This window comes from Methanosarcina sp. MSH10X1 (assembly GCF_004099695.1).
Lineage (GTDB): Archaea > Halobacteriota > Methanosarcinia > Methanosarcinales > Methanosarcinaceae > Methanosarcina.
Genome location: NZ_SCHL01000001.1, coordinates 288357 through 403699 on the forward strand (window position 1 = coordinate 288357; position 115343 = coordinate 403699).

The following is a 115343-nucleotide window of genomic DNA, read 5'->3' on the forward strand; positions in this document are numbered from 1 at the left end:
TTCACTGATTCAAAAATCCTTGAAACCTTTAAAGAAAGCCAGAACCGTATAGCTTCGATGGCTCTTATTCACGAAGAGTTATATAAAGGGGATAAAATCGATACCCTTGAGTTTGGAGATTACCTTAGGAAATTGACTGCAGATCTTTTCCTCTCGTATAACCTTAGAAACGAGAATATCAACCTCAGCCTGGATTTTGAGCAGGTTTATCTTGGCCTTGATACTGCAATCCCGCTAGGTATAATAGTCAATGAACTGGTGTCGAACTCTTTGAAACATGCTTTCCCTGATGGGAACAAATGGGAGATCAGTATTAGTTTGAAGAAAATAAAAGAACTCACTACAAATAAAGAGGACTCGAGGGAAGACTGTGAATGCAGCCGGGAAAGGGATTTCCAGTACACACTTACAATAGCAGACAACGGAAGGGGTATTCCGGAGGGGATAGATTTCAGAAACACTGATTCTCTTGGCTTGCAGCTTGTAAATATTCTTGTTGAACAGATAGAAGGCTGTATAGAACTTGGAAGAAACCAGGGAACAGAATTTTGTATCTGGTTTAACAACATCTGAAATGAACTCGAGAAATAAGCCAGTAGAATCAACAGGTGTTATATTTACGCCAGGAAGAATCATCACCCGAGAAGAGTAAATCAGCAAGATAAATAAAGGTCTACACTACCATTGCTCCCGTTGAAATTTTTCGTCTGGAAACATTTTTTGATTGAATACAATTTTTAGTATCATTAATTTAAAATAGATTATAATATTACTATGTTTCGTAGTTGGGGGACAAACGGGGTATCATCTCTCAAACGAAGAATCGCCCGGAGGTTGCTGGCCCTTCTTCGAATTAATATGTTTGGGAAAGCATAAATTCGAAGAAACTGTACCGGGGAACACAGTAAACGGATTCAGTGCCTCAGGATTCTTCTTAAACTTTAATTTATCGTATTTCTTCTTAAACTCTAATTTGTCGTATTTCTTCTTAAACTCTAATTTGTCGTATTTCTTCTTAAACTCTAATTTGTCGTATTCTCTAATTTTTCTTAAACGTTTACTGCTTCTAAATTAAACCTGTTTATTGTTTAACTGACTATCAAATTGAAAATATCTTACAGGTTTTTGAACAGGATCCTGATCTGGAATGCAACGTTTAACTTTTTACCTGCAGGTCCGGGAAGTTGTCAGAGCAAATTAACTCTCAAATAATTATTAACATTCCCTTTATATGCTTTCAATTGTATAATTATTAAATGATAAAATTTCCCTTTGCGATTATCGGAGAAGGATATGAAAAATAATATTAGAGCCTCCGGTATTGACATTATTGGAAACATACCCTGGGGAACACATTTCTGTCAGTTTTATCAGACAAAAGAAGATTTGATAGGTATAGTTGTCCCCTATCTCAAAGCCGGACTGGAAAATAATGAATTTTGCATGTGGATAGTCTCGCCGCTCCTTGAGATAGAAGAAGCAAAGGAAGCTCTGAAAAGAGATATTCCTGGGTTTGAGTTTTATCTGGAGAAAGGGCAAATCGAGATAGTTTTGTACGCTGACTGGTATGTAAAAGATTACGTTTCCGAATTGGAGGAATCCTTAGAAAAACGGGTTGAAAAACTCAATCAGAAGGCTGCGAGTAATTACGATGGCTTGAGGTTAAGCGGGGACTCTTTCTGGTCCGAGGCGCACCGGCAGGATATCGTCCAATATGAGGGAGAGGTGGATAGCCTCATTGGTAAACATCATATGATAGCTCTATGTACCTATTCATTTGATAAGTGCAGCACAGCAGGAATTGCTGAGATAGTTACCAACCATCAGTTTATTCTAGCCAGAAGGGAAAGGAAATGGGAGAGAATAGAAAACTTCGGGCGGAAAAGGGCTGAAGACGCAGAAACCAGATTGAGAGAAGCTTTTGAAAGCCTTGAGAGAAAAGTTAAAGAGCGTACAGCCGAGCTTGAGGAAGCTTATAATTCACAAATGGAAAACTCGAGAAGGCTTTCTGAAGCTCAAAAAATGGCTCATATCGGAAGCTGGGACTGGAATCTCATAACCGACCGTATATACTGGTCTGATGAAGTATATCGAATTTTTGGGCTCACTCCTGATAAATATAGCCTGTCTCTTAGCAAGGTTCTGGACAATATACACCCTGACGACCGCAGTTTTGTTGGTAATGCAATTAAAAGAGCCTTAAATGGAGAGCCATATGATATTGAGTACAGAATAATCCCAGCTGATGGAAAAGAGCGTATAGTCCATGCACAGGGCGAGGTTAACTTTGATGAGAAAAATGCCCCTGTCCGAATGAAAGGAACAGTCCAGGATATAACCGAACGTAAGAAAACCGAAGCTAAAATTCAGATGCTTGCAAATGTTGTGGAGTCATCTGATGATGCCATTATAACCGAATCTCTCGATTACATTATTACAAGCTGGAATAAAGGAGCAGAACAGGTTTACGGCTATTCGGCAGAAGAGATTCTCGGAAATGATATCTCCATTCTGGCTCCGCATGATTTGAAAAATGAGACAAGAAAATTGGTTGAACAGGTTAAGCAGGGAGAAAAGATCCAGCAATATGAGACTTTACGATTGGGAAAAGATGGTAGAAGAATCAACGTTTCAATAACTATTTCTCCAGTTCTCGATGTTCATGGAGAGCTTACTGCCATTTCACTTATTTACAGGGACATAACCGAAAAAAAAGAGGCAGGGGAAGCCCTGGCAAAACTGGAGAAAATCCGCATAAAAGAAATTCACCACAGGATAAAAAACAATCTTCAGGTTATTTCCTCTCTTCTAAGCCTCCAGGCGGAAAAGTTCAGCGATGCAAAAACCCTTGAAGCCTTCAGGGAAAGCCAGAACCGCGTAACTTCAATGGCTCTGATTCATGAAGAACTCTACAGAGGGAACAGGGTAGACAAACTTGATTTCTCGGATTACCTTCAAAAATTAGCCGAAGATCTCTTCTCATCATATAATCTAAGGGACAGTGGTATCAGCTTGAAAGTTGACCTTGAGCAAGTTTATCTGGATATGGATACTGCAATTCCTCTTGGAATCATTGTAAATGAGCTGGTCTCAAATTCTTTCAAGCATGCTTTCTCAAATGAAAGGGAAGGGGAGATATGCATAGCCCTGAAAAAAGCGGAGAATTTCACTGTGCATGAGGAAAGTTCCGGGGTAGAGCCGGGATGCAGAGGGGAGAGCGACCTGCAATATATACTCAGAGTGACTGACAACGGAAAAGGTATCCCGGAAGATATAGATTTTCGAACTGCCGACTCCCTCGGGTTCCAGCTCATAAATCTTCTTGTCGAACAGGTAGACGGCTGCATCGAACCAGGAAAAGACCGGGGAACGGAATTTACAATACGGTTTAGCAATACGGGAAAATGAGCCAATCAAACAGGTTAACCGGATACATCCAGACCGAAAACTCAGGTATTATGAGCAAGTAGAATAAGTAAATAAAAAACACTGTAAAAAACCCTGTGCCGGTTTTGAAATTTTTAACCTTAAAATATTATTTGTTTGAAAACAATTTTTGATATAAATAATTTAAAATAATTTAGGTTATTAGTATATTCTGGAGTTGGGAAGTCGGAGTAGAAGGGGTAATTAGACTCTACCACACAGAAAATCGCCTGGAAGCACCATCCTTCTTCGAGCCGGTATGCTTGGGGAAGCATAACTTCGAAGAGACTGTATTGGGGGATACAGTAAACGGATAAGTGCCTCCGGGCCTCTTCCTGTGCGTTTTTTAAATCTCTTTTTATGTTATTGACCTGTAGCCAATAACATAAGGGGGAATTCTTCCGCCCGAATTTAACCTCTGGAAGATGAGACCTTTTTCGTTTCACTCAAAGGATGACCTATGGGCAAAAAATGTTATTTTTTTAAGTAGTCCGTGGACTTAACGAGCTCTTCACATTAAAAAAGAGAATGCTAAAATAAAGGTAAAATTTAAGCTTAGAATTCAAGTTCAAGCGCTACAGGGCAGTGATCCGAGCCTGTGATTTCAGGATAGATAGTAGAAGATTTAACATTGTCCCGCAGATTCTCACTGATGAAGAAATAATCCAGGCGCCAGCCGACATTCCTTTTGCGTGCGCCGGTCCTCATTGACCACCAGGAATAGTTTCCTCCCTCAGGATTGAACATGCGGAAGGTGTCAATATAACCGGCTGCAAGGAAGTTATCCATCCAGGCTCGCTCTTCAGGGAGGAAACCGGAGATCATTTCATTTTGCTTTGGGCGGGCAAGGTCTATTTCTTTATGGGCGGTATTTACGTCCCCGCATATGACAAGCTTTCTACCGTCTGCCAGGAGGGCGTTTGCATGATCTAAAAAGGCATCATAAAAATCCATTTTGTATTCCAGACGCTCCTGGGAGGCTTTGCCGTTAGGGAAATAGATGTTCATTAAAGTGAAATCCTCATAATCAGCCCGCAGGAAGCGTCCTTCCCGGTCAAATTTTTCTATCCCCATGCCGGTTTCGAGATTCAGGGGCTTTTTCTTTGAGAAGATTCCGACTCCGCTGTAGCCGCTCTGTTCTGCTGAAACAAAGTAGTTATAGTAACCTGGCATGTTCTTGGCTTCTCTGGGGAGCTTATCAGGAGAAACTTTAGTTTCCTGAATGCAAACAATATCAAATTTCTGTTCCAGCAAAAGCTCAAGAAAACCTTTCTTTATTGCAGCCCTGAGGCCGTTTACATTCCAGGAGACGAGGTTATAGTGGCCAGACATTTTTTCCTATCCCTAAGCGTGTTTCAGAATTTGAGTTATGTTATAAGAAGATTAAGAGCAGCATGCAGTAAATTAAACCAAAATCCACTGAAATTAAATCGAAGTTAAATTAAGCCGGAATTAAATCGGATCGAACTGAAATCAGATCGAATTAAAATGAAAATAATTCAAAGTCTTAGTAAATAAATGCTCCTTATTTATCCAGCAAATCCTGCCTGTGGTCAAAACGCGAACAAAATGAAAAAATAAAATAATACTTCAGATCATTATTGAGAAAAACTGTTAAGAAAAAAATCTGACCTTCTATCAGCAACAGACCATCGGCAACAGAAAAGGTTTAAGCCAGGACAGCAGGGAAACTTATGAATTTAATAAAAATTGCCTGTATTATGCTTGCAATTGCACTCTTTCTTGGAATCCTTACCAGCGGGGGCGGAGATGAAATGCCAGCAATCTCACCCGAACCCGGAAACGAGATCGTAAGTTCGGATGTCAGCGGGTTAGCCGGCACGGTGAAAGCAGAAGAAAAAAGTGAGATAGCCGCACCTGCTGTCCCGAAAACCGAGCAGGATTCCCCTATTCCGGAAAAGGGAGAAAGTAAGCTTGCAGGCGAAAGAAGGAATATAGAGAGCAAGGTAAGAGCTACAGTTAGACTTGTTGAAGCGCAGGGAAAAGAGTTATTTCCTTCGTTCCGGGAAGAAGGGTCACCCTGGTTCCAGGACGACTTCTGCATTCTTGTCTGGACCCCCGATGGTACCCAGGTAGTCTGCCCTTCGGATCCGAGCCGTGAAGGCAAAAATATCAAAGAACTTGTAGATGCAGACGGCAAGCCAATAGGAGAACTCTTTATAGAAACAGCCCTGAGCGAAAAAGGCGAAGGCTGGATTGAGTATAACTGGCAGGATAGAAACAGTTCCGAGCCTTACCGCAAGTGCACTTTCGTTAAAAAGGCTTCTTCCGGGAAAAGAACTTACATTGTCGGAGCGGACTTCTACCTGGAGGACTATATTGTTTGCAGGAATCTTGAAGCATGCAAGTACACAGACGAGCCCGGAAACTCTCAGATTGCCGAGCTCCTGAATCCTCTAAGTCTTGATAGGAACCTTGAGCTTGACTGCAGCCTTGCACATTCCATTATAGAACCCGGAAGAAATACTGCACCCCATATAATGGGAAATCCCGAAATCCATTATATCCTTGAAGGACAGGGCCTGCTTTATATTGATGGAATCCCGATCGAGATACGCCCTGATCAGCTCATATGTATCCCTGCGGATTCAATCCAGAGCACATACAATACCGGAAATACGACTCTTAAATTCCTGATTATAGACCAGCCTGCGCGGTCAGAGCAGAATATAGATTTTCTCGAATTAAAGAAATTAGACTGAACCAAAAAAGAGTAACAGGATTGAATTAAAAGAGTAAACGAACTGAATTAAAAAGGAACAGCACCGGACTGAAAAAAGAAGCAAGACTGGACAACGAAAAAAACGTAAATTATAGAAGGGATTCGGGATTAATCTCGTACACAAAATGCAGCCCCCAGCTATCAAGGGTGCCTTCGTGCTTTTCTGCAAGGTCTGCAATTTTCAGAGTCCAGGTTCCCTGTATTTCTTTACTTATGGCAGGCCGAAGGTTCTCATCATTCCCGGTACTGAAGATTTTTTTGAGTTCTTTTCTGCCGAATTCCATCCTGTCAAGCAGGGTCAGCTTTTCTCCTGACGGCATAATCAGTTCCGCTTTGAGATCCCCGATGGAAGGGTGGGTAATCTCAAGCGAGACCTCAAGCTCAAGGATTTTTCCCGGTCTCTCGATTCCGATCAGGCTTTTTATTCCTGCGGGGTCGGAATCCGGAATTATAAGCCAGGGGAAAATTTCCCTTTTAAGCTCTTCCTTCTCGGCTTCTATTAACAGAAACTTAATTCCCCAGCTCAGGAAAGAACCTGCATTTCCTTTTGAATAGTCGGCTACGGTAAGGCTCCATTTTCCCCTGGCTCTTTCCCCTATGCATTTCCTGAGGTCAGGAATTGAACCCACATTATAGGTTATGACGAGGCTTTTATCTTTTCTCGCCAGCCGTTCGTGAAGTACTATAACTTTCCCGATGGGAGTCTTTAGAGTAACCCTGATATCCCTTAGATAGGAATGTTCGATATTTACACTGACCCGAATATCTCTGATAAGCCCGTCTTCAGGAAAATAAATTGAACTCTCTATTCCCTGAGGGTTCATGTCCGGGATAGGGATCTCAGGAGAGATTGCCCTTTCAACCGGTATAAGGTCTCCTTCCGGCTTCCCTATACCGACCGCAGCCCAGGCATTCCTGATTGCCGCATATTCAGGTCCCTTCTCCCCATACAGCTGGCGGCAGGCGTTGAGCAGGGCATACCTGGCTTCGCGGAAAGTCCACCTGCTGAGGGTTGCACTGTGCAGGTAAGCCGTGAGGGCAAGGTAATAGATCTTTTCAGCTCTTGTTCTGGAAATTCCTTTGACCGTTATCCCGTAATGCGTTCCGCCTTCTATGGTCAGGTAAGCAGCCCTGTTGGGAATTCCGCTGTTTTGATGGATATACCCGCTCTGGTTCCTGTCAATATCAGGAAGCTCTCCGGGAGCAAGCCGTATAAAATTGTCAATATGGTCAGGCTGCCCGAATCGCGGAGGATCGGAAAGATCCCTCAGGGCATCTCCTTCATGGTAAGGAGTGTAAACGCCTTCCCCAATCTGCCAGCTCGTTATTTTTTCCCCATTTGAGATAAGGACTGCAAATACATCTGCAAAAGACTCATCAAGCGCTCCCGCTTCTTCGCTGTACACAAACCTCGCTGTGTGCGCGGCAATTGCGTGGGTCAGCTCATGGGCTACAATATCGAGCGCAAAAGCCATGGGTTTCCAGCGGAATCCGTCCCCGTCTCCGAAAACAAGCTGCTTGTGAAAGTCACTCCAGAAGGAATTGTTATACCGCTCCTGGTAATGGACCGTGGAAACCAGAGGGGAACCCTTATTGTCGTAGCTGTCCCTTCCAAAGCTGTTTTTGAAATAATTATACACGATTGCCATGTTTTCATGGGCTGCCTTTGCCACCTCATCAGCCGTTGCCTGGTCATTCTCAAGCACCAGCTCTCCTGGCAGGGAAGCGGCTGTTTTTGCACTGTACGTTTTTCTGGAAAGTGCAGCCCTGATCTGCGAAAATCTATCTAATAGTTCCCCGGTATGCGCATCAATGAAATGAAACCTTCCTGCAAGTCCGCTGGCAAAAATTGACTCGAGTTGCCAGGCGAGATGAAGCTTATTTTTGCGGTCTCTAAAAAGCATAAGCCTTGAGCGAGGAGTTGTAATAACCTTATCCGGACCGATATCCAGATGGACAAGTTCGATAGCTTCTTCTCTTGTAATTTTGGGTTCCAGTTCAACAGACACTTCCGCAAGCCTGAAGTCCTTATATGCTGTCACCTGCCCCTCAGGGTTTATGTGAACCTGGGTTGAGCCTTCAAATACAGGAATACTTTTGATATGCTGGAGAAAAATTACATGGTGAAACCCGGAAAAATCCGTCTCGACCGTGAAAAGTTCAAGGTTTTCATCAAGCTCCTGCTGCATGTCCGAAAGTTCCCTGTATTCTTCCAGAAAAGTTCTTGCTATTTGCCCAGGATTTTCAGTTGAAGGCTTCGAAAGCGTACCTTTGATAAAGCTCGGAATTTTCGTTCCGGATTCCCAGAAAGTTTTACACTGAGGATCGATTTCTTTCAGTTTCTCGGCAGCTTTTTTCTGCTTTTGATTCAGTCCCCTCATGTTTTCCCATATCTTAGTTTTCCCTCTCCCTATATCCACTTTTCACCCTGAACTTATTAATGAATCTGTACTGACCCGCCGCAAAAGTTATTCCCTGGGTGATTTATGAGGCAGGCACCTGGACTGAGTTCGGTTAAGAAACATGATTTTGTTAACGACTGCCCAGAAAAAGCAGAAGAAAAATTATTGCGGAAACTGGTAATTCAGGATTAACCAGACCCCTCCGCCAGCTGTGAATTAGGGGCAAGAGCCTTCACGAGAAAGCAATACTACTAATTAAACAACACTTTGTGGCATCCGTGCAGATAAACATTAATCGTATGTGCCCTATCCTATAATTCAAATGTACAGAATAATCCGAATCCCTCCGGAAAAAGGGGAGGAAATCAGGAAAAAAGCAGTCAGGGAGCATTTTCTGGATACTGAAAGAAAAATTCGAAAATTCCGGACTGCAGAAAACGCTTTTCTTGAAATTCCTGTCACCGAGGCTGCTGGGAAAAGCGTTGAAGGTTTTCCGGTTCTTGAACAGGAGAATCCGGAATTTCCTGAAAAGCCAGGTTCCCTGAAAGAATATCTCAAAGACTTTCTTTCCGAAGCCGAACTTGCATGCGTTCCGGCAGGCTGGCAGATTCTGGGGGATATAATAATAGTCAGTATCCCTGAAGCACTGGAGGATAAAAAGATAAGGATAGCTGAGGCTCTGCTCTCTATGTATCCGAAGTGCAGGACCGTTGTAAGAGATCTCGGAATCGAAGGGCAGTTCCGCCAGCCAAAAAGGGAGCTTCTTCTTGGCACCGGAACCGAAACCATCCACAAAGAACACGGCTGCTTCTTTAAGCAGGATGTAACAAAGGTAATGTATTCCAAAGGCAACCTTGAAGAAAGAAAGCGGATGAGCAGGTTAGGGAAAGGGGAAGTTATAGTGGATATGTTTGCGGGAATAGGGTATTTTTCAATCCCCATGGCTGTGCATTCCAGCCCGGAAAAAATAACGGGAATAGAGATCAATCCCGAATCTTTTGCCTACCTGAAGGAAAACATCAGGTTGAATAGGGTAGAGGAGATTTTTATCCCGGTCTGCGGGGACTGCTCAACGGCTGCCCCGGAAGGAACAGCCGACCGTGTGCTTATGGGATATGTAGGAACAACGCATCACTACCTTGAGCCTGCTATAAAAGCCCTGAAAAAAAGCGGCGGGATTCTCCATTATCATGAGACAGTCCCGGATAGTCTTGCCAGGACCAGACCTCAGGAAAGGATCAGAAAAGCCGCATATGCGCTTGGAAAGAAAGTGGAGATTCTGGAGACCCGCAGGATTAAAAAATACTCTCCAGGCGTCCTGCATGTCGTTGTGGATGCCCGGATATTCGAATAAAGAGTTATTCAACAAATTCAGTGCCATCAACCCGCAACTGGCTTTTATCCGGTGAAAAGCGGGGATCTGTCAGTTTTACTTTGCTCGGGGAGCCGGGTATGACGTTTATATCCATGCTGAGAATTTTTCTGTAAATATTCCTTTTTTGCACAATGGGCCACCAGCCATAGAGGAAAACATAAACAGGCTCCCACATGGCAACCCAGCCGATAATTATCAGGCCTTCGGAAAGCATGGTGCTTACAAGCCCCTCCTCAAGTGTTGAAAGAAGCCGGATCATGAGCAGACAGAGAGATAGAAAAATGATCGCAATTGTCATATTTCGCCTTCCCCGCTGGAGAAGCCTTCTCAGTTCTATGTCAGTGAGAACTTTTTTGTAGGAAAAATGATTCCTGATCGCTCCTTTAAGAAAACGTCCCGCCTCCCCATCGACTTCGGAAGGAGGGACATATATTAAGATTTCAAGGGGCTTCTTTAGAGGGAACTCTGCAACCGTATTATAAATATATTCTTCCGCTTGCGGGTCAAGCTCTTTTTCATGAAAAGGTGCAGGATCAAAGGAATTGAAAATTTGCATCAGGCTGTGAAGTTCAAGTTCGACCAGGAGTTTTCCGTCCCGCTCCCTGTAAAGGGCATCGGTGCTTTTCGGGGAAAGATCTATCCCCCAGACCATTTTAATCCACCTTCTGTAAGCGTCTTTATAGGTTTTAAGGAATTTTCAGGTTATCAGAGTTTTGAGAGGTTTTAAAGGCTTGAAAAATTATTGAGTCTTCAAAATTAAATGTCTTATAAACATAGTTAGAACAGTTTTCTGGTTCCATATAAGGCTTTGCTTTTTTCGCTTCCGGCTCCAGGACAAAATAAAAGGTGTTAAGGCTCCTGTTTTGAGGTAAAATGATAGGCTGAAAGTTTCTCCTCCTGGAGCGAGCCTATTCCTACATATACATCCATATCAGCGATTTTCCGGAAAATATTGCGCTTGTGGACAACAGGCCACCAGCCATAGAGAAAAATATATACGGGCTCCCACATGGCGACCCAGCCGATTATGAGGAGACCTTCGGAAAGCAGGGTGTTCAGCAGGCTTTCCTCGAAAGTCGAAAAGATCCGGATTGTGAGAAGGCACAGAAACAGGAAAAAGAGCGCGATTACAAGGTTTCTTCTTCCCCGTTGAAGTAGCCTTCTCAGGTCGATTTCGGCAAGGAGTTTCTTGTAAGAAAAATGGTTTTTGATGGCTTCTTTCAGGTCAGCTTCGATTTCTGCACTTATGTCTGCAGGAGGGAGGTATATCATTATCTCAAGGGATTTTTTCAGGGGAAATTCGTCTACAGCGTTGTAAATGTATTCTTCTGCATCCGGGTCGAGCTCTTTTTCACGGAATGGGGCAGGGTCAAAGGAATCAAAAAGCTGCATCAGGCTATTGAGTTCAAGTTCGATAACAGGCTTTCCTTCATGTTCCCTGTAGAGGGCGGCAGTTCCTTCCTGTGAAAAGCTCTTCCTCCTGTCTCTGTTAATGCTTATTCCCCCGGCAGGTTTAAAATTCAACTGTATCTTCAAGAATTAGCCGTAGATTTTGGTAAACCGTTTTTCCGGTGAACCGTTTATTTCCGTTGAGGCATCCCACTCCTTTGCATGCCCCGAGACCTGTAATAGTTATTAAGCTTTTATAAATATAAATATAAAATCTCAGATAATCCAGAGAAGTTCTTCCGGTTCCCCGGAAGCTAAAATTAAGGAGTGAAAGCTCAAAAAACAGGGATTTTCAATAGTGCGACCAGAATTCTCAGAATCCTTAATACTGTGCTGCAGCCTCCCTGATTGCGCTGCACAGTTCTTCGGGCTTTCTGGAGCTGATAAGCATTCTTTCGCCTGAGATAAGTTTCAGGATTACCACAGGATTGACTTTTTTTGAAGACTGGGGTACATCATATTCTTTTCCTGTGAGAGGGTCATAAGTTTTGATTTTGCATTCCTCCACTATATGGAAGGGAATCTTTTTGAAGGAAAAATTAAGGGGTATCATACGAATGTATATTCCGTCACTTCTGACCTCGGTTATGTGCTTTGTGCAGTAGAATACGAGAGGGAAAAATAATCCGAAAATAATCCAGAGCGCAAACAGGTATACACCGGGAACGTTATGGACTCCAGCAGGTTTTCCGAAGACCAGGCTATGAATTTCGACATACCAGAGCAGGAGCGCAGGATAAAGGACCGAAACCAGGAAAAAGTTATTGCGCAGATCCTGTACCTCCCTGTAAATTACATATGTTTTCGGCTGTTCCATAAAAGTTCCTTCCTTGAAACGTGCCTTACCTCTAAATACCCTAACTGGAAACCCCTTAATTAAACACGGGCATAAAGTCTCAGTACCTTAGCAGAGGCTTGTCGTAGAAAATGTTCCTGACATTTTCTATAAAAACTGAGTAAATAAACCTTCCGAAAAAAATAGAAATTGTATATATCCTTTAATTTAAAAATTTGAGAATAATGAGAATATAATACTATTACTTTTTAATGACATTTTCCGGTATCTGTTCATGATTTCTTTGCAGTTCTATGGAGTTTACCTTTTAATACCACTTCCGATGGCTTCAAAGAGTTTTTCCGGAGCCCCGGACCCAATAATTAGCTTTTTCACCTTCTTCCCGCCAGTAAGAAAGACCGAAATTATTAGATACATGAGAAAAATATTATATTAAGATATGTAAAAAATCACGTAATGTTAGAAGAAAATATGTAAAAAATCACGTAATGTTAGAAGAAAATATGTAAAAAATCACGTAATGTTAAAAAAAATTCCTGAAAAATTAAGTAAAATAAATTTAAAAAAGTTTATTGAGAAAATGGTTCTCAAGCCTTAGAAACCCAATCTCTCCATCTCTTTAAGCACGGCTGAACTGAAATCCGTGAAATTCTGGATTCCGCCTGTCCAGGCTGCGAGCATCATGGCATCGTTGATCTCGGTTCTCGTGGCTCCGAATTTCTTAAGCCTTTCAAGGATTTTTACCGCACTCTGGATATTGTTGTTGGAGCAGGCTATAGCAAAGACAATGAGATGCTTTTGCTTAGTAGAAATCCCACCATCCCTTTCTTCCCAGATTGCTTTGTAAAAGCCTGCTACACCCTCGGCAAAGTTTTCGTTTATCTGTCCGGCGTATACAATAGATCTGGGCAAAAAACCCTTCAATTCCCTGATTTCTTCAGTAGCTTTCTCCATAATCATCATATGTTATAAGGCAGGAACAAATATAATTGTATCTCATCAGAAGACATAAAAGACCAGGGGAAATAAGAAAGAAAAAGGTAAAGAAAAAGATTTTTCCTGCATGCAAATCCGGAAGTTTCTGATAATCGACTTCGGAAGAGTTCAGGTCTCCAGTACCTCAACCGTCAGGTCAGCATTGATGATATGATCAAAATTTATTATTTCGTCCCATTTCTGCTGCATGAATGCAGACTGGAAGCAGACTCCTATGATTTTTCCTTTTTCCGATCCTTCAATGATTTTACCTGCAACTTCTTTTGCTTTTTCAGGACTTATCCCGATCTTTGGCATTGAAAGCCCGCCAAGCAGGACAACAACTTCAGCGTGCGGATCTGTAAGTTCCCCAAGCTGCATGCCTTCATAATCCATGAATATGGACCTGGCTTTCTCAAAATCCTGACTGGAAACAAAAGCAAGCTCCCGGTCCCGGACTACAAAACCGAGAAGTTCGGCAAAAGGCGTGCAGAACCCTGGAGTTCCTACAAATGTGATCTTCCCTGCGCCTTCCACAAGACTCCTGAAACTATTCAGGATGCCTCCTACTCCCTGTGAGGTACTTATAATTGGCACGAAATTCTCTCCTTAAGGCTTTAAATAAAATCTTTTTTTGATTATTTTATTTCAGCTCTATATTTTTACAATAAGATTGGAGGCATTCACTTAAATAAATAGTGTTAACAGCGTTTACTGGAAAGGATTCGGAAAATGAGAATTATTGACAGAAAAGTGAAATAGAAAAATCAGAAAACAAACAGGTTCGGCAATTTAAAGTAAAAAGGAGACAAAGAAGAAAAATAAAAGAGAAGAAGAAGCAGAAGAAGAAACAGAAGAAACCTGAAAGAAAAAAATTGAAAATAGAATTAAAAGCAAGAAGATAAAAGTAAAATCAAGAAGATTAAAAAAGGATTAGAAGGGCATTTGCCCTTTAAACGTGCCTTATCCCGAAAGATTGCAACAGGATTTCCGGGTAGAGCCCGCCGCTGGAAATGGTCTTCGTGCTCTTTAGATCGTTTACCGTGAGCCTGGCAGGGGCGAACATGCCTGCGTCAACTTTAAAGAAGTCAAAGTTTGCTTCTTTGAAGGTCTGGTAGAAAGGTTTTCCGAAGTCCCGGGAGGTTTTGGAAGGCACTTTCTTTACGAACTCCTCAAGGTCGGCCAGCTCTCCGTCGAAGCGGACCGTGTAGTTGGTTTCGCCGCAGTAGATCACACAATCATTGGTCGAGCCCATGCACTGCACATCATTTCCGACTACAGGAGCAATTGGTGCTACACCGTATCCGCTTTTTATGCAGTTGATGTCAAAGCCGATGGATTCAAACTTGTGGATTCCGGTTTCAACGACACGGGCTGAGATCTGGACAGAGCCGGCAATAGAAGCCGTAGGAGCAACAGCAATCATTACATTTTCGGGATCTACACTGCAGTGTTTTGCAATGTATTCCACAACCTTCTCATCAGGAAGCTTATCAGATTCCATGACAAGGACTGCAGCTTCGAAGTCATCTTCATACCCTATTTCTTCATAGAGCTCTTTAGGCTTCAAGCCGAGGGCACGTGCAGGACCCGAACCCATTCCGAAATAACTGCCTACCGAGATCCTCCAGCCTGCATACTGGGAAGCCATACAGGCAATTACAGGATTGTCAGTTGCTACCTGTATAGCAGGCCATTTGAGACCGTTCAGGTCAAAAGTAGTATATTTGAGATCAGCAAGGTCAGCAAGGCAGAGTCTTGCCAGGTACATTCCGGCTTCATATCCACCCTCGGCTTTAACTCCACAGTCGATAACCGTAGCCCCGTTGTCGAGCTTGAACACTTCGGTTTTCAGGTCTTCGCTCCAGTCGAGCATCTCTTCGATGACGTATGATCCCATTTCGTTGACGCTTATCAAAGTATCACCTTTACTACTGGCTCCGGGATAAACAGTAAATCATCCTCACTAAGGACGTTATTTTTGCCTGCCCTTATTACGCAGGAGACTGTTTATCGGTCAGAGAATTGCTTATAAAGAACGTTGCTTGTAAGAATAATCTCAATCGAGAGTTTTATCGATCAAAGGACCGGTAATTAATCGGCTGACGTTTACCGGGATAAAGGTCAAGCCCACAGATAAGAGTTAACAGACAAGGTTATTTATCCGATAAAAGGGTATCCAGCCGATTGAAGGTATTATCGGATAAGTGTACAGTGATTTCTTCCTGTAAACTCTTCTTTCCTGTAATTTGTTACCCGTATGGGAAGAATCCAATATATAGCTACTGCTCTATTATTTTAATTGTGATATTTTATTCTTTCAAGCTTACAATGAAAACCCGGTCATTTTTCCGAACCGGTCCGTCAACAGCCAGACCTACGAGATCTCCTTTTTCAGCCCTCTTAAGGACCTCGCTTTTTTTCTTCAGGGAATGGACTCGCTGTCTCAAGTAAGTAGTATTTCCTTCAATTATTATCTCGTCTCCAGCCGCAATCCCTTCCTCCAGAAGCCTGACGGCTGCAGCTTGCTGTCTCGGATAGTAGTTTTCAATTACTCCGGCAGCCCTGCGCTGTTTTTTCGAAGCATTCATATCTTTTTCAGGAGAAAAGCCCTCAAGTCCTGGAACTCCAAAGTAAAAGCCAGTTGAAAAGCCCCTGTTATAGACCGAGGCAAGTTCGCGTCTCCATGTTTCTATTTTCTCAGGAGTATAGTTTCCTTCTACGCAGGCGTCGATCGCCTCCCTGTAGCATCGGGAAACCGTTTCAAGGTAGCCCGAATCCCTCAGCCGCCCTTCTATTTTAAAGGCAGTAACACCAGCTTCAAGAAGTTCGGGAATGTGCCCTATCATACAGAGATCTTTTGCACTGAGAAGGTATTTTCCAAAGCTTGCTGCGACAAGTCCGCTCTCCCCGTGAAGCTCCCATTCCCAGCGGCAGGGCTGGGAACATTCCCCGCAGTTCCCGGATTTCCCGAGAGCATAAGCCGAGAGATGACATCGGCCTGAGATAGCCATACACATCGCACCGTGGACGAAAGTTTCAATTTCCACTTCAGTCTGCTGGCTTATTTTCCCGATCTCTTCAAGGGAAAGCTCTCTTGAGAGTACAATCCGTTCTGCCCCGAGGCTTCTGTAGAAATTTGCAGTTTCATGGTTGGTAATATTTGCCTGCGTGGAGATATGAATTCGAAGCCCGGCTCTCTGCGCCCTGAGAATTACAGCCGGGTCCCACGCAATGACTGCATCAACTCCTGCATTAGAAGCTGCAGCTATAACAACCGATGCATCTCCGAGCCTTTCCTCGTTTACTGTTGAGTTTACAGCCAGGTAAGCCCTGAGTCCTCTCGCTCTTACCTCAGAGATGAAATCGCTAAGGTTCTCCAGAGTGATTTCCTTTGCCTTAGCCCTGAGGCTCAGCCTGTCGGTTGAAAAGTAAACCGCATCCGCGTGTCCTGAGCAGGCTTCAAGCCCTGAAAGGTTCCTGACCCCTACAATGAGCTCAGGTTTTGGATCTTTACGCATGAAGACAGAAAATAACCATCTCTCATTTAAAAATATCTTATTGCTCCTAAACAGTGTGACAAATAATGCTAAGAATTGTCAACTTTTAGCGATTTGCAGGAAGAAACTTTGGTTGACAGAAAACTTTATATAAACGAAAAGCGTTTTCAAAAATGGGGACTAAGGTAATTTAAAGAATTAACTTTTGTTAATAAACAAAAACAAGAATAAATTACTGTCATTATAAAGCAAGAATAAACTACTGTTATTAGAATCCAGGACGGGGGGATAAAATGGAACACGAACTCGAAGAAGTCGAGAGAGATTACATAGAATTCAGGAAAGAAATGGGAGAAGAATAAATTCTTGGGGAGAATAATAGACTGTAGAAATCTGGTGGAAAGCGACAAAATTAAGAGGAAAAAATATACTTTTTCAAAGATGAAATAAACTCCTATTAGCACCAGAACTACATTTTCTTTATTTTTGATTGAAGGGCGCTGAAATGCTTTAAAGATTTTTTGCCGGATTTCTGTTTATCTTTATCATGCGGCTTTTTATTGATAGTGCAGTTTTACACGGTTTATTTAAGATGTTTGGAGGAGAATCTATCTGCCAGAAATCCCTCCAGATTCTATCATACTCTTACGTAGCAAACCAGTTTACTATAATTCAAATCCTTCAATCGAGTTCTACATTATCCCTGCTGATTTCAGCCTGATTTTCACACTATACGGTGCATATTTTATAACCCGAACAGGGCAGTCTATCCATAAGCTAAATTTTGAAAAATCCGCTTTTGCTGCACTCCTGTGGGATTTCTGGTACCCTGTTACGTCTTTAACCCTGCTTATTTTTGTAAGGGCTCATTATAATACAGGCATTATCAATAATATTATTTTTATATTTTTTTAATAGATCCCTTCCTATTAATAGATCCCTTCCTATTCAACCTGCCCACCCTTTCACTTCAATAACTTCTTCTCTTACCTTAGTTCATTTATTTTTGTTCAGGTAGTTTTTCTGCTACTTTAGTGAAAATCCTATATTCAATCACACGACCTGCGAATTCTCACCTGGCAGAGGTAATCTTCTTTTTGTACCCCGGTATAAGCCGAAATCCTGTATGTTCCGAATAGGATGAATTAAAAATTCCTAAGATAGGAGGAGAATTTTGTAAATTTAGTGGTATAAATATAAGAAGTCCGTATCTTATTGAATATTATAAAAATGATTTAATAAAAGAAAATCACAGAGTTTATATATATAAAAATTATTGTTATCTTTTTAAAGAATTTATGGTTATCAGATAAAAATTATTTTGTGACCCCGGTCACATTGAACAGATGCTATAGAGGCCGAGTCACATTTGTTTGAGATTTAATTTACAGGAGTTGAAATATATGAAAAACAAAATAATCGCATTTGATTTCTTAAGGGCTTTAGCAATAGCAATGATCATCCCGGCTCACTTAAGCAACTTTCTGTCTTCTACTTATAGCAAATTAGCCCTTTATGCTGTTGACCCTTATGTTGCAAATATGGGTCTGGGGCTTTTTATATTCATGAGTGGGTATTTGCTATACTATAACAATCACTCAATAGATTCGTTTCAGAATGTATTGTTCTTCTACAGGAAAAGGCTCCTGAGAATTTTCCCTCTATACTGGGCTGCTATTGCCGCTTTTACACTTGTATTTTTTATATTTGCTCCAGAGCTGAATTCAGGCTTTGTATTCCCCAATGCTGAGCATGTTTTTAGTTTTAAGAATCTGATCATACATATATTGGGATTGCAGATTTTCCTCGCTCCTGCTTACGCATTCCCGATGTTGACATTATATTTTATCGGTCTGATTATTGTCTTTTACACTATTTATCCAATCATAATCATGCTCTCGAAAAACTCAAAACAGCTTTTGCTTTACTTTTTCCTTGTATTTCTCGGGTTTTCATTAATATCTAAAGTTTTTAACGTTATTGATCACCGTTTTTTTATGTTTTTCCCCGTATTTGTATTTGGAATCCTTACCTGTAGAGAAAGCCTGTTTGAAAAGTCCATGGCAAGTATCGTGAAAATTCCTTTTGTCCAGATACTCCTGGCAACCCTTCCTGTTATATTCGTACTTATTATTGTCCTGGGTTCAAGAACATCGCTTCTCCTTGACCCGAAAGTCTCATTAACCATTGCGTCCGCAGGCAGCGGCACTATAGGATCTTCCATGGTTGTATCGATGCTGGAGAACCTGGCGAATTCAGTGGATATTGGGTACGTTACTCTGAAATTCATTATCGATTCTGTACTACTCAATGCATTCATAATAACGTTCTGTATGCTGGAATACAGGTTCGCAATGAAATTTGTCAATGATAAGCTCTCAGGTTCCCAGGAGTCTGCCCTCAGTTATATCGCTACAGCTTCATATTGCATTTACCTTTTTCACAGACCTTTCCTGGCACTCTGGAATTCGGGCACGAGCTTTATAGGCAACCCAATTCTGCACGATGTTATCGTAATATTTGTAGCCTTACCCTTCCTGCTATTCATTTCATATCGTCTCCAGATTGTGGAATTAAATTTTAAGCAGTCCATTTCGCACAAGAAAGCACCCGGCAGGAACTTACCACTTACAGCCTCTACAATAAGCTCCGGCAAGTTAGCAAGTATCAGGTCGAAAATGCCTGGGAAAAGATCGAAGCTTTAAAAAACCAGGTCTGAAACTTCTAAGCCCGGCTTAGCAGATTTCATTCGCAAGCCATTTACAAAAAATCCTTGACCGCAAGCCTTTTAAAAAAAGGCTTGAGCGAAAACCTTTTAAAAAAATCCTTGACCGCAAGCCTTTTAAAAAAAGGCTTGAGCGAAAACCCCCTCTTGCGGGTGACAACCGGTGCAACGCAAACTTTTTCAAAAAAAGTTTGATCAAAAACGCATGATTTATCTAAACCGGTGTAACCGGAGCGTGATAAACCGGTGCAACGCAAACTTTTTCAAAAAAAGTTTGATCAAAAACGCATGATTTATCTAAACCGGTGTAACCGGAGCGTGATAAACCGGTGCAACGCAAACTTTTTCAAAAAAAGTTTGATCAAAAACGCATGATTTATCTAAACCGGTGTAACCGGAGCGTGATAAACCGGTGCAACGCAAACTTTTTCAAAAAAAGTTTGATCAAAAACGCATGATTTATCTAAACCGGTGTAACCGGAGCGTGATAAACCGGTGCAACGCAAACTTTTTCAAAAAAAGTTTGATCAAAAACGCATGATTTATCTAAACCGGTGTAACCGGAGCGTGATCGACCGGCGCAACGGTTTCGGGTCAACGCTTGCATTCAGGAGAGCCAGGCAAAAAGAGAGGTTTACAGAACTATTTTTTATGTTTTATGTTTTATTTTTTATTTTTTATGTTTTATGTCTATGTTTTGTGTATTACATTTTATGTTATAGAGGGCGGGGTGAGGGGAACCATGAGGGTTGATTACGGGATGAGGGGAGAAAAAAACAGCAGAATGGGTTCTTCGTATGAGAGTATAGAATATAGAATTTTGAGGGGATTATATAAACAACTGAGTACGAAAGCTGTAATTTGATTCACGACTTTGAGCTGGTGCGGCAACCTTCAGGAAACCACAGTAAAAATAAGAATTAATACAATCTTTGGAAAATCATTTAAGAAAAGACGCTGAGGGGGAGATTCGAACTCCCGCAGCGCGAGGCGCTACCGGTTTTCAAGACCGGCGCCGTGGTCCGCTTGGCTACCTCAGCAGGTAGAGAAAATTATCTTTACGGCTTCCGGAAAGAAAATGGTGCAGGTCACCCTGGGATTCCGGCGAGCGTATACAGAAAACCCGATTATGGTATATAAAATTTGCGAAGAGGAAATGCTCCTCGCTTTTTTGAAGACTGTGCGGCTGAAATCAGACTTCAGGTTCTGAGGGTCCCTCGGTCTCGGCTTCGGGCTCAGGTTCAGCTTCGGTTTTAGCTTCGGGTTCAGCCGGTATTTCGGCTTCGGATTCAGCTGTTACCTTTTCAATAAACTGGATTTCCTTAAGGTCGGCATACTTGAAGAGTTCAGATGCAACCCTGTTCTTTGCCATGAGCCAGCGCTGATTAAAGGTCAGGCCCGTGGGGGTGTAGATTTTTGCAACGCCGTCATCGATCTCGATCTCCAGGTCTCTGAGGCCGGTGTAAAGAGCTAGCAGACCCTGTATTTTTTCAATATCCGTTTCAAGAACCTTTTCAATAGTATACTCATAGGTTACAGTCTTGCCTGCGAGAGGGCTGTTAAAATCCACAGTGACCCTGCGCCCTATAACCCTGCTGACAATTCCCCGTCTGCCATCTACCTCAACCGCAAGGCCAGGGTGAACATTTCGGTCCTTAAGTTTCGTGATAGAGATAGTTTCCACAAGTTTGGGATTGCTCGGGCCAAAGGCCTTTTCAGGAGAAATTGCGACGGATCCGGTGTAACCGACTTCCTTTCCCTCGAGATCTTCATCAAGGCCTTCAATAGTATGACCTGCCCCGACAATAACAACGTCTCCGCCGTAAAGCCCGCGCGGATTGAAGATGTCTTCTTTTTTTGCAAGTTCTTCGTCTGTTGTGTCGAAAATCTTGCCATCTTCGAATTTACCTGTGTAGTTCAACTTTATAAAATCGCCTTTCTGGATTGCCATAATTTTCAACTCTTTTATTAAATTAACTAAATTGATAAGCAAGACAGCTATTCATTGTCAGCCAAATTCAGCATAAATGTGTTTCACGCTATAGAACTCTGCCTTTAATAAGCTTTTTGGGAATCCGCAGGGTTACCGCAGATCCGACGAACAGTATTAAAAAAGTTTATTTGCGAAAATATTCTCCCGGAATCAATATCGTTTGACCTCAAGACCCGCTTTTCGAAAACAGATGTCCTGAAAACGAGCATGCAAGACTATTTTAATTTATATAAGTAGTAGTTGCCAGCTTTTGCTGGAATGTCATCTTTCTGCAAATTGTCCGGACAAAAGCAAAGGTTCGGGCAGAAAAACTCATACCCGGAGACTCTAAGTCTGAGATATTTCCAAGTTCAGGTCACTTTCTCATATTTCATATGTCTTCCGATTACTATTTATGCCACTAAATTACATAAAATATTTGAATATAATTCAGGGTATAATTTTGGGGAATTCGGAATATAGTATTAATTTTTTTCCGTTCAGTGTCCTGTTTATACATTCATCCGCTGGTGGATAAGGCACTTAACAGAAGATTTCCGTTTTCAAGAGGGATATATGGAAAAGAAGCTTATGAGGATAGGAATTTCCCTGCCTGGGGAACTTCTGGACAAATTTGATAAAACTCTTCTGAAGAGAGGTTATTCTTCCCGGTCTGAAGGAATAAGGGATGCCATAAGGACATATAACCAGCACTATGAGTGGATGCAGCAGATCAGGGGCAAAAGAGCTGCAACAATTTCAATAGTATACGATTGCTCAAAAACCGGAGTATCGAACAACCTGGCAAAAATTCAGCATGAAAATATAGATCTGATAAATTCCTCAGTACGTTTCCATATTGAGCCGAATTCCTGTTTTGAAGTGATAATTTTGCAGGGTGAAGGGGAGAAAATCGTAGAACTGACTGAAAAAATCTTAAGTCTAAAAGGAGTCAGGCACTCCAGATTAACAACAATCCCTAAAGAGAAGATTGAAAAGACGGTTTAAAGCCTCTAATCCCGGAAACGATTTGAAATCCGATTATCTCTAATCTCATGTCCCTGATCTGGCCTTAAAAACTTTGAATATTCAGGAAGAACACAAATCTGAAATGTCTCGTATATAGCTTTTCAGTGTGCAGGAAACTTAATTCACAGGGCATGGAGTCCAGAGGATTATTCGAAAAAGATTCGCCAATTATTATACTCGCTTAAAAGTGATCTACATGGGCTTAATAAAAGTTCAGGTTACATTAAATGTATATTTAATAAGTCTCGAGAGATTGGTACGGGACACTATTGCTACCCTATATGTAAGGAAATGGAGACAGGTAGAGAAAGAAAATGTGGTATCCATAGAGGATTCCATGCTTCCTGAGATTATTCGAATTCAGGCCGAAGGTTTTGAAACTAAAAGTGGTAATGGCATTAGACGATATTCGAAAAGAATGAGAAAAATCTTTTATGTGGTAAAGAGCCAGGATCGGGTTGTAGGCTACTGCATTTACTATATAAAACCTGACCTTTCTCTAAAGGGTTTTAAGAAAAAATCGGTAATTTATTCAATTTCAGTAGATAAGGATTTTAGAAGAAAAGGTTGCGGCGAGAGGCTGCTAAAGGAAAGCATCAAAGAAATGAGGTTAAATGAAGTGTCCTCAATTCTCTTATATGTAAATACAAAAAATCTTCCTGCCATAAGGTTATACGAAAAAATGGGCTTCAGGACAACTGAAGAGATAAAAGATATATGTGGCCTGAAAGAGACGTGTTATGAGATGGAACTAAGAATTTTCTAACTTCAGGTCTTTTCATCGTTCCCGGCTTCCATCATTCCTGCAGTAACCCTGAGCTTTTAATATAAACTTTAGATAGATAAATTTGTTTTGAGAGTAAAAACCGATTTATTGAAATGTCTTTTGCCCTGGAATAGCGTGTTTTATTTACTTTTTTAAATGAAATATAAGGGAAATTTTTTTAAAAGATATATTTAATAAAGATTGGATTCTCTAATATATTTGATTGGCTGGCTTCGTAAATTTTTTGCCTGAGAGATAATAAATTTTTAATGGTCTGAAATTATAAATTCACAAAGGTAATTTCACCAGGCTTCACTTAAAGGTGATTTTTATGGATCTTACAAAAATTCACACTCGATCAGTTATATATTTAATGAGTTTTAAGAAGCTGCTTCGAGATATCGCTGGCAGTCTTCTGGTAAAACAATGGAAACTGATAGAGAAAAAAGATATTATGTCAATTGAGGATTCCCTGCTTCCTGAGGTTCTTAGAATCCAATCAGAAGGATTTAAAAACGGAAGTCCGGAAAAACTTATAAAATATTCGAAAAACTCAAGAAATATTTTTTACGTAATTAAGAGCAGAGATAAAATCGTAGGCTACTGCATTTATTATCTGAAACCTGAACTTTCTCTCAAAGGTTTTAAAAAGCAGTCCGTAATATCTTCAATTGCAACGGATAAAAATTTCAGAGGCAGAGGTTTTGCTGAGAGATTATTAAGGTGCAGTATTGAAGAAATGAAAGTAAACGGCATATCCTCCATTCTTTTATATGTCAATGTAAATAACCTTTCTGCGATACAGTTATACGAAAAAATTGGCTTCAGGGTAATTAAGCAGGTAGAAAACATATGCGGCGAGAAAGAAAAATGTTATGAGATGGGGTTGAGGTTTGCTTGAAGTATTTCCCTGCAAGAACTATTTTCTGCTCTGGCAAACTCCCGTGCTTTCATAAAAACGGGCTGGCGGCGCTGGCGGCGGTTCATGTTATTGCAAGTCTCAATAGTTAAATAGGTCTGTTACTCAACCCAATTTTATGTTTTAAGATATGTTTAAATAAATCTCGGGTTCACATTTCAAGGTGCATGTAATTAATATCCTTATATTTCTTGGCGGGCTGGTACTGCTCGTAAAAGGAGCAGACCTTTTCGTATTGTCTTCGTCCCGGATTGCAAAAAGGTTCGGAGTATCCGAATTCGTGATAGGGCTGACCCTGGTATCTATAGGCACGTCAGTACCTGAGCTTGCATCCTCTCTTACAGCATCTTTCCAGCAGGCGAGCGGAATAGTTATTGGCAATGTTCTCGGGTCAAACATTGCCAATATAGGGCTAATTGCAAGTACGGCTGCCCTCCTGACAAATATCAGGACTGAGGAGGTTATGCTGAAAAGGGATGGCTATATAATGCTATTTTCCTCTTTTCTTCTTTTCTTTTTTATGCTTGATTTTAAAATTTCGAGGTTAGAAGCCTTCATATTTATTTTACTATACTTTGTTTATCTTTTATTCCTGCTTGAGAAGATAAAAAAACATGAAGAAGATATATATTTTAAAGATTTTATGATTTATTTCTTCAGGCTTGAATATATTTTTGATTTGAAATCAAGAATTAACCTCCAGGCCCGGAAATACCGAAATGGGAAACAGGGATTCGGGAAAAGGAGTGAAAGAAAAGCCGGAACCGAGAAGGGAACTATCGCCGGATCAGAAACAGAATCTGTCGGGTATGAATATGAAAATATTGATCTCGATGTAACAGAAGAAAACCTGACAGAAGCCAGCCTTTTAATAGAATTCCTTAAACTGATAGCAAGTGCGGCTGCAATCATAATCGGAGCGAAGTACTTCGTTGAACAGGCGATCTTCTTCGCTCTGCTGCTGGAAGTTCCGGAAACGCTAATAGGGATCAGCCTTGTTGCGGTAGGAACCTCGGTTCCCGAACTTATGGTAACTGTCTCGGCAGCGCGGAGTGACTATGGTGGCATTGCTCTTGGAAATGTTATAGGGTCAAATATTGCGAACATACTTTTGATTCTGGGCTGCTCAGGGCTTGTCCGTCCTATCACGACAACAGACATCGGAATTTATTACATAGCACCTTTTATGCTGCTAATAAGCACTCTATTCCTTGTTTTTATCCGAACGGGCTGGAGAGTAAAACGGTTCGAAGGGCTCATTCTGTTCCTTCTTTATTTCGGCTTCATGATTCTTATCCTCCGCCTGGGATAAGAAAGCCTGCTTAAGGATGCAGGTTTTCCTTTCTCTTCATTTTCAAAACTCCTGAACACCAGTTCCTGTTCTTTGCAGTGAGCAAGCTATCTACATTCACTATATTCTTGCAATCTAAAAACGAGCATGAATGCGATATCATAAAAAGGCCAGTAAGTAAAGATATTATAACAGAGCAAAATTATATATAAGTTAGAGGGTGTTAAGAGGGGCAGGAAAAAAGATGATAACTGAGATAATAAGTGACAATATCGGGTTTTTCATCTACACGCTCACATCTATCTTTGTGGTTGTCAGCCCTATCAGCGGAGTAGTGACCTTTATCTCCCTGACCAGCAAAATGACCCGTGGTGAAAAAAACGAAATTGCAAAAAAATCTGTCACGCTTGCGTGCGCAATTGCCTTATTTTTTGCAGTTACCGGAAGTATAATACTCAACCTTTTCAGCATTAACGTTGATTCGCTGCGGGTTGCAGGCGGACTCCTGCTTTTCAGCATTGCTTTTGATATGATGCATGCAAAGGTTTCAAGAGAAAGCATAACCGATGAAGAGATTTCGGAATCCCAGGAACGCACTGACATCTGGGTTTTTCCCATAGGGCTTCCGCTTCTGACAGGCCCGGGTACTATCAGTACTGTAATTGTCCTGATGGAAAGCACAGGGGCTATCGAGCAGAAAATAATAATTCTTGTATCAATAATACTGACATTCGTAGTTTGCCTGTATGTCTTCCTATTCTCAAGAAGAATCCATAAATTCATAGGGTATAACGGGATGCTGGTTTTTACGAGGCTCATGGGGCTTTTGCTTGCAGCTCTTGCAGTAGACCTGACTTCAACGGGTATAATAAACATCTTTAATTTAATGAATTGAGAAAGCTATTTAAAAAACAGATAAGAAAGTAAAGCAAGATCTGGCAGTTGAAGGAATTAAAGCTTCCGAAGTCAGGAAATTTTAAAATCCTGCTTTAAACCATTTTTCAGAACGCTTAAATCAATTAATTCGGCTTCCTGCCATACTGCCGGTTAACATACTCAAGCAAATCGCTGCCTGCAAGTCTTTCGCTGGAGGGGCCTATCCGGATATAAAATTCCTCCTCCTTTTTGCCCGGTTTTAAAAATACAGCCTCATCGCTCCTTTGACAGCCTATCTTCAGGATTTTCTTGCCGTTGACCGGTACAAGCGCATACTCGATAAGAGAGGCATAAGCAAGGCCTATATGCTGCTTGAGTAGCTGTTTGAAATGTAGGAGAAACTTGTCTTCATTTGGGAAATTATCATTTTCAATTCCCAGCACTTGCCCGGTATTCGAGACACCCACAAGCAAAGTACCCCCATCAGTATTAAGGTAAGCGATAATTGTTTTGAGCACGGCGTGTTCGACACTCCAGTCAGGCTTGCCGCTCATAAGGTTCATACGAAGCGTGGATTTGAATTCCAGCTTTTTACCTTCTCCCCGGCGGATCAATTCCAGAATGTAATCCGAATCGTTTGCAAGCTTGATAGCCTCCCTGATAAGTTCGAGTTTCTCTTCGATATGTGCGAGACCCTTAGGATAAGTCGATAGCCTGTGCTCGAAAAGCGTAAGCTGGGAGATGAGCTCCCCTGTGAGGCCCTTAATTTTAAGGATTTTTATCTGGGCCTGCAAATCAGGCAGGTACAGGTTACTGCGCATAAGAAAATCGATGTCTGTTGGTAAGGGTTGCGAATTTCCAGCAAGAATGGGAGCTTCCGAACCTGGAAAAAAATCAATGCTTCCATCAAGCTCTATACACATATCTTCCACAGAATCCCGGCCTGCAAATCTAGATTCATTGATAGTGCGGGCTGCCGAAGAAACCCTGGATTCTCCTGAGAGCGCAGCCCTTCGGGCGGGAGCTTCAAGCGCAGATACACGCGAAGAGTCCGGAGCCAGTTCGTACAGGTCGGGACGGGGCTCAGGACCCCGGATAAAACCTTTCGTTTCCCAGGCTTTCCGGATTTTCAAGCCAAGAGCATTATTGAAAAAATCTGCGAGATATTTCGAATCTACTCTTTTGGGATTAAGGATGAACTGGATATAAGCCTGGAATTCCATTCCCACTTCGGAAAGGGAAGAAGCTGCCTGTTTATTTTCATGGAGAGGAAGATAAAGAGAATTTTCCTGCTCAATAAAACCTCTTTCAAGATTTGCATCCGGCAGGTTAACTTTTAAGGTAAGTTCCGAGAGGCTGGTGAGTCTCAAGCCATACTGGCTGCATACGGTATTTACTTCTTTTTCAACCATAAATGATCAGACTACAAAGACTATGAATTATGGAAATCTCTAAAGTTTGTCACATCAATTACAGGTCTGAAATAATATACCTTTTTCTTTCCGGAGAATCTGGCAACTCATTTTACAGATAAGATACAGCAGAAAGGCAGAAGTAAGTAAGGCAGAAAAAGAGGGAGAAAATCGTAAATAAGAAAATCGGAAAAACAATAAGCGTGAAGGCTAGCATCTAATACAAGAAATTTAAAGCAAAACCGGCAGGGTCATAAACTGGCTAATTGACCAGAAACTACCAGAGCTGGTTTTGCTGGAGATTTCCGATTTTAAAGGTTATTTCCGGATTCAGGTTTTCAAAAATTAATTATTTGACTGGCTGTACATTGAGAAGGCGCACTTGCAAATGCAGCCGTAGACGTACACCCGCATTTCCTGCAGTAGTAAAATATATTCGAGCCAATGACCTGCTTTTTAAGAGGTGTACCGCATCGGGTACATTCTACAGTAGATTCAAACATTTCAGTCTCACTCCATAATTATAAGTGGTTCAAGTCTCACAGTATCCTTTTTTGTCCAGTACCCACAAACAGGGCAGTACTGGAATTCCTTGAAAAAATTATTCTCAAGATTGGAATGACATTCCGGACAATATTTTAAGAAAGACATTCAGATTTCTCCTGGAAGAAGTGATTAATTGGAACTCCTTCTATCACTATTCAGACAATTTTTTGATTTTTTTGGCGTTGATTTTCCAGTTCACTTCATTACCTTCCAAGTTCTTTTTCAGTTTCCAGAACTTTAAGGGTGATCTTCATAACCGAATCCGGATTAAGTGAAATGGATTCTATTCCCTCCCTTACCAGGAACTCCGCAATTTCGGGAAAGTCGCTTGGAGCCTGTCCGCAAATCCCGCTGTGTCTTCCGTTCCTTCTTGCTCCCTGCACAGCCATTGCCATAATTTTCATAACCCCTGGGTCCCGCTCATCAAATTCTGCGGCAAGAAGTTCGGAATCCCTGTCAACCCCGAGAGTCAGCTGGGTAAGGTCATTTGAGCCTATGGAAAAGCCGTCGAAGAATTCGCTAAATTCATCGATAAGGAGGACATTATTCGGAATTTCACACATAACATAGACCTGAAGCCCGTTCTCTCCCCTTTTGAGCCCGTTTTTCTCCATTTCGGCAATAACTTTCCGAGCTTCTTCAACCGTCCTGCAGAAGGGAATCATAAGTATAAGGTTTGTAAGCCCCATTTCATCCCTGACTTTTTTCATAGCCCTGCACTCAAGAGCATATCCTTCCCTGTAGCGCTCATCAAAATAGCGGGAAGCTCCCCTGAATCCTATCATGGGATTACTTTCCTCCATTTCGAAATAATTGCCCCCAACAAGGCTTGCGTACTCATTGGTCTTGAAGTCGCTCATACGGACTACAACCGGCTTCGGATAAAAAGCCGCAGCAATAGTCCCGACTCCCTGGGCAAGCTGCTCGACAAAATAATCTTCTCTCCTGTAGCCTTGTGTAAGCTGTCCGATTTCACGAAGGACTTTAGGATCTTTAACTTTTTCAGGGTGTACAAGAGCCATAGGGTGGATCTTGATATAGCTTGTAATGATAAACTCCAGCCTCGCAAGCCCTATCCCGTCGTTCGGGATCATGGAAAAGCCAAAAGCCTCTTCCGGGTTTCCTAGATTCATCATTATCTCGGTTTTCGGGCGTTTTATGTCTTTCAGGCTCAGAGTATCTTTATGGAAAGGAAGAATACCGTCATATACTAGCCCTTCTTCACCTTCGGCACAGCTCACTGTAATCTCCCTGCCGGTCTCAAGCACTTCGGTCGCATTACCTGCGCCTACAACTGCTGGAATCCCGAGTTCCCGGCTGACAATCGCTGCGTGGCAGGTTCTTCCTCCTTTGTTCGTGACAATCGCAGCCGCGGTTTTCATTACAGGTTCCCAGTCCGGCGTTGTGGTATCCGCAATCAGGATTTCTCCGGGTTTAAATGAAGGCAGGTCTGAGACATCCGGAATTACATGCGCTTTTCCCGATGCGATCTTATCGCCCACGCTCCTGCCTCGTGCAAGGATTTCAGACCGTTCCTCAAGTATATAGGTTTCAAGGACATCCTTACTCCGCTGGGACTGGACCGTTTCCGGTCTTGCCTGTACTATGAAAAGTTCACCTGTTATACCGTCCTTTGCCCACTCAATATCCATAGGCCGCGATTCCCTGTATTTTCCGGAGTAATGGTCTTCTATGGAAATCGCATACTCGGCAAGCCTGAGCACTTCCTCGTCGCTGATACAGAAGCGCAGCCTCTCAGCCTCAGGAACCTCTACGTTCCGGGTGAGTACTTTCGAATCGCCGCGCCCGTATATCATTTTGATTTCTTTGCTCCCCACTTTTTTCATGACAATCGGCCTGTATCCCTGCCTGAAAGTTGGCTTGAAGACATAGAATTCATCGGGGTTAACCTGCCCCTGGACTATATTTTCCCCGAGCCCGTAAGCACCTGTGATAAAGACCACGTCCCTGAAGCCGGTTTCCGTATCCAGGGTAAAGATAACCCCACTGGAAGCGAGATCCGACCTGACCATTTTCATGACTCCTATGGAAAGAGCTACTTTGAAATGGTCGAATTTATTGGTTACGCGGTAGGAAATAGCCCTGTCTGTAAAAAGTGAAGCAAAACAGCGGATACAGGCATCCCGGAGCCCTGGATACCCCCGGATATTCAGATAAGTCTCCTGCTGACCCGCGAAAGAAGCCGTAGGCAGATCCTCAGCCGTTGCTGAACTCCTCACCGCTACATCCGTATCCTCCCCATATTGCTCGCAGAGGAGGTCATAAGCGGTCCTGATCTCCTCCCAGAGGTCTGCCGGGATTCCCGCCCCAAGGATCAGGTCTCTTGCAGCTTTACCCCTTTTTGCCAGGTCTGCAACATCCGAGGTGTCAAGCCCTTCCATTGTTCTTTTAAGTTTATCCAGAATCCCTCCGGCTTCGAGGGTATGCCAGTAAGCCTCAGCAGTGATCGAAAAACCATTCGGGATCTTCACCCCCTTCGAGGTAAGCTCCCTGTACATCTCCCCAAGGGAAGCATTCTTCCCGCCAACCAGCGGGACGTCATCAATCGTGGTTTCTTCAAACCAGCGGATGTACTTGCTTTTTTTCTCAGACATCTCCCAGAAAACCCCTTTTAAAATTGTTTATTGTAATCTAAAAAGTGCGGCAATACATTTAAACTTTCATATCAAGGTTGGAAATACCGGGAAAAAACAGGACATTCCCGATAGAATTCAATCCCCCAGTTGCAGATTAATACTCCAGATGTATTTAAGCATTAATGACAGAAATGAGTTTCCACTAGATGAAAGTTAGAAAAAGGTTTATTCCTTAAAAATTAGGTAACTTTCTTTAGAAGCGAGGGACAATAAATAATAAATGTATCCAATTGATATTTATAGAGGGACGGCTAAAGTAAGCTTCAGTTCTTTCTGGAACCACCTGCAAGTTTGATTTTGAGCTTGATTCCGGATTTTAGCTTTTTCAATACTCGACCTTATTCTCAGATTCTTCCCACGCCTTAAAAGCCTTCAGTGCCTCTTCCCTTAAAAGCTGCCGGAACTCTATATTCCGCTCCTGAAGAGGGCGTGAAATTTCTTTATAGATTAGAGAGTCCGCAAAGCCGATATTTTGAGCATCGGACGTGGTATTGGCAAAGACAACTTTGTCAATCCTGGCCCAGTAGATGGCTCCAAGGCACATCGGGCAGGGCTCGCAGGTAGAATAGATAGTGCAGCCGCTGAGATCAAAAGTCTCAAGTTTCCGGGCTGCATCTCTTATTACATTGATCTCGGCATGAGCTGTAGGGTCATTAAGTGCAGTAACCAGATTACAGCTCTCTGCAAGGATTTCCCCTTTTCTGACGACTACTGCCCCAAAAGGGCCTCCTCCTTTTTTCACATTGTCAAGGGAAAGTTCGATTGCCCGCCTCATAAATAAAAAATCACTATCTGACATTTTTGCCTCCCTTCTGGTCTGATTTGCATTTATTCAAGGCTCTTTTTTCGAGATTTTTTTATTGGTTCTTTTTATTCTAGGGTCTTCTATTCAAAACTGCAATTCATCTTTTCGAACTAAAGTAATAACTATATAGCCGAGCTTTATCAGGAAAACCCTTAAGTACAGATCTATTAAACAATAGTTAAGCAATTATTAAACAATTGTCAAAGATTAAATAATAGTTGGAGTGATAGTTCTGGCAAAAGAGCGATTTACGGCTGAAGAGGCAAAAGAAGTTGGGGAACAGCTCGGAATAAAATGGGATAAGTTTGATGTAGACCAGTTCCGCAGAGGCATGGATGTTGAACTAGAACATGGAACCCGCGACCCCTGGACAAACGTTACTGACGATGACCCCATAATGACAGGAAAAATCGCCCTGGCTCATCTGAACGAGTTTCCGGATTACTATGACAGGCTGGAAGAAATGGAAGAAGAAGCCGAGGAATTCTGGGAAAAGAAATAAATACTGAGTTTTATTAGTAGTTTTTTATTTTTATTTTTGTTTTTAGTTTTAGTTTTAGTTTTAGTTTTCCATGATTATATTTAGGGCAGATCCTAAAAATTAAAAAGTAGAAATTATATTTGAGTTTATGTCTCTTCATAAGACTGATGATACTTTAAATCATAGAATATATCTTCTTCAACAAAAACTGCATACATGAATCCTTGTTTGTGTTCGTATGGAGAAAACAAAGACAAAGAAATTGGTTCAATCAGTAATTGTACCATTGCTTGTATCTGCATTGATTCATATATTTTCGCTGTCTGTCTTTACCTATGAAATTTTCAGCACACTGCCAGAGCTATTTGGAATTCTTGTTGTGCTGATCAGCATATTTACATACCCTGTGGCTCCTATTTTTTATGGATTGAAAACGGAAAATCGGATAGGGTCTGTTATGATTGGAACAGTGCCGATACTGTGTTTGTTTTATGAACTGCATCTAAATTCATTTATTGCTGGAGATATTCCAGAAACAGAACGAATTGTCGATATTTTTACTTATTTTGGAAGTTTGACAACGGTTGGTGGGCTGGAAGGGTATTATGCATCAAAAGAAAAGATTGATTCTCTTATCATTGCAGTGGTTTTTATGATATCCTGGATTAGCATATTTTTGAGCGGATTAGATTAAAAATACTTTTTTTATAAAAAGAATGAGAATATGAACTTGTATAGTCCGTAAATATAGTTTGCAGATTTTAAAACTACCCTCCAGTAAGCCTTACCTCACTATATCTTCATATATCAGCTTGTGCCATAGCCACAGCATATGGTGAGCTACAAAGCCCTTGTAAAAGATGTGATCAAAAAAGCTGACGTGCTTCTCGAAGTAATTGATGCCAGGTTTCCCGAAGAAACGCGGAACAGCGAGGTCGAGCGTGAAATTATCCGCTTAAATAAGCCATTTATTATAGTAATTAACAAATCGGATCTCGTATCAAGGGAAAAACTTGAAAAGACCAAATCCCGCCTTTCGAAACTTGCACCTGTAATTTTCGTTTCCAGCAAGGACAGGTCAGGAACCACAATGCTGAGGCACCAGATCCTTGCATCTGCAGCTATGAAAGGGCAGGATATTCTTGTAGGCACCCTCGGCTATCCTAATGTAGGTAAATCTTCGGTAATTAACGGCGTCACAGGTCGGCACAGGGCAAGCACATCTCCTGTATCAGGTCACACAAAAGGCGTCCAGCATGTTGATGCAGGCTCACGCATCATGTTCATAGATACACCGGGTGTAATTCCTTTTGATGAAAAAGATGAGTATCTCCAGGGCCTGCTCGGAATAAAGGATACTACCCACCTTAAGGACATGATCGGAGTCGCCCTGAAAATAATCGAAAAAATGCTTGCCGAAAATAAAACAGCCCTTGAAGCCTTCTACAATGTTACAATCGAAGACGAAAGTTCTTACGATGTACTTGAACTCATAGGCAGACAGTGTAATTTCCTGCAAAAGAAAGGCGAAGTGGACGAAGCAAGAACCGCTACCAGAATAATCAATGACTGGCAAAACGGGCTGCTCCTGATTTAACCGTAGTCTACTTTTATAATATATCCCTTTCAATGTCTTCTCTTACGATGTCTATAAAAACATTGCAGGATATATAAAGTAACACATTTTCACTATTACCAGAACTATTTATGAAGTATTACTACCTGTAGCATTACTACCTGTAGCGGAGATGAAATTCTGACAGCTGACCAGGAAATTCTTGCTAGAATCGAGGAAATCGAAAAGAGAATGGAAAGGATGGAAGCTTCACTCGAAAACATTCACAACATCCTGAAAAAAGTCGAGCAAAATACCTATTTCGGATGCTATATGCCAGAAGGGAAACTGGAGTAAAAATAGATAACCGGAAATATGTTTCAAGATTTTCCGGATCTTACTTTTTTGACGCTCCATTTGTTAATGTTTGAGGTTATTCCGGGATAGCAAGGATAGTATCGTCATATCGTTCTATGCTGTGACGGTTCTCAATTGTTATCCCTGTTATGGATAATTTCATAGCTTACCTTTCCTCTGCCAATGCAGTCCCTGACAAGCTTTTCTCTCGGGGAAAGGGCTCCGGTTTTTCCGGTTTTAACCTCGACAAAAATCACCTTATTCATTTCTCCTTCCGAGAGGCCGTCAAAAACAATGAAATCGACAGGGGTGCCGAGGAAACGGGCATCTTTCGGGTTGTACTCGAAATCCGGAAAATAAGGGATGAGGTGTTCCGTAACCTTGCCCCGGATAACAGCTTCGCTCTTCTTTACGGCGTCCTGGCGGATTTTTTTTTCCTCGTCCATTTTCCAGGTCCTGAAGAGAGTCTCGGCTTTTTCGGAAACCTGGTGTTCCATCTCTCTTGCCTGCCAGGCTTCGAACATCTCCCTGGCACGGGACTCGCTTCGGCCTTTCAGGTCGATATATTTCAGGAGAAGGTAAGCAGCAAGCATGCCAAGTAAAAGGGCAAGGGTTGAAATTATCCAGTCGTCCACGGTTATTTCTCCGGAAAAGGTCAGGGTATATGGAAGATTAGGGTATATAAAGGAATTAAATGAGAAATAAATTTCAAATAATAAATTTTAGACTCTATAAAATGGCCGCAATTATTTAAAACTTTTAGCAGGACTTTCTTTAGACCAGGATAAAATTTTGCAAATTATTCCGAATTCCAGAAAATCCTGCTGGCTCAAAGGTCCTTGCCCCCTGAATTAACCTGAATCCGGGAAATGCAGTGCCAGGTAAACACAGTCCCGATACGCATCATATCCCATGTATGCCATCTGTTAAGTATAATATAAGAAATATAAGATAGGGGATAGAGTGGGTATTCAGCAGAGCGGAGACAGGGCTTTCAGCGAGATTCTCGGACTGCGGGACGAGATAGGAGATATCCAGTCAGCAATTGCTGACTTTGAAGTCGGAAAAAAAGTTAACGTAGCCATAATAGCCGGGCTCCTCGGTGGCAAGACTACCCTGATTAATGAGATTGAGAAACTAAACTTAAACAGGGCTACAAGAATTACCTTTTCCGGGATTATCCGGGATAAAGAAGAAATTTCGTTGCCAGAAGATACTATGAGGGTAGTACTTCTTGATAACTGTCATTTCCTCTACACAAGAAAGCCCGGCGGCTTTGATATACTCTATGAATTTCTGGATATGATTAGCTCTCAGGACAGGGTATTTGTCACTACCTGGAACCTTTACTCCTGGAAATACTTAAACGGAGCCTTCGAGATCGGGAAGTACTTTCCAGTGCAGATTCTGATTCCCTCTTTAGAAAAAGAAGGCATCAGGTCCCTTATCCTCAAAAGATACGAGGAAGGAGAGATAATATTTAATAACGGTGGAGAGTCCGAAAAAGAACCTGTTATATATATAATACCATATCCGCTTGAACTGGCCTCGCTGGGGAGAAAAATCATCATACCGGTTCCGAAAATAAATATCCCATATTTAAAAAGGCGCTTCCTGAAAGAAGAAGAAAAAGGGAAGAAAAAAGAAGAAGAAACCGCTGAGTATCGAGTATTCGAGAAGATTCACCTGGAATCAAAAGGCAACCCTGGCGTTGCCGTGAAGGTCTGGGAACTTGGACTTCATTATCCTCATATAAGCCCTGAGAAAATAGGCCAGTTTTCGTATGATATAAAACTCGAATATGACGAGGCTTTTATTCTTCACCTGATTCTCTCATATCAGGGCTTGAAAAAAGATGAAATCGCCGACATGATAGGCTCTACATTAAGAGTGAACGAAACCATTTTCCGGCTTTTAAATCAGGAACTAATTTTCAAACTTGAGGACGATTCTTTTCGCGTCAGACCTGAAGCCCTGCGCAGTGTCATTGCATATCTGGAAAAGCTAAGGCTGGTGTGGTAAATGGTAGATGGGATAAATGGAGAGACAGGCAGGGAGCAGCTTCTGGAAGCTCTCAGATCCATAGAAATGCAAACTCTGATAGACCTGATTCTGATTGTCATTACTGCATACATACTTGGAAGAATCGTTACTGTCGTACTATCGAAACTCTCGGAAAATATGAGCCGGGAAGGCAGGATAAAAGTAAAAATGATAATTCCCGCTATAAGGTTTGTATTCTACGCTATTGCCTTTTACAATATCCTGATGGAAATATTCAGCATTTTCGGGCCTGAACTGTTTCTTCTGACAGGGCTTCTGGGGGCAGCCATAGGTTTCGGGGTAAAAGACCTTTTTGCGGATTTTATCGGGGGAATTGTAATTACTTTTGAAAAACCATACCAGATAGGGGACAAGATCAATATCGGGAACTATTATGGTGAAGTAAGGGATATAGGGCTCAGGGCAACGAAACTGATTACACCTGACGATAATACTGTTACAGCTCCCAACAGCCTGATCTTCAATGAAGCCATTGCCAGCGGAAATTATGGAGTTTCGGAAATGATGGTGGTAATAGACCTGTATATTGCAGGAGAGTCTGACGTCAAAACCGCAATGAGGATTCTGCGGGAAACTGTCGTAAGCTCAAAATATATTTATGTTTCCGAAAAAAGACCTGTTATCCTGTTACATAAAGCCTTTCCTTTTTACACCAGATTAAGGGCTAAGGCTTATGTAAACGACCTCAGGGATGAATTTGAGTTTGAGTCCGATGTACATACAAAAGCCTGGATAGAATTCCAGAAAAAGAACATAAGGGCCCCGCAACTCCATATCCTGAATATTCCCCCGGTAGGGGATGAGTATGAGTCAGACCGCGCTACCCGGAGAAATGTCGGATCAGACCAGAGGACCGGAACAGGCTCCGAATCAGATAGTGATTCCCGGAAAAGTTTCGAGCTTTGATTTCTTAAACCTTTAGCCCGGCAATATCAACCTTTTTTGCTTCCTTTTCTGGCTTGCTTATAACTGAGAAGCTGCCATCGGTCTCAAGGACAACAGCCTCCACTTGTTCAAGGTTGGCGTATCCCTGATTCCTTACCGACTGTTCAATTTCGGTTTCGATAACTCTTGAGCGCTTCATTGAGTCCTCAAGGTATTCTCCATTATAATATACAAGGGAAGGCTCGCTTTTTATCATATTTTTTACAGCCTTAGATCTTACGGTTAACCATGAAACTACGTACTGCATGCCTATAAGGACTGCAAAACCCATTACTCCGTCTGCAAGTGAGATATTTTTGTTCAGAATAAATGACCCGAAAGTAGACCCAAGTGCAATCGTAACTACGAAATCAAAAGCATTAAGTTTGGAAAGTGTACGGTTTCCGGACACCCGTAGTAAAATTACAAGCGAGATGTATCCCAGTATTCCAAGAATTAAAACCCTTCCAAGATCATTCCAGCTATTGAAAAATATCCCCACAGCTACAGTCTCCTTTAAAACAAGTAAGTTTAAGGACGCCAGTTAAACTAATTATATCGCCTTATAATATAATATCTGTTATATTGAAATAAATAGATTTTTTATTCACCTGCGTCTGTTTTATTGTTTCGGGCATGTTCAGGTTTAAAAAGAGATAAAAAAGCCTGATACGTTAGGAGGAAAAAAGAAGGAAAGAAAAGGAAGGAAAAGGAAGAAAAAGGAAAGAAGAAGGGAAGAAGAAGGAAGATAAAGGAAAAAAAGGAAGATAAAGGAAAAAAAAGGAAAGAAAAGGAAGGAAAAGGAAGAAAAAGGAAAGAAGAAGGAAAGAAGAAGGGAAGAAGAAGGGAAGAAATAGAAGTAAATAGTTTTATTATCCTTTATCCTGAGGATTCAGAAGATCAATACCTACTGCAGTTCCTACCATGATATCCTCTTCTTTCTCAAAAGCTTCAAGAATACTTGAAATCAAAAGATGGCTGATTACTCTCCTTTTCCTTGGTTCAACCACATACCTTAGCCGCATCTCGATCCAGTTTTCCTCCATTTTCATAAAAAGTCTTCTCTGTACCTCGTAAGTGGTAAGGAAATACTGCTGCCCCATGAGCATGAGTTCTTTTCGCGCCAGGTCCTCAAACTCCCCTACAATCGGGCCTGCGACTTCAAGGGCGATTTCTTCGGCTTTTTTCCAGTTGCTGCCGTAAATCAGCAGAAACCGGGCTTCATCCCAGATAAAGGAGTAATCCCGCGTGTAATTCTTTATGGTCTTGGTGAGCACAAAACTATTAGGAATACTTAGGATTCTGCCAGTATATTGATCGGCATCTATCCATTCCCGGATCTCCATAAGTGTCGTGCTCAAACTTCCTATATCCAGTACGTCACCAACGGTATCCTCCACCTGAATCCTGTCTCCTGCTCTAAAGGGACGGGTTATAATCAGGAGAATTCCTCCGGCTATGTTTCTCAGAACATCCTGAAGTGCGATTGCAACCCCGGCGCTGAAAATCCCATAGGCAATAAATAGGGTGCTTGTCCTTTCTATCCAGATCGCAACAAGGGAAGCAATAGCAAGCACTGTGACAAGAATAGACACTGTTTTCCTCAGGGTATACCTGTCACGGGCAGCCGTAACTCTTCTCAAAATAAGGTTTCCGGCGACGGAATTCATTATCTGGGCTATAAGAATTACAATTAAAGAGATGAGGAGGGCGTCCAGCAGAGACCGATCCTCGAAGATATAAAACTCAGTCAGATACCGGATATATGCGATAAAAAGTATCAAGATCATCAAAATAAAAGTATTCAATCTCCTGATAATCCTCATACGGATAAATATAATGCTATTTATATATCAATATGGCAGACACGAAAAACGTTTTCCAGTGTTTGATTAAGTCAACATAGACCAAGCCTGGAGGACAGTTGCTGCTAAATATATTAGATAATTCTTGAAACTTCATAAATTTTAAAGTCAACCAGAGCTGCATGAAAAAATTAAGATTTTAAAAATAACAGAAACCTCTGAGGATACCCGATCGTTTCCAGACGCATAATACAGGGTGCAGGTAGAAAGCCAGTATATCCACTAACTACCTTTAAATACGATAAATAGAATTTTTGTTTTTCATTCTTCAAAGCATTACGGTACAGAAGTAACAGAAGCAGATCTCTAGAAAGTGACTGCAAGATAAATAAAAGAGAGATGACATGGCAGGAAACGGGAAGGACAAACAGGAGACAGGTGAGGGAAATAAAGAACTTTTCCTGAGTGCCTTCAAAACCACAATCCCTGTGCTTCTCGGATATATCCCTCTCGGAATGGCTTTCGGGTTTCTGCTTGACGGTGCAGGATATCACTGGATCTATGCTTTCCTGATGAGCCTTTTTGTCTATGCAGGCTCAGGCCAGTTTCTGGCAGTAGCTTTACTTGCTGCCGGGGCGGGGCTGACCGAGTTTGCCATAGCCACGCTGTTACTGAACCTCAGGCATGCCTTTTACGGGCTTTCCCTGCTGGAGAAGTTCTCAGGAGTCGGAAAGGTTAAACCCTACCTTATCTTTGCGTTAACCGACGAAACATATGCGCTCCTGACCACAACCGATGTCCCGAGGGGGAGCTCGAAGTCAGGCTTTTACTTTTATATTGCAGCTCTTGACCATTTCTACTGGATTTCAGGTTCCGTGCTTGGGGCTGTGCTTGGCTCTGTGCTGGAGCTTAACCTTGAGGGCATGGGCTTTGTGCTGACCGCACTTTTTGTGGTGCTGACCATAGAGCAGTATTTCAATTCCGAGGCGCGTTTCCCGTTTATAGCCGCAGTGGGTGCAGGAACCTTTTCCCTCATATTTTTCAATCCTGACAATATGCTGCTTGCCTCAATCATCCTCGGAACCTTAATCCTGCTGGCCAGGGAAAAGTCAATGCAGAAAACACAGCCAACGCAGAGAGCTTGGAGAGCGTTACAAACAGAGCCGGAAACCAGGGCTATTAATGCATCCGTGCAGCCTGCCGAAGACAAAACCAGGAGGAAAGATTGATGCTGGATTCCCTTCACATGCTCATAACAATTGCGGTTATAGCGCTTGCAACCTTTGCAACCAGAGCCCTCCCGTTTTTGTTTTTTGGCTCAAGAGAACCACCTGCAATGCTCTCTATTATTGAGAAAAATTTGCCTCCTATGATTCTCCTGCTGCTTGTAATCTATTGCCTCAAAGACGTGCAGTGGTTCTCAGCTCCGTACGGGATTCCGGAATTGTTTACCATAAGTGTGGTTGCCGGGCTGCACTTCTGGAAACGGAATGCCATGCTCAGCATCTTCACAGGGACCGGACTTTATATGCTACTTGTGCAGCTCAATGTACTTTCTTTCCTCTGACCCTTTTCCTGCCTTTCCCCCTGAGCCGGGTGTACTTCCGGATTCCACACATACCCGGATTCGGATTAAAAGTTTCAGTCGTTTAAAACTAAATTAATAGTAATAATATTTATATACGTTAATTATATTCCATTTTAGAAGTGACTTCTATGAATGAGAAAAAGCTTGACGAATCATCACTCAAGAGCAAAGGATTTCTGCCTCAGAGGCAGGAAAATATGTTTTCGATGCGGGTTAAGGCTACTGGCGGCAGGGTGAATGCAGATCAGCTCCGGGCGATTGCGGATGCTGCCGACAAGTACGGCCACGGCTACGTCCATATAACCTCAAGGCAGGGCATTGAGATTCCTTTTGTCAAACTCGAAGATACTGAGGAAGCGAGTTCCGAGCTTGAGAGGCAGGGAGTCCTCGGAGGCTCGGCTGGAAAGCGGGTAAGGGCGATCGTTGCCTGCCACGGGAACGAAGTCTGTAAATACGGGCTCATAGACTGCCAGAAAATTGCGCAGAGAATCGATGAAAAGTATTTCGGGGAACCTGTTCCCAAAAAACTCAAAATTGCAGTAACAGGCTGTCCGTCAGCCTGCGTAAAACCTCAGGACACCGATTTTGGAGTAATGGGCTCTACAAAGCCTGAGATCCTTGAAGAGAACTGTGTTGGCTGCAAACGCTGTGAAAAGGCGTGTAAAATGGGAGCAATAGAAATCCTGGAAGACAAAGCCATCATAGACAGGGAAAAATGCATCCTCTGCGGAGCCTGTATCGCAGCCTGTAAGAAAGATGCACTGAGAGCGGGAAAGACCGGATGCACGATCTTTGTCGGAGGCAAACTGGGACGCAGGCCAGGGAAAGGAAGAAAGCTACTTGAACTTGCAGATGAAGAACAGCTTTTCTCAATTCTGGAAAAAACCTTTGAGTATTACAGGAGAGAGGGCCTTGACGGAGAAAGGTTAGGAGATCTCTTTGACAGGCTGGGATTTGAAAAATACAGGGAGGAAGTCCTTTCCTGAAACCTCCTTCCCACCTTTAATTTTCTCCGGACTTCCATTTTTCTCAATTTTCCGGATCTCTTAATTTCTCACCTGCTAAGAAAGTCCGACAGTTTAACCTGTTAACACACTTAACTTGCTGACCTGGCGCGAATCGCAAGCCAGACTATTATCGCCCCCAGCCCGATAATGAGTGCAATAAAACTTATGAGCGTTCCCACGAAGGGAATTTCATACAGAACAGCAAATATAACTGCCCCGACAACATAGTACACTATTTCTCTGGCTTCCTTTTTTAAGATTTTATTATATATGATCTCACCTGCAAGCAGTTTGACAGGTATTGTCGCAATAAGAACCGCCAGTGTCAGAAGCAGGATTATGAGAATCGAGAGGCTCCACCCGAATATGGTAAAAAGCAGGATTAACGCAAGTATCGGAAGGAAAATCAAAGCCAGGAAGCCCAGTAGCCCTGTTTTCAACGGTGAATCTTTTACAAGTTCCGCAACCCCTCTTACAAAACCCGGGAAAAGATAGATAAGGACCAGACCCAGGACCAGGGCTGCAAGCAACCCTATAATAAAAGATAAAATGCTGAACCCTCCGGCAGCACCTGCATACTGCTCTTCCGTTGCATTTACCTGAGTAACGTTGAGGTTCCCGCCTACTTTACTATCCAGATCGGAAGGATAGTTCTGAGCTTGCAGTCTCAGATCTCCTCTAAGCTCGAAGTCATCTCCGGTTCTTAAGGTACCTGCTGAGATATCCCCGTTTCCATTAACGGTTCCGTCAAGCGTTATTTCCCCTCCGCCGAGCAGAAGATCCCCTTCGACCACGCTATCCCGGGAAAGAAAAATCTGACCGCCTGCTGCTGCCACATCTCCGCCTACATCCCCGTTAACCCGGATCAGGCCTCCGGCTGCGATAATGTTTCCCGAAACGTTACCGTTAACAATTAGCTCCCCGCCCGCACCTATGAAATCGTCTCCGGTATTCCCGTTTATTTCAAGCCGGGACCCTGCAAGCACCAGGTCTCCCTGAATGTCCCGGTCAATTTGAAGATTCTCTCCACCCCCGAAAGCATTTCCTGAGCTCGTATATTTAAGAACGTCTTCATCGGCAGCTCCTGCTGAACAAGGCAGTACAGCAAAAAAGATAATAAGTAGAATAAGACCTGATACCAGTCTTTTTTTCATAAACCAGTCCTCTTTATTCTTTAAATACTGTTTAATTTGTCACTTAATTGTCCTGTTTCATTGAAGAAGGTTTCTAAATATTATATAAATTTAAATATAAAAGGTGAATCCGGAGGAAAAAGTGAAAGAAGCTCCAGCGAAAGTTAGAGTGTATATAGATTACAAACCAGGTATTAATATACGTGCCTTCCAGTGCCCGGCTGGTATTCGGCACGAAATCCTGTCAGGTTCCCAGATTGATCCCAGTACTTTACCACGAATTACTATGGATTCTGGAAGTGTCGTACCTGAGCCTGCCTGATTTTTCTTCTGCCGGATAGCCCATTGCAATAATAGAAAAAGGAGCTACGTGCTCAGGCAGATTTAACAAATTACTGATTTCCAGGACCATTTTCTCAGCAGGATAGATCCCGATCCAGACAGCGCCAAGCCCGAGATCATGGGCAGCAAGCAGCATATTCTGGCTTGCGGCTGAGCAGTCCTGAATCCAGAAGTCCTTGAATTTAGGAACGTTCTTATCCCCGCAGACAAGTACTGCAGCCGGAGTATCCTTCAGCAATTTTGCGTACGGATGTACCAGGGAGATTTTTTCAAGCAGGCCGTGTTGGTCAATTATAATAAAATGCCAGGGCTGTTCATCTCCTGCGGACGGTGCATTCATACCGGCTTTTATAACATTCTCAATTATATCCCTGTTTACCTGATCCGGCAAATATTTCCTTATACTTCTTCTGGTTAATATTGCGTCCATTGTTTCCATAAAGTTCCCCCGATCGCTGATGGTTCTTACAGCGGTTTAACTTCCCGGTTAATAACTGTTAATTAAATGGATATATAATTTTCAATGCATATAATCTGGTTAGATTCACAATATGAATATGCCGGCATTACAGAACCATGGGTTAAAAAAGGATTGGAAATTAGATAAAAACTTTTTCAGGAAAACTGAAATTAATAAGTTTTGCCTTTGTCTCTTTCATCATTCCAGGTCAAATACTTCACCTTCAGAAAGCGAAATAACTTTGATTACATGCTTCAAAATATTCACATACATTTCTGTTCTTAATATTGCCTGTCAGGCCGCGAATGAAAGATATAAAATGACTTGCTCCTCTGGAACCAGCCTAAAGCCTAATCTTTTGCTCTTCCGAATCAATGTTTGAACGTGAGCTATCAGCTCATAAAAATTTTTCATTTAGTCTTTCGATTTCTTTAAGTATGAACTCAATTTCGCAAGTAAAATCAAAATTAGAGTGAAAAAGTCGTAGAAGTGGAAAAAACCGATTGAATAGACTGGCAATACCAGACGCCATAAACAATAAACTGAGCTCACAATTAAAAACATTATCAAATAGATACAAATGAACGAATGCGTGAAAGAGGTGTTTTCATCTGGAAATTCTGGTGAAAACCAGAGAAATGCAAGAAGTATTACCGTTATTGCAAGTGATACAAATTGACGTGCTGGATCATCTGGAAAAAAAGGCGATAAAAGACTCCATAAACAATAAAATGAGCTTAAAAGTAAAAACACCATCAAGAAACCTAAACTGAATGAAGTAAAAGAAGAAATTTTTTTATCCGTATTCTTTGACCATAACCGGTAAGATACAATAAAAAGGAGTGTTAACAGGACTGTAAATAATGGAAATTGATCTGCCGGATCAACCGGAAAAAAAGGTAATAATTCAGATGGGTCCGAGATTCTAGCATCTCCGTAATTTATCGATACGTTATCCTCAAAATAATACAAATACTTTTCTACTTCCCGTAGGAGGTTTGTGAGTTCGGATAGGGTGATATTCAGGTCAGATATTCTTCCTTTAAAAGCTCGGTAATTTCTCCTATTTGTCGAATTCAGCACCCGGATAACCGATGATGTTCCAGGCTAATAGTGCTGAGCTCTTTCAGGTATCTCTCCTGAATCCGCCTGTCAATAATACACAATTCAAAAGAATTCAATTCAAAAGAATCCAATTCAGAAAGCATCCGCAGATTTAAGAAAAAAGTAAACAAAAAGTGAAAAATAGTAAAGGAAAAATTGACTGAAGTTTACATAAACCGTTCAAATCTTTCCTTTCGAGCTTTACAGATCGGACAGACCCCTGGAGGTTCGTCCATGGCAGATAGATATCCGCAAACCTTACATCTCCATACCGGCTTTGAAAGTTCACCTGAAAATTCCATGGTTTCCATCATCTCGGCTCTTTTCTTCTCTTCTTCTCTTTCAGCATCTCTCTGCTCTTTAGGAGGGCGCCTTTCCGGAATAGGTTCCACGCTTCTTTCTCCCCGGATTACCTCGTCCGAAACATAAAGCGCACAGTAGCAGGCTCCGTAGTCATTCAGGTCGGGATCTCGATAGTAACAGGGACAGACAATGTCCAGGTCTTCTTCCAGATTATTGGCAGAAAGCCTGCATGGACAGGACCAGTAACCGTACCGCCGCTCGTTGGCGAGCAGCCCCCGCACAAGATCTTTTGTAAACTCGACATCAGGATTGAGGTGATACCCCGATGCTTCGACCTGGTTATTCAAACGTCTGTAAACTTTATCCACCAATTCGTCTGTTATGCCTTCTTCGGTGGCCTCCTCTTCTTTCAGCCCAATTCCCCCTTACACTAAAAGCAAATCTTTCGGAAAAATTCTTTGTTTTTGATAAAACCTTTTCTCAAAAAGTTTTTCTTCAGCCCGGCTCTCATTTAAAATCCGAGGGCTTCGCGGATTTCCTTTTCTTTAAAGCCCACGATTGCTTTCTCCCCGTTTATAACGGTTGTCGGGAAAGAAGCTGAAGGATTGAAGCGTCTTACTTCCTCGACAACCTGATCTTCCTGTTTTTCATCAAGCTTGTCCACGTATATAAAATCGAAGTCCACACCAAGATCGGTAAGCAGTTTCTTTGTTCTTTTGCACCATACACAGGTACTCAGGCCGTACATTACAACCTTACCCCTGTCAGTTCCAGAAATATGATCCCCTTGATCCTTATTCAGAGTAGATACATCCATTAGTTTAACCCCCGGCCACAATAAAGTTATGGCAGTACGTATATGAGTACTTTGCCTCGAAAGCGCTCTTATCCCGAGCCTGCAGACGGTAGAAGCTCTGGCAGGCTGCAAGTTATGTAAATTGCTTATGAGAAAATATAGACTAAAGTATATAAAATTTGGACATACTTATAAGGAGTAAAAACGGAAAATGCAAGGAATATTCCCCGCGTACCAGATTTAACACCTTCTAAATACGAATTTTCCGCTGTGCAGGCTCAGTCTTAAAGCATCTTTCCATTGTATGGATTCAGGCTTAGAGTCTGCATGTACCGGCTGATTCTTATTTTATCAAGCCTTTCTGCACATACCAGTCGTAATCATGGGCAAAACGTTCTTTGTCGGATTGTGCAAGCTGGCAGAAATATGCTGTGGTCTGGCGGTGCGCCTCATCCTGATCAGGATATTTTATTTCCCCGCGGACCGATTTTACCAGCTTCTTACCAAGTTCTTCGGCAGATCCTGCAGCTTGCTGGGGTGCAGCCGGGTTTCCCGCCATTAAAACGCCAAGACCTCCGACAACAGTAACGCCAAGAGTCATGAGCACGCTATTCATATATTCCACGACTGCATCCGCCTTGCTTCCTCCTGCCGTGGATACAGAGCACCCGAACTTCCCGGTAAGCATCTGGCAGTGAATAGCATCCGAAAGCCGGTCAAAGAAAGCTTTCATAGGAGCCGGGACCGAGTTAATGTAATTTGGGGCGCCAAGCACGATCCCATCGGAGTTCTGAATCCTCTCAAAGAGCTCCTCGAAATCATCAAGCTGGGGGCACTCTCCGGTTGCATAACAGGCTCCACAGCCTGTGCAGTATTCTATACGCAGGCTGTAGAGATCTATCAGTTCGGCTTCCACGCCCTCGGATTCAGCACCTTTGAGCACTGCTTTTACCAGCTGGAGGGTATTGCTTTCATTTCCTCTGGGACTCGCATTAATTCCAAGAATTTTCATGATTATCACCTTGATTAAATAAATTACAGGGGACTACCTATTATCTTTTGCTTTTCTCAGGTATGCTGGCGTGAGATGCAGGCCTACTCTTACCTCTCACCAGGGACGCGAATATCCCGATAATGCAAAAGACCGTAAACAGGATAAACGCATAGTGAAGGCTTAAAACGAACCGGGAGTAATATTCCGGCGTGATCTCAACGGGACCAATAATAATTGCAAAAATCATCATTGCTATGCCCATTGAAAGCATCTGGCCAAGAAGCCGCATAGTCCCGTTCATCCCGGATGCGACACCGTAGAATTTTTTGTCGACCGAGCTCATGATTGCATTCGTATTTGGGGAGGAGAAGAGCCCGAAACCTATACCAAGGACGATAAGGATAACAATCAGGTACCGGATAGGAGTTGTTTCCGTAAGGAAGATGAGAAGGAAGAGCCCAAGTGCGGTAAATGCCATCCCGACAGACGCAACAATTCGCGGTTCAATCCGGTCCGAGAGCCTGCCGGCAACCGGTGAAACCAGAGCCATGACAATAGGCTGAACTATCAGGATACTACCCGCATTCGCAGGCGTGAAGCCTTTCGTGTACTGAAGGTCGAGGCTTAAGAGAAAGGTCACTGCAAAAGTCGCGCTGTAATTGATGAGTGCAGACAGGTTCGAAAAAGCAAAAATCCGGTTTTTTGTCAGGAGAGTAATGTCAAGAACGGGAGAAGGTATTCTCAGCTCATACAGGGCAAAGATGATGACTCCCAGGATTCCTACGGCTATAAGAACAGCTCCTTTTAGTTCCGGGAGAACCGAGAAACCGTACATGACTGCAACTACCGCTGCACCATATATGACCGATCCTGTCAGGTCGAACTTTTCTCCTTTACATTCAGCCCATTCGCCTTTAATCTTCCACAGGATGAGAAGAATTGCTGTAATACCTATAGGGACATTTACGAAGAAAATGCTCCTCCAGCCAAGATACTGTGTCATTGCGCCTCCGAGTAAGGGACCAATGGAAAGCCCGATATAAACCGCGGTGATATAAACACCAAGCGCTTTTCCGCGCTCACCCGGCGGAAAGACCGAAGTAACGATAGCGACACCTGTCCCGAAAATCATTGCACTTCCGATACCCTGGATGACCCTCACTCCAATCAACATTTCAGTTGAGGAAACCATTGTCATAACTAAAGACGAAAGGCTGAAAACCGCGATACCGTAAAGAAAAATCTTTTTCCTTCCGTAAATATCTGCGATTTTTCCTAAAGGAACAAGAAACAGTGCTGAAGAAAGGAGATATGCAGTCGCTACCCAGGAGAGAGCAATGGCATCCATGCGAAATTCGGCTCCCAGTACAGGCAGGGCAATATTTACTGCCGAACCGTCAAAAGGAGTAATAAATCCCGCAAGTATTGCAATAAAGAGCACAACCCGCTTCTCAGCGCCGACAACAGGAACATCAGGGGTGTGGCAGATTTCCGGGACTTCAGTAAGTGATCTGTCGTTATTTGTTTCTTTTTCCATATATATCACTGATCAGAAAGGTCGTTATCTGCAGCCTGCAGGGTCAGGAAAATCGCAATCGATCCTGTAAAGTATAGGTTTTTCAGGTTAATACTCCTTATAATACATTTCCTCAGCGCGGTAGACTGATTAACCATTTAGTATAACTTACTTATTATTAAATACTCTACCATTCAGCCGCAAGCGTGGCGTCGCTTGAGCCCGCCCCGGTTACAGCGGTCTGGATAATCAGGGTTTTTGATCAAACTTTTTTTGAAAAAGTTTGCGTTGCGCCGGTTTATCACGCCGTTACGTGGGGATTTTCGCTCAAGCCTTTTTTGAAAAGGCTTGCGTTCCGCCGGTCGATCACGCTCCTGTTACACCGGTCTAGATAAATCAGAGTTTTTGATAAAACTTTTTTTGAAAAAGTTTTCGCTCAAGCCTTTTTTAAAGAGGCTTACGTTTTTGATCAAACTTTTTTTGAAAAAGTTTGCGATCAAGCCTTTTTTAAAGAGGCTTACGTTTTTGATCAAACTTTTTTTGAAAAAGTTTGCGGGCAAGCTATTTTTTGAAAAGGCTTGCAGTAAACCTGGAACACAAATTAAATTATGATAACGGAGTAATAATTGAATTAAGGCTATCCAGAAAATTTTCCGCAGTAATGTTAAAGCCGTATGAAGCTTACAGGGAATTAATGGTTCGCCGGCAAATTAAGGCCTTAAGACCAGACTTTAAGACTAAGGCTATGGAAAAATATAAAACCAGGTTTAGAGGATAACGGCGATTAAGTAGGAGTAAAATTGACACGTTAAGGCGTTACAATTATTTTTATATGAAAACCACTTATGGATTAAGCCGTTAAATTATGCCTGTATGAAGTTTATAGAGGTTATAGACTCACAATGAATGAAATAATTATCTGGATATTGATTTTAATCTGCCTCATGCAGTCTGCTATCTTCTCCGGTATGACTATAGGGGTTTTCGGGCTTGGGAGACTCAGGCTTGAAATCGAGGCTGAGGCAGACAGTAAAGAAGCTATTAAAATCCTGCAGATCCGGCGGGACTCTAATTTTCTGCTTACGACATTGCTCTGGGGTAATGTAGGCGTGAATGTCCTGATTGCCCTTCTTACGGATTCTGTGCTGGCAGGGGCTTCAGCTTTCCTCTTCTCTACCTTCGGGATTACCTGTTTCGGGGAGATTATGCCCCAGGCTTACTTTTCCCGGAACGCCCTGTCACTTGGAGCAAAGCTGACACCTGTCGTCCGCTTCTACCAGATGCTGCTCTATCCGGTAGCCAAGCCTACAGCTCTTATTCTCGACTGGTGGCTTGGCAGGGAGAAACTTGAGCTTTTCAAGGAACAGTCTATGCGGATTATGCTCGAAAAACATATCGAGTCCGGAAGGACCGATATTGGCACTTTTGAAGGTATAGGAGCCCTGAACTTTCTTTCAATAGATGATGTCAGCATCTCCGATGAAGGCTCACTGATAGACCAGAGAAGCATAATTTCTCTCCCGGTTGAAAATAACCGCCCGGTTTTTCCTCCGTTCAAAAGGGAGCCGACTGACTCTTTCCTGCAAAAGATCGAAGCGTCAGGAAAGAAATGGGTAATCATTACCAACCCTCAGGATGAGCCTGTAATGGTGCTTGATGCGGATGGTTTCCTGAGGGACGCAGTTTATAAGAAAGGCCCATTCATACCGCTGTCTTATTGTCATTTCCCGGTCGTGGTGAAATCTCCGAAAACCAGGCTTGAAAAGGTAATCCGGCAGTTTAAGGTGTATCCGCAGCATCCTGAAGATGATGTCATCGACCAGGATCTTATTCTCTATTGGGGTCAGGAGAAAAGAATTGTTACGGGTTCGGATATTCTGGGTCGGCTGCTGCGGGGAATTGTGATAGAATGCGAACTGGCATCAGGATGTGAGATACCTGTCCCGCCTTCCCAGCCTGGAATTGTAAGAAGGAGAAGTTTGAGAAGAAGGAGCAAAGAAGGTAAAGAACAGAGGAAAGAATGAGAAGGATGAAGAAAGTTAAAAAGAAAGTCTAACAATTTAAGAAAAGCAGAAAAAAGTGTAGAAAAAGGAATAAAAAGAGCCGAAAAAGAAATAAAAAAATCGAAAACGGAATAAAAAGTTACTCTTCGTATGCCGGAAGGGTTATAACGCCTATCTCCTGAAGGGGGTAGCCCACTGCGAAATGGTAGAGGTCCTGGTATTCAAACCCTTTAAGCCCTATGGCTTCATGCAGAGGGTCATCAAAGAAACACCCTATCCCGCAGCCCCTGAGACCGTTTGCTTCGGCTTCAAGGTAAAGAAGCTGCCCCAGAATTCCACATTCCCAGAAAAGGTATGGATATATCCAGGCGCCGAACCTGTTCAAAGGCTCTTCGAATTCCGAGAGCATGCAGGCAGTAAAGCAGGCATCTGCAGCTTTTCGCTGGGAACAGGAAAGCTGGGCTGCAAAATAATGCAGGGTTTCCTCCATAAGCATATAGAGTTCCAGGTCTGAAGGGCAATTTTTCGGTTTTTCCCATAAAAAGTCCGGTTTCATGGCAGTTTTAAGCCTCTCTTTTTCCCCTGGATTTCGAAGGAAGATATAAAGTCCGGGAAGAACATCCTTTACCCGGTTCACGAAAAGCAGCAGGTGAGTAAAAGAACCGAAAGCCAGGGAATCGAAAATTGGGTTATTTTCCGGAAGAGTTCTCTTTAATATTGCATAGAAAGTTTCTTTTTCCATATATGCGCTATTATTCATTTCAATAGCACTTCTCCTTCCGTGGATAGCGCTGCGCAGGGGAACGGTTTCAAGATCAGACCGGCTCTTAAAACTGCTGGGCTTCAGGGATGAAACAGACTGCGTACCGGATTCCGGTTCTCTTTTTTGTTCCAGGTAATCGGTTCCGTTCTTTTGAGCTGCCGAAGCCGCTTTTTCAATACCTACCCATTCAACATGCTTTGTGCTTAAAATATTAGGAATGCCTTTCCAGGAAAGGTTTTTAAAAGCCGGGACCACAGCGGATGAAACCCTGCCTCTGGAACAGGTTTCTCCTGCAGGATAGACCGCAAGCAGGCAGGCAGGTTCCTGTTTTTCGTGACCTTTCTCTCCGGATATACCGAGCAGGGCTGCGACTTCTTTCGAACCCATATCCAGAAGAAGGCTCGTTCTCCAGCCAAGCCCGGCAGCCGCAAAGGTCAGGGCAGCAATTGCATGCCCAATATCATGCTGCGCATACCGGAAGGCTCTGAGCCCGTATTTCCAGGAGACCCGCCAGTAAATTGAAGTCAGACCTACAAAAAGAGTGCCTTCGGGAAAGCCCGAACGTATAAGTTCCCAGGTTTCCCGGGAGAATTCGGCTCTGAGTTCAAGGGCATGAGGCAAAGGAGCATAATGGCAGACCGAGGGGTTTTTCAGAAATCCCTTTACAGGGCCGGAAAGGAGATATGCCTCGGTAGGATGGAGGTTTCCGCTTGAGGGATTGACACGGAGAGGCCATTTCGTACCTCCTGCCGCCTTCCAGGCCGAAATGGCAAAACTGTCAAAGAAAAGCCTGGAAATCGATTTTGCACTCAGCTCTGACGGCTTGATCTTTTCCGGTGAGAAAGCCTGTTCATATGCAGGAAAAATCTCAGCTTTTATCTGCTTATCGCTCCAGAGATCCAGATTTAGAAGTTGAGTGCCGCGATAGTTAAGGAAAGGATCTGGCTTGATTTGCATATCCAGGCGGTGAGGCCCGGAGGCATAAGCTTTGAAATTGTGTTTACTTTCCTTGTGATAAGCCAGTATAGCTTCAAGTTCCGTTGTCATAGAAAGCACGCCCTGTAACCGGATAAATCGAATTCTTAAACTGCCTTTTCGGTAAAGTACTTCTTGCTTTTTCGTTAAAGTGAATCTATGTGCGAGATCTTAATAGGATATTGGCCTTTAATAAAATTTTAGAAAGATTTAAGCTTTTTTCAGGAGTTCAAGTATGGCTTTTCCAAAAGCATCAGCACTTGCAGGGTCCCGCCCTGTAACCACATGGCCAGAAACCACTACTTCCCGGTCCAGATAAACAGCCCCATGTTCCTCAAGTTCGCGTACTGTATCCGGGCTTTTGAAAACCGTGCTCTCTTTACCCTTCAGGACACCCGTTCTTGCAAGTACTACAGGGGAGATGCAAATTGCGGAAACCACCTTTTTAAGGGCGTCCGCTTCCTTTACGAGCTTTTGCAGAGCTTTGTTGTCCCACAGGTACTTTCTTGAGCCCGATCCTCCGGAAATTACTATTGCATCAAATTCATCAATTCTGGCTTCCGAAATCGTGATATCAGGCTTGATTGTGCCTCCCAGCATTCCTTTAGCCGATTGCGTGGATTCGGCTGCAACAGTAACTTCTACTCCCGCAGCCTCAAAAAGCTGCTTAGGAACAAAACATTCCTCATCCCTGAACTGTTCCTGGGCGATTACAAGCAGGATTTTCTTGCCTTCATACTCTGTTTTCACCATCTGGCTGCCCTCCTGTAAGTTCAAAAAGTAAAACTCGAATAAAGAAGAAACGAAATATCTTGGTAACCCTATTTCCTTAAGGGTATGGACATGAAAATATAAATGGATGCTTCTTTTAGAGAGTATGAGCTGAGAAAGATTATAAAGAGCCTGAGAGCTTCAGAGGCGTTTAATAAAAATTCGTTTGTAAATTACCCGTATTCTACTTCAGGTTATGAGATAGTAAAGGCCTGCGGAAATTCCTGCCCCTGCAAAAGTTGCCGCGAAATTGACTCCGCTGTTTGAAAGTACTCCCCTCTTTTGAAGAGTAGCCCCAAGGAGACTGTCAATATTTGTTCCGAAAAAGCCTCCTGCTGTAGTTATAAGGACTGTTAATATGAGGTTGTCCGAGATTCCCAGCAAGTATGCAAGAATTCCGATTACTGCAGAACCGAGGATTGCGGCAAATTCACCGAGCATTGACACTGCTCCGTCAGCTCCGGGTTCCGAGAGTTTCAGGGTTGTTATCATTCTTGGCCTTCCTTTTGCAGTTGTGCCTATTTCACTTGCCAGGGTATCTCCGGTAGCCGTCGCAACCGTGCCCATATAAGCATAGACAATAGGAAGGCTGTGCTCCGGAAAAACTCCATATGCTACTGCCAGGGCGAGAGCTGCCATACTGTTCGAAAATACATTTTCATAGCTCCTGATTCCATCTTTAGCCTGCGCAATTCCTATGGATTCTTTGTATGCATATTTGTATCTTGTAAACCCGCCTCCCAGAATAAAAAATGTAAGCAGGAGCAGGAACCAGGAAATCCCGCTGAAGACGATTATCAGGACTCCAAGCAGGGCAGCGCTTAGCAGGGCAGAGACATCTGCAATCTTAGCCCTGTAAGCCAGCACGCCCAGGAAAAATGAGAAGGCGAGCGCAACAACCATTTTTTCGGGAGGTACCCAGTACCTGAACTCCTCAAAGATCCACATCGTCATCCCTGCGCCAAGGGGTACCGAAATATTCTTATCGATTTTAGAGGGAATTGACTCGAAAAGCGAGCCTGTAACCGCCCCGATCACGGCTATGAAGAAGACCAGATTATATGAAACCGAAAGCTCCTGCCAGTAGATAATCCAGCTTGCGGCAAGAAATGCAGCAGCAATCCGGAGTGCCAGGAAAGTTGAGCTCCAGAGTATTGAAAAACTTCTCTTTTTTATCCGGTTCCGTCTTGTATTAAAATCAGGCACAGGATCGGTTTCGGAAAAAGAAGTACTGTGGTTTCCTACTGCTGCAACCGCAAACGCGGCGAGTACTATGTAAAAAGGATAGGTGTAAGAAGAGCCTCCCGAAATTACGGAAACAAAGAGCATTAGAGCAAGAGAAAAGATAAGGCTGGTAACGTCTCTGCCGCAGGAAAAAGCGCTTCCTGAAAACCTGATTCCCACGAAAAGCCCTATAGAAAGGATAAAGAGAAGATTCACCCCTGCAAAAGGAGCTATAAGGATGAGCAGGAGATAAAGGATTTGCGTTACAGGAATCCCCTGGAAGGAATCCCCTTTTTTGAATGATCGGGCAGCTCTGTTCATTATAGTACATCTTTTGTTTTTCTCTTTGTGGAAAGTTACATAGAATATGCTTATCTTTATAAATAGATAGTTGTTTTTTCTCTCAGAGATGATTTAAAAATATGGACTAAAATTTAAAAAGATCGGTTCTGGCATTTGCGGTCAGAAGAAATTTACGCGAACCCTCAACCCTTCAGAGATTATCCGATCAATAAAATAACTTTTGCTTCACATCTGTTTTTCAGGATTTTCCCATACTTTATTTAGCTTCCGGGTTTTATTGCTTCCATGTTTCACTGAACTCTATCCGGGGTTCAGAATTTTCCGGACTAATATTAACTCATTTTTCAGGCTTATACCCGAAATCTAATAAAAATTCCGATCCATAAGTATAACCAGAAATAGATTGTATTATAACCGACGAAGCTGCAAGCCACATTCGGCTGTGAGGGGGAAGCATGGAGAATTACGACCTCATCGTGATAGGTACGGGTTCTGCAATGAACTATATAAATTCTATTATCGATTCGAACCCGGAAATGAGAGTAGCCATTATCGACAAAGACGAACCAGGCGGGATCTGTCTTACACGAGGGTGCATCCCTTCAAAGACCCTGCTCTATCCTGCCGAACTAATTAGAGAAGTGGAAAACGCACCCTTTTTTGGAATTAAGCTTGAAATAGAGAATATTGATTTTCTCGGGATTATGGAAAGGATGCGCAGGAAAATAGGAGAGGAAATCGAAGCGATAAAGAAGAGCCTGACAGAAAACCCGTATCTCGACTACTACCATGAAAGTGTTGAGTTCATATCTCCTTATACTCTTAAAGCAGGCGAAAAAACCCTCCACTCCGAAATGATTTTCCTCTGTACCGGTTCAAGACCTGCAATCCCGCCCGTTAAAGGACTGGAGGAAGCGGGTTACCTTACAAGCGACACTGTGCTTGAACTTGTGGAATGTCCAAAAAAGCTTGCGATCCTTGGAGGGAGTTATATTGCAGCCGAATACGGGCACTTTTTCTCGGCTATGGGAGCCGAAGTTACGGTTATAGGGAGAAACTCTCAGTTTCTTCCGCAGGAAGAACCCGAGATTTCCAGACTTGCCATGATGAAGATGTCAGAGTACATGCAGATCATTACAAACCATGAAGCCGTAGAGGTCAGGAAAGAAGAAAGCGGGCAGAAAGTTGTTATTGCAAAAAACAGGAATTCGGGACAGGAAGTAAAAGTTACTGTCGATGAAATCCTTGTAGCAACTGGAAGAGTTCCGAACACCGATATTCTCCACCCCGAGAGAGCCGGAATCAAAACCGATACTCAAGGCTGGATTCTGGTGAACGAATATCTCGAGACCTCACAGCCGAATATCTGGGCGTTTGGGGATGCAAACGGAAAATACCTGCTAAAGCACGTAGGGAACTACGAATCAGGAATAGTTTTTCTCAACGCGATCCTGAAGGAAAAAGTAAAGGCAGACTACCACGCCGTACCTCATGCCGTCTTTTCCTACCCCGAAATTGCAGGGGCAGGCATGGGAGAGCGGGAAGCTGTGGAAAAATATGGAGAGGAAAGAATTGTCATAGGTCTCAAGTTCTTTGAAGATACTGCCAAGGGAGCGGCTATGGAAGTCAGGGATTATTTCGTGAAGGTGATCCTTGATGCGGAAGAAGAAAAAATTCTGGGAGCCCATATTATAGGCCCTCATGCTTCAATCCTGATCCACCAGATAATTCCTCTCATGTACACCGAATCGAGGAGTCCTGAACCGATAATGCGGGCTATGGATATCCACCCGTCCCTGAGCGAGGTTGTAACGCGGGCATTTTATTCTCGGCTGTCGGCTGAACATTATCATCATTTCCTGAAACATATCGGGCTTGAGGACTGAGGAATTTCCTTACTTCTTTAGATCGGCTATTTAATTCACATCTATTTTTTAATAAGGTCAAAAACCCACCTGCTAATGCCCGGGGCAACGTTTCCGGTCCGCCTGTAGAATTCGACCTCAAGGCCCATTTTTTTGTAGCCTTCAATTAGTTCCGGAATCTGAGATCCGGCTTTAAACGTGTAGAAATGGATGTATCCGCCTCTTCTCACAAGCTCTGAGATTCTTTCGAGAAAATGGTCCATCCCGTAAGGGGTTGGCACAATAGCTCTATCAAACCCGGTGTCAGGAACCTTAAAATCGATACTCTGCCTTTCACAAGGGTCCTGGAAGGCCGTCCGGCGGTAAGAAGCTTCATTTCCGGTTTTTTTGCTAGTTACGCAGATTTCGCCGGTTTCGAGTTCTCTTTCGGTTTTTCCAGGCTCAAAAGCCTGAAAAACCTTCTCAGGCCGGAAAAGCTTCTCAAAATCTTCCTGAATAACAGTTATTTGCTCTTCAAGTTTGTTAATCCGGATATTCTCCCGTAGGCAGGCGCAGGCATCGGGATTTATCTCAATGGCATATACTTCCGCTCCCTTTCCTGCGGCAGGAAGCACAAAAGGCCCCACTCCTGCAAAAGGAATTAAAATGCATTCCCCATGCGTAATTTTCGAGGCTATCCTCCCTCTTTCCGAGTACAGGCGGGGATTGAAAAAGACTTTTCTGACATCCAGTTTATATGTATACCCGTTTTCCCTGTGAATGGTCTCCGTGGACTCCCCGAGCAAAAGCTCAAAAACCGCAACCCTGTGCTCGCCTTCGAGTTTGCTTACCTTATTAAGCACAGCCCGCGTATTGCCCCGCATAGAAAGCAGCTTCGAAGCAATAATTTCTTTATAAGCTGTAAGCTCAGCAGGGATAGTAATTACTGCCACATCTCCTACATAATCAAAGCGTTTTGGGACCATAGGAAGCAGGGGTTCTTCAACTAGTCCTTTCATTGCATCCCGTAAGCTCACTCGATTCTGAAAACTCATTCAATAGCCTCTGCCTTTAAGGAAATTCAGGGTAGAAGCTTCTCAGCTTCTCGGATTCCATTCACTTTTCAAGAACTATTTTAATATATGTTTTTTGGCTTGCAGAAAAGCTAAAAAGTATAGAGAAACATAGGCTGAGAAATAAAGAGAATGTAACTGAAAAGTTGAAAAAATGCAGGATTGAAATGTGTAAAATGTGAGGCTAAGAAGAAGCCTTAGAAGCTATTTTCCGATTACAGGCAGGATCAATTTTCATGAAAATTGTTATCGAAACCCCAAAACACAGTTTCTGGAAGTACTGCAAAACGGAGAAAGGATTTGAGAAAACCTTCTTTTCCCCTTTACCAACAATTTTCAATTACGGTTTTGTAGAAGGGACGGAAAGTGCTGACGGCATGGAAGAAGATGTTGTGGTGCTTGGGCCACGCCTGCCTAAAGGAAGCACACTTGAAAGGGAAACCTTTGATGGAGTAGTAAAATTTCTGGACGATTCTGTCAGGGACGATAAAAAAGTAGTGTACATAAGCGGGTTTCGTTCTCCTGTCCTTCTCGCTTATTATTTCAGGCTATATGCCCTTTTCAAAATCTTCCTGTATGCATTTAGCGAGGGAAAACTGACAAAGTGCAGGTTTGAAGGAATTGAATTCCGGAACTTACGCTGAGATTCTTGGATCCCGGTCTTACTTTTACACTTACAGCCTTACCTTTGGACATATCCTTACCGTATTTTTGGGTTTTTACCTGTACTTTTAAACCCTTAATGTACTTTTAAACCCTTAATATACTTTTAAATTCAGACTTTTAATACTTTTTAGTTTCCTCAGACAGTATAACGATACGTGCATCTGCCGCATTTGATTTTACTGACCGGATACCTTTCAGGCAGCCTTCTTTGCTTCTATAGCTCTGGCTTACAGCTACAACCTGTCCGTTTCTCGCTCTCAACCTGAATTTATAGGTCCCCACTTCATCCGCGTATATCTCAAATTTTGACATCTTTCCCCCGACTTATAAAATCATATGAAAATCAATTTTAAGGATAAATCCTGAAATCCGTAAATCTCACACCTGAAATGCTGACTCTATAAATTTCAGATTCAATTTTTCTCAGGCTCAATTTCCCTGACGGATTTTTACTTAGCTAAACTTTATTTCCTATCATATGTTGGGACTACTTATTTAAAATATTAATCATGTAGAATTTGATAGCACTTATACAATCCCTTAATTAGAAAAAGTATAAGAAAACTCACGGAGGATTATGTATAAAAATTATAAAATAAAGTTTATAAAAATATTATAAATTTTTCCAGGCTTTATTCTTCTTCAAGGCAACTTAGAAAAGTACTAATAATTTAAGGAAGCTTAAAAAAAAGGTGCTTTAAATATGCCTTTTCATGTAATGATTATCCCGACCCTAGGTTGTCCTGCTAACTGCAGTTATTGCTGGAGTTCCGAAGAAAAGTCCCCGATAATGACTATCGAAACTATAAAAGAAGTGATCGAGTGGCTTAAGGTTTTCAGAGGGGACTCAGTTACTTTTACTTTCCACGGTGGGGAACCGCTCCTGGCAGGCGCGGAATTTTACAGGGAAGCACTGCCGCTCCTGGTTGAGAGTTTAAGCCCCAGGAAAATAGCTTTTGCAATACAGACAAACCTCTGGAAAATGACTCCTGAGATAGCCGAGATTTTTGCGGAATACAACATTCCCATAGGATCCAGCCTGGACGGTCCAAAGGAACTTAATGACGTGCAGAGGGGTAAGGGATACTACGATAAAACCATGAGAGGCTATGAAATTGCCAGGGACCATGGGCTTGATGTAAAATTTATTACCACTTTCACTTCTCATTCTGTAAAGTTCAAAGAAGATATTTTCAATTTTTATCTTGAGAAAGGTCTCACGCTCAAACTGCACCCCTGCCTGCCTTCATTAAAAGGTGATAATCCTGAGAAATGGACCCTTGATCCTGAAGAATACGGGCAACTCTTAATCTATCTGCTTGACAAATATCTGGAAAACCTTGGCAGAATTGAAGTTATGAATATTGACCACCTGTGCAAGTGCGTATTCACAGGCAGGGGTACGGTCTGTACCTATGTTGACTGCATGGGAGATACCTTTGCTGTCGGGCCTGAAGGAAATATATACCCCTGCTACCGCTTTGTAGGCATGCCAGAATATGTAATGGGCAATGTTTATGACCGCCCGACCATGGCAGATCTTGCCCAATCCGAAGCCTGGAAGCAGATGTTCAGGTTTAAAGAGTATGTGGACACGGCATGCGGCAAATGCGCCCATATCAAGTACTGCAGAGGCGGATGCCCTTATAATGCTGTAGTGCCCACGGATGGGAAAATAAAAGGCGTTGACCCCCACTGCCCCGCCTACAGGATGATCTTTGATGAAATTAATAAGCGTGCCAATGACGAGATGTTCGGGTCTTCCGGCATGGAAAGTATGTTCTCGCCCCAGACCATGAGACCCTCAAAGCCCGGAATAATGTCCCTCATGCTCAAGAGGCTCTGATAAAGGTCAAACCGCAGGAAATTCATTAGCCGGTTACATTTTAATTATCTGAGAGTTCTGAGGTTGATGCTCACGAATAAGCATTAATTTTTAAATACATGCGTAGAAAAGAATATGTCTGTCAGGGAGTACTAAGTAACCAGTAATACCAGGTAGAACAGTAGTACTAAGTAGATCAATACTGAATAAAGCAGTAAACGAGACTGGTACGATGACAGAAACAGGAAAGAATAGCAGAAGAGCAAGTTCCCTTTTTCTTGCTATCCTTATTATTTTTGTCTCAATATATACCGCTGGGAACTACTATGTCGGTTTACGCTTTTTTCAATCGATACAGAGTTTTATTGAGCCTTACTCTTTTCTCTACTGGACAGGTTACTTTTTTCTTGCAATCTCGCTCATTGCAGTCAAGTTAGGAAAGAGAATTCATCCCGGGTCTGTCAATTACCTCGTGGCGATAACTGGAGATTACTGGCTGGCTGCTATCTATTATTCACTCCTTATATGGGTAGATGTGGATATTTTCCACTTCCTGATTGATTTCGCATTCCCGGAAGCTAAGATAGCTAACTATCCGTCATTTTACTGGGGGTTTACAGTTTTATCCGTGGTATCTCTTCTCTTAATATATGGAACCTGGAACGCGAATCATCCGCGCGTAACACATTACGATGTTTTCATTAAAAAAGCAGTATCCGAATTGCCAGAACTCCATGCTGCCATGGTATCCGATATCCACCTTGGACTGGTGATTGATAATCGACACCTTGAATCAATGGTTAAGAAAATCAATGAACTAGCCCCGGATATTGTATTCCTTGTCGGAGACACCATAGATGAAGACGTGAGATTCTTTATCAATGGCAAAATACCGGAAACATTGAAAAAATTACAGCCTGAGTATGGGGTATATGCAGTTCTCGGGAACCATGAATATATTGGCGGCAGGAGTAAGCAGGCAATTGAGTACCTCAGACAGGCTGGAGTAAATGTTCTGGTTGATGAATGTGTAAAAGTAAACAACCAGTTTTACGTAGCTGGTCGGGATGACCGCATGGCAAGCCATATGGCAGGAAAAACCCGCATCGAGTTGTCCGGGCTTTTAGAGGGGATCGACCATAACTTACCGATTATTCTTTTGGACCACCAGCCGGTAAACCTTGGGGAAGGACAGCGCAATGGAGTTGATTTGCAGTTATCCGGACATACGCACGCTGGACAGTTTTTCCCCAACACATTAATCTCCAGGCATGTATTTGAAAACAGCTGGGGATATTTGAAAAAAGGAGAATCCCAGATAATTGTCACCTCCGGTTTCGGCACATGGGGTCCCCCTATCCGGATTGGCAGCTATTCTGAAATCGTGGATATAAGTATCTCTTTCTTAGAATAAATGCCGTACCAAAGAGCCTAAGAGTATTTTAAACTCCACTTTAAAGTGAGATTGCTAAGAATTTAGCATTGTTATTTTAAAGTTCAATGGAATTAAGTTGTTAATGGTCGAATACCGTTAAGAATATTTTATTTTTGAGATAGTTTATATACATCCACTTCCCAAAATAAGCACATGGAGGACGGTAAAATCAAGAATACGATCACAAGAAGCTTTGAGCTTCAGGACTACAGGATAGAAGGAACCGAACTTTCCGGTTTCTGGGCGGATTTAACAAGCAAGGAAGAGTTAATAGTCGAGGTAAATTACAGCCCTGAAAATAAAAAAGCCTTCAGTCCTGAAGAAATTGAAAAGCTTGTCCTGAAAATCCGTGAAAAATGCGGCAGCTTTGAGGCTCAACTGCCAGAAAATATAAAATGCGAGGTTACCTTCAAAAATCTCGGGGAAAAAGTTTACAAAGCCGGTCAGGCTGATTTTGAACTGGAACTCGGGGAACTCGAAGAGGTTCAGGTTACTTACCGGTTTTATGTTGAGTATTTTATTTAAGCAACGTTTAATCCGGTTCAATCCGGAATATAAGTAAGCTTATACTAAGTCAGGCAAGAATATTTAAAGCTGAAAAAAGGAGATTAAAAAAATAAAGGAAAGAGAAGAAATTAATTCTCCTTTCTCCTGTGCTGCGAGATGAAAAGCAGTCCAAGGATTGCAGCAACCGGCAAAACCATTGAGGGAAACTCCGGAACTTCTATGTTGCCTCCAGCCCAGTTACTATCATCCCCATTCCAGCTCACTTTGACAACAATTGAATAACCATCAATAGAAGTAAGTTTTGATTCAATATCTGGGTAAGTTATTACAATCGGCCCTCCAGATTTTACATTATTTTTTCCTTCCCATTCTGATACGACAGGGAAAGATCCAAAGAAACCTCCCAGGGTTGGCATTGTGTCACTTTTATGAGTCCACACCTCAGATATACCAGTGTTTCCGGCACTAGCACTATCAATGTAAGTAACAGGTAAGTAAATACTGGTAATATCAAAGTTTGTCGGCAAACTGGTCGCTGTACCTGTTGGGGTCGCTTGAACTGTTATAATATTACCGTCACACGTTGCCGTAATAGCAGTGTCTGGAGGAATAGGATCTCCCGGTTCATCTTTAAAAACATTCACAGGAATTACTTTATATGCACTCGCAGAACCAACTGTAAATAGTAAAAGTACCAGTACTCCAATGACATAGACTAATCTCATTTTTTCAAACCTCTCTCAAAGAAACTAATAGAATATTTTCTGTATATAACTATAAACAAATAAACTTATTTATTTAAGTATATTTTATACAGTATAGTAATTTAAAAAAGAATAATCAACAAGCTCCGCCTTAGACAATTAAAATTAGTTAGGAAAAATATTAAGGATTAAATTGTATAAGGAAGGATCGATAAAATCAAAAAAATCATGGAAGAACTTTAATTGGCTTTTAAGGCTGATTTTTGACAGGCCAGACAGAGAAAAATAACATTTTATAGAGAGTGAAAGAAGAGGGAATGCAAAAAAGAGATGAAAAAACAAAGAAGGAAGGTAGAAAAGGAAAAAACAGGTGAGAAAAATAAAAAAGCTTATCTAACCCTTTCAGGCTGCTTTTATCTCTTTCTCCAGCTTCTTTATCGTTTCCCTTACCTGGATTGCCCGCTCGAAATCAAGCCTGTCAGCTGCTTCCTTCATTTCAGCTTCCAGTTCGATAATCATATTGGGAATATTGGCTTTCGGGATGTGTTTGGTATCCGTGATGTCGGCAACCTTTTCCCTTATGGGTTTCCTGATGGTTGTCGGGACTATGCCGTGTTCTTTGTTGTAGGCAATCTGCATGGAGCGGCGGCGTTCGGTCTCACTGACAGCCGCTTTGATAGAATCGGTCATGTTATCGGCATACAGGACAACCTTCGAGCTGGCGTTCCGGGCTGCGCGGCCAATAATCTGGATCAGGCTCTTTGAATTTCTCAGGAAACCTTCTTTATCCGCGTCCAGGATGCCGATGAAACCCACTTCCGGAATATCGAGCCCTTCCCTGAGCAGGTTGATCCCGACAAGGACATCGAATTTGCCAAGGCGGAGTTCGCGGATAATTTCAGTCCTTTCTATCGTTTTAATATCCGAGTGCAGGTACCGGGCTTTGATCTCGTTTCTGGCAAGGTATTCGGTCAGTTCTTCCGCAAGCTTCTTTGTCAGCGTGGTCACAAGGGCACGGTCTCCCCTCTCCACAATCTTCAGGACTTCCTGCATAACATCCCTGACCTGCCCTTCGAGAGGACGAATTTCCACTTCAGGGTCAACCAGGCCTGTAGGGCGGATAATTTGTTCCACAATCCTGGCGGAGTTTTCCCTTTCGTAGTCCGCAGGAGTTGCCGAGACAAAGATCACGTTTTTCATGTACTTCTCGAATTCATCGAACTTCAGGGGCCTGTTGTCATAGGCACTGGGCAGCCTGAACCCGTAATCAACAAGGCTCTGTTTTCTTGAACGGTCACCTTTATACATCCCGTGAAGCTGCGGGATGGTCTGGTGACTTTCGTCAATGACCAGCAGGAAATCCTCAGGGAAGTAGTCAAGCAGGCAGAAAGGTTTCTCCCCAGGCTTGCGGTGGTCAAAATGCCTGGAATAGTTTTCAATACCCTTGCAACTGCCGGTTTCCTGGATCATTTCCATGTCATAAAGCGTGCGCTGCTTCAGCCTGTGGGATTCAAGCAGTCCGAGTTCAGGCAGATGGCCTTCAAGCTCTTTGAGGATAGACTGGATCGCACTTTTCTGTTCTTCTTCAGGGATAACATAGTGCCTGGCAGGATAGACGAAGAAATAATCCATGTCTTCCGTGCGCTGTCCGGCCTGTTTGTCTACCTCGGAGATCCGGTCAATCTCGTCTCCGAAGAGTTCAATCCGGATAATGTTGTCAAAATAACCGGGAATAATGTCAATGGTGTCCCCTTTTACCCTGAAACGTCCCGGCATAAGCTCAAGGTCATTCCGTTCGAACTGGATATCAATAAGCTTTTGCAGGATTTCTTTTCTCTGAACCTTATCCCCGACCTTTAGTTCAAACCCCATCTTCTGGAAGTTTTCAGGATTGCCAAGACCGTAAATACAGGATACGGATGCCACAACGATGACATCCTGGCGCGACATCAGGGAAGCGGTAGTAGCAAGCCGCATCTGCTCGATTTTCGGGTTAATCATGGCATCTTTTTCAATATACTGGTCTTTGGCAGGAAGATAGGATTCAGGTTGGTAGTAATCATAATAGGAAACGAAATACTCCACCCGGTTTTCAGGGAAGAATTCCCTGAATTCGTTATAAAGTTGAGCGGCAAGGGTTTTATTATGCGCAACAACAAGAGTCGGTTTCCTGACCTGGTTTATGACGTTTGCAACGGTATAGGTCTTCCCGGACCCGGTTACCCCAAGCAGGGTCTGGAACCCCTCTCCTTTTTTCAACCCCTCCACAAGATTTTCAATTGCCTGCGGCTGGGAACCCTTGGGCTCAAAATCGGAAACCAGCTTGAATTGCGGGCTGTCCCGGTATCGGGCATCGTGTATTTTTTCAGATAATTTTTGAGATATTGTCTGGGATGTTTGATCGGAAGAATTCATAGAATCAAGACCCTATAATATTGAGTTTTAAAATATATAAACTATGTTAATAAATAAACCCGCGATTTTAAAAATCAAGAATTTTTAGGAATAAGGGATTTTTGCCTCAGCAGGCGATTGTAGGTAATTGCAAACCTGTGGGCTTCATCCCGGATCTCCTGGACAAAGAGCGAGGCTTTTTCATCTTTTTTGATTGGAAGCGGAGACTTAAGTCCGGGCACATAGATCTCTTCTTCCCGCTTGGCTATGGAAATAACAGGAACCCTGAGCTTTAACTTCCGGAGTTCCTGAAAAGCTGAGGAGAGCTGCCCTTTTCCTCCGTCTATGATTATCAGGTCAGGCAGGTCGTGTTTATCCTCAAGCAGGCAGGAGTAACGTCTGCGTACAACTTCTGCAATGGAAGCGAAGTCGTCAATCCCTTCGACACTTTCTATCCTGAAACGGCGGTAGTTGTGTTTATCAGGCCTGCCTCCCCGGAACTGCACCATGGAACCGACAGTAGCCGTGCCTGAGAGATGGGAAATATCGAAACATTCTATAACGTTCGGAAGCTTCGGAAGGGAGAGTTTACTTTGCAGGGCTTCGAGCTTTTTCCTGTCCCCGAAGAAGCCGATTTCAACGTTTTTCAGGGCAAGGTCGAGGAGCTCCTTTTTTTCTCCCTGCTTAGGAACCGTGACTTTCACCTTTACTCCCTTTACGTGTGAAAGAAAATCTGCAAGCGAGTCCTCGAGGGGCTCGGGAAGTATTAGCTCTTCAGGCGGCTCGTTCTCGGAATAATACTGCACCAGGAATTCTTCAAGGAAATTTTCTCCATAGGCAAAGACATAGTCCTGCTTATCCTCAAGCGTACCTTTGTAGACCTTGAAAAGCATGAGATAAACGGTATCGTCCCTGACAATATAGTTCAGGATATCCTCATTATGCTTTTTCTGCCTCTCCATATTTTGCTTTTCCTGAAGATATTCAAGGGCTGCTATTTCGTCCCTGAGAGCCATAGCCTGCTCGAATTGCTGTTTCGATGCGAGATCCCTCATCTCTTTTTCCATGGACTCGATGAGCTCTTTGATATTGCCTTTCAGGACAGAACCGGCTTTTTTCACTTTTTCGGCATACTCTTCCCGGGAAACTGCCCCTATGCAGGGTCCGCTGCATGCCGCTATATGGTACCTGAGGCAGGCACGCCTTGGCATCTGTTTGCAAGTCCTGAGCTGGAAAGTCTTTCTTACAACCTCGAAGATATAGTCCCTCTCTTTTGCTGATACAAAAGGCCCGAAAGAAATCCCACTTTCGGTTCTCTTCCGGGAAAGTCTTATCCTTGGAAACTTCTCTTCGGTTAGATGGATGCAGGCATACCGCTTTGAGTCCTTGAGAGCAATATTGTACCTTGGCCAGTGTTTCTTAATGAGGGTGTTCTCTAGAAGGAAAGCCTCTACCTCCGTATTCGTGACAATGAAATCAAGACCTCGCGCAGCCTGTACGAGGCTTTCGGTTTTCGGGTCATGGTCTCGTTTCTGGAAGTAGCTGCTCACCCGCTTTTTAAGGTCCTTTGCCTTGCCCACATACAATACAGTCCCTTCTTCATTTTTGAAGAGGTAACAGCCAGGCAGGTGAGGAAGAGCCTCCAGGTCAATCATTTTTAAACCTCATTTTCAAGTTTTTAAATCCTTAATGGAAATTCAACTAAGCTTTAAACCAGATTTAAAGGGACTTAAACCAGAGTTAAATCAGCTTAATAGCATCTCCGCTTTAGATGAGCTGCTCTTCAAGCGTTTTATCAGTCCCACGTTTGCTGTGCTTGAAACCTTTTGAATTGTTTTCAAAGTCTTTTTCAGAATCATCCTCAAAGTCTTCGGACTCGTCACTCAGATCGTCTTCAAACTCTTCAAAATCAGCCTCAAACGTTTCTCCTTCTTCGAAAATTGCCTCAACCGGTTCTGCTTCTGACATCTCCAGGTATGATTCAGAAAGCCTGGGAGCAAGGAAGCATGCAGTATGACTTCCCTGAACCAGAGCCACTTCCTCGGGAGTTCCTTCGGCAATGATTTTTCCGCCTGCATTCCCGCCTTCGGGACCTAGATCGAGTATATGGTCTGCGGATTTGATTACGTCCAGGTTGTGCTCGATTACAACCACAGTATTTCCTTTTGCTACAAGCCCGTTAAGGACTGCAATGAGTTTTTTGACGTCATGGAAGTGAAGCCCGGTTGTGGGTTCGTCAAGGAGGTAAATTGTCTTTCCTGTACCCTTTTTAGAGAGCTCCCTTGTAAGTTTGATTCTCTGGGCTTCGCCGCCTGAAAGCGTTGTTGAGCTCTGCCCAAGCTTGATGTAGCCCAGCCCGACCCTTGTAAGGGTATCAAGTTTACCTTTGATTGCAAGAATATTCTCGAAATGTTCGGCAGCCTCCTCTACGGTCATATTAAGGACCTCAGCAATGGATTTGCCCCTGTACTTTACTTCGAGGGTTTCCCGGTTGTAGCGCGTTCCTTTGCACTCTTCACATTCGATATATACGTCAGGCAGGAAGTTCATTTCGATTTTTATCAGCCCATCTCCCTGGCAGGCCTCGCAGCGCCCTCCCTTTACGTTGAAAGAAAAGCGCCCGTTTTTATAACCCCGGATTTTGGCTTCTTTGGTTTCTGCAAAAGCCTGCCTGACAGCGTCAAAGACCTTAGTATAGGTTGCAGGGTTCGAACGGGGAGTCCTGCCAATAGGACTCTGGTCAATAACGATTACCTTGTCAATCTCGGAATCAAAAACCAGCTCATCATAGTCCCCTGGAGTTACATTTGATTTGTTTATCTTTTTCGTCAGGGCTTTGTACAGGGTATCGTAGATAAGCGTAGATTTTCCGGATCCCGAAACCCCTGTAACCACGGTCAGGACTCCTATCGGGATATTCACATCTACGTCCTTCAGGTTGTTTGCCCTGCACCCTTTAAGCCTTATGAACGCATCGCTCTGCCTGCGGAGGGCAGGTGGTTTTATCTGTTTTTCCCCTGAGAGGTACTGACCTGTCAGAGACTCAGGGTGATTTTCAATTTCTTCAGGCGTGCCCTCGGCTACCACATAACCACCATGAATGCCTGCACCCGGACCTATATCGAGTACATAGTCGGCAGCCCGAATAGTATCCTCATCATGCTCAACGACTATGAGGGTATTTCCAAGATCCCGCAGGGTCTGGAGGGTCTGGATAAGCCTTGCATTGTCCCTCTGATGCAGCCCTATTGAGGGTTCGTCAAGCACATAGAGCACACCCATGAGGTTTGAGCCGATCTGGGTAGCCAGCCGGATTCGCTGGGCTTCTCCGCCTGAGAGAGTGCCTGCGCTCCGGGAAAGGGTGAGATAACCGAGCCCGACATGCTCAAGGAAGCTAAGCCTGGAGCGGATCTCATTTAAGACTTGCTTCGCGATCTCTCTTTCCTTTTCCGAGAGATCTAAATTTTCGAAGAAACGGATGCAGTCCAGAATAGAGAGATTGGTCGTATCTACAATGGACTTTCCGCCGAGTTTTACTGCAAGCACTTTTTCCTTCAGGCGCCGACCTTCACACTTCGGACAGGGCTTGACCTGCATGAATTTTTCAAGTTCTTTTCGCCGGTACTCGGATTTAGTCTGGCTGTACAGTCTCTCGGACTGAGGAAGCAGCCCTTCCCAGGTCCCTTTATGAGACCAGTGGCCATCTCCGTTCTTTGTGCTCATCTCGAACTGCATGCGTTCGTCCGAGCCGTACATTAGCACGTTGTACTGCTCATTTGTTAGAGCATCAAGTGGGGTGAAAATATCAAACCCGAAGTGTTTTGCTACGGCTCCCAGATGCTGGCTCCGGTAACTGTCCAGGTAATTTCTGTACAGGGCGACAGCTCCGTCCGCAAGACAGAGGCTCTTATTCGGAATTATAAGGTCAGGGTCGAACTCCATCTTGAAGCCTAGCCCGTTACAGGCTTCACAGGCTCCGAAGGGGCTGTTAAAGGAAAACATCCTGGGCTGGAGTTCTTCGAAAGCCATGCCGCAGACCGGACACGCCATATTCGAGGAATAAAGGCGGTCCTTTCCTTCCGAATCAACTGCGATTAAGAGCCCGCCTGCCTTCTGAAGGGCGTTTTCACAGGCTTCGACAAGCCTTGAACGGTCTTCTGAAGGGTCCAGCCGGTCAATCACGACTTCAATATCATGTTTTTTATAGCGGTCAAGGGTGATTTCATCGTCAGTCCTGTGAATCTCCCCGTTTACCCTCATCCGGGCAAAACCCTCGCTATTCAATTCCCTGAAGAGATGCTGGTATGTCCCTTTCTTCTGCCGAACCACAGGCGCGAGAATAGTGACCATACCCTCGCATTCCCTGCTGAGGCTATCCGCAATCTTTTCAGGAGATTGGGATTCGATTTTTATATTGTGGGTCGGGCAGTAAGGCGTGCCTACCCTTGCAAAAAGCAGCCTCAGATAGTCATAAATTTCCGTGACGGTCCCGACCGTACTTCTAGGATTTTTTGAAGTCGTTTTCTGCTCAATGGAAATCGCCGGAGATAACCCTTCGATGCTGTCCACATCCGGCTTGTTCATAAGCCCGAGGAACTGCCGCGCATAAGCCGAGAGGGACTCCACGTAGCGCCGCTGTCCTTCGGCATAAATCGTATCAAAAGCCAGGGTAGATTTCCCTGAGCCCGAAACGCCTGTAATGACAATGAATTTGTCCCGCGGGAGTTCCACCGTGATATCTTTCAGGTTGTGTTCCCGTGCCCCTTTAATAATAATATTTTTCATTTTTCTTCTCTCGGGTTTTTATCCAGTTGAATCGGTTAGATGAGAATTTTAATGTGTGAGAATTTAATGTATGGCAGTTTTAAGGTAAGAGTAAAATCTGAGCCAGGTCCGGACTTTAAAGTTTGAGCTCTAAAAATCCAGAAATAATATGAGTTAATATGAGTTTATGAATCTCAGGAACTTTTTGAATGGCTTAAAGCTTGCGTTTTCGTATCAAGCCGTTCATTCAGGCAGATAATTCTATGTATTATTATAAATAATTAGTTATAATTGATTGATATTGATTTCATCCAGACTACAGATGACAATTTTCTGATTCACATACCCCGTTTTTCAATACATACAGCAGAATGCAGCCTTGTTATTAATAGAGTAATATAGCAAAGTGAAAGTATTAAGCAACAAATAAATGGTTTTTCGGATTCATATGCAAGAAATCAGGCATACCGATAGTGAATTGTATAACTTCTTATGATCAATTTTGAAACTGTTTTTCTTCTAATACTTTCAGTCCGTAATAGTGTGATTTTTCTCTACAAACCAGTGTGAATAAACCTGTTAAGCAAGGAATTTATCCTCAAAAAATAATGAGGAAAAAACATCGGTAAACTGCAAGAAGAGCGGAATTTAAGCTTTCGATCATACAACGGATGGTTAGATTATGCGGATCATATAAATAATTATCTACTTTAGAATATTTTAGTAGAAATATGTGAAATTTGCAAAGAAGTTCCCCAATATCAGAATTTATTTGTTCTATTAAAAGAATTCTCTTTGAGAAAAAATCAGAACCTGAAATAGATCGCAGAGTAAGTTTTACAAAATTTTGAAAAAACTGTTAGAAATATTTACAGTTTTATAGAACAGTGCTAATCACATAACGTAAAAGGGTAATCCAGGTGTAAAATGAAGGATATAAGCTGGCTACTTAATACTCCTATTGCTCACAGAGGATGCCATTCATCAGACGTCCCGGAAAATAGTATTGAAGCTTTTAGTGAGGCAATAAAACAGGGGCTTAATATTGAATTAGACGTTCATAAGACGAAAGATGATATACTTGTTGTGTTTCACGACAGTAACTTATTTCGGTTAACCTCGCTTAATAAAATAGTCGAGGATTGTACCTACTCAGAAATCAAAAAATTAGTATTAAACAAAAGTAATGAAAGAATTCCTACATTAAAAAATGTTCTTGATTATGTAAATGGTCAGGTGGGTTTACTAATTGAGATAAAACAGCATCCTGATATTGGTAAACTTGAAGAGCTGATTTCTCAAAGTCTTGACACTTATAAGGGGAACTTTGCGGTACAGTCATTTGATCCTCTAATCTTAAAATGGTTTTATAAAAACCGTTCATGGTATATTCGAGGCCAGCTTTCGAGCGGATTAAAAGGGGAAAAGATCTCCTTCTTAAAAAAGTTTCTACTACAAAATTTGATTGTCAATTTGATCAGTAAGCCTGATTTTATATCTTATAATTATGTTTATCTCAACCTATGGATAAAATTAATATCGGTAATGTCTCGGGTTCCAATTATTGTCTGGACAGTTCATGATTCTGTTACTGCACGAAGAGTCAGACGAATGGCTAAAAATATAATCTTTGAGAATTTTAATATAGAAACAGTTATGCAAAGAGAGTGATAGAGTCAATAAAAAACTTTTAACTCCCCCAAAGCTTTCTAAATATTTATGGTAATTCGGAGAGAAGTATATACAAACCCACCCCTGTATATCTTTTACACGGAAACTTAACATTCACATGGAAGCTTGAAACCTAACATTCACATGGAAGCTTGAAACTTAACATTCACATGGAAGCTTAATACTTCGATTGAAGTACAGGATGCTTTTTATAGAGGTTTTCAATGAAAAAAATGAGTTTATTATTGATTATGCTGCTAATTAGCAGCGGATTCAGCGGTTGTATAGGACAGGAAAAGCCCGTGCAAGATAATAATTCAACAACTCCTTCCTATAATAGCACCCAGAACGGGCATTCCGGTTTCTGGACAATGTTATTCTGGTCAAGTCTCTGGCACAGGCACATAACACCGAATATCCGTGCTGCAAAATCCTACATTGCCCCCGACCCTGTAACAAAAACGGATGCATCCAGCCTATATAAAAGGGTTGACGCAAAAGATCCGATCGATACAGCAGAAAAAACGGATAAAAAATCATTAATTCCTGATACCGGAAGCAAACCGAAACCGAAAATAAAAACAACCACACCACGCATCAGGCGAGGCGGGAGACGTTAACATATTTTCCTGGTCTATTTGTGAGATCCTCAGGATCTCACCCTGACTTACTGTCTTAGACACCTTTTTTACCATCACATTAAGGTCCTATAATTTTAGATATAATTTTGTTACCATTTTTATTTTCAGGCCAGTTAATCCAGATTTTACAGACTAACCTCAATGATTGCAGGTTAAATAACAGATGAAGCCTTAAAAATTACAATTCCCACAAAAATAAGAAACAAAGGCAAGATTGCTATATTAAGAGATTCACTAAGGTTTTTATTCCATAGTTTAGATGCTGAGATGATTTCTTTTAAGGAAAGAAGTATTATGAGCCCGAAAACTACAGTAGCACCGTATTGAGGTAAACCCCTGGTTGTAATCACAGATATGGAACTGGAAAAAATAGCACCTGAGGAGATAATGCTTAACAACATAGAAAGTCCTTTGATAATTATTGGCTTATATTTCTATATATAAAATAAAATGTCTTAATTTTTTATCATTCGGATTATAAATAAACAACCAGGATGTAGATAAAAAGAGAAGAAAAAGTTCTCAGTATAACTATTAAGTACATGACAGTCGGCTAAAGAGCTGAAATTCTATAAGGAGTATTGAAGTTGAGTGGAAAAAAGGCTTTTAAGTCTCAAAAACTGACAGGGCACTGATATGCAATAAAAGACTCAATTAAGGTTCTTTAACCAGAAAACACGGAAAGCACTGAAACTGCTGAGGGGCTTGACCTTGTTTTTTTCATGATGTGTTTTCCGTGAGTTCAGTGGTTCGTTCTTTCGTTTGAGCTTAATAATGAACTTTGATACTGACGTCACTCTCGTGAGCGAGGCGGACCGCCTTCATGCTTTACTTATCGTATGTTTCTGATTAAGCTGGATATCGAATGCAGTAAAATTCCGGTAAAAGCCATAAAAGTCCCGGTCAGAGTTAGCAGGACCATCAAAACAGTAGGCCCGAAATAAAGACTTCCACCAAGATAAAAGGTTTGTAAAAAACTGAGGCCCATGTATATTCCGCATATCCCGATGGCAACTCCGGGCAGAGTAAAACAATATAGGGGTTTTTTAAACTCTATATCTTTACAGACTTTCAACAAAACACCCAGCCCATGCCTTATAGGATTTTCCGTCGAGCCGTCGACATCATATCTTACGTCTATTTCTACCTCTTTAATCCGTAGTCCGGACCTGCTGGCATCTGCAAGCATTTCGCTCTCTATTGCCATACCTTGAGCATTGAAGCGAAAGATATCTTTTGTAGAAGCTGCAAAAGCACGAAACCCGCTCTGAGAATCAGTAATTCGGATTCCAGAGTTCATGATGGTAACTTTGTCCAAAACGGTCTGTCCCAATCGACGGTAAGCAGGCGTGTCTGTAATATGACCATTCAAGTAACGGCTGCCGTTAACCATATCAGCCTCACCTTTAAGGATAGGGTCTACCAGTTTCGGAATATCTGCAGGGTTATGCTGCCCGTCCGAATCCATGGTGACTATAATATCTGCACCTTCGGCAGCTTCAAAGCCAGTCTTAAATGCCATGCCCTTTCCTTTATTCAGAGGATGCACAACTACCTCAGCCCCTGCATTGGCAGCTACCTCAGCTATCCTGTCCGAACTTCCATCCTCAATAACTATTACCCGGTCAACATGTCTTCTTGTAAGCAAAACAACGCTCCCCATAGATACCTCCTCGTTATAAGCCGGAAGAAATTTGAATACATATAGACGACCGAGAATGTGTTTTTTTCAGGAATATTCAGAGGAGATTCCCCGAAAGCCCGCTTTGTCAGATAAAAGATACAATCTTTTTTGATACCAGAGTAAAAGTAAAAGTTTATTTGAGCTGTGAGCCTTCCGGCTCTTACTTCAATTCCCTGACCTGGATTCCTTTTTCCCGTATCTTTCAACTTTATCGGTATCAGGTACACTTTTCTTTGACCAGTGCCCCGCAAGTAGAGCTCCTGACAGGTTATGCCAGATGCTGAAAATTGCACCCGGGAGTGCGGCTGCAGCCGAAAAATGTTTTATCGCAAGGGCGACGCTCAGGCCGGAGTTCTGCATCCCGACTTCGATTGCAATAGTACGTGCTTCGGTTTCGCTGAATCTGAGGGCTTTTGAAACCCAGTAACCGCCCGCAAGGCCAAGCCCATTATGCAGGATTACCGCAAGCAGCACCAGCGGGCCACTCTGTTCAAGGCTCTCGCTATTTGTCCCTATAATTATGGCAATAATGATCACTATGGCTGCGGCTGAGATTGCCGGAAAAACCTCCCTGACCGCGCTTATTCGCTTTTCGAAGAAATAATTGATTGTAAGCCCGAAAACCACAGGTACAATTACCACATTTACAACACTCACGAGCATACCAGTGACATCAACGTCGACAGTCTGGCCTATAAAAACCCAGGTGAGGAAGGGCGTTGCGAGAAAAGCGAACAACGTAGAGACTGAAGTAAGGACTATTGAAAGAGCCACATCGGCTTTTGCTAAATAAGAAATCACATTCGAAGCCGTGCCCCCCGGACAGCACCCAAGCAGGATTACGCCCGCAGCCAGGTCGGCAGGGAGTTTCAGAACCAGGCAGACAATCCAGGCTGCAAGGGGCATAAGAGTGTATTGCATTAAAGTGCCCAGGAGGACCACTGACGGCTTCTTCAATACTGTAAGGAAACTGTTCACCGAGAGAGTAACTCCCATCCCGAGCATAATCAGGCTTAGAAAAGGAACAATAAACCCCTGGTGGGGAGCAAAGTACCCGGGATAAGCATATGCGACAGCCGATAAGAGAACCGCCCAGAGGGGGAACAAGGATGTAAATTTTTTAAGTATTTCTTGATACACTATCTCACCAGATTTGCAGGTTGAAGCATTTTTCCAAAGCATTGTGAAGGCAGTAAATTATTAAACTCTGGTAAATGCACCTGGGTTTGCACATTATAAGCAGCGCTTTATTCTTTCGAAATTCCTTGAGAACTTAGAATAAAGAACTGGATTAAAGAACTGGATTAAAGAACTGATTGTAAGTGTTATTTATAAAAATAAATAAAATTGTTATTTAAAAATATATTCATTTTTCGACGATAAATAATATAGCTTTCACTAATTTTGGAACGACCTCTTTTTGTACACGATCTATACCTTCATCGAATGCTTATTTGAAGATTTTATAAAACGGAAATTTCCATAGAAACTCTTAAATCTTTTGGAAGATAACTAGACAAATATTTTTTTTATGTGGAACAAATACTAAAAATAAAGAAGGTGAAGTACATAAAAACTAAAACAAAATGTTCAATAATTTTTGCTCTAACAGCTCATTTTTTATTGCTGATTCTGATTTCGTCTGCAGTATCAGCAACTTCAGCACAAAACTCGTCAGTTACGGGTCCGGATGGATATCAGAACTCCTCGATTATAGATCCGGATGGATATCAGAACTCCTCGGTAACAGGACCGTACGCATATATTACCAGTTCCGATACCGCTACTGTTTATGTAATTGACACCGCGACAAATAGTATTACAGATATTATAGATACGGAAACATACACCACTACAGATGACTGGTATGGAGGAGATCAACCTTTTGGGGTTGCAGTCACACCTGATGGAACAAGAGTATATGTGACGAATGAAGGCAGTGGTACTATCACTGTGATTGACACAACGACAAACAATGTTACAGCATTAGTGGATGTAAAAGGCGTTCCTCGAGGAATTACAGTCAGCCCGGATGGAACAAAAGCATATGTAGTAACTGCTTCTGGAACTCGTGGGACTGTCTCTGTAATTGACACTGCAACAAATAATGTTACAGCCACAGTAAAGGCAGGAAATGACCCTCAAGGAGTTGCAGTTAGTCCAGATGGAACAGAGGTGTATGTGGCGAACAAGAATAGTCACACAGTTTCTATAATTGACACGGCAAGAAATAAGCTTAAAGCAACAGTATCTGTAGCCTACATGCCCAGGTATTCCGGAAGCGGTCCTGTTGGAATTGTGGTCACTCCGGATGGCTTGAAGGCATATGTAGCTAACTATTACACTGTCTCGGTAATTGACATAGCCACAAAAACCGTTACAGACACCGTGAATTTAGGAGGTGGACTTTGCGGAGTTGCAGTTAGTCCAGATGGAACAAAGGTATATGTGGCAAACTCCTGGGACTGTAGCGTCTCTATAATTGATACGGCTACAAACACTGTTACAGCTACAGTTAAAGTAGGAGATAGCCCATCCGGAATTGCAGTTACTCCGGATGGAGCAAAAGTGTATGTGCCAAATTATTGGGACAACACTGTCTCTGTAATTGACACAACCACAGATACCGTTATAGCTACGTTCAACGCAGGAAGTCGCCCACGTTCTTTCGGACAATTTATTGGTCCTGCCAGTGAACAGTATATAAATCCTGCCGCAAATTTCAACACCAATGTCACCGAGGGTTATGTTCCTTTCTCCGTGCAGTTTACAGACCTATCAGAGAATACAACCGCATTGAACTGGGACTTTGAAAACGACGGAATTGTTGACTCTACAGAAAGAAATCCGATATATGAGTACGCAATTCCGGGAAACTATACCGTTAATCTGACTGCGGCAAACAAAAATGGCACGAATTCAACATTTGAAACGATAACAGCTTTAGAAAAACCTGTACCTCCTGCCAGCCACTGGGAATTTTCCCCTGCAGAACCTGTTTCCGGGGATACCCTTAATATTAACGGGAGTGCTTTTCCGGGGGAGAAAGTCAACGCATTCGTGACTTTTGAGAAAACGGTTCCTGTCTCAAAGGGAAAATTTGAATATAGCATTAAAGATGTGGAAATTCCTGGGGGTTTTGACAATTCCTTTGTGGTCGAAGCCAGCGGGGCTAAAGATCTTAACGTAAGGGTAAAAAAGCTTATCTGGATAACAAAAAGCTCAGAAGCTTCCGGGGATATTGCAGTCGTCTCTCAATCAAATGTTCCTCCGGGAACCTATAGAGTAAAGATTGATGGAGATGCTGGAAAAGGGATTTCGGAAGTTAATCTGAAGATTACAGCTTTACAAGAGGTAAAAGTTTATTCGAATGGGGATTTCAACTACTCCTATAAAACAAAAGCGATTCCCCCAGGAAAGTTCAAGATAAAAATGGGAAATATCACGAAAGAGATAACCATTAAACCGGAGAAAATTAAGAAGTGTATGCCAGTTCTCCCAGTAGCTAATTTCTGCATCAATGCTGATGAAGGCTATGTTCCCCTTGGTGTGCAGTTTATAGACCTCTCGAAAGATTCAACCGGGTGGAACTGGGATTTTGGAGATGGAACCAACTCAACCAACCAGAACCCGGAGCATACTTTCTTTGCAGCAGGTAACTACACTGTCAACCTGACCGCAACCAATCGGAACGGTACGGATTCAAAGCTTGCATCAATAATGGTGCTGGAACAACCCGTACTTCCCCTTGCAGACTTCGACTTCAATACGACACAGAATTCTGATTCGTTTGAGGTGCAGTTTACAGACCTCTCTAAAAATGCAACCTCATGGAACTGGAATTTTGGAGACGGAAACACCTCAACTGAACAGAATCCGGTGTACACTTACTACATTAATCTCTATGAAGAAATCCGCTATGCCACACTAACCGTAACCAATGAAAACGGAACGGATTCGATACTAAGAGGTGTATCAGTTGGTGCCCCTGAACCTGTTTACTAACCTGTAGGGATAAACTTGCAATAAACAGGACAGGATATTAAAGACCTGGGCATCAAACTATAATAATTGAAGTCGAAAGAAAAATATATATTCAGTATCCAGACCCGGCGCATAATTCCCAGGTTAAATTTTTTACAGGCCCAGACCACTTTCGGCTTATTTTTTTCAAAAAGCCTTTCTTTTTTATATACAGGATACTTATTCTATTCCCACTCACATGCTTTAAGAAACTGCAGAAAAGAAGTCCTGTATTAACGGATCGGGTAAACACATTTTATCAGCCAGACCTGTGCAGGATATTCATCTATTCATTGATTTTACAGTTAGCACTTTCGGTTTATTGTAATATGTCTGTTAGCTTAGAACTCTACAGAACCCTGCCTTTTACGGAGCCTGAATTGCTATCTTATATATACAGCCTGTGCCGATACAATGCCCCATGAGACTGGATGCATACCTTGTTGATATGGGTTATTTCAAATCGAGGGGGCGAGCCAAGACTGCTATTGTTGCCGGGAATGTTAAGGTTAACGGGACAGCGGTAACAAAAGTTTCCAGAGATGTTTCTACCGAGGATGTAATCGAAGTTGCCGAAGGCCTGGATCAGCCTCAGGGTTATTTCAAGCTCAAGCATGTTCAGGAGGAAAGCGGAATTCTTAAACCCGGGGACATAGTGCTCGATCTGGGATCAAGTGCAGGCGGGTTTCTTCTTTTTGCCTCGGAAATTGCAGGTCATGTGAAAGGCATCGAGTTTAGCAGGGACTTCAGGAGCGAGCTTGGAAAAATCGCACATGAGAGAGAAAATGTAGAGGTAACATTCGGGGACGTTTTTACCGTACCCCTGAATTTGCTATCGGAAGAGCCTGTAGATGTTATTCTTTCGGATATGACCCTGGAGCCTGAGGATTCGGTCAAGGCTCTCTCAAGAGTGCTACCACTGCTGAAAACAGGAGGAAAGCTGCTTCAGGTTATCAAAATCCCAAAGCGAAAGAATCCAAAGCCAATCCTGAGTAAAATCGAGAATTTAGGGCTTGAAATCCAGCAGGTCGTAAGTTCTGAAAAACAGGAAATCTACGTAGTCGCAAGAAAACCCCTGCCCGAAGAGGAAAAGGAAAAGCCGCCCGAAGAAAAAGAATCCAGAGGTAGCAAAACGGATGACTGATGACAGAATAAAGGATTCGGAAGGTCCCATTCCCGCCAGGCAGGAATACACTGAGAACGTGGAGACGCAGCCCGGAGAGATAACGACAGATTCGCACCCGGATGCAGGGATGAGAATATACGGCAGCGGAAAGCCAGTACGGCTGTTTGTTGCAGGCCTGCACGGAGAGGAGTGGAAAGATACAACCGAACTCCTGAAGAACATAAAACCTTCAGAAACCGGTACTCTGGCTTTAATTCCTCTCGTGGACCGTGGAAAGTATGTTTCAACCCTGAGTCCTGATTACTATTCCGGGCCAGGAAAGAAGATCCTCAGGGCAATTGAAGCTCTAAAACCCGAAATCTATATCGAGCTCCATTCATATTCCAGCCAGAATTTTGAAAAGCTGGCTGGAAAGAACAGGCTTGAGCTCATAGGAGTGCCTGCCTACAGCATTTTGAAAGATGGTGTGCTCCTTGGCTCGGTTTCTCCCTGGATCCGGAGGAAATACTTTCCAAAAGAAGCTCTCTGTCTTTCTTTTGAATTACAGAAAGGAAGTGTCGAGTCGAGAAAATTTACCGCTAAAATGCTTGCAATTCTCAAGGAAATTCAATCAAGGGATGAATTCATAGAATTTATGAAAAAAGAATTCCCTGCCCAGGCAAAAAAAGCAATTGAGGATTACCGGCGGTTTTACGGGGAAATCTAAATTCTTTAGTTTTTTATCCGTCTTGTTGTAAGGTCACAAGTTCGGAATTGATTTTCAGAAATACATGTTCCTTTTCTTGTAGATAATTCTAAGCAGATCCAAATTGCCTTTTATAATAATTAGTCAGAATGACTTCACTTATCGCGTATAACTACAAGCTTGTTACAATATGTTTTATTCAAAATCATTTCGCCTTTAAATTTCTGGTATTATAATTATGTATCGAACATAGTGGTTTACTATTCAATTTAATTTAATTTTGAATCTGCTGAACAGACAAAAAAGTAAAAAGAGATATTTCATTTTGAATATCCCTTTAAGCTCATGGGTAATGACGCATCAATGATGTCGTATGCTTTGAAGTTATTTTTCCTTTGCTGTCAAAATAGATGCTATCATATCCTTTGGGATTATTTTGGTAGTGGTAGAAGCTTATCTTATTTTCATTTTGATCTTGCCATATATCCCATTTCCACTCAGGATGATCAGATTGCGAAGCTATTGAAACGGTTTCTATAAAGTCGCTTACCCCTTGATACTTATTTACGAATGTTACTACTTCAGATTTAGTGGGAAGGCTTGAGCTTGGTATGCCAGTATCTGAACCTATACCTGAGCCAGTATCTGACCCTATACCTGAACCAGTATCTGAACTTATACCTGAACCAGTATCTGAACTTATACCTGAACCAGTATCTGAACCTATACCTGAACCAGTATCTGAACTTATACCTGAACCAGTTCCTGTGTTATCGGATGCTTGTTCAGGATTTACAGAAGGCATAACAGTGATATAGTTTGTTTTTATTTCCATATCATCATCTGCTTCATTGGTAACGGCCTCTGTTACCGTGTAGACTCCGGCTTTTTGATAGGTATGCTCTGGGTTCTGCTTGGTTGAGGTAACTTTATCCCCAAAGTTCCAATTCCACGAATCTGGTGATCCGGTGCTCATGTCATAAAACTGTACCGTTAGTGGTGCTTCTCCGGAAGTTCTATCTGCAAAAAAGTCGGCAGCAGGGAATACAGGTTCTTCTATAACATTTGTATATCCCGGATTTGTATCATAATCATCGAGTGCTTGCGGAACCCCAGACTGATTTTCATCAGTCCCATTTATCAGTGCAATTCCACCAAGCATCATAAAACATAGAATTGCCCCGATAGCTAACTTTTTTAGTGCATCATGTTTTGCTTTTATTTTAGCGTCTTTCCTTGCTTTCTCTTCAGCTTTTTGCCTTTTCTTCTTTTCCTCTTCTTCTCTTGCTCTTTCCACTTCTTCCCCATTTTGTTTTGATTGAGTGTCTCCCCCTCTTGGTTCCTTTTTCTTGCTATCTTTAGTTTTAGATAATTCTTTATCATATTCTTTTCTTTTTTCGGCGTCTAACAAAACTTCCTTAATTTCGTTAATACGCTTAGTGATACCATCAGCCCATACATCCTTGCAAATATCTGGATGATATTTAATCAAAAGCCTTTTACAGGCTGCGTTAATCTCTTTACTCGTCGCGTCTCTTTTAACACCAATAAATTCATAAAAGTCATCGGTCAGATTCTCCATTTTACCATTCCATTAAGATCTTATCCAAAAAATTATGATTTTCTATACTTTTCAATTGGCATTCCACTCTGGAAATGATAGTCGGAAATGAGTTCGAACGTAATTTTTCAACGCTCCATTATGGTTTTAATAAATTCCAAGTCGATTAAGCTGTAGGGATGCCGGAATTAACGTAGTATTCTGATAGAGCCGTGAATTTTACGAATTTCTTCATCTTAAGTTCTATACGTATATCAGTAACTTTTAAAAATTCACTAACAACCTTAGAGAGTTCAGGCGAGATTAATTTTATATGATCTGGATGATATTTTTGCATTAATTTTCTATGTCCTAGCCAAATTTCTTTAGTTGTTGCATTTGTTGGAACTGCCAGAATTAGATAACAGATTTGATAGCATTCTTTTATAATTCCCTTCATTGTTTTAGGTTAGTTACTCACACGTGTGCTTGGGAATATGAATATGCAAGTTCATATGCTTCCGTCACACTGTGTGCTTTATTGTTATCATTAGCTCGGAGCCAGTCCTGGTGCTTTTACATAGAGTTCACCATTCGGGGGGTCCCATTTCGCATCACATATAAAACCTCTACCTGATTTTACTTGTCCAAGACTCTGATAATCTGACATATCTTTCGCCTGTGTATGAATTACGACACTTATTTAACGGTGCATAAATTAAGATTTTTATTTTAATGTTGTATATCGTATTTTTGAAAAGGTTTTCTAATTTTCTTTGTACCTGATATAATATATATATGTTACCATATTAATCAATAGAGGTTTTCACATACATGATATTAGAGCTCATTCTAAAACCAACGTTATTCTCAAAATCATTAGATTTTTAGAATTGTTTTCACGATTGGAAGCTCAAAAGAGAATTGCAAATTAAAATCTAAAAAAGCAATTTTGAGTTTTTGAATCATCTCTTGTTATGAGTCGGTCCTAAAACTAATATTATTTGAAATTATAACTTTACTATATTCATTCTGTGAAATTGATGACGCCCTGAGGGAACACATAAAGTGTTCCCTAAAAATATATAATTTGGCTCTTCGTCATTCTCTATAGATAATACTATTTTCAATTCAAGACCGCAGAGGGTTTTAAGAGAACAATATGAGGATATCCACACAAAACAACGAAGAACCTATAATTTCTCAGTAACATAATCATTAATCCAGTACTGCGAGTTCAAAAAATATCCATAAAACATTTACTTTTTATTTGCATATTTATTAATGAATTTTTCACTAAACAAGTGACTTATTTTGGAATCGAGGCATTAATATTACATTAGCTCCAATACTAATATTGACAACAGATAAATTAAATTTATAAATATGTCTTCTCTTTACCCATCGTTCAGAAATTATTCAGACACTATAATAAGATCAAGTAGAGTTCTGAAAAAGCAGGAGGTATTTTCTGCAAATAACTTCTAAAAATTTGTTGGTTAAAAAATAGCTTATTGCCAAGCTGTCAGGAACCATATAGTTTAGAACTCAAAAACTAAACCTGAAAAACAAATTAGAAAAAGAAGTTAAAAATCAGTTCTGAAGAAAGATTTAAAAAGAAGCTGCAGAAAAAAACTGCAGCTTTTCTATATTTATTTGCTATTTTGATTTAAGCTTGTTTTATCTGCGCATGTTAAGCTGTGGCGCTGCCATGCCGTCGTAGGTGCTTGCCATATGCTCGGGTTTGACGTCCTGCATGTCAGAGCGCTGGGCGCGGAGAATATCATCTACACGCAGTACCATTACTGCGGCTTCGGAACCGGCTTTGATAGCGTTGACCTTAACCCTGAGAGGATCAACAACGCCTTTTTCGAGCATGTCCTCGGCAGCGCCTGTATTGATATTCAGGCCCGCGTATTTATTCTCGGCATGTTTTGCCCTCAGATTCACTATTGTGTTGATAGTATCCAGGCCTGCGTTTCTGGCAATTGTCTTCGGGATTTCTTCAAGAGCGTCTGCAAAAGCCTTGATTGCCATCTGCTCACGCCCGCCTATGCCGGGGGCATATGCACGAAGCCCGAGTGCAACTTCGATCTCGGAAGCGCCGCCGCCTGCAACAACCTTGCCATCTTCTACTGCGCACTTCACTACTTTGAGGGCATCGTCAATCGCACGTTGAAGATTGTCAACCACGTGTTCGGTACCGCCCCTGAGAACAATTGATACGGATTTTGCACCCTTGCAGGCCCTGATGTAAGTTTTACCCTGGTCGCCGTCCCTTTCCTGTTCAAGGAGCCCTGCATTTCCCAGCTCTTTCCCGGTCAGTTCCTTGATATTGCGGATAGGCCTTCCGCCTGTAGCGTCCGCAAGGTGCTGCATGTCTTCATTCTTAACCCTGCGTGTGGCATAAATCCCCCGTTCTTGCAGATAGGCTGCAATCTTGTCATCCATTCCCTTGGAACAGAAAACCGCGTTTGCACCTGCGCGGATAACATAGTCTGCCATTTCGAACAGGGCTGCTTCTTCCTGTTTTACGAAGTTCTCAATGTCGCCATATGTGCTGATCTGAAGTTTTGCTTTGTTTGCGGTCTTGGCGACTTCCATGGGGGTATCGATGAGGGCGATCCTCGGATTCTCTATTTTCAGAGGGAATTCCCTGTCCAGAGCAACCTTGTCTATTACAATGCCTTCGACAAACTCGGTATCTTCAATCTTGCCGCCGATATCTTTTGTAATAATAACGTCTTTAAGGTCGACTATTCCCCTCTCGCGAATAGCGAGTATGGCATCCACACAGAGTTCCGCAATCATGCGGTTATATTTCTCAGAAGCCTTCCCCGTAATAGAGGTTCTGGCAACTTCTACAAGCATATCCTTTTCGTTCTCGCCAGTTGAGATTGCAAGGTTCTCAAAAAGCTCGACAGCTTTCTCAGCTGCAAGCCTGTATCCCTTGACAATAACTGAAGGATGAACTCCGCTCTCAATAAGGCTCTCTGCCTTTTCCAGCAGACTGCCTGTGAGCACAACAGCGCTTGTAGTCCCGTCACCGGCCGAGCTTTCAAGTGACTCGGCAACTTCCACAACCATTTTGGCTGCCGGATGCTCGATGGACATATCGTGTAAAATGGTTGCACCGTCATTTGTAATTGCGATGTCCCCAATAGGATTAACAAGCATCTTGTCCATTCCTCTCGGTCCGAGTGTGCTCTTGACTATGCTGGCCACTGCCTTTGCAGCCGCAATATTCATGCTGAGCGCTTCTTTTCCCTTTGTCTGCTCTTTTCTAGGATCTACTATTATAATTGGCTGGCCACCTTTTTCCATCTGAACCAAAACCTCCTTAAGATGAAGTATATGTGTCGAAGACTTTTACTTAATAATTTGAAATTGTCCTGGCTTACAGTCACTTTTAGCCCGAAATCAGCCTGAAAATATGATTTTATCAGCTGCCTTATCTGAAGCAGTATTAATCACAAAATTACTGATAATACTTCTATAAAAACATACCGGGTATCTGCCAATTCTGGAATCTGAAACTGTGATTTCGCGAAAGGTACTGGAGATAAAAGCGGAAAGGCAGCCGGCACTGTTCTGTCCCTCTTAAAGTATTTACTTTAAGGGTAAGGGAGCTGACCGCCTGATACTTTAACTCATCTGTATTTATTTGCCCACGAGAATCTTGAGCTCTGCTTCCGGATTATTATTTCCTGATTATCTCCACAGATCCGTCTTTTTTCCCGATATAGAGTTCATCCACATTGGAAAATATTCCATGCTCAACAACTCCCGGAATTAAGGATAGTTGGAGGGCAAGGTTTTCAGGGTCCTCTATTACACCGAAATCTGTGTCAAGCACAAAGTTTCCATTGTCGGTTATCACAGGCCCGTCTTTTCTTAAAGCAGACCTCAGCTCGGGTTTCCCTCCCAGCTCCTTTATCTTTTCAATCACAAGGGTTTTTGCAAAAGGCAGGACCTCAACCGGCACAGCCCTATCAAGCTGAGTGCTCGTTTTTGATTCATCAGCTACGACCAGAAAACGTTTTGCAGATGCCGATACTATTTTTTCCCTGGTATGTGCGGCTCCCCCACCCTTGATTGCGTACAGCTTCGAATCGATCTGGTCTGCACCGTCAATTGCAATATCCAGTTCCGGATGCTGGGCAAGAGTTGCCAGAGGGATGCCGGCTTCTATGGCAAGCAGCTCGGACTGGTATGAGGTGACAACGCCCAGTATTTCGAGCCCTTCTACCCTGACACGTCTGCCGAGTTCTTTTATAGTATACGCAACTGTTGAGCCCGTTCCAAGCCCAACTACCATTCCCGATTCAACCATCCGGGATGCAGCAATGCCAGCTGCACGTTTTTCCGGGGAATCGGCGGATGTATTTCTTTCTGTCATGTATATTTCCTTCCGTTCGAATCCTGAAAAAATAATTACCAGGATTTTAAGCTGGAGATTAAACTGGAAAGGTTCAAAATCCCGCAAATAAGGATTTCAGGGAGAAAGTCTTCTCCTGTCCCTCGGGAAAAGTACGGTATCCCTGATATTGTCGGTCCCGAGCATGGTCATGACAAAGCGTTCGCAGCCCATGCCCCAGCCTGCATGTGGGGGCATGCCGTATTCGAAAGCTTTAAGGTAGAACTCAAAGCCGTCAGGATTCAAGCCCTGTGACTCTATCCGGCTCTTGAGCAGGTCAGGAATATGGATACGCTGGGCTCCTGACGAGAGTTCCATCGTGCGGTGCATCATGTCAAAAGACTTGCTAAATTCCGGCCTGTCCTCGTAAGGCATGGCATAGAAAGGTTTAATCTCGGTTGGCCAGTCGATTATAAAATAGTGTGATTCCCCTGTGGTCTCGTAGACGTAATCGCCCACAATATGCTCCCCGAGCGTGCCAAGATCATCTCCCCAATGCATTTTCTCTTCCGAGCGGGCATTTATGATCTCAATAACCTCGTCGTAAGTAAGCTTGAGGAAAGGGGTTTTCGGGACTTTGACTTCAAGTTCAAGCGTTTCAAGAGAAGACCTGCACTTCTCAATAACCTGGGCGTAGACATAAGCCACAAGGTTTTCGAGAATCTCCATTACATCGAAATGGTCTGCAAAGCTGACCTCGACATCGATAGAAGTAGCCTCGTTCAGGTGCCTGCGGGTATCGTGCTCTTCTGCCCTGAAAATAGGGCCAATCTCAAAAACCCTGTCAAGACCGCCGCTCATAAGGATTTGCTTGAAGAGCTGGGGACTCTGGTTCAAAAAAGCTTCCCTGTCAAAGTAGGTAATCGGGAAAAGTGCGGTGCCGCCCTCGGTTGCAGTTGCCACGACCTTTGGTGTTGCGGTCTCGATAAATCCGTTTTCTACAAAGTATTCCCTGATAGCCTGGAGAGCCTGGTGCCTTATCTTGAAAATTGCAGTTGTTTCGGCCCTTCTGAGGTCGATAAACCGTGAGTCAAGCCTGGTGTCCAGTTCAGCTTCCACTTTGCCTGTGGTGTCCATTGGCAGGGGAGAATCTGCAATATTCAGGACAGTTATCTCTTCGGGAAGCAGCTCATATCCGTTCGGGGCTTTCTCTTCGAATTTGACCGATCCGGTTACTGAGATTACGGACTCGCGGACAAGCCGCCTTGCAGTATCAAACAGCTCTTTATCAATTTTCTTCTTTACGAGGGTAACCTGAGCCTTTCCTTCCCGGTCTCTAAGCACTACAAAACAGATCCCTCCGAGGTCTCTTACCTCATGGACCCAGCCTGCCAGGGTAATTTTCTGACCGTTGTCAACCTTCTCAGGCTTGACATCGGCTGTATAATGTGTTCTGAGTTTTTCTAATGACATAAATTCACCTTGATTGGGGGTAAATTAAATGAAAAATGTAAGAATGAAGCTGAAACGTAGGTGAATAGTCATAACTCATTATTAATGTATTTATTGCAAGCCTTTTCAAAAAACTGCTTGATCGCAAGCCTTTTCAAAAAAGGCTTGAGCGAAAACCCATGCTTTCTAAACCAACATAACCGGAGCGTGATCGACCGGCGCAACGCGAGCCTTTTCAAAAATAGCTTGACCGCAAGCCTTTTGAGAAAAGGCTTGAGCGAAAACCTTTTCTCAAAAGGTTTTATCGAAAACTCTGATTTATCTAGACCGCTGTAACCGGGGCGGGCTCAAGCGACGCCACGCTTGCGTTCTGGATGGCTTAACGTGGTTTTTGTGATAGCAGGTGATGAGTACCTTGCCGCGAGCCGGGTGGTAAAAACAGGCTGAGATATGCCGTCTAAAGACCGGGTAGATTACGTTTTACAATTTATAGATACTGTCTACTAATGCATAATTGTGCACTAATGATTATGAAGTAAATATTTATAGTATTCTCATGGGTTTTGAAATATAAACCTTCTTTTTTAACGAATTATAATTAGATATTTGTAAATATGTAAATTTGACAGATAACTATATATAATGATACAGGATTTCAGTGCTTGAATATAATTAATTCAATGTATATTATAAAATTAATAGAAAGAGGAAGTAAAAATTATACAGATTGTACACCTTTCGGATATTCACTACTCAGATGCGTATTTTGTTCCGGAAATTGCGGATTCCATGGTTGACAGCATAAACCGGCTGAGTCCTGATCTTGTTGTGATTACAGGCGACCTTACTGAGAATGGATTTTCAGCGGAATATGATGGAGTTAAGCAATTCATCGACAGGATTGAATGTGAAAACAAAATCCTCGTCCCTGGCAACCATGATTCGAAGAATGCAGGGTACCTGCACTTTGAAGACCTTTTCGAGGATCGGTTCTTTTCACGGAATTTCAGGAACGTTACGGTCGTAGGGGCTGACTCTTCACAACCTGACCTTGATGAAGGACATGTCGGCAGGGAAAACTACGGCTGGATAAAAGAAGCTTTTACAGGGGAGGACTTCAAGGTCTTTGCCCTGCACCACCATCTTGTGCCTATCCCTCTTGCCGGCAGGGAAAATACCGTCCTTGTGGATGCAGGAGATGTTCTCGAACTTCTGAACCGCTGCAAAGTGAACCTTGTCCTCTGCGGGCATTGCCATATTCCCTGGGTCTGGAATCTCAATAATATGCTTGTGGTAAATGCAGGCACGTTCTGTTCTTCCAAGACCAGGGGAAAAACCACGCAATGTTACAACCTGATCCAGGCCGATAACGAGAATTCGGATAGGGACTGGAAAATCCGGGTATCCAGAGTTTTCTCAAAAGGAAACCTGGAACTTGTCACTGAAACAGTAATGTAACTAAAAATCTTGCTTATTACCAGGCTATGATTTACCTTTCGGAGCCCGCCATGCATGGGGCTCCCCTTTAATTTTTTCTATTTCCCTTCTTTCAGTTAAGTCATCCAGAATCTCAAGAAGTTCGGTCTCCCTGACATCCAGCTCATACCTGTCCTTAAATTCGTTTATGATTTGAGAGAGATTAAGAGCTCTGTCCAGGATGATTTTTTCTGCAAATCCTGCAAAGTCCTCATATCTTGCCCAGGGATAAATTATCCAGCGCCATTTAATGATTTTCCGGGAGTAAAAATCAGGCGTGAAAGCCGAGCAGGTTTTATGCTGGAGGACAGCAGTCCTGACGACAGCGGGCTTCAGGCTCAGGGCGTAGTCCACCGCAAGCTTGAGCGTCTCGCCAGTATCGGTTATATCGTCTACAATCAGGACTTTTTTTCCGGTTATATCTATAGGAAGAGGAAATTTTATCCTCGCCTCTTCCCGCAGATTTGCAGCTCGGGTGTAATGCTCGATCTTCATCGAGGTAAGGTTATCAAAAAGCAAAAAATCGGAAATCAGCCTTCCAGGCACGTAGCCTCCTCTCCCTATGGCTACAATCAGGTCAGGTATATAACCCGAAGCTTTGATTTCTCGGGCAAGAATTCTCGAAAGCCGCAGTACTTCATTGAAGGTTATAAGCTCGCACCTGAATGAGTTTTTCTCTGCTTCGCATCGCTGTTGAGACTGCATTTTCTTTTCCTGCATCCTATAAACCGCCTTCTTCTGCCAGTCTTATAGCCTGCGGGTAGTCCATATATACGGATACCTGATGGGAGAAGAGAGTATCGTTTTCTAACGAATATTTCAATTTAATCTAACAAATTTATCAATTTAATGGCTTATTAATTCGTCTGAAGGCTCACCTTATTACCTGAAAATATTTCAATCAGGGGAGCAATAAATCAAGAGTATCTGAAAATAAATATGAAAAATAGCGTGGGGCGGAGATTATGAGAGTAAAAGAATCTATGAGAAATATATGCCAGCCTTTTCTCACAAATATCATATAAGAAGGAATAACCGCTAGGAAGGAGTTCTATGCCATGTTTTCAAGGGATGAAGACAGAATGGTAAATCTGGGATTTAATTCCATTAATGAAGGATTTGAAGAAGGAGTTAGCGAGGCTCTTAATTTCCTGACCGAAATCGGCACAGGCTATCTTAATGAGAAGAAGGAGCCAGAAGCTGAAAAAATGGTGATATCCATAAAGGAGATCGGAAAGGCTGCCGCCCTTCGGGGGATGGAAAATGCCGCAATCAATGCTATTCGCGCTCTTGAAAGGTTGCTGCAGTGTTCCATAGAACAGAATATGCACGGCGCGACGGTCCGGGTATTACTTTCATTTGGAGCTATAGGAAAAACGGCTGCCGAACAGCAGATGGAAATGGTAGCAAGGCTCGCAGCTTCAGTGCTCGGGAAGAGCGGTAACACCGCAGCTCTCCTTAACCGGGAAAAAGAAACCATAGCAGTAGCAATCGGGCTTGGAGAAATCGGGAAAGCGGTTACCAGAATGAGATTTCCTGATATTTCGGAAAATACTGCAATATGCGTCTCGTGCCTTGGGGATGTTGGAAAACTTACGGCTCAGAAAAGCCTTGAAGAAGCTGCCGTGGGAGTAGAGCTTATGCTTCAGGAAATGGCTGCCGCAGCCTTGCAGGAAAATCTTCAGAACACGGTAAGGAGTATAGCAAGCTCTATTGAAGAGATTGGAAAAAACGCGGAGGAGGAGAATATGGAAAATGCAGTTCTCCAGGCAGCTTCTGCCCTCCAGACTATTATGAGCAACGCCGGGAGCAGGTACCTGAACGATGCCTCAATTGCAGCCAGGTTAGCTCTTGAATCTTTCAATGAGCTTGATATAATAAACGATGAAGCTAACATAAAAAAGATAGAAGCAATAAGGGAAATGATGAGGGGGCTGTGGGTGGATTCGAAATGAGGAATTCGAGATGCCAGAAAGATTTAAGAGGGTCTGTAAATAGGGGAAATTAAGTGTCAGGCTATGGTATCAGACGGATTTCCAGACCTATTCTTATGCCTGAAATAAAAATCTCGAATACGAAAACCTGTTTAAATCTCGAATATGAAAACCTGTTTAAAACTTCTGCAGGCTGGGAGAGCTTAGAGGCGGAAAAATAAAACCGTTAATCTGAGACTTCGGCTTCACTGAAGCCCGAAGTGTTTTATGTTCCAGTCCGCCATGTCCTGGATTTTCATTATCTCTTCTTCGCCGCCTTCCATTATGAAAAGGTGTTTGAACCTTTTCTGAACTTTAAGGTACTCTTCGACAGGTCTCGGGTTCTTAACCTTCCTGACCTGGGTAATTTCTCCGTTTTCCATCTCATACATGGGCCAGAGACAGGATTCAACTGCTAATTTGGCGATTTCAAGAGTTTTGGAGGTATCAAAGCCCCAGCCAGTTGTACAGGGGGCGTGGGCATGAATGTAGGCCGGACCTACGATTTCGGTGGCTTTCTTGACCTTGCGCATCATATCCCTGGGGAAACCTATAGAGGTTGTGGCTACATAAGGAGAGCCGTGGGCTGCCATAATTGCAGGCATGTTCTTTTTAGGGAACGGATTTCCGAAAGAAGCTTCTCCGGCTGGAGTGGTTGTGGTGCTCGCATCAAAGGGTGTTCCACTGCTGCGCTGGGCTCCGGTATTCATATAGGCTTCATTGTCCATACAGATATAGGTGAAGTCGTGACCCCGCTCAAAAGCGCCTGAGATTGCCCCGAAGCCTATATCCATTGTGGCGCCGTCACCTGCAATAGCTATAATCCTGATATCTTTCTTTTTGCCAAGGGCTTTTAAACCAGCTTCCACTCCAGAGGCAACTGCGCCTGCATTCTCAAAGAGGGAATGGATCCAGGGGACCTGCCACGAAGACAGCGGAAAAGGCGTACTTGTGACTTCCAGGCAGCCTGTCGGGTTAATAATAATAGTATTGGGACCTGCTCCCATAAGTGTGAATTTTGCAGCAAAAATATCACAGCAGCCCGGACAGGCGCTATGTCCCGAAGTAATGTACGTTTTCGGCGCAGTCCTGCTCATTGATGCGTCTCCTTGAGGTCAGAAAATTGGCTTCCAGCCGGACTTTCCAGTATTATAACAATATTAGCTTCTTCAATCGCCCTGCATCTCATCAGGGTCCCTTCGGTGGCTTTCATCAGATCTTTCGCCCCCATGGTCTGCAGCACAGCCTGAAAACAAAGAAGTCTTCAAGAAAAATGATAAATTAGAAAGATGACAGGAAGTCCAGAGGCGCTGAATCCGTTTACTGCATCCCCCAATACAGCCCCTCCGAAGATCTCATGCTCCCCCAAACATGTTTATTCGAAGAGATGGGTCAGCACCTCAGGAGGTTCATTTGTCCAATTCGTCTGTCGAATGATACCCCGTTTGTCCCATACTCCAGAATATACGAGTAACGTAAATTATTTTAAATTAATTATATAAAAAATTGTTTTCAAGCAAATATTATTTTCGAACGCAAAATTTTAAGCTTTGATAGTTTTTGAGAATTTTTATCCATCGCAAGATCCGGTAATCTCCGTACTGGAAAAATTACCCTGGCAATTAATTTGCTCTCGCTCCCCAAAACGAAAATTAATTGCCGGGTTTACCGGCTTGGTCTACTATTCTTGAAGGAGTGTCAGTGTCCTAGAGAAACTTTCAATCCATTATCTCAGTTCGTGAGTGACTGTATAGGAGCCGGGATTCTCCCTCCCCGTTTTACAAAAACCTCGGAGCTGAAAGTACTTACCGGCATAATAGGGGCTTTCCCAAGCAGGCCGCCGAACTCAACGGAGTCACCGACCCCTTTTCCAGGTGCAGGAATAATCCTGACTGCCGTGGTTTTTCTATTTATTACTCCGATTGCCATCTCGTCAGCAATAATAGCCGAAAGGGTGGAAGCAGGAGTATCACCGGGGACTGCAATCATATCAAGGCCGACTGAGCAGATACTGGTCATGGCTTCTAGCTTTTCCAGAGTCAGGGCTCCGACCCTGACGGCTTCTATCATGCCTGCATCCTCACTGACAGGAATAAAAGCCCCACTCAGACCGCCCACCGAGGAGGAAGCCATTGCCCCGCCTTTTTTCACGGCGTCATTCAGAAGGGCAAGAGCTGCAGTTGTTCCGTGAGTCCCGCAGCGTTCGAGTCCCATTGCCTCAAGAATTGCAGCAACACTGTCTCCAATCTCAGGCGTAGGGGCAAGGGAAAGGTCAAGGATCCCGAATTCCACCCCAAGCCTCCGCGAAACCTCCCGGCCCACCATTTCGCCCATTCGGGTTATTTTAAAAGCCGTCTTCTTGATAGTCTCTGAAATCTCCGTAAGGTTCGGGTTTTCAAGCTCGTTAATTGCAGCATTCACAACGCCCGGCCCGCTGACCCCAACGTTAATAACGCACTCGGGTTCACCGATTCCATGAAAAGCTCCTGCCATAAAGGGATTGTCTTCAGGGGCATTTGCAAAGATTACGAGTTTGGCACAGCCTATTCCGTCTCTATCCGCAGTCAGATTCGCAGTCTTTTTTATGATACCGCCCATCAGGCCAACTGCATCCATATTAATCCCGGTTCGCGTGGTAGCAACATTTACTGAAGAACAGACCTTTTCCGTGCTTGCAAGGGCTTCAGGGATAGAATTGATAAGCTTCAGATCTCCACCAGTTGCGCCTTTGTGGACAAGGGCACTGAAACCGCCTATAAAATCCACCTGTGCGTCTTTTGCAGCTTTATCCATAGTTTCTGCAATTGAAACGAAATCCGAAGACCTGCAACTCTCTGCTGCTACGGCTATAGGAGTCACTGAGATTCGTTTATTGATTATCGGAATTCCATAGAGGCTCTGGATCTCGTTTGTTGTGCGCACAAGCTCTTTTGCGCGTGCGGTTATTTTTTCGTAAATGTTCTCATTAAAAACTTCAATATCAGGATGGCTGCAGTCCCTGAGACTGATACCCATTGTTACGGTCCTGATGTCGAGATGTTCCATCCTGACCATCTGGATCGTCTCCAGAATTTCATTGTTGGAAGGCGAATAAAACCCACTATGTTTGAATGCCATAAATGCGGTCTCCTTATATGGAAAATGATGAGTTTGTTACTAGATACTTACAGAAATGTCGGACTGACGGACCCAGTCAGAAGTCACTATTTCTAACTGATCATATTATTAAACACTTTGTTGAATGGTGTGACACGAAAATAAAAAATTGGATACCTTTTCCGAAGATCATAGTTATGATTATCCGGATCGCCTGGACAATTATACCTTTGTACAAAAGGAAGTTGTTAAACAATATTCAGAAATCACTAAATAGAGAAATAAAATACAAGTCAGGAATTTTTTAAAGTCATAAATCCAGAACTTGCTAATATAAATAAAGTGAAAAAGTCAATAACCACTAAAACCCGGAAGATTTTCTGACTAAAGAAGAAATTGAAAACTTATAAATGTCTGTCAGAATGAACGTGATAAGGCTTTGATTGCTACCTTTTATGAGTCTGGTGCACGGGAGGAGAGTAATTATCCGTAGATTAAAGTATATTACTTTTGATGATTACGGAGTAATCCTGAATATTCCGGAAGGAAAAACCGGTATAGAAGAATAAGGCTAGTATACAGCTCATCTTTTCTGCACCAGTGATTAGATTGTCATACCTATCTGGAAAAAAGATAAACCAGAACTGAAAACTGTTCATTTTCATACGCTTCAAGATGTAACTATGCGTGTTGATCTTGCATTTCAAGCCTTTTTCAGAAGGGTTAAAGCAGGAGAAAAAGCAGGTTATCCTATATTTAAGAGCAAAATTTCTTAATCATTATGTAGAGTACATGAACGAATTTCTAACAAGAGAGAAGATTTTACTCAAAAACTCAGTAAGAATCTTGTTAATAATTACGGAATAATTTGTTTTGAAGACCTTGATATAAAGAAAATGGTTAAAGACTCCTTATATTCAAAAGGTATCTTGGATGCTGCTTGGAATAAACTTGTAACTTATACTTCATACAAAGCTGAAAATGCTGGTAGAAAAGTGGTTTTTGTTGATCCTCGTCACACATCTCAACTATGTTTAAGATGCGGTAAATTGGTTGAAAAAACTATATCGGACAGGATACATAACTGTCCTTTCTGTAATTTATTAATTGACCGAAATTGTAATGCTTCAATTAATATACTCAGATTGGGATTACAATCTGACCGTAAAATCGAAGCTGCCCCTTACTTCAGTGAGGGGAGTAGTCACCTGAGTGGTAGTTCACATAAAAAATCCTTAACTATATTTCTTTCTATATTATATCTCAGCATGATAATGTCTTAGTTAGATATTTGGATACAATTTAAATTGTTCTAACTAGCCTATAAATCAGCGATACATGAGGGTGGAATTTATTAAATATACGTTTTCCAAGAAAAAAATGTAGAAAATTATTGGTAAAAAATATTTATGCAATTCATCTGTTAGATTGAAAAGTTAACGACTCAAATCGCATTCAATAGAGAAAAGTTCTGGAGTGCAGAGAAATGAGGAAACAATTTGGCAAAACAAAAAAGAGAATGCTATTTTGCTGGCAGGTTGCTCTTCATGCCTAGAGGTGGCGCCAAGCTCTTCTTTCCTCTAAACTTTATTAGTTTTTAGATAATCTAGTGATTACATATGATAAATAAATTATCATTTGTATTCTCATTTTTAATTCTTTTAGTGACTTTTTCACTTGTAGGATTCCAAAATACCGCTACAAGCGCAGTCCCATTGGATATATACGCAGTTCCAGCAATCACAGATTATAAACTGTTACCAACTTCACAAATACCTTCTTATTTTCTATCTGATAGTATTTCAATTAAAGCAACTCCTGGAGAATTTGAGCCTGTAAGTTTTGTTATACATGCGAATACAGATATCAATTCTCTGGCAATTACATCCAGTGATTTAACCGGAAACGAGTTTACAATCCCTGGTTCAAATGTTGATATCCGAATAGTTAAGTGCTGGTATCAAGGAGGCTATTTGTTTGATCCCTATGCTCATGGTAAATACTTAACTCCAGAACTCCTTTTGAAAGATGATTCTCTAATTAAAGTTACCGGCGATAATTTTGCCCTCACTGATTCTTCCAATCCTATAGGAAATAACTACCTGAAACTAACAAATGGAATATACGAAGACATTTCCAGCAGCACAATTAAACCATCAGAGTTTTTTGAAATCTCTATCTTAGAACGTCCAGTTAAAGATTCTCCCACCCTTCAACCTGTAAATATTAGGGAGGGATATAATAAACAGATATGGGTCACCATACACGTACCAGAGTGGGGAAATCCAGGTAATTATACGGGCATAATTACATTAAAAGAAGGATTACACACTCTAAAGGAGATTAAAATCAACTTGCAGGTTTTGCCCATTATACTTTCCAAGCCAAGTATGGAATATAGCATCTATTACAGAGGTAGGATTTCAGATCAGGGAACTATATCCTCAGAACTAAAAACAAAAGAGCAGTATACAGCCGAAATGAAAAATCTGTTAGATCATGGAGTTACTAACCCTCATATTATTTTTACACCTACTGCTGAGTCATGCGTGCAGATTTTTTCAATCAGGAACACAGTTGGCATGAACTGCACTAATCTATATATTACGGGATTATATCTTGATAGTGCAAGTGAAATTCCATACTATAGAAATGTGACTGCTCCTTATGCAGTGAAAAATATATATGTATATGGGCTGGATGAACAAAACATAAATGATCCTGTTAATAGAACTAAAATGACCAATATTCATAACTCAGGAGGAAAAGTTATGAATGCACAAACTGAATTTCTAGCCGATTTGGTAGCCGATATACTAGATTTAGCAGTAGTTAATGAAAAGCCATCTAAGGAATTGGCTCATAAGTATCATAAATATGGTCATAAGGTGTTTTCTTATGGCAATCCCCAGGTTGTACCGGAATATCCAAGGCTCTTCAGGCTGAACTATGGGCTATCACTCTGGCAGAATGATTATGACGGTGCTATGGTTTTTGCATATCAGTGTTCCTATTGTGATATATGGAATGACTTTGACCATCCAATATATCGAGATCATGTTTTTGCTTACCCAACGATGAATGGTGTTATTGATACCGTTCAATGGGAAGGTTTCAGGGAAGGGGTTGACGATGTGAGGTATATGACCACCCTTCAAAATACAATCTTAGAAGCTAAGGCTCAAGGGAAGGATACAACAGAAGCGGAAAGGTATATTGAAAATTTGAAAACCACAGATTTAACTGATCAGGATCTTGATGTTATTCGTTCTGAGATGACAGGATATATTCTTGAATTACAGAATTGACTTTTACATTAATATCCTTTCAGTTTTCATAATTATTCCGCTACCATTTTCTCTGAAAAGCAAAAAAACTGGCAATCGTTTCCAAACTTCTTAAGAACTTATTGGAGAACTATTGAATAGACCATCCCATATTCGGGAACTTCTTTTTGGTTCAGGAAGCTGGTTCTTGTGATCGACATATTTCACATATTTTTTTTCATTTTTCATAATTTTTCTTTCAGCTAATATAAAATTATAGATCAGTCGGCATTTTCCGAAAGTCTCCAGAGAACACCACAACCTGCTCTTCCGTTGGTTATATCTTGACCTGTTTTGTAAGATGCATAGTTTCCCCTGCATTATATTTTGGAGAGTTTATGTATTTTAGCATCATACTTTTATGGTACAGTTGACAGTTCCCATACCCACCTGCCATCTTCCGGTTCTCACCGGAAGCTGTTGAGGAAAGGGACTTTCCTCCTTCGAAGTTAAAAGCAGTGAGAATAATCAACGGGTTAAAAAATCATTACAATTCTGTAGACAATTATTGCAATGAAAGATATAAACAGTGGCGCAATCCCCATATTTAAAGAACTTTCTAGAGCTTTTCCCTTCAATTTTGACTCTGATAAAATTTCCTTGAGCAAGAGAAGTAAAAGTAACCCAACTACATTCACGGTCCAATATCTAGGAAGTCCTGTTGCAGTCAGCCTTGAGAGATCACTGAGATAAATTGCGCTTGATGAAATTATACTTGCTAGCCTGTTAAATCCCCCTTAACGTGTTTTTTTATTATAAATAATTTCGATTGTTAGCTAAATCATTGATAATAAGTAACTCACTCCCACGACCAGAATTTAATAAATCTATGATCTCAACAATTATGTAATTACTCAGCCCAGGAAAGCAATCTCAATAGCCATTTTTTCGTGAGATTCAACGGAAAAATCTCTTTGAGTCATTCTTTCGTTAATTGTAGTCGTTGTTGAGTTTTTCATTGTTAGTAATCACGTTTATTTGTGATCTCAAAATCAATAATAATTAACTGACTTCTGGTAGGCTGATTGATTACCTTTATTTTTTCATTAATGGATCTAAATTTTGTCTGTAATAAACATATATTTAGATAACCAGTATATATATAAACTTAATAGAATAAATTATCCTTAAGATTAATAATTACTTAAGGGACAGTTATGAAATAGCCTGGCATTTCGAGTATTATTGATTTACATGTTACTTATTCCATAAGTGGGCTTGTGCCTCATATGAACTGCTGTTCTAAAGTTATCATTTACTCAAAAAATTAAGTTATCTAATCAAGTTAAGCTGTTCCAGGAGTCAAGTCATAACCATCGTTGAAAAATTCTAAATAATATCTTATAACTAGTATTTTCAGCCATCAAAGAAGAATACTGCTTTGTAGAAATTTATATAAACTAGCATTAAGAGGTTAAATATAATAAGTAAAATAAGATCATGCATTAAGTTCAAATAAATAGAGATTAGTTATATCTGAGAACTTCTAAAAAGTAGATCTTTCATTAACTTCAAGATAATCATTATCTTTGAATGTTTGTACAATGTATGCCACATCACCTTATCTTCAAAACTTATATACTCATTATGGGATTCTAATAAACTCCTCCTTCTATTTTTATCAATATTTACAGACTTTAAGTTTGTCGAAACCAGGTGTTTGTTCCTAATATTTATTTGCTTAGAATATTTATAATTTATAAACTCATTCATTTTATTATTAGCATCTATAAGTGAATCAATCTGTGAATTATCAGATTTAGAAGATTTTTTGAACCTTTCGGTCCAAGAGCTGGGAATTCCAATCCTATAAACACTCATTATATCATTAAGATATAATGCACCTCCATTTTCTGCACCTAAGATTTGTGTGTAATAATCTGCCACTGGTGCGTTTTTGGCTATTTCGAAAAAAGAAATAATTTTTGGTATGACCGATCTATTTATTATAATGGAGTTTGTAGGCATAAATTCTCCTCCACCTAAAATTACTTCTTCAATTTTAAAGATCTTATGTGTATTAGAATGGAAACCCAGTATTTTATTCCTTTTAAGTTTACCATCCCGCTCTATAATTGCAGGATGAAAGCTTATGTGGCATCCAGGATGTTTTTCCATTTCCAAAATCTGCTTCTGTAACTTTAATGGATCGGTCCAATAGTCATCACCTTCACAAACAGCAATATATTTTCCTTTTGACTTTTTATAAGCCGAAATTGTTACCTGTATGCCTTTTGAATACTGGTTTTCTGCCTGATAAATTGGCTTTATGATCTCAGGATATTTTTCCTCATATTCTCTAATAATATTCACTGTCATGTCTGTTGATGCATCATCATGTACGATAATTTCAAAGGGGAACTCAGCTTTCTGCATGAGAAAACCTTCAATGGCATCTCTTATATATTTCTCATGATTGTAAGTGAAGCAACAAACGCTAACTAATGGTTCCTGTACCTTATCCATGGCTCTGACCTCCCTTTAAATATTTTTCTTTTAGTATCTGTAATATTAGCAGCTGTGCAGGCATTTTTAATAGATAATTGGCTAAAATGTAAAATGTGGCCCCCACCAATCCAATCACCAAAATGAAAGTAAATTCACTAAGTGGTAAAAATAAACCTACAGTATACATAATAACTCCCATTGTAAAAGCTAATAGAGAAGTAGGGATAAAGTCACGCAACTGTTCCGGTATAGAATAGTTAATAAGTTTAACTGAGAAATAGCTGTTAGGGATATAAGCAAGGAATGAGCTAATAACTTCCCCTATTAAAATACCAAAAATACCAAACTTTGAGCTAACTAATAGAATTATCACCATCATTATTTTTTTAACTATCTCTAAATGCAAAAAAAGGTCCGATCGACCTTTAACTTTGAGAATATTCAGGTTAATTACATGTAAGGGATACAATAAACCTGCTATGCACAAAAGCTGCAAATAGGGTACTGCAGGTAACCAATCTTCTTTTAACATAAGGCTAAAGATGGGTTTAGCTAATACTACAAGAGCTATCATACAAGGGAATACAACGTAGGTAACAACCTGAATAATTTTTCGATAAAATGACTTAAGAGCTGGATTGTCATCTTGTATACTGGATAGTGCTGGATAGGTTACTTTTTGTACTACACCTGACAATTGATCCACAACAAGTTGTTGAATTCGCTGAGCAAAAAAATAATAACCTACCAGTGTAGCGGAAAAAAGTTTGCCAATTGTTATAACATAAATATTTTGAAAAATCGTTTCCAGTAGACCAGATGCCAATAGTTTTGAACCAAAGCCAAACATTTCATTAAGTGATTCTAAGCTAAATTCTTTACTGGGTCTCCATTTATTGACAGTCCAGTAAAGTGTTGTAGAAACAAAAGAGAAAATGAGCATCTGAAATACCAGGCTCCAGATTCCAAACCCCATTGCTGCCATAGAAACTGCTACAATACTGGAAAATATAGCAGAAGGAAGAATTACTCTAAATTGGACCTTAAAATTTAACTTTCTAGTAAGATCTGCTACCTGCACCAGTTGAAAAGAATTGATAATAACAATCAATCCCATTACACGAACTAACATTACCAACCGTGGTTCATTGTAGAAAATTGATATAAAGTGCGCAGAAGAGAAAAGAAGTATGTAAATTAAAAATCCTAACGTTAGATTTGTATAGAACGCCGTTGAATAATCCGTTTTGCTAACTTCTTTTTTACGAATTAAGGCCTGGCTAAAGCCGGAATCCATTAGCGAGTTAGCAAGAGCGAAGAAGACCGTGAGCATGGCTATAAGACCAAAGTCCTCTGGAAGCAGGAACCACGCTAATATAAGTGTAGTGATTGTCTGAATTCCAATGCGAAAAATTTGCTCAAAGAAAGTCCAGATTATCCCAGTAACCATTGTGTGACGGAAAGCATTGGTGGAATTCATAATTGTTCCCATTTTTGGATAATCCCTATGTAAATGTTATATAGACTGCTTCTGAGAAATATAATTAAACGTTTCTGATCATTAGAAAACTATTATTGTCAGTCGACTCGATATTAAATTTATTTCTTTCGTAAAATTTTATTGCTCTCGTATTGCTTTTGTTTACCTCAAGTTTTATACATTTCATCCCTTTTTTTCTTGCATGTTCAATTGAGAAATCAATTAACTTTTGAGAAATACCAGTGCCTTGATATCTGGGAATAACAGAAATGGAGCTAATAAAAGATATTCTTTCAGAGTAATCATTCACATAAATTGCCAAAAACCCAATATTTTCTCCATTATTTTGGATAAAAAAACAATCAGCACTTTGAACAAGCTTATTTGAATATTTATTAATATCAACCACCTGATTTATTGGCGGAATAAAATGATAGCACATCTTGTGAAAATAATTCTGCACTTCTTTTGAGCCTGACTCATTTTTTTCAAGTTCAAAGTATTTAAAGGGTAATTGTTCTATCATTAAATTCCTCTGGCACTCAATCTTTCTCAATAAGTTCGTACATATTAAGCATTTTTATAACATCATCTCTTGAATTAAACATCATTACATCTATAATTGACAAATTTGGCATAAATTCATTGTCAAATTGCTTATATTCATTAGGTTTTGATTTTAGAAAATTAAGCTTGATACCGTTGGACTCAAAGGATTTGCTATCATAAAGTTCAAAGCCTCCAATTGAGTTTATATACAAAGTAGCCGAGAAATTCTTGCATATCTCTATTACTCTGTCCTGGCCTTTTAAAGAGGGGTCAATTTCGATATCTGGTGAAAAAATAATCTCAGTAGTTATTCCAAGATATTCGGAAATTATCTGTATTGAGTTAGAAATGAATCCTGAAAGATTTTTTTCATCATAAAGAAAACATTTTTCTATAATCGGCATTGTCTCTTTAAAATATGGTGCTTTTCCATAGGCAAGCCTGATTGTTCGAAGGAGTTTATCTACATCTTTGTCAAAGTATTGATTTGAGATAAATCTTTCACGAATCCTCAAAGTATATTGATGAGAATTAGAGCCGCCTTTAAGAGGAATTGTAATAAAAAAATCTTTGGCATTTAGAAGGATACGATTCCTGTTTATCCAGCCAGCTTTCATAAACTGCAGATTGTCGTCAACAATAAATTTATCCACTGAATTAATAAGTTGCCAGTAACCAATATATGGTAAAAAATATGGTTGCATGCCTCCAATTTTCATAAAAACCTCTGATTAGATTTATTATTTTAATTTGAAGAGAGTAAAAATTTCAAACATCACTCCTTACTAAAACCAGAATCATATGACTTTTTTGATAACTTGCCAATAAATATGAAATAATGGATTGACAAATCGTAAACAAATGTTATCTAGTTCTTTGAACTTTATTTCATCTGTAAAATAACTTAAAATTGATTTATCTGGTAAAAGTCTCGATTTTTGAATTCTTTTTCGTTTTTCTAATAATCTGCCAAAGTTTGAAAAAATATAGGCATATGACTTAATTTTACTCTTAAACCATCCCTTATATATTGAAAATAAAATAATTCCTATCTCTAAGGTGAATAAAACAGGGAAAATTAATAAGATTGTTTGGAACTCGTAATATTTTATAATAGATACAAAACGACTAACCTCCAAAAAATAATATTTTTTATTGTTTCTATTATATTGATATTTATGATATACAATCGATTTAGGGGCAAAGTAATTCTTGTAACCATAGAGTAACAGACGCCAACCAAGATCTAAATCGTCATGATACATAAAAACCTCTTCATCGTCAAAGTAACCTACTTGTTGCAAAACATCTCTTTTTACAAACAGAGAGGCGCCACTACAGTAAGTTACCTCTTTGATATCATTGTATGATTGCTCGTGTTGACCATATCCTCCCGACCAACCCAAACCTAAGTAAAAAATCTCATTTCCAATAGTATTGATAACATCTTTATGATCATACAGTAACACTTTAGATTGACATGAGCCAAAATCATCGAACATTTTAGTAAAATTTATAAATTCTTCTAAGCATCTTGAATCCACAACAGTATCATTATTTAATATTGCCAAAAACGTGGCTTTTGATAATCTCGCTCCTTGGTTTACAGCTTTTGAAAATCCAAGATTATGAGAGTTTTCTATGACATTGAACTGAGGAAAATTCGTTTTTATATATTCTAACGAACCATCTGAAGAAGCGTTATCTATTATTGTAACTTCAAAGTTTTTATAAGATTGTTTAGTTAGTGAAGTTAAACAATCATCTAAATAGTGTTTTCCATTATAATTCGGAATTATAACTGTAATATCAGGTGAATCAGTCACAGTTTCCCCCCACTCGACTCTAGACCTTTAACCCCTGGATTAATCTTGAGATTACGTTCAAAATGATACCCGTAAATGCCATAAACATACCAATAAGCACCATTATGAACATCAAAATAACCGGCACAAAACTCAAACTCTCTCCAGAATAAAAATTCTGTAAAAAATATACTCCCGCAAAGACCCCAATAATTCCAATAAATATTCCAGGCACTGCAAAATAATATAACGGTCTTCTGAATTCCATATCCTTTAAAATTTGTAGCAATACTTTTGTCCCGTGTATAAAAGGATTCTGACTTGAACACTTCTCAAGATCATATCTGCAGTGAATTTCAACTTCGGTAAACTTCAGATTGTTGTCTTTTGCATGAAGTAAAATCTCTGAGCTTGCAGACATATCATTCCCATTGAATTGAATCTTTTCAATGGCTTGCCGACTATATGCACGAAAACCACTCTGGGAATCCGTAACTTTGATCCCGCCTGCAAAGTAAGTTGCAACATCAAGAACTTTCATACCTGCCTGGCGATATAAAGGAACATTTTTACCATTGCCATTGACGAACCTTGAGCCAATTACAAGGTCATATCCGCATTCTAAAGGAGCTAGCAGTTTTGGAATTTCTTCCGGACTGTGCTGCCCATCTGAGTCTATTAGTATCATTGCGTCTGCACCAAGTTCACGGGCTGTATTAAAACAAGATTTAAGAGCTGCTCCGTAACCGAGATTTTTAATATGCCTTACAACATGTGCTTTTAGAGACTCTGCGATTTCGGCAGTGTTGTCCGAACTACCGTCATCAACAACAATTACTTTATCCACATATTTTTTGCAACCCAGAATTACTTCCGCAATCACGTGTTCCTCATTATATGCAGGCATAGCAGCAACCGTTAGAGTAATATTGAACCCCCTGGACCTCTATAATAACACAAAATTGAGCTTCTCTATAAAATCTGAGACTACTTTAGCTATACATAGAATGTTTTTCAATTCTTACTCCTCCAAATAAGGATTAAAAAACTCTAACATAATACCTTATTAGTTAGACTCCCCATCAGTTACATATATTTAACATATTATAACATCTTTAAAGATATATCTTATTAATATCAAATTAAACGATATAAAAGTTTAAGAAACAAGGAGTAGGAATAATAATCGACAATATAAACTTTTAGGTTACCTGTTCGTTTATATTCATTCCAATTATATATTTATAACAATAACGTCCTGTACATAAATACTTCAAAACAAATAAAGCGTTATCAAAATCTAGAAAGAGGAAAGCTGGAGTAATAATCGGTAATCAAAATTATCATACTTCCGTTCTCTACACAGTTGATATTTTGAACAATCAGAGTGTCAATAGTTCCTTTAAAATCAACTTTGACTCAGCAGTTCCTTTCTAGCAGGTTTATTTATACGTTATAGTCAACGACTACAATAAATTTGGCTGAAGGATCAGTTCGAAAAAGTAAGCAGGTTCTGTTAATAGATTCTGACCTCAGGCGAGTGCATCCTTATATCTGTGTTCCGGATTGAGAGCAGACAGAACAATTAAAGATTTATTTCAGGGAATTCCAATCACAGAGATTATTTCACTATCTGTAGAAACAAGAATGGATATTATTCCTTCCTGCCTGGCATTTTCAACAATTTAACTAGAACTGCCTATAAAACTTGGCAGTGAAACCTTTCTCAAAAGAGCTCTGAAACCAGTAGAGAAAAATATGAGATCATAAATTGATACCCAGCCCTCAGTCAGAGTGGTTCCAATTAATGCCCTGTGTGCAGCTGATGAGGTCATTATTATGTACAAAGCATATTGCACTGGATCGACGAGACAGGTGGTAAATGTTATGCTGCAGGTCAAACACTGCAGGTCAAACAAGCCCTGACCCAGACCACGTGATTGGAGGAATCCTGCTGACAATATATGATATAAAGACCACCCTGGCAAGAGAGGTCAGGGAACGGTTGCTGAATAAGCTTGGAATAATTTTATTTGAGACAACTATTCTGAGGAACATTAGGTTAGCAGAATGCCCAACTTACAAAAAATCGGTTCTTGAGTACACGCCTGAATCTGCAGGAGCAGCAGCATATCAGGCCTTAACAGAAGAAGTTATGAAAAATGGGGGATGATCCAGTGAGGACAGTTACAGGCAACACAACTATCGATGAAAACGATAATATAGGGGTTTTCCTTAGGAAGCAGCAAATCAAGGTTGAAAAAACCCAGCTAACCTGGAAGAGATAGACACAGCAGTAGAAAAAACGGAAAGATGGAAAATGGAAAGACAGAAAAAATGCATTTATTTCCTGAATATATGACAGTTCATTTTTCAAGATTTTAGGCATTGGAAACGTTAATAGTTTTTTAGCATTAGGAAATCGTCTTGAAAATTCAAGAAAAATTTCTAATTTAACTTTACCATTTTTACGAAAAAGCATTTTTAGAATATGTATAGGGAAATACCCTTCTTTGTCAGGATAGTGAGAAATGTTGTATGCACAGCGTTTTGTAAATATAACTAATTAACTAACAACTAAAAGTTGTATAGGGAAGTTTACGCTTTCATCACATCCCTATCCGATGTGGTAAACCACATCTACCGAGAAGAGAGCTTCCCGCTTCGTAGATGAACTAAGTTTATACTTAAATTTAAAGCATCTCAATAACTGGTGTTGAAAGAGATGCAAAATAAGGTTGAAAATAAAAATTAATTGGGAGACGTTAAAAATAGGTTTCAAATTAGATTAGAGATTTTAGGAGCTAATTTAGAGTCTCCCGCATTTACACGATAGATAATCGATACTTTATTAGAATAAATTTTATTTACACTTACGTCAGTGTTTATCCTTTCAAAATCGTCTAAAGTCCAGCGGAGTTTCGCCATTTTTGGGAAGGTATCTGCATAAAGTGACTTGTCATTATCTAAAATTACAAGGTAGACATCATCTCTATAGTATGTAGAAAGCTTGGGTTTTGTGGTGTTATATCCAAAATGGTAAGGGGGGCGAATCTCTTCAGGAATCTCTAAACGAGGAATATTTTGCCTTTTTATCTCAGCAGGAGGAAGCAGGTCAACAAATCGATATGGTGCTGCGGTAATTCCAGTTATCGGGACATCTACATTACGGTTATTTAAAAGCCAATTCATACTATAAAATTCACCTTTTGTAGTATGCTGGCTCATTTCCAAAACATAGGAAGAGGGATAAACAACTAAAGCAGCATGTATAAATATTACAATTATAAATAATAATATTATAAAAGGGACAAATGAGTTCTTTCTTTTTTTAAATTTTTCCATTATAGTTGCTAAATAGAAACCAACGAAAGGCGTGGATATTACAGTTAAGTAAAATAAAAACCTGATTGGTCCAAAACCCAGGTCAAGTAAAAAAGTAATAGGTATTAATACACTAAAAAAAACAAATGGTCCGTATAAACTAAATAACATATTTAATTTCATTACCTCATCTGGCTCTTTTGACATCTTTTTCAATATAATAGGGACACATAATAAATCTATTAAAACAAATACAATTATACCCCCGAACTTTTTAATTATTTGCGTGGTTACACTATACCCATATCCCTGAGCATAATTAATTTGAGAAACCAAGTTATTAAGTTGAGAAGGTTCTCTTTCAAAGAGTACATTGTAAATGTTAACCACTGTAACTTGCCATATAGGAAAGGAAGATATCCAAGTAATACCCCATACCAATATAATCATTAACAGAGTAAATTTAACTTTACTAATACGATATAAAATTAGATTATATTTAGTTTTATTAAATTGGATTAGTATTTTATTTGGAATTGATAGAAAAGCAATTATACCTACGATAGCTATGCAAGGCACAAGATGATACATAGGATACAAAAACGACATTATTACGATCATAATCGCCCATGGAACGCCTCCTCCTTTAATTAATCTAATCGCGATATAGAGTACTAGTGGGAATAAAAGATTTGCTAATGTATTTGGTGTGAAATATAAATACCAACCACATACAAATGTAAAGCTTATAAGAGTTGCCATCAGAAAGTGGCTTTTCTCTGGTAATATTTGTTTATTAAAAAGATACATATAAGGTACATACAAAATCCCGAAAAATAAAGGAATTAATTTATGCAGATAAATTAAATCCAGACCTAAAATTTGAGAAAGCTGCGTTGTATATACGTGAGTAATTGGGTAAATAAGTTCAGGTTCTAGATAACCACTGGAAAATAGATGATAGACAGTTCCAATATGTGACCCTGAGTCTCCATTAATAGCCCAGCCAAAATACCCTCTGATGATGAACAAAGAGATAATGAATATATTACATAAATAGACAAGTATGAAACCAATTTTCCATAAGTAACTTTGTTGAAATTTCTCGTGATAAACTTGGAAGATAATAAATGCGCTTCCTGCCGTAATAGATAATAGCATGGAAATCCAAACAACAATAGGTGTGGACTTATAAATAGAGGCTTCATGTCCCATAGCAGGATAATTATAAGCGAACAGTAGACCTACAATTATTAATAAAAAGAATAAAATAAGTAGTAATTTTGAGAATATCTCATTGTTTCTTAGAGAAGTATCTTTTAACAAAAAATCACCATATAGGAATCCAATTAAATTTTCTTTAATTAGTTTTGCAGAACTCTGTGCAACCATAATTTTTTAACATGATTTATAATCCTCGAGCTTCCTCAAGACTGAGAATTGGCGAATTTTAATCCACCAAAGATAAGGAATTATTCACCGCCATTATGATTCTTGAACTTTTTTCTGCTGGTCAGCATTTCAACCTGGGATATTAGTTAGCTATAGATTATGTTAAATGGACAACGTATGTCTCAATCTATATAACAAATTTTAATATTTGACATATGTGAATAATATTTGGGGCTATAGAAACCTATAAATTATACAAGGTTATGCAGCATTATTTCAAAATCACCCTTATTAAAATTATTACAAAATTGAACGCCCACTTTTACAAATTATATCAAAAGTTGGACTATATACAGGCATCTATATACAATAACATTTTCAACTTTTACCCCCCTTAAAAAGGAATCAAAAAGATCCCATACAAGTTCTCTTGAGTTAGGCATCTTATCAGTGATATATTTTCTAATAATGCTCGTTTTTTAATAACATCTGCACATATATATGTTCTTGATATAAAATCTAAAGATATAAATGTTTAGGAAACTAAAAGTCGGAATAATAATAGACGAAGGTAGTTAATTGAGATAAACTGAAATGTAAGAGCAAAAAATCTCAGAGACTCTTTTGAGAATTTCCCTTTCAGGAGAAAACTTAAAAAAGGGTTAAATGTTTCATATAACAAAGTAATATGAGTTAACGGGGAGTTAAACGTCGGAGGGAGAAAATACGTGGGGTATTTTCTGTTTAAAATAATAACCTGTACTGAGAATGGAATATATATTTGATTCCTATCTCCTGTTACCAGAACCTACCTTTCAACCTCATTTTTCCTCCCAATAATATAGATAAAAATGGACTTAACCGAGATTGCATTAGAACCATTGGAGAGATTAAATGAGTAGGGTCAGAAAATTTCCCTTGGACCTGATGCTTGTTGCAGGTCTTGTGCTTCTTACCGACATCTTCTTGATTGTGCCTGTACTTAGTGGAAACTTCCTGTGTACAATCCTTGGAATACCAATGATGCTTTTTTTGCCTGGATATGCCTTGATTGCTGCTTTTTTTCCTGCAAAAAACGATCTTGATGCGATTGAAAGGACAGCACTTTCTTTTGGAATGAGTGCTGCAGTAATTCCCCTGACAGGTATTGTCTGGAACTACTCTCGATGGGGAGTTAGTTTCCTGCCAGTTCTAGTAAGCCTATCCATATTTACCTTTGCAATGTGCGGACTTTCATACCTGAGAAGGGGAAAGCTTCCGGAAAATGAAGCTTTTGAAGTGTCCTTCAGGGCAATGGCCCTTCAATTTAAAGCCGAATTTCTGGAAAAGTCTGAGTCAAGGCTGGATAAGACCTTTACGGTATTTTTAATTCTGTCCATTCTCCTGTCTACAACCGTTCTTGTATATGCGATAATAGGCCCAAAGGAAGGAGAACATTTCACAGAGTTCTACATCCTTGGCCCTGAAGGAGAAGCCGACAATTATACTACGAATTTTACGCTCGAGCAGAGTGGGACAGTGATCGTTGGCGTTGTAAATAATGAATACAGACCCATGAATTACACAATGGAACTAAAGCTTGAAAACAAATCTCTGCCCCTGCCAGAAAGCCTGCAGAAAATATCCCTTGCTCATAACGAGACCTTAGAAGAGCCCCTTGAGTTTGTATTACCCTTTAGAGGAAGAAATATGAAACTGGAGTTTCTGCTTTTCAATGAAACCGAGAAGACTATACCTTACAGAGATCTACACATCTGGATAGACGTCATGAAGGAGGTCTGAAGATGGAAAACTTGGGCCTTGCCAGCCGATTTGAAGAAAAGGAAGCTTCCCCTAAAACTGAAAATGAAGGAAGTAACGAGCTGGAGAAACTTGAGATCGGGAATAAGGAAGTTTATGTGGGGATACCCGTTCTAGCCATCACTTTTGCAGAAATCCTGATCTATTTCGGAAGGGTAAACGAAGCTATCTGGATACACATGGCTATCCTGATATGTCTTTCCCTCTCTATAACGTTCTTGAAAAGTGGAGGCATTTACGAAATATATCAGGCTCTAATGTTCCTTCCTCTCCTTCGCCTGATAAATCTCACCATGCCTGTTTTCTTTGATACAAAACTTTATTCTTTCGCTTTTATCTATGCCCCCCTGGCAGTTCCGATAGCAATTGTTGTTACCTATCAACAGTTGACACGAGAAGATGTGGGACTAACTTTCAGGAAAATAGGGCTTTATCTTCCACTTTCAGTCCTAATAGGTTTCGTACTAGGGATGGGGGAATACATAGTCATCCAGCCAAAATATATCATCCCCAGCATTTCCCCCTTGGATATCTTGAAGTTAACAGTAGTGATGGTTTTCTTTGTGGGGCTTGTAGAAGAAATAATATTTAGATCAATTCTCCAGACAAGACTTAATATTATTTTCGGAACATGGAGAGCAATACTGCTTTCAAGCATCCTTTTCGGCTTCATGCATTCCGGTTATGGGGTTTTTTATGAAGTATTATACACTTCATTTGTAGGAGCCATCATAGGTTATATCTTCTACAAAACCCGAAGTCTGCCGCTAATAACACTTGTCCATGGCTTTGTAAATGTATTTGTGTTTGGGGTTATCCCTCATCTGGGTCCTGGGCTTGGACTGCTTTGATATTGTTTGGATATGCGCTATTTTAGGAAGAAGATAAGCTGAGAGAACCAGCAAGTTTAATACGAGCTACTCCACACTAAACAGTTGTTCGGCAATTACTGATAGTAATAATTTAAATGAATTTATTGGCATATATAGTCTCCTAACTTCCTACCTATTTCAGTGGTCTTCTCGTAATTTCTTGTAGCGGAGCCAACAATAGAAATAATAAAATTTACTGCACAATTTGGAGTAAAAAGCAGAGATACTTCTATTATTCGTGATGCGACAATAATAATTCCGCAATTTGATATTATGACCTTTACTTTTGAGTACATTTTTTTGGAGAGACACAAATTACTTTTTTAATTATAAAGATGTACACTGGCTTTATAACAGAGCTAGATTTTTTGCACCACAAGCGCCATTATGCAGGAATTACACAGTTTAATTTTTTTTCTGCTAATTATCTCAGAACTTGCGCACTTGAAAAGTGAAGTCAAGTACATACAACTTTATGAAAACTGTTGTAATCTAGATTGCGTAATGCCCTAGATTTTTAGTTTTCAGTTAAGTCGTGTAAGCCCTGCTAAAATTATTTTGTAATTTTCAATAGCATTCTTATATGTATACTCGGTGTTTACTAATGTCCTTGCATTATATGCAACACTATCCAAATCAGGACGATCTAATACTCTAATTACGTTCTTTGCAATACACTCTGGAGAATTATTTTCCATAAGAAATCCTGTTTCGTTCTCTATTATTATATCAGGAATTGCTCCTACTTTTGTAGCAAGTACAGATGTGCCACACGCCATTGCTTCTAACATAATATTAGGCAGACCTTCTATATACGATGGTAGAACTAATAACTTTAAAGAATTTAGATGCGTGGGGAGGTGCTCATGACAGATCCATCCCATAAGCTTTACATTATTTTCAAGGCCATTTCTGAGCAAATACATCTGAATATCATTTTTTAAATCTCCATCACCTATTATCAAAACATTCAGGTGCGGCTTTTCCTTTAAAATAAGAGGTATTGATTCTATAAAATTTATAATTCCTTTTTCCTCAGAGAAACGGCCAATATATCCGATCACTAACTCCCTATCGCTATATTTTTTTTCTAATTTAAATCGGTTAAAATCTAATATATGCTCATGTCCAATTGAGACTTTATTCTTATATTTAGAGAGTTCCCATTCCGTAATAAGATTTGGAGAATAAAGAATTATTCTATCACTAATCATACGAGTAATATTACTTAAATATCGTAATGTTTGAGATAGCTTATCTCTATCGAATTTGATAGTATAATCTGCAGGAATAGAAATTACTTTTTTCTTTAATAATTTTATAGTTAAAACAGGAAGAAGTAACCCTTCACAACCAAAAAATAAAACATAAATATCTATTTTATTCCTTAATTTAAGTATAAGATAAGACATTTTAACTTGTGTTAAAATATATTTTCCAATTGTTTCAATTGAAGATTTACCAGATCGGTGATCTATTCCATAAGCATGAATTTTCTTATAATCTTTAAAAAAAATATACCCTTCATTCCCAGTGATTAAATAAAGGTTATTTGACAAGAGATATAATATATCAACTAGATTAGATAAAGGGGTTATCCCAGATTTACTTATTGGAAAAGTAAGTATACAAATATTTTTATTGTCCATTATCCAATCTCCTGCAGATATATTTATAATTGTAAACGCTTTTTACAAAATTTTCACTAAATTTAGAGATTATTAAGTAATGTGAGTTCTAATTGTTTAGCAATATTAATCCAATTATATCTTTCTTCGACTTTGTTTCTACCATGTTTACCAAATTTACAGCAAAGTTCTTCATCATCCAAAATCTTTTTTATTTTTGATGTTAAATCCTCTGAATTACCTGGAATCACGAGAAATCCATTCTTACCATCATCAACAACAGATCTCACTCCCGGTAAGTTACTTGCAATTACCGGTTTACTGGTGGCCATAGCTTCGACCAACACTAACCCAAATGCTTCACCCATCGTGGTGGAAGGTAATACCGTGACATCTGATGCTGCATAGTATAAAGGTAAGTCTTCACTAGAGACTCTCCCTGTGAAAATTACCTGAGAAATTATTCCCATCTTATTTGCTTTCTCAATATAATTTTGTTTAAGTTCACCATCACCAACTATAATTAGGCGGTAATTGGGGTTACTTATCTCTTTGAAACTTTCTAATAAAATTTCCAACCCTTTGAAGAAATGTGGTTTATCAAGAGCACCTACAAATAAAATAATTTTTTGATTCTCAATGTTAAGTTTTTTTCTTATAATGGAACCATCGTTATTAGGATTGAATCTTTCAATGTCCACACCGTTTGATATTTCTACTATTTTCTCAGGATTCCTTTTCCATATTTCTAATAGAAAGGAATTTTCGGAATAATCAATTGAAGTAACAATTATTTTCTCAGCTCTATTTAGAACTAATTTCATCAGTGTATTCTTGTGAATCTTAAAAAATAAACCTAATAATCCATCAGAAATTACGTCATTGTGGTATGTCAAAAAATACCTGGAGTTACGAAGTATTGAATTCAAGTATACAAACTCAGCTCCAAAGAAAAATGGATAGTGGAGGTGGACAACATCATAATCTTTTAATATTAATAATTGAGGTAAAAAAGGTGCATTTCCAATTGTAAACAGCGGTTTTAGATACTTTACTGATAGCGTCCCTGGCTTCCCTTCTGTAAGATTAGATCTTTGACCTGTATATACAGAAACATTATGCCCTAGTTTTACCAGTTCGATGGAATTATGATAGCATACATTACCTGTGCCTCCATTGTAAGGGGGAAATGTTGCGGTTACTTCAACAATTTTCATAGATACACCACATACACCACATAAAGACATGATGTTTATCTAAATTATTTTCTAATTTGCTAATTTTCTATAAAATTACAAATCTCAAGAAGTTCTTAGATAGAGAATTCTGTATCAGAGGATTAATTTCCTCCTGGTAAACAAAAACTTGACATCGAGTTTTAAGCAAATTCACGGCAATGCCAGGTCCCGTTAATAAGTTCATACATATTAAGCATTTTTTTAACATCATCTTTTGAATTAAACATCATTACATCTACAATTGACAAATTTGGAATGAATTCATTGTTAAATTGCTTATATTGATTAGGTATTGATTTTAGAAAATTAAGCTTGATTCCGTTGGACTCAAAGGATTTGCTATCATAAAGTTCAAAGCCTCCAATTGCGTTTATATACAAAGTAGCCGAGAAATTCTTGCATATCTCTATTACTCTCTCCTGGCCTTTTAAAGAAGGGTCAATTTCGAGATCTGACAAAAAAAGAATCTCAGTAGTGATCCCAAGATATTCGGAAATTAGCTGTATTGAGTTAGAAATAAATCCTGAAAGATTTTTTTCTTCATAAAGGAGGCATCTTTCTACAACTGGCATTGTCTCTTTAAAATATGGCGCCTTTCGAGAAGCAAGCCTGATTATTTGTAGGAGTCTATCTACGTCTTTGTCAAAATATTGATTTGAGATAAATCTTTCACTAATGCGCAAAGAATAGGAGCCGGATTTAAGGGGAATTGTAATAAAGAAAGATTTTTTATTTAAAAGTATGCGATTCCGGTTTATCCAGCCGGACTTCATAAATTGGAAGTCGTTGTAAACTATAAATTTATCCACTGAATTAATAAGTTGCCAGTAACCAATATAGGGTAAGAAATATGGTTGCATCACTCCTATTCTCATAAGATAACCTCTGATTAGTCAATTCCAAACCCTAATGACCTGTTTCTCATTTTATAAATTAACAACATGGGAATAACTGGCAAACGAATAATTCTGCTCGCAAATTAGCGTTTTCACTATCTTTTCTACTTCATTAGTCAACAACCCTGGGTAAATTGGCAAACACATAATCCTGCTTGCAATGTCCTGTGATACCGTGTGAATGACCTGTGTCTGTATATATCCCAATGTATCTAAAGAAGGGTAAAAGTATCGCCTTGGATTAATATTAGCAGCATTCATAGCGTATTTGGCTTCAATAAGTCTCTTTTCACTTTCGAACAATATCGGAAAGTAACTATAATTATTGGTACATTGAAAGTTACGTTTCTGAAACTGTACATGGTCCTTAAGCGAGTCTTGATAGTAGTTCCAAATTTCAGACCTTTTTTTAAATATTGTATCTATTTCATCCAAGATGCAAAGACCCATTGCAGCCTCAAATTCATTCATTTTAGCGTTTATGCCCAATTCTATGATCGAGTCTGGACCGTCAATGCCAAAATTAATCATCAATTTTGCTCTTTCAAGGTCTTTTTTGTTTTTGAAAATGATCGCTCCACCTTCGATAGTATGGAAAAGCTTGGTAGCATGGAAACTAAGCGTTGTCGCGTCACCGTAAGACAATAGACTTCTATCTTTATATCGTACTCCAAAAGCATGCGCTCCATCATAGATTGTTTTCAAACCGTACTTCTGTGCAATGTATTCTATTTTTTCCACATCACAGGCATTACCAAATACATGTACTGGTACTATTGCCGTAGTCTCTGGTGTTATAGATCCTTCAATTTTAGATGGATCCATACAGAATGTTTCGGGATCTATATCTGCAAAAATTGGTTCAAGACCTTCCCAAACCAATGTGCTTGTAGTTGCTACAAAACTAAACGGAGTAGTGATAACCTGTCTGTCTATGCCGAGTACCTTATACGCGATCTGCAAAGCTAAAGTGCCATTTGATACAAGTAACAGATTTTTAACATCCAGATATTTTTCAAGTCTTGCAGTCAGCTTCTTCACTAATTGTCCATTATTGGTTACCCAACCGCTGCTGTAAATTTCATCTATATATTTGTCTAGCTTACTGCGATCTGGCAAATATGTTCTGGTAACGTTAATCATTTAGGATCCAGTCCAATCAATTCGTAAATATAGATTTATTGAATGAAATTTCATACGGATTCGGTTAGGTTCTAAGCGTGTAGGAATTTCGCTGGATAATCACTACACGTGGTACTCGAAGTCGTGCATAAAATTTGTTAATCGATGAAAAGAATGAAAATCGTATCTTTATTCTCATATTAGTCAAATTATTCTCCTTGATTTAACGGGGCATTGAAATTTTTGGGTAGATCTAATTTTAAAAATTCCCCTATTTTCATGATAAAATTAACCACATTATTGGGAATAAAATAATACCCTCCATCGGCCGCTTATCCCCATATTTAGCCCCACTTATAAATAAATAACAATATCATTGTATTTTAATACATACG

Annotated in this window: 92 protein-coding genes, 1 tRNA gene and 1 pseudogene (1 of these 94 only partly in view); 38 read left to right on the forward strand and 56 right to left on the reverse strand. The window is 40.9% G+C overall.

Going from position 1 to position 115343, the window contains the following annotated elements; all coding sequences use genetic code 11:
• A protein-coding gene (locus EQO05_RS01155; protein ID WP_128502949.1) for a PAS domain S-box protein crosses the window boundary here: on the forward strand, positions 1–573 show its 3' portion. 1350 nt of this gene lie to the left of the window's left edge; 573 of the gene's 1923 nt are visible here — the last part of the coding sequence; its start codon lies beyond the left edge, outside the window; the stop codon is at positions 571–573.
• A 720-nt stretch (positions 574–1293) separates the two neighbouring features.
• Positions 1294–3408, forward strand: a complete 2115-nt coding sequence (locus EQO05_RS01160; RefSeq protein WP_128502951.1) for an MEDS domain-containing protein — start codon at positions 1294–1296, stop codon at positions 3406–3408.
• Positions 3409–3981: 573 nt separating this feature from the next.
• On the opposite strand, the gene EQO05_RS01165 is transcribed toward EQO05_RS01160, so the two are convergent.
• The gene (locus tag EQO05_RS01165) at positions 3982–4758 is read right to left on the reverse strand and encodes an exodeoxyribonuclease III (RefSeq protein ID WP_128502953.1); all 777 of its coding nucleotides are present in this window, start codon (positions 4756–4758) and stop codon (positions 3982–3984) included.
• 362 nt (positions 4759–5120) lie between these two features.
• On the opposite strand from EQO05_RS01165, the gene EQO05_RS01170 reads away from it, so the two are divergent.
• Positions 5121–6149, forward strand: coding sequence for a cache domain-containing protein (locus tag EQO05_RS01170; protein ID WP_128502955.1), 1029 nt, complete (start codon positions 5121–5123; stop codon positions 6147–6149).
• Between the two features lie 109 nt (positions 6150–6258).
• On the opposite strand, the gene EQO05_RS01175 is transcribed toward EQO05_RS01170, so the two are convergent.
• The gene (locus EQO05_RS01175) at positions 6259–8589 is read right to left on the reverse strand and encodes a M4 family metallopeptidase (RefSeq protein ID WP_128502957.1); all 2331 of its coding nucleotides are present in this window, start codon (positions 8587–8589) and stop codon (positions 6259–6261) included.
• 304 nt (positions 8590–8893) lie between these two features.
• On the opposite strand from EQO05_RS01175, the gene EQO05_RS01180 reads away from it, so the two are divergent.
• Positions 8894–9925 (forward strand): class I SAM-dependent methyltransferase family protein, encoded by a 1032-nt coding sequence (locus tag EQO05_RS01180; RefSeq protein WP_128502959.1) that lies wholly within the window; start codon positions 8894–8896, stop codon positions 9923–9925.
• Between the two features lie 4 nt (positions 9926–9929).
• Here the strand turns inward: EQO05_RS01180 and EQO05_RS01185 are convergent, their stop codons facing one another.
• From EQO05_RS01185 to EQO05_RS01215, 7 genes are all read right to left on the reverse strand, one after another.
• Entirely contained in the window at positions 9930–10598 is a 669-nt protein-coding gene (locus EQO05_RS01185; RefSeq protein WP_240664258.1) for a hypothetical protein, read from the reverse strand.
• A gap of 197 nt (positions 10599–10795) precedes the next feature.
• Entirely contained in the window at positions 10796–11470 is a 675-nt protein-coding gene (locus EQO05_RS01190; RefSeq protein WP_240664259.1) for a hypothetical protein, read from the reverse strand.
• A gap of 247 nt (positions 11471–11717) precedes the next feature.
• A complete protein-coding gene (locus EQO05_RS01195; protein ID WP_205793647.1) occupies positions 11718–12212 on the reverse strand; it encodes a DUF6141 family protein in 495 nt (164 codons plus the stop codon).
• A 573-nt stretch (positions 12213–12785) separates the two neighbouring features.
• The gene (locus EQO05_RS01200; RefSeq protein WP_128503155.1) at positions 12786–13145 is read right to left on the reverse strand and encodes a carboxymuconolactone decarboxylase family protein; all 360 of its coding nucleotides are present in this window, start codon (positions 13143–13145) and stop codon (positions 12786–12788) included.
• A 150-nt stretch (positions 13146–13295) separates the two neighbouring features.
• The gene (locus tag EQO05_RS01205) at positions 13296–13763 is read right to left on the reverse strand and encodes a DUF2124 family protein (RefSeq protein WP_128502961.1); all 468 of its coding nucleotides are present in this window, start codon (positions 13761–13763) and stop codon (positions 13296–13298) included.
• Between the two features lie 355 nt (positions 13764–14118).
• The gene (gene mch, locus EQO05_RS01210) at positions 14119–15084 is read right to left on the reverse strand and encodes a methenyltetrahydromethanopterin cyclohydrolase (RefSeq protein ID WP_128502963.1); all 966 of its coding nucleotides are present in this window, start codon (positions 15082–15084) and stop codon (positions 14119–14121) included.
• Between the two features lie 394 nt (positions 15085–15478).
• Complete coding sequence (locus tag EQO05_RS01215; RefSeq protein WP_128502964.1) at positions 15479–16687, reverse strand: peptidase U32 family protein; 1209 nt, start codon at positions 16685–16687, stop codon at positions 15479–15481.
• Positions 16688–18069: 1382 nt separating this feature from the next.
• Here EQO05_RS01215 and EQO05_RS01220 point away from each other — a divergent pair.
• On the forward strand, positions 18070–19371 hold the full coding sequence (locus EQO05_RS01220) for an acyltransferase family protein (RefSeq protein WP_128502966.1): 1302 nt from the start codon (positions 18070–18072) through the stop codon (positions 19369–19371).
• 975 nt (positions 19372–20346) lie between these two features.
• Here the strand turns inward: EQO05_RS01220 and EQO05_RS01225 are convergent.
• Positions 20347–20431: transfer RNA gene (locus EQO05_RS01225), tRNA-Ser, on the reverse strand.
• A 152-nt stretch (positions 20432–20583) separates the two neighbouring features.
• The gene (locus EQO05_RS01230) at positions 20584–21342 is read right to left on the reverse strand and encodes a peptidylprolyl isomerase (RefSeq protein WP_128502968.1); all 759 of its coding nucleotides are present in this window, start codon (positions 21340–21342) and stop codon (positions 20584–20586) included.
• Between the two features lie 597 nt (positions 21343–21939).
• Here EQO05_RS01230 and nikR point away from each other — a divergent pair.
• The 5 genes from nikR to EQO05_RS01255 all read left to right on the forward strand — a co-directional run bounded on the left by nikR (position 21940) and on the right by EQO05_RS01255 (position 26263).
• Positions 21940–22371, forward strand: a complete 432-nt coding sequence (nikR, locus tag EQO05_RS01235) for a nickel-responsive transcriptional regulator NikR (protein ID WP_128502970.1) — start codon at positions 21940–21942, stop codon at positions 22369–22371.
• 217 nt (positions 22372–22588) lie between these two features.
• A complete protein-coding gene (locus tag EQO05_RS01240) occupies positions 22589–23158 on the forward strand; it encodes an N-acetyltransferase (RefSeq protein WP_128502972.1) in 570 nt (189 codons plus the stop codon).
• 373 nt (positions 23159–23531) lie between these two features.
• Entirely contained in the window at positions 23532–24059 is a 528-nt protein-coding gene (locus tag EQO05_RS01245) for an N-acetyltransferase (protein ID WP_240664260.1), read from the forward strand.
• 181 nt (positions 24060–24240) lie between these two features.
• Positions 24241–25389, forward strand: a complete 1149-nt coding sequence (locus EQO05_RS01250) for a calcium/sodium antiporter (RefSeq protein WP_128502974.1) — start codon at positions 24241–24243, stop codon at positions 25387–25389.
• 223 nt (positions 25390–25612) lie between these two features.
• Complete coding sequence (locus EQO05_RS01255) at positions 25613–26263, forward strand: MarC family protein (protein WP_240664261.1); 651 nt, start codon at positions 25613–25615, stop codon at positions 26261–26263.
• A 124-nt stretch (positions 26264–26387) separates the two neighbouring features.
• On the opposite strand, the gene EQO05_RS01260 is transcribed toward EQO05_RS01255, so the two are convergent.
• The 5 genes from EQO05_RS01260 to EQO05_RS01270 all read right to left on the reverse strand — a co-directional run bounded on the left by EQO05_RS01260 (position 26388) and on the right by EQO05_RS01270 (position 31658).
• Positions 26388–27656, reverse strand: coding sequence for a helix-turn-helix domain-containing protein (locus EQO05_RS01260; RefSeq protein ID WP_128502976.1), 1269 nt, complete (start codon positions 27654–27656; stop codon positions 26388–26390).
• Between the two features lie 338 nt (positions 27657–27994).
• Positions 27995–28159 (reverse strand): hypothetical protein, encoded by a 165-nt coding sequence (locus EQO05_RS15340; protein WP_164888433.1) that lies wholly within the window; start codon positions 28157–28159, stop codon positions 27995–27997.
• A gap of 7 nt (positions 28160–28166) precedes the next feature.
• The gene (locus tag EQO05_RS15345; RefSeq protein ID WP_164888434.1) at positions 28167–28307 is read right to left on the reverse strand and encodes a hypothetical protein; all 141 of its coding nucleotides are present in this window, start codon (positions 28305–28307) and stop codon (positions 28167–28169) included.
• Positions 28308–28405: 98 nt separating this feature from the next.
• Complete coding sequence (ppsA, locus tag EQO05_RS01265) at positions 28406–30817, reverse strand: phosphoenolpyruvate synthase (RefSeq protein ID WP_128502978.1); 2412 nt, start codon at positions 30815–30817, stop codon at positions 28406–28408.
• A 367-nt stretch (positions 30818–31184) separates the two neighbouring features.
• The gene (locus EQO05_RS01270; protein ID WP_128502979.1) at positions 31185–31658 is read right to left on the reverse strand and encodes a nucleoside deaminase; all 474 of its coding nucleotides are present in this window, start codon (positions 31656–31658) and stop codon (positions 31185–31187) included.
• Positions 31659–31887: 229 nt separating this feature from the next.
• Here EQO05_RS01270 and EQO05_RS01275 point away from each other — a divergent pair, with 229 nt between their 5' ends.
• The 3 genes from EQO05_RS01275 to EQO05_RS01285 all read left to right on the forward strand — a co-directional run bounded on the left by EQO05_RS01275 (position 31888) and on the right by EQO05_RS01285 (position 33742).
• Positions 31888–32166 (forward strand): DUF5661 family protein, encoded by a 279-nt coding sequence (locus EQO05_RS01275; protein WP_240664262.1) that lies wholly within the window; start codon positions 31888–31890, stop codon positions 32164–32166.
• 217 nt (positions 32167–32383) lie between these two features.
• Positions 32384–32839: a hypothetical protein gene (locus EQO05_RS01280; RefSeq protein ID WP_128502981.1), complete on the forward strand. Its 456-nt coding sequence runs from the start codon at positions 32384–32386 to the stop codon at positions 32837–32839.
• Positions 32840–32977: 138 nt separating this feature from the next.
• Positions 32978–33742, forward strand: a complete 765-nt coding sequence (locus EQO05_RS01285) for a GTPase (protein WP_128502983.1) — start codon at positions 32978–32980, stop codon at positions 33740–33742.
• A gap of 446 nt (positions 33743–34188) precedes the next feature.
• Here the strand turns inward: EQO05_RS01285 and EQO05_RS01290 are convergent, their stop codons facing one another.
• Positions 34189–34692, reverse strand: a complete 504-nt coding sequence (locus EQO05_RS01290; protein WP_240664263.1) for a Holliday junction resolvase-like protein — start codon at positions 34690–34692, stop codon at positions 34189–34191.
• Positions 34693–35020: 328 nt separating this feature from the next.
• Between EQO05_RS01290 and EQO05_RS01295 the strand changes: the two genes are divergently transcribed.
• Both EQO05_RS01295 and EQO05_RS01300 read left to right on the forward strand, forming a co-directional pair.
• Positions 35021–36079 carry a hypothetical protein gene (locus EQO05_RS01295; protein ID WP_128502985.1) on the forward strand — a complete coding sequence of 353 codons (1059 nt, stop codon included), beginning with the start codon at positions 35021–35023 and terminating at the stop codon, positions 36077–36079.
• Positions 36080–37027, forward strand: coding sequence for a mechanosensitive ion channel family protein (locus EQO05_RS01300; RefSeq protein WP_128502987.1), 948 nt, complete (start codon positions 36080–36082; stop codon positions 37025–37027).
• Positions 37028–37031: 4 nt separating this feature from the next.
• On the opposite strand, the gene EQO05_RS01305 is transcribed toward EQO05_RS01300, so the two are convergent.
• Positions 37032–37547 (reverse strand): DUF421 domain-containing protein, encoded by a 516-nt coding sequence (locus tag EQO05_RS01305; protein WP_128502989.1) that lies wholly within the window; start codon positions 37545–37547, stop codon positions 37032–37034.
• A 370-nt stretch (positions 37548–37917) separates the two neighbouring features.
• Positions 37918–38835: a mechanosensitive ion channel family protein gene (locus EQO05_RS01315; RefSeq protein WP_240664271.1), complete on the reverse strand. Its 918-nt coding sequence runs from the start codon at positions 38833–38835 to the stop codon at positions 37918–37920.
• A gap of 419 nt (positions 38836–39254) precedes the next feature.
• Here EQO05_RS01315 and EQO05_RS01320 point away from each other — a divergent pair, with 419 nt between their 5' ends.
• From EQO05_RS01320 to EQO05_RS01330, 3 genes are all read left to right on the forward strand, one after another.
• Positions 39255–40079: an AzlC family ABC transporter permease gene (locus EQO05_RS01320; protein WP_128502992.1), complete on the forward strand. Its 825-nt coding sequence runs from the start codon at positions 39255–39257 to the stop codon at positions 40077–40079.
• On the forward strand, positions 40079–40417 hold the full coding sequence (locus EQO05_RS01325; protein WP_128502994.1) for a branched-chain amino acid transporter permease: 339 nt from the start codon (positions 40079–40081) through the stop codon (positions 40415–40417). The genes EQO05_RS01320 and EQO05_RS01325 overlap by 1 nt, the downstream gene beginning before the upstream one ends.
• Positions 40418–40566: 149 nt before the next feature.
• Positions 40567–41424 (forward strand): 4Fe-4S binding protein, encoded by an 858-nt coding sequence (locus tag EQO05_RS01330; RefSeq protein WP_128502996.1) that lies wholly within the window; start codon positions 40567–40569, stop codon positions 41422–41424.
• Between the two features lie 110 nt (positions 41425–41534).
• On the opposite strand, the gene EQO05_RS01335 is transcribed toward EQO05_RS01330, so the two are convergent.
• The 6 genes from EQO05_RS01335 to EQO05_RS01360 all read right to left on the reverse strand — a co-directional run bounded on the left by EQO05_RS01335 (position 41535) and on the right by EQO05_RS01360 (position 48114).
• Entirely contained in the window at positions 41535–42599 is a 1065-nt protein-coding gene (locus tag EQO05_RS01335) for a hypothetical protein (RefSeq protein WP_128502998.1), read from the reverse strand.
• Positions 42600–42849: 250 nt separating this feature from the next.
• Positions 42850–43359, reverse strand: coding sequence for a nitroreductase family protein (locus EQO05_RS01340; RefSeq protein WP_128503000.1), 510 nt, complete (start codon positions 43357–43359; stop codon positions 42850–42852).
• A 1292-nt stretch (positions 43360–44651) separates the two neighbouring features.
• Entirely contained in the window at positions 44652–45155 is a 504-nt protein-coding gene (locus EQO05_RS01345; protein WP_240664264.1) for a ferredoxin-thioredoxin reductase catalytic domain-containing protein, read from the reverse strand.
• A gap of 143 nt (positions 45156–45298) precedes the next feature.
• Positions 45299–45604 (reverse strand): glutaredoxin family protein, encoded by a 306-nt coding sequence (locus tag EQO05_RS01350; RefSeq protein WP_128503004.1) that lies wholly within the window; start codon positions 45602–45604, stop codon positions 45299–45301.
• Positions 45605–45926: 322 nt separating this feature from the next.
• Positions 45927–46595 (reverse strand): flavodoxin family protein, encoded by a 669-nt coding sequence (locus EQO05_RS01355; protein ID WP_128503006.1) that lies wholly within the window; start codon positions 46593–46595, stop codon positions 45927–45929.
• A 40-nt stretch (positions 46596–46635) separates the two neighbouring features.
• Complete coding sequence (locus EQO05_RS01360) at positions 46636–48114, reverse strand: MFS transporter (protein WP_128503007.1); 1479 nt, start codon at positions 48112–48114, stop codon at positions 46636–46638.
• 547 nt (positions 48115–48661) lie between these two features.
• On the opposite strand from EQO05_RS01360, the gene EQO05_RS01365 reads away from it, so the two are divergent.
• Complete coding sequence (locus EQO05_RS01365) at positions 48662–48871, forward strand: hypothetical protein (protein ID WP_128503009.1); 210 nt, start codon at positions 48662–48664, stop codon at positions 48869–48871.
• 124 nt (positions 48872–48995) lie between these two features.
• Positions 48996–50117 carry a DUF21 domain-containing protein gene (locus tag EQO05_RS01370; RefSeq protein ID WP_128503011.1) on the forward strand — a complete coding sequence of 374 codons (1122 nt, stop codon included), beginning with the start codon at positions 48996–48998 and terminating at the stop codon, positions 50115–50117.
• Positions 50118–50235: 118 nt separating this feature from the next.
• On the opposite strand, the gene EQO05_RS01375 is transcribed toward EQO05_RS01370, so the two are convergent.
• The 3 genes from EQO05_RS01375 to EQO05_RS01385 all read right to left on the reverse strand — a co-directional run bounded on the left by EQO05_RS01375 (position 50236) and on the right by EQO05_RS01385 (position 54150).
• Positions 50236–51906, reverse strand: coding sequence for a nitroreductase family protein (locus EQO05_RS01375; protein WP_128503013.1), 1671 nt, complete (start codon positions 51904–51906; stop codon positions 50236–50238).
• A 138-nt stretch (positions 51907–52044) separates the two neighbouring features.
• Entirely contained in the window at positions 52045–52587 is a 543-nt protein-coding gene (locus tag EQO05_RS01380) for a DJ-1/PfpI family protein (protein WP_128503015.1), read from the reverse strand.
• Between the two features lie 207 nt (positions 52588–52794).
• The gene (locus tag EQO05_RS01385) at positions 52795–54150 is read right to left on the reverse strand and encodes a TIGR00297 family protein (RefSeq protein ID WP_128503017.1); all 1356 of its coding nucleotides are present in this window, start codon (positions 54148–54150) and stop codon (positions 52795–52797) included.
• A gap of 437 nt (positions 54151–54587) precedes the next feature.
• Here EQO05_RS01385 and EQO05_RS01390 point away from each other — a divergent pair, with 437 nt between their 5' ends.
• Complete coding sequence (locus EQO05_RS01390) at positions 54588–56018, forward strand: dihydrolipoyl dehydrogenase (RefSeq protein ID WP_128503019.1); 1431 nt, start codon at positions 54588–54590, stop codon at positions 56016–56018.
• Positions 56019–56059: 41 nt separating this feature from the next.
• On the opposite strand, the gene EQO05_RS01395 is transcribed toward EQO05_RS01390, so the two are convergent.
• Positions 56060–56995, reverse strand: a complete 936-nt coding sequence (locus EQO05_RS01395) for a class I SAM-dependent methyltransferase family protein (protein ID WP_164888435.1) — start codon at positions 56993–56995, stop codon at positions 56060–56062.
• Between the two features lie 290 nt (positions 56996–57285).
• Between EQO05_RS01395 and EQO05_RS01400 the strand changes: the two genes are divergently transcribed.
• Positions 57286–57693 (forward strand): inorganic diphosphatase, encoded by a 408-nt coding sequence (locus EQO05_RS01400; RefSeq protein WP_128503023.1) that lies wholly within the window; start codon positions 57286–57288, stop codon positions 57691–57693.
• Positions 57694–57832: 139 nt separating this feature from the next.
• On the opposite strand, the gene EQO05_RS01405 is transcribed toward EQO05_RS01400, so the two are convergent.
• Positions 57833–58027, reverse strand: coding sequence for a DUF1508 domain-containing protein (locus EQO05_RS01405; protein WP_128503025.1), 195 nt, complete (start codon positions 58025–58027; stop codon positions 57833–57835).
• 391 nt (positions 58028–58418) lie between these two features.
• On the opposite strand from EQO05_RS01405, the gene EQO05_RS01410 reads away from it, so the two are divergent.
• The 3 genes from EQO05_RS01410 to EQO05_RS01420 all read left to right on the forward strand — a co-directional run bounded on the left by EQO05_RS01410 (position 58419) and on the right by EQO05_RS01420 (position 61500).
• Positions 58419–59561: a TIGR04083 family peptide-modifying radical SAM enzyme gene (locus EQO05_RS01410; RefSeq protein WP_128503027.1), complete on the forward strand. Its 1143-nt coding sequence runs from the start codon at positions 58419–58421 to the stop codon at positions 59559–59561.
• Positions 59562–59772: 211 nt separating this feature from the next.
• Complete coding sequence (locus EQO05_RS01415) at positions 59773–60954, forward strand: metallophosphoesterase (RefSeq protein WP_128503029.1); 1182 nt, start codon at positions 59773–59775, stop codon at positions 60952–60954.
• Between the two features lie 174 nt (positions 60955–61128).
• Positions 61129–61500 (forward strand): hypothetical protein, encoded by a 372-nt coding sequence (locus tag EQO05_RS01420; RefSeq protein WP_128503030.1) that lies wholly within the window; start codon positions 61129–61131, stop codon positions 61498–61500.
• A gap of 110 nt (positions 61501–61610) precedes the next feature.
• On the opposite strand, the gene EQO05_RS01425 is transcribed toward EQO05_RS01420, so the two are convergent.
• The 4 genes from EQO05_RS01425 to uvrA form a co-directional block, all read right to left on the reverse strand.
• On the reverse strand, positions 61611–62207 hold the full coding sequence (locus tag EQO05_RS01425; protein WP_128503032.1) for a PEF-CTERM sorting domain-containing protein: 597 nt from the start codon (positions 62205–62207) through the stop codon (positions 61611–61613).
• Between the two features lie 381 nt (positions 62208–62588).
• Positions 62589–64601: an excinuclease ABC subunit UvrB gene (gene uvrB / locus EQO05_RS01430; protein ID WP_128503034.1), complete on the reverse strand. Its 2013-nt coding sequence runs from the start codon at positions 64599–64601 to the stop codon at positions 62589–62591.
• Between the two features lie 74 nt (positions 64602–64675).
• The gene (gene uvrC, locus EQO05_RS01435; protein ID WP_128503036.1) at positions 64676–66235 is read right to left on the reverse strand and encodes an excinuclease ABC subunit UvrC; all 1560 of its coding nucleotides are present in this window, start codon (positions 66233–66235) and stop codon (positions 64676–64678) included.
• A gap of 112 nt (positions 66236–66347) precedes the next feature.
• On the reverse strand, positions 66348–69365 hold the full coding sequence (uvrA, locus tag EQO05_RS01440) for an excinuclease ABC subunit UvrA (protein WP_128503038.1): 3018 nt from the start codon (positions 69363–69365) through the stop codon (positions 66348–66350).
• Between the two features lie 906 nt (positions 69366–70271).
• Here uvrA and EQO05_RS01445 point away from each other — a divergent pair.
• A complete protein-coding gene (locus tag EQO05_RS01445; RefSeq protein ID WP_128503040.1) occupies positions 70272–71015 on the forward strand; it encodes a glycerophosphodiester phosphodiesterase family protein in 744 nt (247 codons plus the stop codon).
• Positions 71016–71239: 224 nt separating this feature from the next.
• A complete protein-coding gene (locus tag EQO05_RS01450; RefSeq protein WP_128503042.1) occupies positions 71240–71635 on the forward strand; it encodes a hypothetical protein in 396 nt (131 codons plus the stop codon).
• A gap of 853 nt (positions 71636–72488) precedes the next feature.
• On the opposite strand, the gene EQO05_RS01460 is transcribed toward EQO05_RS01450, so the two are convergent.
• Both EQO05_RS01460 and EQO05_RS01465 read right to left on the reverse strand, forming a co-directional pair.
• Complete coding sequence (locus EQO05_RS01460) at positions 72489–73376, reverse strand: glycosyltransferase family 2 protein (RefSeq protein WP_255420818.1); 888 nt, start codon at positions 73374–73376, stop codon at positions 72489–72491.
• 129 nt (positions 73377–73505) lie between these two features.
• Entirely contained in the window at positions 73506–74480 is a 975-nt protein-coding gene (locus EQO05_RS01465) for a bile acid:sodium symporter family protein (RefSeq protein ID WP_240664265.1), read from the reverse strand.
• Between the two features lie 483 nt (positions 74481–74963).
• Between EQO05_RS01465 and EQO05_RS01470 the strand changes: the two genes are divergently transcribed.
• The 3 genes from EQO05_RS01470 to EQO05_RS01480 all read left to right on the forward strand — a co-directional run bounded on the left by EQO05_RS01470 (position 74964) and on the right by EQO05_RS01480 (position 79195).
• The gene (locus EQO05_RS01470; protein WP_128503047.1) at positions 74964–77345 is read left to right on the forward strand and encodes a PKD domain-containing protein; all 2382 of its coding nucleotides are present in this window, start codon (positions 74964–74966) and stop codon (positions 77343–77345) included.
• A 439-nt stretch (positions 77346–77784) separates the two neighbouring features.
• Entirely contained in the window at positions 77785–78507 is a 723-nt protein-coding gene (locus EQO05_RS01475) for a S4 domain-containing protein (RefSeq protein ID WP_128503169.1), read from the forward strand.
• 109 nt (positions 78508–78616) lie between these two features.
• Positions 78617–79195 (forward strand): DUF2119 domain-containing protein, encoded by a 579-nt coding sequence (locus EQO05_RS01480; RefSeq protein ID WP_164888440.1) that lies wholly within the window; start codon positions 78617–78619, stop codon positions 79193–79195.
• Between the two features lie 322 nt (positions 79196–79517).
• On the opposite strand, the gene EQO05_RS15725 is transcribed toward EQO05_RS01480, so the two are convergent.
• The 5 genes from EQO05_RS15725 to aspS all read right to left on the reverse strand — a co-directional run bounded on the left by EQO05_RS15725 (position 79518) and on the right by aspS (position 86544).
• Entirely contained in the window at positions 79518–80756 is a 1239-nt protein-coding gene (locus EQO05_RS15725) for a DnaJ domain-containing protein (protein ID WP_205793650.1), read from the reverse strand.
• A gap of 145 nt (positions 80757–80901) precedes the next feature.
• On the reverse strand, positions 80902–81174 hold the full coding sequence (locus EQO05_RS01500) for a DnaJ domain-containing protein (RefSeq protein ID WP_128503049.1): 273 nt from the start codon (positions 81172–81174) through the stop codon (positions 80902–80904).
• 1220 nt (positions 81175–82394) lie between these two features.
• On the reverse strand, positions 82395–84038 hold the full coding sequence (gene thsA / locus EQO05_RS01505; protein ID WP_128503051.1) for a thermosome subunit alpha: 1644 nt from the start codon (positions 84036–84038) through the stop codon (positions 82395–82397).
• A gap of 376 nt (positions 84039–84414) precedes the next feature.
• Positions 84415–85113 carry a ribose 5-phosphate isomerase A gene (gene rpiA / locus EQO05_RS01510; RefSeq protein ID WP_128503053.1) on the reverse strand — a complete coding sequence of 233 codons (699 nt, stop codon included), beginning with the start codon at positions 85111–85113 and terminating at the stop codon, positions 84415–84417.
• Between the two features lie 96 nt (positions 85114–85209).
• Entirely contained in the window at positions 85210–86544 is a 1335-nt protein-coding gene (gene aspS / locus EQO05_RS01515; RefSeq protein ID WP_128503054.1) for an aspartate--tRNA(Asn) ligase, read from the reverse strand.
• A gap of 699 nt (positions 86545–87243) precedes the next feature.
• On the opposite strand from aspS, the gene EQO05_RS01520 reads away from it, so the two are divergent.
• Positions 87244–87981, forward strand: coding sequence for a metallophosphoesterase family protein (locus EQO05_RS01520; protein WP_128503056.1), 738 nt, complete (start codon positions 87244–87246; stop codon positions 87979–87981).
• Positions 87982–88005: 24 nt separating this feature from the next.
• On the opposite strand, the gene EQO05_RS01525 is transcribed toward EQO05_RS01520, so the two are convergent.
• Entirely contained in the window at positions 88006–88719 is a 714-nt protein-coding gene (locus tag EQO05_RS01525) for a phosphoribosyltransferase (RefSeq protein ID WP_240664267.1), read from the reverse strand.
• A gap of 338 nt (positions 88720–89057) precedes the next feature.
• Here EQO05_RS01525 and EQO05_RS01530 point away from each other — a divergent pair, with 338 nt between their 5' ends.
• On the forward strand, positions 89058–89954 hold the full coding sequence (locus tag EQO05_RS01530) for a hypothetical protein (RefSeq protein WP_128503058.1): 897 nt from the start codon (positions 89058–89060) through the stop codon (positions 89952–89954).
• Between the two features lie 224 nt (positions 89955–90178).
• On the opposite strand, the gene EQO05_RS01535 is transcribed toward EQO05_RS01530, so the two are convergent.
• The 3 genes from EQO05_RS01535 to EQO05_RS01540 form a co-directional block, all read right to left on the reverse strand.
• On the reverse strand, positions 90179–91069 hold the full coding sequence (locus EQO05_RS01535; protein WP_128503060.1) for a thiamine pyrophosphate-dependent enzyme: 891 nt from the start codon (positions 91067–91069) through the stop codon (positions 90179–90181).
• Positions 91066–91203: a hypothetical protein gene (locus EQO05_RS15350; protein WP_164888436.1), complete on the reverse strand. Its 138-nt coding sequence runs from the start codon at positions 91201–91203 to the stop codon at positions 91066–91068. Before EQO05_RS15350 ends, EQO05_RS01535 begins: the two co-directional genes overlap by 4 nt.
• A 500-nt stretch (positions 91204–91703) precedes the next feature.
• Complete coding sequence (locus EQO05_RS01540) at positions 91704–93089, reverse strand: PFL family protein (RefSeq protein WP_128503062.1); 1386 nt, start codon at positions 93087–93089, stop codon at positions 91704–91706.
• A 776-nt stretch (positions 93090–93865) separates the two neighbouring features.
• On the opposite strand from EQO05_RS01540, the pseudogene EQO05_RS01545 reads away from it, so the two are divergent.
• Together EQO05_RS01545 and EQO05_RS01550 are read left to right on the forward strand one after the other, a co-directional pair.
• Positions 93866–94351, forward strand: a pseudogene (locus tag EQO05_RS01545) (RNA-guided endonuclease InsQ/TnpB family protein); the annotation flags it as partial.
• 336 nt (positions 94352–94687) lie between these two features.
• Positions 94688–96376, forward strand: a complete 1689-nt coding sequence (locus EQO05_RS01550) for a hypothetical protein (protein ID WP_128503064.1) — start codon at positions 94688–94690, stop codon at positions 96374–96376.
• Positions 96377–97864: 1488 nt separating this feature from the next.
• Here EQO05_RS01550 and EQO05_RS01560 read toward each other — a convergent pair.
• The 6 genes from EQO05_RS01560 to EQO05_RS01585 all read right to left on the reverse strand — a co-directional run bounded on the left by EQO05_RS01560 (position 97865) and on the right by EQO05_RS01585 (position 103604).
• Positions 97865–98860, reverse strand: coding sequence for a glycosyltransferase (locus tag EQO05_RS01560; RefSeq protein WP_128503066.1), 996 nt, complete (start codon positions 98858–98860; stop codon positions 97865–97867).
• Complete coding sequence (locus EQO05_RS01565) at positions 98853–100334, reverse strand: lipopolysaccharide biosynthesis protein (protein WP_205793652.1); 1482 nt, start codon at positions 100332–100334, stop codon at positions 98853–98855. The genes EQO05_RS01560 and EQO05_RS01565 overlap by 8 nt, the downstream gene beginning before the upstream one ends.
• A 52-nt stretch (positions 100335–100386) precedes the next feature.
• The gene (locus tag EQO05_RS01570) at positions 100387–100848 is read right to left on the reverse strand and encodes a GNAT family N-acetyltransferase (protein WP_128503068.1); all 462 of its coding nucleotides are present in this window, start codon (positions 100846–100848) and stop codon (positions 100387–100389) included.
• A gap of 16 nt (positions 100849–100864) precedes the next feature.
• Positions 100865–101590 (reverse strand): WbqC family protein, encoded by a 726-nt coding sequence (locus EQO05_RS01575; RefSeq protein ID WP_128503070.1) that lies wholly within the window; start codon positions 101588–101590, stop codon positions 100865–100867.
• A 78-nt stretch (positions 101591–101668) separates the two neighbouring features.
• Positions 101669–102697: a glycosyltransferase family 2 protein gene (locus EQO05_RS01580; RefSeq protein WP_128503072.1), complete on the reverse strand. Its 1029-nt coding sequence runs from the start codon at positions 102695–102697 to the stop codon at positions 101669–101671.
• A gap of 19 nt (positions 102698–102716) precedes the next feature.
• A complete protein-coding gene (locus tag EQO05_RS01585) occupies positions 102717–103604 on the reverse strand; it encodes a glycosyltransferase family 2 protein (RefSeq protein ID WP_128503074.1) in 888 nt (295 codons plus the stop codon).
• Between the two features lie 1008 nt (positions 103605–104612).
• Between EQO05_RS01585 and EQO05_RS01590 the strand changes: the two genes are divergently transcribed.
• Both EQO05_RS01590 and EQO05_RS16070 read left to right on the forward strand, forming a co-directional pair.
• Complete coding sequence (locus EQO05_RS01590; RefSeq protein WP_128503076.1) at positions 104613–104849, forward strand: ParA family protein; 237 nt, start codon at positions 104613–104615, stop codon at positions 104847–104849.
• Positions 104839–104964, forward strand: a complete 126-nt coding sequence (locus EQO05_RS16070; protein WP_255420814.1) for a hypothetical protein — start codon at positions 104839–104841, stop codon at positions 104962–104964. Before EQO05_RS01590 ends, EQO05_RS16070 begins: the two co-directional genes overlap by 11 nt.
• Before the next feature lie 490 nt (positions 104965–105454).
• Here EQO05_RS16070 and EQO05_RS01595 read toward each other — a convergent pair whose 3' ends face one another.
• Entirely contained in the window at positions 105455–107392 is a 1938-nt protein-coding gene (locus EQO05_RS01595; RefSeq protein WP_128503078.1) for a hypothetical protein, read from the reverse strand.
• 894 nt (positions 107393–108286) lie between these two features.
• On the opposite strand from EQO05_RS01595, the gene EQO05_RS01600 reads away from it, so the two are divergent.
• Together EQO05_RS01600 and EQO05_RS01605 are read left to right on the forward strand one after the other, a co-directional pair.
• Positions 108287–109174, forward strand: a complete 888-nt coding sequence (locus EQO05_RS01600; protein WP_128503080.1) for a DUF1616 domain-containing protein — start codon at positions 108287–108289, stop codon at positions 109172–109174.
• Positions 109175–109176: 2 nt separating this feature from the next.
• Complete coding sequence (locus tag EQO05_RS01605) at positions 109177–110043, forward strand: CPBP family intramembrane glutamic endopeptidase (RefSeq protein WP_128503082.1); 867 nt, start codon at positions 109177–109179, stop codon at positions 110041–110043.
• A 545-nt stretch (positions 110044–110588) separates the two neighbouring features.
• On the opposite strand, the gene EQO05_RS01610 is transcribed toward EQO05_RS01605, so the two are convergent.
• The 4 genes from EQO05_RS01610 to EQO05_RS01625 all read right to left on the reverse strand — a co-directional run bounded on the left by EQO05_RS01610 (position 110589) and on the right by EQO05_RS01625 (position 114969).
• The gene (locus EQO05_RS01610; protein WP_128503084.1) at positions 110589–111713 is read right to left on the reverse strand and encodes a glycosyltransferase family 4 protein; all 1125 of its coding nucleotides are present in this window, start codon (positions 111711–111713) and stop codon (positions 110589–110591) included.
• Positions 111714–111775: 62 nt separating this feature from the next.
• A complete protein-coding gene (locus EQO05_RS01615) occupies positions 111776–112909 on the reverse strand; it encodes a glycosyltransferase family 4 protein (RefSeq protein ID WP_164888437.1) in 1134 nt (377 codons plus the stop codon).
• Between the two features lie 161 nt (positions 112910–113070).
• A complete protein-coding gene (locus tag EQO05_RS01620) occupies positions 113071–113805 on the reverse strand; it encodes a WbqC family protein (RefSeq protein ID WP_128503088.1) in 735 nt (244 codons plus the stop codon).
• 51 nt (positions 113806–113856) lie between these two features.
• Complete coding sequence (locus EQO05_RS01625; protein ID WP_128503090.1) at positions 113857–114969, reverse strand: DegT/DnrJ/EryC1/StrS aminotransferase family protein; 1113 nt, start codon at positions 114967–114969, stop codon at positions 113857–113859.
• Positions 114970–115343: the final 374 nt, after the last annotated feature.

Coding starts and splice junctions, on each gene's coding strand:
- EQO05_RS01160 (WP_128502951.1), top strand. CDS start 1,294: ATGAAAAATAATATTAGAGCCTCCGGTATTGACATTATTGGAAACATA.
- EQO05_RS01165 (WP_128502953.1), bottom strand. CDS start 4,758: ATGTCTGGCCACTATAACCTCGTCTCCTGGAATGTAAACGGCCTCAGG.
- EQO05_RS01170 (WP_128502955.1), top strand. CDS start 5,121: ATGAATTTAATAAAAATTGCCTGTATTATGCTTGCAATTGCACTCTTT.
- EQO05_RS01180 (WP_128502959.1), top strand. CDS start 8,894: ATGTACAGAATAATCCGAATCCCTCCGGAAAAAGGGGAGGAAATCAGG.
- EQO05_RS01185 (WP_240664258.1), bottom strand. CDS start 10,598: ATGGTCTGGGGGATAGATCTTTCCCCGAAAAGCACCGATGCCCTTTAC.
- EQO05_RS01195 (WP_205793647.1), bottom strand. CDS start 12,212: ATGGAACAGCCGAAAACATATGTAATTTACAGGGAGGTACAGGATCTG.
- EQO05_RS01200 (WP_128503155.1), bottom strand. CDS start 13,145: ATGGAGAAAGCTACTGAAGAAATCAGGGAATTGAAGGGTTTTTTGCCC.
- EQO05_RS01215 (WP_128502964.1), bottom strand. CDS start 16,687: ATGCGTAAAGATCCAAAACCTGAGCTCATTGTAGGGGTCAGGAACCTT.
- EQO05_RS01220 (WP_128502966.1), top strand. CDS start 18,070: ATGAAAAACAAAATAATCGCATTTGATTTCTTAAGGGCTTTAGCAATA.
- EQO05_RS01230 (WP_128502968.1), bottom strand. CDS start 21,342: ATGGCAATCCAGAAAGGCGATTTTATAAAGTTGAACTACACAGGTAAA.
- nikR (WP_128502970.1), top strand. CDS start 21,940: ATGGAAAAGAAGCTTATGAGGATAGGAATTTCCCTGCCTGGGGAACTT.
- EQO05_RS01240 (WP_128502972.1), top strand. CDS start 22,589: ATGGGCTTAATAAAAGTTCAGGTTACATTAAATGTATATTTAATAAGT.
- EQO05_RS01245 (WP_240664260.1), top strand. CDS start 23,532: ATGAGTTTTAAGAAGCTGCTTCGAGATATCGCTGGCAGTCTTCTGGTA.
- EQO05_RS01255 (WP_240664261.1), top strand. CDS start 25,613: ATGATAACTGAGATAATAAGTGACAATATCGGGTTTTTCATCTACACG.
- EQO05_RS01260 (WP_128502976.1), bottom strand. CDS start 27,656: ATGGTTGAAAAAGAAGTAAATACCGTATGCAGCCAGTATGGCTTGAGA.
- EQO05_RS15340 (WP_164888433.1), bottom strand. CDS start 28,159: ATGTTTGAATCTACTGTAGAATGTACCCGATGCGGTACACCTCTTAAA.
- EQO05_RS15345 (WP_164888434.1), bottom strand. CDS start 28,307: ATGTCTTTCTTAAAATATTGTCCGGAATGTCATTCCAATCTTGAGAAT.
- ppsA (WP_128502978.1), bottom strand. CDS start 30,817: ATGTCTGAGAAAAAAAGCAAGTACATCCGCTGGTTTGAAGAAACCACG.
- EQO05_RS01270 (WP_128502979.1), bottom strand. CDS start 31,658: ATGTCAGATAGTGATTTTTTATTTATGAGGCGGGCAATCGAACTTTCC.
- EQO05_RS01280 (WP_128502981.1), top strand. CDS start 32,384: ATGGAGAAAACAAAGACAAAGAAATTGGTTCAATCAGTAATTGTACCA.
- EQO05_RS01285 (WP_128502983.1), top strand. CDS start 32,978: ATGGTGAGCTACAAAGCCCTTGTAAAAGATGTGATCAAAAAAGCTGAC.
- EQO05_RS01300 (WP_128502987.1), top strand. CDS start 36,080: ATGGTAGATGGGATAAATGGAGAGACAGGCAGGGAGCAGCTTCTGGAA.
- EQO05_RS01315 (WP_240664271.1), bottom strand. CDS start 38,835: ATGATCTTGATACTTTTTATCGCATATATCCGGTATCTGACTGAGTTT.
- EQO05_RS01320 (WP_128502992.1), top strand. CDS start 39,255: ATGGCAGGAAACGGGAAGGACAAACAGGAGACAGGTGAGGGAAATAAA.
- EQO05_RS01325 (WP_128502994.1), top strand. CDS start 40,079: ATGCTGGATTCCCTTCACATGCTCATAACAATTGCGGTTATAGCGCTT.
- EQO05_RS01330 (WP_128502996.1), top strand. CDS start 40,567: ATGAATGAGAAAAAGCTTGACGAATCATCACTCAAGAGCAAAGGATTT.
- EQO05_RS01335 (WP_128502998.1), bottom strand. CDS start 42,599: ATGAAAAAAAGACTGGTATCAGGTCTTATTCTACTTATTATCTTTTTT.
- EQO05_RS01340 (WP_128503000.1), bottom strand. CDS start 43,359: ATGGAAACAATGGACGCAATATTAACCAGAAGAAGTATAAGGAAATAT.
- EQO05_RS01350 (WP_128503004.1), bottom strand. CDS start 45,604: ATGGATGTATCTACTCTGAATAAGGATCAAGGGGATCATATTTCTGGA.
- EQO05_RS01355 (WP_128503006.1), bottom strand. CDS start 46,595: ATGAAAATTCTTGGAATTAATGCGAGTCCCAGAGGAAATGAAAGCAAT.
- EQO05_RS01360 (WP_128503007.1), bottom strand. CDS start 48,114: ATGGAAAAAGAAACAAATAACGACAGATCACTTACTGAAGTCCCGGAA.
- EQO05_RS01370 (WP_128503011.1), top strand. CDS start 48,996: ATGAATGAAATAATTATCTGGATATTGATTTTAATCTGCCTCATGCAG.
- EQO05_RS01375 (WP_128503013.1), bottom strand. CDS start 51,906: ATGACAACGGAACTTGAAGCTATACTGGCTTATCACAAGGAAAGTAAA.
- EQO05_RS01380 (WP_128503015.1), bottom strand. CDS start 52,587: ATGGTGAAAACAGAGTATGAAGGCAAGAAAATCCTGCTTGTAATCGCC.
- EQO05_RS01385 (WP_128503017.1), bottom strand. CDS start 54,150: ATGAACAGAGCTGCCCGATCATTCAAAAAAGGGGATTCCTTCCAGGGG.
- EQO05_RS01390 (WP_128503019.1), top strand. CDS start 54,588: ATGGAGAATTACGACCTCATCGTGATAGGTACGGGTTCTGCAATGAAC.
- EQO05_RS01395 (WP_164888435.1), bottom strand. CDS start 56,995: ATGAAAGGACTAGTTGAAGAACCCCTGCTTCCTATGGTCCCAAAACGC.
- EQO05_RS01400 (WP_128503023.1), top strand. CDS start 57,286: ATGAAAATTGTTATCGAAACCCCAAAACACAGTTTCTGGAAGTACTGC.
- EQO05_RS01405 (WP_128503025.1), bottom strand. CDS start 58,027: ATGTCAAAATTTGAGATATACGCGGATGAAGTGGGGACCTATAAATTC.
- EQO05_RS01410 (WP_128503027.1), top strand. CDS start 58,419: ATGCCTTTTCATGTAATGATTATCCCGACCCTAGGTTGTCCTGCTAAC.
- EQO05_RS01415 (WP_128503029.1), top strand. CDS start 59,773: ATGACAGAAACAGGAAAGAATAGCAGAAGAGCAAGTTCCCTTTTTCTT.
- EQO05_RS01420 (WP_128503030.1), top strand. CDS start 61,129: ATGGAGGACGGTAAAATCAAGAATACGATCACAAGAAGCTTTGAGCTT.
- EQO05_RS01425 (WP_128503032.1), bottom strand. CDS start 62,207: ATGAGATTAGTCTATGTCATTGGAGTACTGGTACTTTTACTATTTACA.
- uvrB (WP_128503034.1), bottom strand. CDS start 64,601: ATGAATTCTTCCGATCAAACATCCCAGACAATATCTCAAAAATTATCT.
- uvrC (WP_128503036.1), bottom strand. CDS start 66,235: ATGATTGACCTGGAGGCTCTTCCTCACCTGCCTGGCTGTTACCTCTTC.
- uvrA (WP_128503038.1), bottom strand. CDS start 69,365: ATGAAAAATATTATTATTAAAGGGGCACGGGAACACAACCTGAAAGAT.
- EQO05_RS01445 (WP_128503040.1), top strand. CDS start 70,272: ATGAAGGATATAAGCTGGCTACTTAATACTCCTATTGCTCACAGAGGA.
- EQO05_RS01450 (WP_128503042.1), top strand. CDS start 71,240: ATGAAAAAAATGAGTTTATTATTGATTATGCTGCTAATTAGCAGCGGA.
- EQO05_RS01475 (WP_128503169.1), top strand. CDS start 77,785: ATGAGACTGGATGCATACCTTGTTGATATGGGTTATTTCAAATCGAGG.
- EQO05_RS01480 (WP_164888440.1), top strand. CDS start 78,617: ATGAGAATATACGGCAGCGGAAAGCCAGTACGGCTGTTTGTTGCAGGC.
- EQO05_RS15725 (WP_205793650.1), bottom strand. CDS start 80,756: ATGGAGAATCTGACCGATGACTTTTATGAATTTATTGGTGTTAAAAGA.
- EQO05_RS01500 (WP_128503049.1), bottom strand. CDS start 81,174: ATGAAGGGAATTATAAAAGAATGCTATCAAATCTGTTATCTAATTCTG.
- thsA (WP_128503051.1), bottom strand. CDS start 84,038: ATGGAAAAAGGTGGCCAGCCAATTATAATAGTAGATCCTAGAAAAGAG.
- rpiA (WP_128503053.1), bottom strand. CDS start 85,113: ATGACAGAAAGAAATACATCCGCCGATTCCCCGGAAAAACGTGCAGCT.
- aspS (WP_128503054.1), bottom strand. CDS start 86,544: ATGTCATTAGAAAAACTCAGAACACATTATACAGCCGATGTCAAGCCT.
- EQO05_RS01525 (WP_240664267.1), bottom strand. CDS start 88,719: ATGCAGGAAAAGAAAATGCAGTCTCAACAGCGATGCGAAGCAGAGAAA.
- EQO05_RS01530 (WP_128503058.1), top strand. CDS start 89,058: ATGTTTTCAAGGGATGAAGACAGAATGGTAAATCTGGGATTTAATTCC.
- EQO05_RS01535 (WP_128503060.1), bottom strand. CDS start 91,069: ATGAGCAGGACTGCGCCGAAAACGTACATTACTTCGGGACATAGCGCC.
- EQO05_RS15350 (WP_164888436.1), bottom strand. CDS start 91,203: ATGGGGGCGAAAGATCTGATGAAAGCCACCGAAGGGACCCTGATGAGA.
- EQO05_RS01540 (WP_128503062.1), bottom strand. CDS start 93,089: ATGGCATTCAAACATAGTGGGTTTTATTCGCCTTCCAACAATGAAATT.
- EQO05_RS01550 (WP_128503064.1), top strand. CDS start 94,688: ATGATAAATAAATTATCATTTGTATTCTCATTTTTAATTCTTTTAGTG.
- EQO05_RS01560 (WP_128503066.1), bottom strand. CDS start 98,860: ATGGATAAGGTACAGGAACCATTAGTTAGCGTTTGTTGCTTCACTTAC.
- EQO05_RS01565 (WP_205793652.1), bottom strand. CDS start 100,334: ATGGGAACAATTATGAATTCCACCAATGCTTTCCGTCACACAATGGTT.
- EQO05_RS01570 (WP_128503068.1), bottom strand. CDS start 100,848: ATGATAGAACAATTACCCTTTAAATACTTTGAACTTGAAAAAAATGAG.
- EQO05_RS01575 (WP_128503070.1), bottom strand. CDS start 101,590: ATGAAAATTGGAGGCATGCAACCATATTTTTTACCATATATTGGTTAC.
- EQO05_RS16070 (WP_255420814.1), top strand. CDS start 104,839: ATGGGGGATGATCCAGTGAGGACAGTTACAGGCAACACAACTATCGAT.
- EQO05_RS01595 (WP_128503078.1), bottom strand. CDS start 107,392: ATGGTTGCACAGAGTTCTGCAAAACTAATTAAAGAAAATTTAATTGGA.
- EQO05_RS01600 (WP_128503080.1), top strand. CDS start 108,287: ATGAGTAGGGTCAGAAAATTTCCCTTGGACCTGATGCTTGTTGCAGGT.
- EQO05_RS01605 (WP_128503082.1), top strand. CDS start 109,177: ATGGAAAACTTGGGCCTTGCCAGCCGATTTGAAGAAAAGGAAGCTTCC.
- EQO05_RS01610 (WP_128503084.1), bottom strand. CDS start 111,713: ATGGACAATAAAAATATTTGTATACTTACTTTTCCAATAAGTAAATCT.
- EQO05_RS01615 (WP_164888437.1), bottom strand. CDS start 112,909: ATGAAAATTGTTGAAGTAACCGCAACATTTCCCCCTTACAATGGAGGC.
- EQO05_RS01620 (WP_128503088.1), bottom strand. CDS start 113,805: ATGAGAATAGGAGTGATGCAACCATATTTCTTACCCTATATTGGTTAC.
- EQO05_RS01625 (WP_128503090.1), bottom strand. CDS start 114,969: ATGATTAACGTTACCAGAACATATTTGCCAGATCGCAGTAAGCTAGAC.